Annotated in this window: 101 protein-coding genes and 1 pseudogene (2 of these 102 only partly in view); 73 read left to right on the plus strand and 29 right to left on the minus strand. The window is 63.4% G+C overall.

Annotation, left to right across the window (positions count from 1 at the left end; genetic code table 11):
• Positions 1–90: the final stretch of an SDR family oxidoreductase gene (locus tag J2Y63_RS00770; RefSeq protein WP_435264480.1), read on the plus strand. The gene continues 663 nt to the left of window position 1, outside the view; only the last 90 of its 753 coding nucleotides appear in the window; the start codon falls outside the window, past its left edge; the stop codon is at positions 88–90.
• A gap of 94 nt (positions 91–184) precedes the next feature.
• Here the strand turns inward: J2Y63_RS00770 and J2Y63_RS00775 are convergent, their stop codons facing one another.
• Positions 185–1,021: an IclR family transcriptional regulator gene (locus tag J2Y63_RS00775; RefSeq protein WP_435264481.1), complete on the minus strand. Its 837-nt coding sequence runs from the start codon at positions 1,019–1,021 to the stop codon at positions 185–187.
• 76 nt (positions 1,022–1,097) lie between these two features.
• Between J2Y63_RS00775 and J2Y63_RS00780 the strand changes: the two genes are divergently transcribed.
• The 24 genes from J2Y63_RS00780 to J2Y63_RS00895 all read left to right on the plus strand — a co-directional run bounded on the left by J2Y63_RS00780 (position 1,098) and on the right by J2Y63_RS00895 (position 30,233).
• Positions 1,098–2,027 (plus strand): alpha/beta fold hydrolase, encoded by a 930-nt coding sequence (locus J2Y63_RS00780; RefSeq protein WP_435264482.1) that lies wholly within the window; start codon positions 1,098–1,100, stop codon positions 2,025–2,027.
• On the plus strand, positions 2,005–2,850 hold the full coding sequence (locus tag J2Y63_RS00785; RefSeq protein ID WP_435264483.1) for a MaoC/PaaZ C-terminal domain-containing protein: 846 nt from the start codon (positions 2,005–2,007) through the stop codon (positions 2,848–2,850). Before J2Y63_RS00780 ends, J2Y63_RS00785 begins: the two co-directional genes overlap by 23 nt.
• Before the next feature lie 66 nt (positions 2,851–2,916).
• Complete coding sequence (locus J2Y63_RS00790; protein WP_435264484.1) at positions 2,917–4,089, plus strand: acyl-CoA dehydrogenase family protein; 1,173 nt, start codon at positions 2,917–2,919, stop codon at positions 4,087–4,089.
• Complete coding sequence (locus J2Y63_RS00795) at positions 4,086–4,883, plus strand: enoyl-CoA hydratase/isomerase family protein (RefSeq protein WP_256115118.1); 798 nt, start codon at positions 4,086–4,088, stop codon at positions 4,881–4,883. Before J2Y63_RS00790 ends, J2Y63_RS00795 begins: the two co-directional genes overlap by 4 nt.
• Before the next feature lie 23 nt (positions 4,884–4,906).
• The gene (locus J2Y63_RS00800) at positions 4,907–5,890 is read left to right on the plus strand and encodes a Bug family tripartite tricarboxylate transporter substrate binding protein (RefSeq protein WP_435264485.1); all 984 of its coding nucleotides are present in this window, start codon (positions 4,907–4,909) and stop codon (positions 5,888–5,890) included.
• Between the two features lie 5 nt (positions 5,891–5,895).
• A complete protein-coding gene (locus tag J2Y63_RS00805) occupies positions 5,896–7,974 on the plus strand; it encodes an acetate--CoA ligase family protein (protein WP_435264486.1) in 2,079 nt (692 codons plus the stop codon).
• On the plus strand, positions 7,937–8,962 hold the full coding sequence (locus tag J2Y63_RS00810; protein WP_435264487.1) for a Bug family tripartite tricarboxylate transporter substrate binding protein: 1,026 nt from the start codon (positions 7,937–7,939) through the stop codon (positions 8,960–8,962). Before J2Y63_RS00805 ends, J2Y63_RS00810 begins: the two co-directional genes overlap by 38 nt.
• 12 nt (positions 8,963–8,974) lie before the next feature.
• Positions 8,975–10,375, plus strand: a complete 1,401-nt coding sequence (locus tag J2Y63_RS00815; RefSeq protein WP_435264488.1) for an MmgE/PrpD family protein — start codon at positions 8,975–8,977, stop codon at positions 10,373–10,375.
• 14 nt (positions 10,376–10,389) lie between these two features.
• On the plus strand, positions 10,390–10,776 hold the full coding sequence (locus J2Y63_RS00820; RefSeq protein ID WP_435264489.1) for a Zn-ribbon domain-containing OB-fold protein: 387 nt from the start codon (positions 10,390–10,392) through the stop codon (positions 10,774–10,776).
• Positions 10,773–11,927, plus strand: coding sequence for a thiolase (locus J2Y63_RS00825; RefSeq protein WP_435264490.1), 1,155 nt, complete (start codon positions 10,773–10,775; stop codon positions 11,925–11,927). Before J2Y63_RS00820 ends, J2Y63_RS00825 begins: the two co-directional genes overlap by 4 nt.
• A gap of 12 nt (positions 11,928–11,939) precedes the next feature.
• Positions 11,940–12,842, plus strand: coding sequence for an SDR family NAD(P)-dependent oxidoreductase (locus J2Y63_RS00830; RefSeq protein WP_435264491.1), 903 nt, complete (start codon positions 11,940–11,942; stop codon positions 12,840–12,842).
• A gap of 32 nt (positions 12,843–12,874) precedes the next feature.
• Complete coding sequence (locus tag J2Y63_RS00835) at positions 12,875–13,330, plus strand: tripartite tricarboxylate transporter TctB family protein (RefSeq protein ID WP_435264492.1); 456 nt, start codon at positions 12,875–12,877, stop codon at positions 13,328–13,330.
• Between the two features lies 1 nt (position 13,331).
• Entirely contained in the window at positions 13,332–14,840 is a 1,509-nt protein-coding gene (locus J2Y63_RS00840; RefSeq protein WP_256115108.1) for a tripartite tricarboxylate transporter permease, read from the plus strand.
• A gap of 31 nt (positions 14,841–14,871) precedes the next feature.
• Positions 14,872–15,915, plus strand: a complete 1,044-nt coding sequence (locus J2Y63_RS00845; protein ID WP_435264493.1) for an AbrB family transcriptional regulator — start codon at positions 14,872–14,874, stop codon at positions 15,913–15,915.
• A gap of 57 nt (positions 15,916–15,972) precedes the next feature.
• Complete coding sequence (locus J2Y63_RS00850) at positions 15,973–16,920, plus strand: LysR family transcriptional regulator (protein ID WP_435264494.1); 948 nt, start codon at positions 15,973–15,975, stop codon at positions 16,918–16,920.
• Positions 16,921–17,001: 81 nt separating this feature from the next.
• Entirely contained in the window at positions 17,002–18,408 is a 1,407-nt protein-coding gene (gene tcuA, locus J2Y63_RS00855; RefSeq protein ID WP_435264495.1) for an FAD-dependent tricarballylate dehydrogenase TcuA, read from the plus strand.
• 1 nt (position 18,409) lies between these two features.
• A complete protein-coding gene (gene tcuB, locus J2Y63_RS00860; protein WP_435264496.1) occupies positions 18,410–19,570 on the plus strand; it encodes a tricarballylate utilization 4Fe-4S protein TcuB in 1,161 nt (386 codons plus the stop codon).
• 3 nt (positions 19,571–19,573) lie between these two features.
• The gene (locus J2Y63_RS00865) at positions 19,574–21,592 is read left to right on the plus strand and encodes a hydantoinase B/oxoprolinase family protein (RefSeq protein ID WP_435264497.1); all 2,019 of its coding nucleotides are present in this window, start codon (positions 19,574–19,576) and stop codon (positions 21,590–21,592) included.
• Position 21,593: 1 nt separating this feature from the next.
• Positions 21,594–23,672, plus strand: a complete 2,079-nt coding sequence (locus J2Y63_RS00870; RefSeq protein WP_435264498.1) for a hydantoinase/oxoprolinase family protein — start codon at positions 21,594–21,596, stop codon at positions 23,670–23,672.
• A gap of 31 nt (positions 23,673–23,703) precedes the next feature.
• Positions 23,704–24,753 (plus strand): ABC transporter substrate-binding protein, encoded by a 1,050-nt coding sequence (locus J2Y63_RS00875; protein WP_435264499.1) that lies wholly within the window; start codon positions 23,704–23,706, stop codon positions 24,751–24,753.
• On the plus strand, positions 24,753–26,132 hold the full coding sequence (locus J2Y63_RS00880) for an MmgE/PrpD family protein (protein ID WP_435264500.1): 1,380 nt from the start codon (positions 24,753–24,755) through the stop codon (positions 26,130–26,132). Before J2Y63_RS00875 ends, J2Y63_RS00880 begins: the two co-directional genes overlap by 1 nt.
• Positions 26,129–27,859, plus strand: a complete 1,731-nt coding sequence (locus tag J2Y63_RS00885) for an ABC transporter permease (RefSeq protein ID WP_435264501.1) — start codon at positions 26,129–26,131, stop codon at positions 27,857–27,859. Before J2Y63_RS00880 ends, J2Y63_RS00885 begins: the two co-directional genes overlap by 4 nt.
• 4 nt (positions 27,860–27,863) lie before the next feature.
• Positions 27,864–28,958: an ABC transporter ATP-binding protein gene (locus tag J2Y63_RS00890; protein WP_435264502.1), complete on the plus strand. Its 1,095-nt coding sequence runs from the start codon at positions 27,864–27,866 to the stop codon at positions 28,956–28,958.
• An 18-nt stretch (positions 28,959–28,976) separates the two neighbouring features.
• The gene (locus J2Y63_RS00895; RefSeq protein WP_435264503.1) at positions 28,977–30,233 is read left to right on the plus strand and encodes a hypothetical protein; all 1,257 of its coding nucleotides are present in this window, start codon (positions 28,977–28,979) and stop codon (positions 30,231–30,233) included.
• A 33-nt stretch (positions 30,234–30,266) separates the two neighbouring features.
• Here the strand turns inward: J2Y63_RS00895 and J2Y63_RS00900 are convergent, their stop codons facing one another.
• Together J2Y63_RS00900 and J2Y63_RS00905 are read right to left on the minus strand one after the other, a co-directional pair.
• Positions 30,267–31,175, minus strand: a complete 909-nt coding sequence (locus J2Y63_RS00900) for a LysR substrate-binding domain-containing protein (RefSeq protein WP_256115097.1) — start codon at positions 31,173–31,175, stop codon at positions 30,267–30,269.
• Between the two features lie 30 nt (positions 31,176–31,205).
• Positions 31,206–32,207 carry a LysR substrate-binding domain-containing protein gene (locus J2Y63_RS00905; RefSeq protein ID WP_435264504.1) on the minus strand — a complete coding sequence of 334 codons (1,002 nt, stop codon included), beginning with the start codon at positions 32,205–32,207 and terminating at the stop codon, positions 31,206–31,208.
• Between the two features lie 180 nt (positions 32,208–32,387).
• On the opposite strand from J2Y63_RS00905, the gene J2Y63_RS00910 reads away from it, so the two are divergent.
• The 10 genes from J2Y63_RS00910 to J2Y63_RS00955 all read left to right on the plus strand — a co-directional run bounded on the left by J2Y63_RS00910 (position 32,388) and on the right by J2Y63_RS00955 (position 43,642).
• Positions 32,388–33,470, plus strand: a complete 1,083-nt coding sequence (locus J2Y63_RS00910) for an isocitrate/isopropylmalate dehydrogenase family protein (RefSeq protein WP_435264505.1) — start codon at positions 32,388–32,390, stop codon at positions 33,468–33,470.
• A 105-nt stretch (positions 33,471–33,575) separates the two neighbouring features.
• Positions 33,576–34,463, plus strand: coding sequence for an amidohydrolase family protein (locus J2Y63_RS00915; protein WP_256115093.1), 888 nt, complete (start codon positions 33,576–33,578; stop codon positions 34,461–34,463).
• A gap of 28 nt (positions 34,464–34,491) precedes the next feature.
• Positions 34,492–35,502 (plus strand): Bug family tripartite tricarboxylate transporter substrate binding protein, encoded by a 1,011-nt coding sequence (locus J2Y63_RS00920; RefSeq protein WP_435264506.1) that lies wholly within the window; start codon positions 34,492–34,494, stop codon positions 35,500–35,502.
• Positions 35,486–36,487, plus strand: coding sequence for a Bug family tripartite tricarboxylate transporter substrate binding protein (locus J2Y63_RS00925; protein ID WP_256115091.1), 1,002 nt, complete (start codon positions 35,486–35,488; stop codon positions 36,485–36,487). Before J2Y63_RS00920 ends, J2Y63_RS00925 begins: the two co-directional genes overlap by 17 nt.
• Positions 36,484–37,443 carry a Bug family tripartite tricarboxylate transporter substrate binding protein gene (locus J2Y63_RS00930; protein ID WP_435264507.1) on the plus strand — a complete coding sequence of 320 codons (960 nt, stop codon included), beginning with the start codon at positions 36,484–36,486 and terminating at the stop codon, positions 37,441–37,443. Before J2Y63_RS00925 ends, J2Y63_RS00930 begins: the two co-directional genes overlap by 4 nt.
• Before the next feature lie 9 nt (positions 37,444–37,452).
• Positions 37,453–37,896: a tripartite tricarboxylate transporter TctB family protein gene (locus J2Y63_RS00935; protein WP_435264508.1), complete on the plus strand. Its 444-nt coding sequence runs from the start codon at positions 37,453–37,455 to the stop codon at positions 37,894–37,896.
• Positions 37,896–39,407, plus strand: coding sequence for a tripartite tricarboxylate transporter permease (locus J2Y63_RS00940; protein ID WP_435264509.1), 1,512 nt, complete (start codon positions 37,896–37,898; stop codon positions 39,405–39,407). Before J2Y63_RS00935 ends, J2Y63_RS00940 begins: the two co-directional genes overlap by 1 nt.
• 63 nt (positions 39,408–39,470) lie before the next feature.
• Positions 39,471–40,496: a 2-hydroxyacid dehydrogenase gene (locus J2Y63_RS00945; protein ID WP_435264510.1), complete on the plus strand. Its 1,026-nt coding sequence runs from the start codon at positions 39,471–39,473 to the stop codon at positions 40,494–40,496.
• 31 nt (positions 40,497–40,527) lie between these two features.
• The gene (locus J2Y63_RS00950) at positions 40,528–41,967 is read left to right on the plus strand and encodes an aldehyde dehydrogenase family protein (protein WP_435264511.1); all 1,440 of its coding nucleotides are present in this window, start codon (positions 40,528–40,530) and stop codon (positions 41,965–41,967) included.
• 64 nt (positions 41,968–42,031) lie between these two features.
• Positions 42,032–43,642: a thiamine pyrophosphate-binding protein gene (locus tag J2Y63_RS00955; RefSeq protein ID WP_435264512.1), complete on the plus strand. Its 1,611-nt coding sequence runs from the start codon at positions 42,032–42,034 to the stop codon at positions 43,640–43,642.
• A 62-nt stretch (positions 43,643–43,704) separates the two neighbouring features.
• Here the strand turns inward: J2Y63_RS00955 and J2Y63_RS00960 are convergent, their stop codons facing one another.
• A complete protein-coding gene (locus J2Y63_RS00960) occupies positions 43,705–44,361 on the minus strand; it encodes a GntR family transcriptional regulator (RefSeq protein ID WP_435264513.1) in 657 nt (218 codons plus the stop codon).
• A gap of 106 nt (positions 44,362–44,467) precedes the next feature.
• Complete coding sequence (locus J2Y63_RS00965; RefSeq protein WP_435264514.1) at positions 44,468–45,043, minus strand: VOC family protein; 576 nt, start codon at positions 45,041–45,043, stop codon at positions 44,468–44,470.
• A gap of 327 nt (positions 45,044–45,370) precedes the next feature.
• Here J2Y63_RS00965 and J2Y63_RS00970 point away from each other — a divergent pair, with 327 nt between their 5' ends.
• From J2Y63_RS00970 to J2Y63_RS01055, 18 genes are all read left to right on the plus strand, one after another.
• On the plus strand, positions 45,371–47,545 hold the full coding sequence (locus tag J2Y63_RS00970; protein WP_435264515.1) for an alpha-ketoacid dehydrogenase subunit alpha/beta: 2,175 nt from the start codon (positions 45,371–45,373) through the stop codon (positions 47,543–47,545).
• Positions 47,538–48,785, plus strand: coding sequence for a 2-oxo acid dehydrogenase subunit E2 (locus J2Y63_RS00975; protein ID WP_435264516.1), 1,248 nt, complete (start codon positions 47,538–47,540; stop codon positions 48,783–48,785). The genes J2Y63_RS00970 and J2Y63_RS00975 overlap by 8 nt, the downstream gene beginning before the upstream one ends.
• Before the next feature lie 41 nt (positions 48,786–48,826).
• Positions 48,827–49,873, plus strand: a complete 1,047-nt coding sequence (locus tag J2Y63_RS00980) for an ABC transporter substrate-binding protein (RefSeq protein WP_435264517.1) — start codon at positions 48,827–48,829, stop codon at positions 49,871–49,873.
• 73 nt (positions 49,874–49,946) lie between these two features.
• A complete protein-coding gene (locus J2Y63_RS00985; protein ID WP_435264518.1) occupies positions 49,947–51,212 on the plus strand; it encodes an ABC transporter permease in 1,266 nt (421 codons plus the stop codon).
• Complete coding sequence (locus J2Y63_RS00990) at positions 51,209–52,024, plus strand: ABC transporter permease (RefSeq protein ID WP_435264519.1); 816 nt, start codon at positions 51,209–51,211, stop codon at positions 52,022–52,024. The genes J2Y63_RS00985 and J2Y63_RS00990 overlap by 4 nt, the downstream gene beginning before the upstream one ends.
• A gap of 1 nt (position 52,025) precedes the next feature.
• The gene (locus J2Y63_RS00995; protein WP_435264520.1) at positions 52,026–52,949 is read left to right on the plus strand and encodes an aminotransferase class IV; all 924 of its coding nucleotides are present in this window, start codon (positions 52,026–52,028) and stop codon (positions 52,947–52,949) included.
• A 72-nt stretch (positions 52,950–53,021) separates the two neighbouring features.
• Positions 53,022–54,110, plus strand: coding sequence for an ABC transporter ATP-binding protein (locus J2Y63_RS01000; RefSeq protein ID WP_435264521.1), 1,089 nt, complete (start codon positions 53,022–53,024; stop codon positions 54,108–54,110).
• 39 nt (positions 54,111–54,149) lie between these two features.
• A complete protein-coding gene (locus J2Y63_RS01005) occupies positions 54,150–55,445 on the plus strand; it encodes an aminotransferase class III-fold pyridoxal phosphate-dependent enzyme (RefSeq protein WP_435264522.1) in 1,296 nt (431 codons plus the stop codon).
• 406 nt (positions 55,446–55,851) lie between these two features.
• A complete protein-coding gene (locus J2Y63_RS01010) occupies positions 55,852–57,063 on the plus strand; it encodes an FAS1-like dehydratase domain-containing protein (protein ID WP_256115068.1) in 1,212 nt (403 codons plus the stop codon).
• A gap of 95 nt (positions 57,064–57,158) precedes the next feature.
• On the plus strand, positions 57,159–58,202 hold the full coding sequence (locus J2Y63_RS01015) for an ABC transporter substrate-binding protein (RefSeq protein ID WP_435264523.1): 1,044 nt from the start codon (positions 57,159–57,161) through the stop codon (positions 58,200–58,202).
• Positions 58,203–58,315: 113 nt separating this feature from the next.
• Positions 58,316–60,034, plus strand: coding sequence for an ABC transporter permease (locus J2Y63_RS01020; protein ID WP_435264524.1), 1,719 nt, complete (start codon positions 58,316–58,318; stop codon positions 60,032–60,034).
• Between the two features lie 12 nt (positions 60,035–60,046).
• On the plus strand, positions 60,047–61,117 hold the full coding sequence (locus J2Y63_RS01025; protein ID WP_435264525.1) for an ABC transporter ATP-binding protein: 1,071 nt from the start codon (positions 60,047–60,049) through the stop codon (positions 61,115–61,117).
• A 48-nt stretch (positions 61,118–61,165) separates the two neighbouring features.
• On the plus strand, positions 61,166–61,936 hold the full coding sequence (locus tag J2Y63_RS01030; RefSeq protein WP_435264526.1) for an SDR family NAD(P)-dependent oxidoreductase: 771 nt from the start codon (positions 61,166–61,168) through the stop codon (positions 61,934–61,936).
• A 41-nt stretch (positions 61,937–61,977) separates the two neighbouring features.
• Positions 61,978–63,189, plus strand: coding sequence for a CaiB/BaiF CoA transferase family protein (locus tag J2Y63_RS01035; RefSeq protein ID WP_435264527.1), 1,212 nt, complete (start codon positions 61,978–61,980; stop codon positions 63,187–63,189).
• 258 nt (positions 63,190–63,447) lie between these two features.
• Complete coding sequence (locus tag J2Y63_RS01040) at positions 63,448–64,659, plus strand: FAS1-like dehydratase domain-containing protein (protein ID WP_435264528.1); 1,212 nt, start codon at positions 63,448–63,450, stop codon at positions 64,657–64,659.
• A gap of 22 nt (positions 64,660–64,681) precedes the next feature.
• Positions 64,682–67,036, plus strand: coding sequence for a CoA transferase (locus J2Y63_RS01045; protein ID WP_435264529.1), 2,355 nt, complete (start codon positions 64,682–64,684; stop codon positions 67,034–67,036).
• 37 nt (positions 67,037–67,073) lie between these two features.
• Complete coding sequence (locus J2Y63_RS01050) at positions 67,074–67,649, plus strand: hydrolase (protein WP_435264530.1); 576 nt, start codon at positions 67,074–67,076, stop codon at positions 67,647–67,649.
• A 133-nt stretch (positions 67,650–67,782) separates the two neighbouring features.
• Positions 67,783–68,442 (plus strand): GntR family transcriptional regulator, encoded by a 660-nt coding sequence (locus tag J2Y63_RS01055; protein ID WP_435264531.1) that lies wholly within the window; start codon positions 67,783–67,785, stop codon positions 68,440–68,442.
• A 784-nt stretch (positions 68,443–69,226) separates the two neighbouring features.
• On the opposite strand, the pseudogene J2Y63_RS01060 reads toward J2Y63_RS01055, so the two are convergent.
• Positions 69,227–69,643: pseudogene (locus J2Y63_RS01060) on the minus strand (FAS1-like dehydratase domain-containing protein); the annotation flags it as partial.
• A gap of 99 nt (positions 69,644–69,742) precedes the next feature.
• Positions 69,743–70,564, minus strand: coding sequence for an FAS1-like dehydratase domain-containing protein (locus J2Y63_RS01065; RefSeq protein WP_435264532.1), 822 nt, complete (start codon positions 70,562–70,564; stop codon positions 69,743–69,745).
• A 352-nt stretch (positions 70,565–70,916) separates the two neighbouring features.
• On the opposite strand from J2Y63_RS01065, the gene J2Y63_RS01070 reads away from it, so the two are divergent.
• From J2Y63_RS01070 to J2Y63_RS01080, 3 genes are all read left to right on the plus strand, one after another.
• Positions 70,917–71,756, plus strand: a complete 840-nt coding sequence (locus J2Y63_RS01070) for an HpcH/HpaI aldolase/citrate lyase family protein (protein WP_435264533.1) — start codon at positions 70,917–70,919, stop codon at positions 71,754–71,756.
• A 72-nt stretch (positions 71,757–71,828) separates the two neighbouring features.
• Complete coding sequence (locus J2Y63_RS01075; protein WP_435264534.1) at positions 71,829–72,644, plus strand: MBL fold metallo-hydrolase; 816 nt, start codon at positions 71,829–71,831, stop codon at positions 72,642–72,644.
• A 180-nt stretch (positions 72,645–72,824) separates the two neighbouring features.
• A complete protein-coding gene (locus J2Y63_RS01080; protein ID WP_435265023.1) occupies positions 72,825–73,481 on the plus strand; it encodes a pentapeptide repeat-containing protein in 657 nt (218 codons plus the stop codon).
• 52 nt (positions 73,482–73,533) lie between these two features.
• Here J2Y63_RS01080 and J2Y63_RS01085 read toward each other — a convergent pair whose 3' ends face one another.
• From J2Y63_RS01085 to J2Y63_RS01110, 6 genes are all read right to left on the minus strand, one after another.
• On the minus strand, positions 73,534–74,553 hold the full coding sequence (locus J2Y63_RS01085) for a carbohydrate kinase family protein (RefSeq protein ID WP_435264535.1): 1,020 nt from the start codon (positions 74,551–74,553) through the stop codon (positions 73,534–73,536).
• Positions 74,550–75,581 carry a hypothetical protein gene (locus J2Y63_RS01090; RefSeq protein ID WP_435264536.1) on the minus strand — a complete coding sequence of 344 codons (1,032 nt, stop codon included), beginning with the start codon at positions 75,579–75,581 and terminating at the stop codon, positions 74,550–74,552. The genes J2Y63_RS01085 and J2Y63_RS01090 overlap by 4 nt, the downstream gene beginning before the upstream one ends.
• A gap of 52 nt (positions 75,582–75,633) precedes the next feature.
• A complete protein-coding gene (locus J2Y63_RS01095) occupies positions 75,634–76,416 on the minus strand; it encodes an ATP-binding cassette domain-containing protein (RefSeq protein ID WP_435264537.1) in 783 nt (260 codons plus the stop codon).
• Positions 76,416–77,402, minus strand: a complete 987-nt coding sequence (locus J2Y63_RS01100) for an ABC transporter permease (RefSeq protein ID WP_256115053.1) — start codon at positions 77,400–77,402, stop codon at positions 76,416–76,418. Before J2Y63_RS01100 ends, J2Y63_RS01095 begins: the two co-directional genes overlap by 1 nt.
• Positions 77,403–77,550: 148 nt before the next feature.
• Positions 77,551–78,564, minus strand: a complete 1,014-nt coding sequence (locus J2Y63_RS01105; RefSeq protein ID WP_256115052.1) for a substrate-binding domain-containing protein — start codon at positions 78,562–78,564, stop codon at positions 77,551–77,553.
• Between the two features lie 170 nt (positions 78,565–78,734).
• Positions 78,735–80,288 (minus strand): FGGY-family carbohydrate kinase, encoded by a 1,554-nt coding sequence (locus J2Y63_RS01110; protein ID WP_435264538.1) that lies wholly within the window; start codon positions 80,286–80,288, stop codon positions 78,735–78,737.
• A gap of 158 nt (positions 80,289–80,446) precedes the next feature.
• Between J2Y63_RS01110 and J2Y63_RS01115 the strand changes: the two genes are divergently transcribed.
• Together J2Y63_RS01115 and J2Y63_RS01120 are read left to right on the plus strand one after the other, a co-directional pair.
• Positions 80,447–81,655, plus strand: a complete 1,209-nt coding sequence (locus J2Y63_RS01115; protein ID WP_435264539.1) for an ROK family protein — start codon at positions 80,447–80,449, stop codon at positions 81,653–81,655.
• Positions 81,656–81,719: 64 nt separating this feature from the next.
• Positions 81,720–82,310, plus strand: coding sequence for a 3'-5' exonuclease (locus J2Y63_RS01120; protein WP_435264540.1), 591 nt, complete (start codon positions 81,720–81,722; stop codon positions 82,308–82,310).
• Between the two features lie 4 nt (positions 82,311–82,314).
• Here J2Y63_RS01120 and J2Y63_RS01125 read toward each other — a convergent pair whose 3' ends face one another.
• On the minus strand, positions 82,315–83,820 hold the full coding sequence (locus J2Y63_RS01125; RefSeq protein WP_435264541.1) for a S10 family peptidase: 1,506 nt from the start codon (positions 83,818–83,820) through the stop codon (positions 82,315–82,317).
• Positions 83,821–83,949: 129 nt separating this feature from the next.
• Positions 83,950–84,591 carry an HD domain-containing protein gene (locus J2Y63_RS01130; protein WP_435264542.1) on the minus strand — a complete coding sequence of 214 codons (642 nt, stop codon included), beginning with the start codon at positions 84,589–84,591 and terminating at the stop codon, positions 83,950–83,952.
• Positions 84,592–84,698: 107 nt separating this feature from the next.
• Between J2Y63_RS01130 and J2Y63_RS01135 the strand changes: the two genes are divergently transcribed.
• Positions 84,699–85,697: a GlxA family transcriptional regulator gene (locus J2Y63_RS01135; RefSeq protein ID WP_435264543.1), complete on the plus strand. Its 999-nt coding sequence runs from the start codon at positions 84,699–84,701 to the stop codon at positions 85,695–85,697.
• Positions 85,698–85,719: 22 nt separating this feature from the next.
• On the opposite strand, the gene J2Y63_RS01140 is transcribed toward J2Y63_RS01135, so the two are convergent.
• Entirely contained in the window at positions 85,720–86,649 is a 930-nt protein-coding gene (locus tag J2Y63_RS01140) for a sugar phosphate isomerase/epimerase family protein (RefSeq protein WP_435264544.1), read from the minus strand.
• A 242-nt stretch (positions 86,650–86,891) separates the two neighbouring features.
• On the opposite strand from J2Y63_RS01140, the gene J2Y63_RS01145 reads away from it, so the two are divergent.
• The 8 genes from J2Y63_RS01145 to J2Y63_RS01180 all read left to right on the plus strand — a co-directional run bounded on the left by J2Y63_RS01145 (position 86,892) and on the right by J2Y63_RS01180 (position 95,269).
• Positions 86,892–88,019 carry an extracellular solute-binding protein gene (locus J2Y63_RS01145; protein WP_435264545.1) on the plus strand — a complete coding sequence of 376 codons (1,128 nt, stop codon included), beginning with the start codon at positions 86,892–86,894 and terminating at the stop codon, positions 88,017–88,019.
• A 69-nt stretch (positions 88,020–88,088) separates the two neighbouring features.
• A complete protein-coding gene (locus J2Y63_RS01150; RefSeq protein WP_435264546.1) occupies positions 88,089–89,159 on the plus strand; it encodes an ABC transporter ATP-binding protein in 1,071 nt (356 codons plus the stop codon).
• Positions 89,152–90,033 carry an ABC transporter permease gene (locus J2Y63_RS01155; RefSeq protein WP_435264547.1) on the plus strand — a complete coding sequence of 294 codons (882 nt, stop codon included), beginning with the start codon at positions 89,152–89,154 and terminating at the stop codon, positions 90,031–90,033. The genes J2Y63_RS01150 and J2Y63_RS01155 overlap by 8 nt, the downstream gene beginning before the upstream one ends.
• Positions 90,030–90,887 (plus strand): ABC transporter permease, encoded by an 858-nt coding sequence (locus J2Y63_RS01160; RefSeq protein WP_435264548.1) that lies wholly within the window; start codon positions 90,030–90,032, stop codon positions 90,885–90,887. Before J2Y63_RS01155 ends, J2Y63_RS01160 begins: the two co-directional genes overlap by 4 nt.
• A 64-nt stretch (positions 90,888–90,951) precedes the next feature.
• The gene (locus J2Y63_RS01165; protein WP_435264549.1) at positions 90,952–91,860 is read left to right on the plus strand and encodes a LysR family transcriptional regulator; all 909 of its coding nucleotides are present in this window, start codon (positions 90,952–90,954) and stop codon (positions 91,858–91,860) included.
• A gap of 117 nt (positions 91,861–91,977) precedes the next feature.
• Positions 91,978–93,003 carry an L-glyceraldehyde 3-phosphate reductase gene (mgrA, locus tag J2Y63_RS01170; RefSeq protein ID WP_435265024.1) on the plus strand — a complete coding sequence of 342 codons (1,026 nt, stop codon included), beginning with the start codon at positions 91,978–91,980 and terminating at the stop codon, positions 93,001–93,003.
• A gap of 70 nt (positions 93,004–93,073) precedes the next feature.
• On the plus strand, positions 93,074–94,135 hold the full coding sequence (locus J2Y63_RS01175; protein WP_435264550.1) for an aldo/keto reductase: 1,062 nt from the start codon (positions 93,074–93,076) through the stop codon (positions 94,133–94,135).
• Between the two features lie 270 nt (positions 94,136–94,405).
• Positions 94,406–95,269 (plus strand): class I SAM-dependent methyltransferase, encoded by an 864-nt coding sequence (locus tag J2Y63_RS01180; RefSeq protein ID WP_435264551.1) that lies wholly within the window; start codon positions 94,406–94,408, stop codon positions 95,267–95,269.
• 23 nt (positions 95,270–95,292) lie between these two features.
• On the opposite strand, the gene J2Y63_RS01185 is transcribed toward J2Y63_RS01180, so the two are convergent.
• Positions 95,293–96,270 carry a glycosyltransferase family A protein gene (locus J2Y63_RS01185; RefSeq protein ID WP_435265025.1) on the minus strand — a complete coding sequence of 326 codons (978 nt, stop codon included), beginning with the start codon at positions 96,268–96,270 and terminating at the stop codon, positions 95,293–95,295.
• A gap of 13 nt (positions 96,271–96,283) precedes the next feature.
• Positions 96,284–97,795, minus strand: coding sequence for an oligosaccharide flippase family protein (locus tag J2Y63_RS01190; RefSeq protein WP_435264552.1), 1,512 nt, complete (start codon positions 97,793–97,795; stop codon positions 96,284–96,286).
• Between the two features lie 313 nt (positions 97,796–98,108).
• On the opposite strand from J2Y63_RS01190, the gene J2Y63_RS01195 reads away from it, so the two are divergent.
• From J2Y63_RS01195 to J2Y63_RS01215, 5 genes are all read left to right on the plus strand, one after another.
• Positions 98,109–99,341: a polysaccharide pyruvyl transferase family protein gene (locus J2Y63_RS01195; RefSeq protein WP_435264553.1), complete on the plus strand. Its 1,233-nt coding sequence runs from the start codon at positions 98,109–98,111 to the stop codon at positions 99,339–99,341.
• Between the two features lie 190 nt (positions 99,342–99,531).
• A complete protein-coding gene (locus tag J2Y63_RS01200; RefSeq protein ID WP_435264554.1) occupies positions 99,532–100,827 on the plus strand; it encodes a hypothetical protein in 1,296 nt (431 codons plus the stop codon).
• A 23-nt stretch (positions 100,828–100,850) separates the two neighbouring features.
• Positions 100,851–101,204, plus strand: a complete 354-nt coding sequence (locus J2Y63_RS01205) for a GtrA family protein (protein ID WP_435264555.1) — start codon at positions 100,851–100,853, stop codon at positions 101,202–101,204.
• Between the two features lie 8 nt (positions 101,205–101,212).
• Positions 101,213–102,178 (plus strand): glycosyltransferase family 2 protein, encoded by a 966-nt coding sequence (locus J2Y63_RS01210; RefSeq protein ID WP_435264556.1) that lies wholly within the window; start codon positions 101,213–101,215, stop codon positions 102,176–102,178.
• A gap of 31 nt (positions 102,179–102,209) precedes the next feature.
• Positions 102,210–103,664, plus strand: coding sequence for a DUF6056 family protein (locus J2Y63_RS01215; protein ID WP_435264557.1), 1,455 nt, complete (start codon positions 102,210–102,212; stop codon positions 103,662–103,664).
• Between the two features lie 64 nt (positions 103,665–103,728).
• Here J2Y63_RS01215 and J2Y63_RS01220 read toward each other — a convergent pair whose 3' ends face one another.
• Positions 103,729–104,469 carry an SDR family NAD(P)-dependent oxidoreductase gene (locus J2Y63_RS01220; RefSeq protein WP_435264558.1) on the minus strand — a complete coding sequence of 247 codons (741 nt, stop codon included), beginning with the start codon at positions 104,467–104,469 and terminating at the stop codon, positions 103,729–103,731.
• A 137-nt stretch (positions 104,470–104,606) separates the two neighbouring features.
• Between J2Y63_RS01220 and J2Y63_RS01225 the strand changes: the two genes are divergently transcribed.
• Positions 104,607–105,269 (plus strand): TetR/AcrR family transcriptional regulator, encoded by a 663-nt coding sequence (locus J2Y63_RS01225; protein ID WP_435264559.1) that lies wholly within the window; start codon positions 104,607–104,609, stop codon positions 105,267–105,269.
• Here the strand turns inward: J2Y63_RS01225 and J2Y63_RS01230 are convergent.
• The 10 genes from J2Y63_RS01230 to J2Y63_RS01275 all read right to left on the minus strand — a co-directional run.
• On the minus strand, positions 105,266–106,210 hold the full coding sequence (locus tag J2Y63_RS01230) for an acetamidase/formamidase family protein (protein ID WP_435264560.1): 945 nt from the start codon (positions 106,208–106,210) through the stop codon (positions 105,266–105,268). The two genes, J2Y63_RS01225 and J2Y63_RS01230, sit on opposite strands and share 4 nt — an antisense overlap.
• A 35-nt stretch (positions 106,211–106,245) precedes the next feature.
• Complete coding sequence (locus J2Y63_RS01235) at positions 106,246–107,235, minus strand: ABC transporter ATP-binding protein (protein ID WP_435264561.1); 990 nt, start codon at positions 107,233–107,235, stop codon at positions 106,246–106,248.
• Positions 107,232–108,257, minus strand: coding sequence for an ABC transporter ATP-binding protein (locus J2Y63_RS01240; protein WP_435264562.1), 1,026 nt, complete (start codon positions 108,255–108,257; stop codon positions 107,232–107,234). Before J2Y63_RS01240 ends, J2Y63_RS01235 begins: the two co-directional genes overlap by 4 nt.
• Positions 108,258–108,260: 3 nt before the next feature.
• Positions 108,261–109,232 carry an ABC transporter permease gene (locus tag J2Y63_RS01245; RefSeq protein WP_435264563.1) on the minus strand — a complete coding sequence of 324 codons (972 nt, stop codon included), beginning with the start codon at positions 109,230–109,232 and terminating at the stop codon, positions 108,261–108,263.
• 11 nt (positions 109,233–109,243) lie between these two features.
• Positions 109,244–110,272 carry an ABC transporter permease gene (locus J2Y63_RS01250; protein WP_435264564.1) on the minus strand — a complete coding sequence of 343 codons (1,029 nt, stop codon included), beginning with the start codon at positions 110,270–110,272 and terminating at the stop codon, positions 109,244–109,246.
• A gap of 93 nt (positions 110,273–110,365) precedes the next feature.
• Complete coding sequence (locus tag J2Y63_RS01255) at positions 110,366–112,063, minus strand: ABC transporter substrate-binding protein (protein ID WP_435264565.1); 1,698 nt, start codon at positions 112,061–112,063, stop codon at positions 110,366–110,368.
• Between the two features lie 75 nt (positions 112,064–112,138).
• Positions 112,139–113,032 (minus strand): proline iminopeptidase-family hydrolase, encoded by an 894-nt coding sequence (locus tag J2Y63_RS01260; RefSeq protein ID WP_435264566.1) that lies wholly within the window; start codon positions 113,030–113,032, stop codon positions 112,139–112,141.
• Between the two features lie 26 nt (positions 113,033–113,058).
• Positions 113,059–113,649: an ANTAR domain-containing response regulator gene (locus tag J2Y63_RS01265; RefSeq protein WP_256115017.1), complete on the minus strand. Its 591-nt coding sequence runs from the start codon at positions 113,647–113,649 to the stop codon at positions 113,059–113,061.
• On the minus strand, positions 113,646–114,866 hold the full coding sequence (locus tag J2Y63_RS01270; protein WP_435264567.1) for a transporter substrate-binding domain-containing protein: 1,221 nt from the start codon (positions 114,864–114,866) through the stop codon (positions 113,646–113,648). The genes J2Y63_RS01265 and J2Y63_RS01270 overlap by 4 nt, the downstream gene beginning before the upstream one ends.
• A 273-nt stretch (positions 114,867–115,139) precedes the next feature.
• A protein-coding gene (locus J2Y63_RS01275; RefSeq protein WP_435264568.1) for a LacI family DNA-binding transcriptional regulator crosses the window boundary here: on the minus strand, positions 115,140–115,343 show its 3' portion. Its footprint extends 816 nt past the window's final position; only the last 204 of its 1,020 coding nucleotides appear in the window; the start codon falls outside the window, past its right edge — the gene reads right to left on this strand; the stop codon is at positions 115,140–115,142.

The raw sequence follows: 115,343 nt of genomic DNA on the forward strand, positions 1-115,343 counted from the left end.
GGCGCCCGGCAAGCCGTAAGGCTCGCCCTCCTCGGACCCGATGGTCCGACCGGCACGTTCTCGGACGAGGATGGTCCTGTGGCTTGGTAATGGGTGGGCGGGGCGAAAAGCCCCGCTTGCCTTTTTTGCGGCTTCGATACGTCGGAGGCACCGCATTAGGCGGTGCATCTGACGCCGAACCGAACTAGACGTATCCCTGCTCGGAAATGAGATCCGCGATCTGCTTGATCCGCTGGCGTAGGTGGTCCAGCAGCACGGTGGCCCGCTCTTCCGGAATGCGGGTGGCGATGGCGGTGATGCTCAGCCCGGCAAAGGGATGTCCCGTATGCCCGGTTATGGCCAGCGCCACCGTCTTGATCTCGGGCGTGTTGAGCACGTCCTGATAGATAAAGCCCTGTGCGCGGATCTTCTCGACAGTCGCCTGCACCGCCTCCGCGGACGTGTTGAAGGGCGTGTATCGATCGCGATTGTGTTCGATGATGGTCTCGGCCTCGCTTGCGCTGTGTGCTGCAAGAAGGGCAAGGCTGCCGGCGCCGATACCGAGCGGTCGCTTGCGGCCGACGTCGACCGTGCAGGTCCGGATCGGGTAGCTGCCCTCCTGGCGCTCGACGCAAATGCCGTCGAACCCCCTGCGCACGGTCAGGTAGACCGTGTCGCCCAAGTCCTCCGCGAGCGTCTTCATGGACGGGAGGCAGACGTCGCGAATATTGAAATGCGGGAAAGCCGTCGTGAAGAGCTCGAACAGCAGCGGGCCGAGATGGTAGCGGCGCGTCTCTGGGTTTCGCGAGAGGAATCCCACACTGTGCAAGGCGGTAACGATGCGATGCGCCGTCGGCTGCTCCAGCCGGGCGAGATCGGCCACCTCGCTGATCTTCATGCCAGCCGCATTATATGCCGCGACGATGCGCAGAAGGGCTGCGATCCTGACGGTTCCCTGGGCACCCTGCGGCGCCGCGACTTCGAGATATTTCTCCCAGCCCTTTCCCGAAGGAATGGCCGTGACGTCCTGATCTTTCAACATTTGGGTTGATTATCCGTGTCTCGCGATGTTAGGTATCAAAAAACCCATATAATGGAATATATGACGAAGGGCTGCCATGGTCAAGGATCGGCGCGTAATCATGAACCCTTCCGATGCGGCCGGGATAGGCCTGGTCTTTGATCGTTTTGCTCCCGACAGTGACGCACGCTTTGTCGGCGGAGAATCCGGGCGAGAGCATTCAGCGTTGTCTATCCACTATGTGGGCACAGCTGGGTGGAAAGATCAATCCTCCGGCTGCGTGCTGCTGCATGGCGGCAGCGGGGATTGGCGGCATTTCGGTGCAAACCTGGATCGGCTCGGGGAGCGCCTGGCCATCGTTGCTCCCGATCTTCCGGGGTTCGGTGCTTCGGATCTGCCGCCCGGCGAGGATCTGGCCGCCATTGCCGATCCGATCGCCGGCTTCGTCAAAGCCTTGCCGTGGCGCGACATCACATTGGTCGGTTTTTCTTTTGGGGCGCTGGTTGCCGCGGCAGTCGCGTTGAAATGCCGGCCGGCACGGTTGATGCTGGTCAGCCCGGCGGGTTTTGGTGCGCATACACCCGAAATGGCCGACGCGCGCGAGGCTGCGGCGACGGCTGCCAAGGTGAGCGGCCTGCGGGCGGGGCTGGCGGTGAACCTTGAGCGGATCATGCTGAATCGATCTCCGTTCCTCGAAGACGAGCCGGTGCTGGCCATGATGGAGGAGATGCTGCGCGCCAACCGGATAAACGTGCGCCGGTTTTCGCGCCGTGAAATGATCGTCGATTACCTGCGGCTGGTCGATTGCCCTGTGCGCGTGCTTTTCGGCGCGTTCGATCCCTATCACGCCTCCGTTCTCCCGCAGCGCTATGCGGCAATCGCCGATGCCTGCCCTGGCGCCGAAGTCACGACCGTTCCCAACGCGGCGCATTGGCTGATGCTGGAAACCCCGGGCGCTTTCGAAGACGCATTGCTGCAATTCTGCCAGAAGGAAGTGAGGGACGATGATCGACTACGACCGTCTTAAGGCGCGGGTGTTTTCTCCGGTTTTCCAAGAGTATGCGCGTCGCGACACGATATTATACGGGCTTGGCCTCAACCTCGGCGCTGACCCGCTCGACGCCCACGCGCTGCGCTATGTGGCGGTCGATCCGCCCGCGGCGGAGCCGATGATGGCGACGACGTTGGCGCGCTTGGGACCATGGATGCGCGAGCCGGATGTCGGCATCGACTATCGCCGTACCATGGTGGGTGAAATGACGCTGCGTTTGCATGCGCCCTTGCCGCCGGAAGGGCGTGTCCGGGGGGATCATCGCGTCATCCGGATCACCGACAAGGGCGAAGGCCGCGGGGCTCTGGTGACGGTGCTGCGGGAACTGCGCGATGCCGGGACCGGGCAATTGCTGGCGGAATTCGAGCAACTGACCTTCTGCCGGGGCGAGGGTGGTTTCGCAAAGGACGGGAGGCACGATCCTATCCCGGAGGTTTCCGATGCCACACCGTGGCAGCCCGGTAGGCCGGCCGATTTCGAGATCGACCTGCCGACATCGCCCCAGCAGGCCCTGATCTACCGCCTGTCCGGCGACATGAACCCGCTGCATTCCGATCCCGATTCCGCACGGCGCGCAGGCTTCGCCCGTCCCGTCCTGCATGGGCTCGCCACGATAGGCATGGCGGGCCACGCCGTTGCGCGTGCGCTGGGCCGTCCGCTGACGGCAATTCGCGGCCGCCTGTCGGCCCCGGTTTTCCCCGGCGAGCGCCTTCGGCTGGAAGGTCTGCAAGTGGGTGCATTCCGCATAGTGAATGAAGAGGGCCGTGAAGTGCTCTCTAACGGATTTTATTCCATATAATGGATTGACATGTCGATTTTACGCCATTATTCATCGTTCAGAAACCACATAGTGGAGAATTGCTGGATGAACTTCTCTTTTACCGCCGAGCAGAACCTCTTTGCGGAATCGGTTCGGAACTTTGCGCTCAAGACCCTCAAGGACGGCGCTCTGGAGCGCGCGCATCTCGAAGAATTTCCCCGTGAAATGGCGCGGATGTTCTACGAGAAGGGTTTGATGGGCATCACGATGCCCGAGGCCGACGGCGGTCAGGGCGGCACCCTGATGGATGCGGTCATCGCGATCGAGCAGATCGCGCTGGTTTGCCCGCGCAGCGCCGACATCATCCAGGAAGGCAATTTCGGCGCCGTCCGGACCTTGGCGCAATATGCCAGCGCCGACCAGAAGGAGCGGTTCCTGAAGCCCGTTCTGGAAGGGCGCGAGATCATTGCCGTCGGCATGACGGAGCCTGATGCCGGTTCGGCGACCACCGACCTCAAGACGACCGCAACTCCGGATGGCGAGGGCTTCCGCATCAAGGGTTCGAAGGTATTCCCGAACCCACACGCCGATACCTACCTGGTCTATGTGCGTTTCGGGCCGGGCGTCGGTGGCATCGGCTCGGTCATGATCCGCCGCGACACGCCCGGCTTCTCGATGGGCAAGACGTCGCAATTCATGTCGGGTGCCGCCTGGGCGCCGCTGTTCTTCGACAATGTCTATGTTCCGCCGGAAGATGTGCTGCTTCCCGCCGGAGGCTTCAAGAAGCAGATTTCGGGCTTCAACGCCGAGCGCATCGGCAATGCCGCCCGCTCGCTGGCCTATGGCCGCTACTGCTTCAACGAGGCGCGGCGCTATGCGACCGAGCGCACCCAGTTCGGCCGCCCGCTTTGCGAGTTCCAGGGCCTGCAGTGGAAGTTCGCCGACATGAAGGTGGGGATCGAGGCGGCTCAGCTGCTGCTCTATCAGGCGGCAAGCAATGCCGACGACGGACTGCCCTCTTCGGACGAGACGACCATGGCCAAGCTGATGTGCAACCAGGTGGGCTTCAATGCGACCAATGAGGCGATCCAGATCATGGGGGGCCTCGGCTATTCGCGCGAGGCCCTGATCGAATATTGCTTCCGCCGTTCGCGGGGATGGATGATCGCCGGCGGTTCGCTGGAAATGCTGCGCAACCGCATGGCGGAATCGATCTTCGAGCGCCGCTTCCCGCAGCGCCCGCCCCGGGGCGAGCCCAAGGGGGAGAGCGCGCAGTGAACCTGGCTTTCCCTTCATCCGGCGAGGTGCTGGTGTCACAAAAGTCCGAGGGCGTTGTCGAGGTTCGTCTCAACCGTCCCGACAAGCTCAATGCGCTCACCGATGACATGTATGCGGCCTTGACCGACCTCTTCGGACGTTTCCACGAGGATGCAGCGGTCCGAGCGGTCATCCTGACCGGCGAGGGCCGGGGCTTCTGCTCCGGTTCGGACATCGGCGGCATGTTGAAGGTCGGCGGTTCCGCCTCGCGGGCACGTCTGCAACGCCGCCATGCGGCGGTCCGGGCGATTTATGACTGTGAAAAGCCGGTCGTCGCGGCGGTGCGTGGGCCTGTCACGGGCATTGGTTTTTCAGTGGCGATGGCCTGCGATTTCATCGTGGCCTCCGACACGGCCTATTTCCAGCAGGCTTTCCGCAACATTGCGCTCGTTCCCGACGGCGGCTCGATCTTCTTTCTCGGCCAGCGGCTCGGCATCGGGCGCGCCAAGGATCTGGTGATGTCCGCCCGCAAACTGTCGGCGGCCGAGGCGCTCGATTGGGGGCTGGCCTCGCGCCTGGCCGCCGATGGCGATCTCGAAACGACGGCGCTGGAACTGGCCGAGGATCTCGCACGGGCGCCCACCTACATGCTGGGGCTCTCCAAGAAGATGTTTGCGGCGGCGTGCAGCCCGTCGCTGGAGACCGTGCTCGAAATCGAGAGCTATGCGGCAAGCGTCGCGCGCTCGTCCGCCGATCACCGCGAGGGCGTCGCGGCGTTCCGGGAAAAGCGGCAGCCGAACTTCACCGGCGAATAGAACAGTCTGGGAGGACTTTTGACATGACATTTCTTCGCAATCTGGGTGTTGCAGCCTGTGTCTCGGGATGGGTCCTGGCCGGGCCGGCCTATGCGCAGGACGCCTCTGCCTGGCCGGAGCACGAGATCGTCTTCATCGTTCCCTATGCGGCCGGCGGACCGACCGATATTCTGGCGCGCCTCGTCGGCCAGAAGCTCCAGGAGCAGTTCGGCCAGAGCGTCATCATCGAGAACAAGCCGGGCGGCAACGGGTCGATTGGCGCCGTCGCTGCCGCGCGGGCCGAGGCGGATGGCTACACAATCTATCTCGGTGGTATCTCCACCATGTCCGTCGCACCGGCGCTGAGTGCGGAGCTTCCCTATGACCCGAACGCCGACTTCGCGCCCGTCTCGCTGCTGTCGCGGCAATCCGTCCTGCTCATGGCCTCTCCGGATTTTCCCGCCAAGACCCTCGCGGACTATATCGCGGCGGCAAAGGCCGATCCGGGCGGCGTGAGTTACGCTACGTCCGGCAACGGCACGTCGGGCCACATGGCGGCGGAGCTGTTCCAGCTCGCGGCCGGGGTCAAGCTCAATCACATTCCCTACAAGGGCTCGTCCCCGGCGCTGAACGATCTGATGGGCAGCCAGGTCAACTCTATGTTCGGCACCATGCTGGCGGCCGTACCCAATGTGCGCTCGGGTGCGATCAAGGCCATCGCGGTCAGCGGCGAGACGCGATCCGCCGCACTGCCCGATGTGCCGACATTCGCCGAGCAGGGGCTGAGCGACTACGAGCCGGGCTCCTGGAACGGCATCTACGTGCCAGATGGCACGCCGCCCGACGTGATCAGCAAGCTGAATGCCGCGATCGCCGTGGCACTTGAATCCAAGGACCTTGCCGAAAAGCTTGCGGTGGACGGTTCGGTGCCGGCGCATTCCACGCCGGAAGCGCTTGCCGACCTCATGCGTGCCGAACAGGCCAAATGGAAAGTCGTGGTCGAGAATTCCGGGGCCACGATCCAATGAATGGGATGAAAGACATTGCGCGGCCGTCGCTCGGCGATTGCATGTTCCGGCCGCGCGCGGTGGCCCTGATCGGAGCCTCCGCCGATCCGGCCAAGAACAATGCACGGCCGCAGCGCTACCTGACGGAAGCCGGCTTTGCGGGAAAGATCGTTCCGATCAATCCGGGGCGCAGCGAGATCATGGGATTGCCGTGTTATCCCGATCTTCAGTCCGTGCCGTTCGACATCGATCATGCCTTCATCATGGTTCCGGCCGCCGCAATCGAGGATGTGATCGACCAATGCGGCCGCAAGGGCGTGCCTGTGGTCACCATCTTTACCGCGGGCTTTGCCGAGCTCGGCGAGGAAGGACTAGCGTTGCAAAAGCGCATGGTCGAGCGTGCCCGCGCCGCCAATGTCCGCATTCTCGGGCCGAACTGCATCGGCCTCATCAATGTGCAAGGCAGGCTGCCGTTGACCGCGAATGCTGCCGTGCAGGAGGAAAAGCTGCGCCCCGGCCCGGTTTCGGTCGTCTCGCAGAGCGGCAGCATGCTGGGCAGCATGCTCACCCGTGCGGCGGTGCGCGGCATCGGCTTTTCCAAGATGATCTCCATCGGCAACGAGGCCGATCTTTCGGTCGGCGAGATGGTCTCGCTCCTTGCGCAGGACGAGGACACCAAGGTCATCCTGCTGTTTCTGGAGACGATCCGCGATGGCGCAGCCCTCGCAAGCGCTGCTCGCGAGGCCTTTGCCGCCGGCAAGGCGGTGATCGCCTACAAGCTCGGCCGTTCGGCCCTGGGCCGGCAGGTCGCCGCCTCGCATACGGGGGCGATGGTCGGCGCCGACGAACTGGCGCAAGCCTTCTTCCGCGCCAATGGCATTCTGCGCGTGGAGACACTCGAAGCCCTGATCGAACTGCCGCGTCTCATCGAGGGGCACCATCCGCCCGAGGGACGGCGTGTCGGCATGATGACCGCGACCGGCGGTGCGGCGGCGATGATCGTTGACCGGCTGGGCCTCTACGGCGACACGGTGCCGGAGCCGCCGGAAGATTTTCGCGCGCGGCTTGTAGGCGAGGGGATCGAGATTTCGGACTCTCCCTTGATCGATCTGCCGATGGGGTCGAGCGGCGGCGGGCGCTATACGCGCATCCTTTCGGAACTCATCGCCTCGGACCATTGTGATGCGGTCGTGTCGGTCATGGGCTCGTCGGCGCGCTCCAATCCGCAGATGATCTGCGAGCGGGTGCTGAACGCGAAGATCGGCGCCAAACCGCTTGCTGTGTTCCTGGCGCCGCAGGCCGATGAGGGGCTGCGCATCCTGCATGAGGCCGGCATCGCCGGTTTCCGCACGCCGGAAAGCTGCGCCGACGCGGTCCACGCCTATCTCAACTGGCACAAGCCCGCGGTTGCCCCGGACCTGCAAGAGGCGGAACTGGCCGAAGCGCGGCGCATCGTGGCCGGGACCATCGACTGGGACGAAGTCAAGGCCAGCGCGCTGTTTGCGGCGCTCGGCGTCCCGGTTGCCGAAAGCCGGGTGATCACGGCCGCAGGCGGCGCGGTGGAGCCGGTCTCCGGCCCGGCGGCGGTGAAATGCCTTTCGCCCGACATCCTGCACAAGTCCGATGCCGGGCTGGTGGCGCTGGGCGTCTCGCCCGAGGCGGTGGCCGGCGTGGCCGGCGACATCCTCCACAAGGCCCGTGCGGCCTTCCCCGATGCGCGCCTGGAAGGCGTGCTGGTCCAGAAGATGGAGGCCGGCCTTGCCGAGGTCATCCTTGGCTACCGCAAGGACCCGGAAGTCGGTCCGGTGGTCGTGCTCGGCATGGGCGGCATCACCGCGGAATTGCGGCCGAGCATTTCGGTCCGCATCGCGCCCGTCGATGCCGCAACCGCGCAGGAAATGATCGCCGAAGTGCCGGAACTCAGAAAACTGGCGGGGTTCCGCCATTTGCCGAAGGGGGATCTTGCGGCATTGGCCGAAGCGATCGCCCGCTTTTCGCGGCTTGCCGTGGTGGGAGGAGACATCACGGAGGCCGAAATCAATCCATTGATCATCAGGGAGGAAAATCATGGTGTCGTTGCAGTCGATGGGCTTGTCGCCCGCTGAAGGAACATATCGCCGTAGAAGCGTCCTTATCGCAGGCCTGGTGCTCGGCCTCGGCCTTGCCGCCGGGCCAGTGCCGGCCCTGGCGCAGGAATATCCGGATCGCGTGATCCAGGTGATTGTGCCTTTCCCGCCGGGTGGCGGCACAGACACGGTTTCGCGCGCCGTCTCCGATTTGATGGGGCGCGACCTGGGCCAGCCGCTGATCGTCGAAAACCGCGGTGGGGCCAATGGCGCCATCGGCACGCAAATGGCCGCCGCGGCTGAACCCGATGGTTATACGCTCTATATCGGCAATCTTGGGACGATGGCGATCACGCCGAATCTCGATCCCAATGTGAAATACGATCCTTTGAAGAATTTCGTCGCGATCACCCAGATCAACGCGTCGTCCACGGTTCTGGTGGTCAACCCGAAGCTCGGCATCAAGACCTTCGAGGAGTTCGTCGCCTATGCGAAGGCCAATCCGGGCAAGCTGAACTACGCGTCCAGCTCGCCGGCAACCATACTGCCGATGGAAATGCTGAAGCAGATGGCGGGCCTCGATCTGGTCCACATTCCCTACAAGGGCTCCGGCCCGGCCATGACCGACATTCTCGCCGGCCATGTCGACGTGATGTTCGGCGGCGCGCTTGCCACCGTTCCACACGTCAAGAGCGGCGCGCTGATCGGCCTTGCGGTCGCGGGATCGACGCGCACCAAGGTGCTGCCGGACCTGCCGACGGTCGCCGAAAGCGGCTACCCGGACTTCGCCGCCGACTCTTGGAACGGCATTTTCGCGCCCGCCGGCACGTCTCCCGAAATCATCGCCAAGCTCAACAAGGCAGCGGTCGTTGCCCTGAAGGACCCGGACGTGGCTGCTCGCATGGAAAACGAAGGCGCGGTCGTGATCGCGAATTCGGCCGAGGACTTTGCGGCCTATGTGGCTGCGGAACACGCCAAGTGGAAAACCGTGATCGCGGCGCTGCCCGGCGATATCAAGCTGGACTGATGGAGAGCGGACATGGCGTTGCCAGTTGAAAATGCCGCCGTCGCGGCCGGAGCGGACAGCCTCAGCGGCATCCTGGCGCGCCATGTCGCGCACATCGATTGCGTCGATCTGGACGGAGCGGTGATCCATGCCTTCCGGCGGGCCATGGTGGATTATTTCGCCTGCGCCTTTGCCGGCGCGGACATGCCCGTCACGCAGGCGCTTCATGCGTGGGCTGCGGCGGAGGGCGGACGCACGGTCGCGTCGGTCATCGGAAAGCCGACCCGGCTTCCGGCGGCACAGGCGGCCTTCGTCAACGGGGCGGCCGCGCACGCTCTCGATTTCGACGACGGTCACACCCGCGGCTCCGCCCATCCGGGCGGGGTGATCTTTTCCGCCGCGCTTGCCGTGGCGGAAAAGCGCGGCGCTACGGCAAGCGAGCTGATTGCCGGCGTGGTTGCCGGTTACGACGTGATGCTGCGCATCGCCTCGACCATGCACCCCGCTTCGGCGCGACAGGGCTGGCACAACACGGCGGTTGCCGGCGTGTTCGGCGCGAGCGCTGCGGCCGGCCGCATCGCCGGTCTTTCGCCAGAGCAGCTGCGCGACGCGTTGGGACTGGCGGCAAGCTTCGCCGGCGGGCTCCGCCAGTACCTGTCCGATGGTGCCGAGGTGAAGCGTCTCCATCCCGGCAAGGCGGCACGGGATGGCATCGTTTGCGCCGAGCTCGCGCAGGCGGGCATTTCCGGTGCCATCGAATGCCTCGAAGGGGCCGATGGCCTGTTCCGGGCCATGGTGGACAGGCGGATCGACCATGACGCGCTTCTGGCCGGGCTGGGGCAGGATTTCCTGATCAGCGCGGCCTATTTCAAGCCCTATCCCTGCTGCCGGCATTTCCACGCCGCTATCGATGCGACGCTGGCCTTGCGGGCCGAGGAGCGGTTGGAATCCGGCGAGGTCTCAGAAATCGACATCGGCCTCTACCAAGTCGGCGCCCATGGCCACGATCACCGCACGGCAAACAACCTGCTCGAAGCCCAGATGAGTGCCCCCTGCGCGGTCGTCGGGGCCTTGATCCACGGTCGTCTCAATGCGGCCGACTTCGAGCCCTCGGCCTTCGTCGGAAGCGAACCGCAGCGCCTCTTGCAGGCAACGCGCGTCCATGTCGATGACGACTGCGAGCGTCTCTATCCCAAGGTGCGCAGCGGTGTAGTCACCATTGTTCTGAAGGATGGGCGCCGCCTCGAACGCCGCGTTCTCAATCCGCGGGGCGAGACCGCCAATCCGCTGACGGACGACGACCTCAGCCGGAAGTTCACCGACAACGTGCCGGGTCGCATCGGCGACGAGAAGGCCGCACGGCTCCTTGAGCGCATCTGGGCGATGGATCGTGGAAGCGATCTCTCTGGCTTCTTTTCGTTGCTGGCCCCATGAAGGACGAAACGCATTTGACACAGCACAATCTCGCACAGTCCCCGTACGGGCGCTTCCTGGAACATGCCGCGCGCGGCGAGTTGGCCTTTCAGCGTGACGCGACGGGCAAGGCTTTTTTCCCCCCGCGTCTCGTCTCGCCGAAGGACGGCTCCGATCCCGTCTGGGCCGTTTCGACCGGGGTGGGCACCATCCATTCGCTGACGCTGGTGCGCCACAAGGGCGAGCCGCCCGTTGCGCTGGCGATGATCGATCTCGACGAGGGCTTTCGCCTCATGAGCCAGGTCGACAGCGATGATGCCGAAAGCCTGCATATCGGCGACAGGGTGCAGGTTGCCTTTCGCCCGCTGGCTGACGGACAACGGCCCATGCCCGTCTTCAAACCCACGGAGAAGAGCGCATGACCCGTGCGAAACGCGGCAGCGTCGCCGTCGTCGGCGCGGCGGAATCCGACCTCGGCCGGGTTGCCGACCATATGACGCCGATCGACCTGATGGCGCAGGCGGTGCAGTGCGCATTGGCCGATTGCGGCTTGCGGCTGCAGGATGTGGACGGGTTTTTTGCCGCGACCTCGCAGGTGCGCATGGCGCCGCTGGCTCTGGCGGAATATCTCGGCATCCGCCCCGCCTATTTCGACGGCACTAATATCGGCGGCTCGTCGTTCATGTCGCACCTCGCCCATGCCCATGCGGCGATCGAGGCCGGGCTTTGCTCGGTCGCGGTCATCGCCTATGGCAGCACGCAACGCTCCGTCAGCCGAGCCGCGGCCTCGCCACGCGAATACAATGCCTGGGAAACGCCCTACCGCCCGATCCTGCCGACCTCGGCTTATGCCCTTTCGGCGGCACGGCACATGCATCTTTACGGCACCACCCGCGAGCAGCTCGCCGAGGTGGCGGTGGCCGCGCGGCAATGGGCGCTCATGAACCCCAAGGCCTGGGAGAAGGAGCCGCTGACGATCGACGACGTGCTTTCGGCACGCATGATCAGCGATCCCCTGACCGTGCGCGACTGTTGCCTTGTCACCGATGGCGGCGGAGCGCTTGTGCTGGTCTCGGCAGAAAAAGCCCAGGACCTAAACGTCGCTCCGATCTACGTGCTGGGCCATGGCGAGACGCTGAGCCATGCCTCGATCTCGTCGATGGAGGACCTGACCGTGACCGGGGCGGCGCTGTCGGGACCTCAAGCCTTTGCTATGGCCGGGGCGACGCCCGCCGATATGGACGTCACGATCCTCTACGACGCCTTCACCATCACGCCGATCCTGTTCCTCGAAGACCTCGGCTATTGCCCGAAGGGGGAGGGCGGACGGTTCGTGACGGGCGGAGCGATCGCACCGGGCGGTACTTTCGCCCTCAACACCAATGGCGGCGGCCTCTCCTACTGCCATCCCGGCATGTACGGCATGCTCGGCATGATCGAGGCCGTGCAGCAGTTGCGCGGCCGGAGCGGCGCACGGCAGGTCTCCGGTGCGAAGATGGCGCTGGCCCATGGCAATGGCGGGGTTCTCTCCAGCCAGTGCACCGTCATCTTCGGCACGGCCGATACAGTCTAGGAAGGAACGAACATGCTTGAAGGCAAGGTCGCCGTCGTCACTGGAGCGGGGCGCGGAATAGGACGGGACATCGCGCTGACCATGGCGCGCGAAGGCGCGAAGGTCGTCGTCAACGACCTCGGCGTGCAACTCGACGGGACCGACGGTGCCGTCAATCCGGCCGAGGATGTCGTCGCCGAAATCCGCGCGGCCGGAGGCCAGGCCCTGGCGAATTCTGATAGCGTCGCCGCCTGGGAGAGTGCGCAGCGCGTGGTCGAAAGTGCCATGGACGCCTTCGGGCGCATCGATTGCGTGGTCAACAATGCCGGTATCCTGCGCGACGTGATGTTCCACAAGATGCCGCCCGAGGACTGGGATCTGGTGATCCAGGTCATGCTGAACGGCGCCTTCTACATGAGCCGGGCCGCGATCCCACATTTTCGCGCGCAGGAAAGCGGCGCCTTCGTGCATATGATCTCGGCCTCCGGCCTTGCCGGCAACTATGGCCAGGTGGCCTATGCCGCCGCAAAGGCCGGCATGGTGGGCCTGTCGAAATCCATCGCCATCGACGCGAAGAAATACAACGTGCGCTCCAATTGCGTTGCACCTTCAGCCTGGACGCGGATGACGAATTCGATCCCCGAAACTGAAGCGAACAAGGCCCGGATCGCCCAGCGCAAGCAGGTGACGCCGGACAAGAATGCACCGCTGGTGGCCTATCTCGCCAGCGACCAGGCGAAGGACGTGAACGGCCAGATTTTCGCGACCCGCATGAATGAGATTTTCCTGATGGGGCAGTCGCGGCCGATCCGCAGCATTCACCGCAGCGAGGGATGGACGCCCGAGACGGTTGCCCACCATGCGATCCCCGCGCTCAAGGCCAACTTCTATCCCATCGACCGGAACCAGGACGTTTTCTGCTGGGATCCGGTCTGAACTGAACCGAGCGACAAGCGAGGGAGGAAAAAATGAAACAGAAGAGAGGGAACGTTGACGTCGAAAGCGGCGTCTTCTTCACGGTGACGGGGCTGGTCACCATGCTGCTGTCGATACACTATTCGTTCGGTTCGGCCGCCCGCATGGGACCGGGCTTTTTCCCGATCATTCTCAGCGCCATGCTGACGGTGCTCGGCCTTGCCATCCTCGTCTCGGGCCTGCGCGACCGCAAGCCCGTGGCGCCGGCGCCGTTCGATGTGAAGAGCGTCGTGATCATCTGCACGGCCGTCGTGCTTTTCGGCCTGCTGTTGATGCGGGCGGGGCTGCTGATCACCGTGCCGCTGACGGTCTTCGTGGCCTCCTTCGCCCAGCACGAGATGAAATGGAAACAAACGCTTGTGATCGCCTTGGCACTGACGGCCTTCACCTGGCTGGTGTTCATCGCGGGGCTCGATCTTCGTATTCCCCTGCTGCCGAGGTTTGTCTGAAATGGAAATCCTGTCACATCTGGCGCTGGGTTTTTCCGTCGCCCTTTCGTTCGAGAACCTGCTGTACTGCATGTTCGGCGTCATCGTCGGCACGGCGATCGGCGTGCTGCCGGGGCTCGGGCCGCTCGCGACCATCGCGATGCTCCTGCCGCTCACCTACACCCTGGAGCCGACCTCCGCCCTGATCATGCTGTCGGGCATCTACTATGGTGCCCAATATGGCGGCTCGACCACCGCCATCCTGGTCAACCTGCCGGGGGAATCCGCCTCAGTCGTCACCTGTCTCGACGGCCACAAGATGGCGTTGAACGGGCGGGCAGGTTCCGCACTTGCCATCGCCGCACTCGGCTCGTTCTTTGCCGGAACGGTTGGAACCGCGCTCATCGCCGGCTTCGCGCCGGTGCTCGCAACCTTCGCCTTCAATTTCGGCCCCGCCGAGTATTTTGCGCTGATGGTTCTGGGCCTGGTGGCGGCCGTCACGCTGGCGCATGGCTCGCTGTTGAAGGCGCTCGCCATGGTGGTTTTCGGCCTCGTCCTCGGCTGCATCGGCATCGATGTGAACAGCGGCGTGGCTCGGCTGGACTTCGGCTTCCTGGAACTCGCCGACGGCATCGAGTTCGTGGCCATCGCCATGGGCGTGTTCGCCTTCACCGACATCATCGTGAACTGGCGCAAGAAGCAGCAGGAGCCCGTTCTGGCGGCGAAGGTGACTTCGCTCATGCCGAGCCGCGAGGAGTTCAAGGAAAGCTGGCCCGCCGCCATTCGCGGAACGGCGCTCGGTTGTGTGCTCGGCCTGCTGCCGGGCGGCGGCGCGACCCTGTCGTCCTTCGCCTCCTACACGATCGAAAAGCGCGTTTCGCGCCACCCGGAAAGGTTCGGGCATGGCGCGCCGGCAGGCGTCGCCGGCCCAGAATCGGCAAACAATGCCGGCTCGCAATCCTCCTTCATCCCGATGCTGACGCTCGGCATTCCCTCCAACGGCGTCATGGCGCTGATGATCGGCGCGATGATGATCCATGACATCGTGCCCGGGCCGCAGATCATGACGGAGAACGCCCCGATGTTTTGGGGGCTCGTCGTCTCGATGTGGATCGGCAACCTGATGCTGCTGGTGCTGAACCTGCCGATGGTCGGGATCTGGGTGAAGCTCCTGCGCGTCAAGTATGACGTGCTGGCGCCGCTGATCCTGATCTTCTGCCTGATCGGCCTCTACAGCATCCACAACCAGTCCTTCGAGATCTACCTTGCCGCAATCTTTGCCGTTGTCGGCTATCTCTTCAAGCGCATGAACTGCGAGCCGGCGCCTTTGCTTCTGGGTTTCATCCTCGGGCCGATGATGGAGGAGAACCTGCGACGGGCGCTGCTCCTGTCGCGCGGCAGCGCGATGACCTTCATCGAGCGGCCCATCTCGGCCGGCCTGCTGGTTGTGTCCGCCCTGATCCTCGCGGTAGTCCTGTCGCCGGCGCTGCGGCGCAAGCGCGAGGAAGTCTTTGCAGAGGAGGAGGCATGAGGTCCGCATTCCATCGTCCCCAGGTCCGACCATGAAGCGGACAGCTTATCTGGCGCGGCTGGCCCTCAGCCTCGCAATCGGGGCCTGCGGCGGGACGGCGTTCTATCTCCTGTCGCTGCCGCTGCCCTGGATGCTCGGCGCCATGTCCACGGTTCTCGTGGCGGCGCTCGTGCGGCTGCCCGTGGTCTCCGCACGACGCATTCGCCCGCCGATGGCGGCCGTGATAGGCGTCATGCTCGGCAGCTCCTTCAGTCCTGACATGCTGGGGCGGCTGGACGACTGGGTGCCGGTCACGCTGGCAGCCGTGGCGGCGACCGTGCTGACGGGTGCCGCGGGATACCTCTACCTGCGCCATGTGGCGAAGCTCGATCCGGTCACCGCCTATTTCGCGGGCATGCCTGCGGGCGTTTACGAGATGACCGCCCAGGGTGGCCTTGCCGGCGGCGACGAGCGGCGCATCGCGCTGGTGCAGGCGACGCGGGTTTTCCTCGTGGTCTTCACCGTGCCGATGGTGCTGAACCTGTTCCTGCATTTCGGTTCTACGGGCGGCCTGTCGCTACAGAATGGGCATGGCGCGCTCTCGCTCGCCGACATCGCCATCCTCGTCGTCTGCGGTGCTGTCGGCTGGCCGTTGGCAAAAGCATTGCACCTGCCCAATCCACCGCTGATCGGCCCCATGCTGGTCAGTGCCGTTGCGCATGCGGTCGGGCTGACCGAGGGTGCGCCACCCTATCTGCTGGTCTCCATGGCCCAGGTCGTGCTCGGCACCACCATCGGCGGCCAGTTTCTGGGCTCCGACCGGGGCTTGCTGTTCGGCTCGGCCCTGCACAGCCTTGTTCTCGTGCCGGTCATGGTCGCGATTGCCGCTCTTGCCGCCTGGGGCGTTGCGCGATGGTCGGGCGGCGGTTATCCGGCGACCTTCCTGGCTCTCGCGCCGGGCGGCACGACGGAAATGTCGCTCGTCGCCCTGGCGATCAAGGCGGAGGTGGCATTGGTCGTCTTTCACCAGATCGTGCGGCAGATTTGCATTCATATGTTCGCGCCCGCCGTGTTCCGCTCCATCCAAAGGCCTTGACCGTCACCGCGCTTTCCGAAGCGCACGGATGTGCTTACGGTGTCGGGGAAACCAACCGTGGAGCATGTTTTGGAACTCAGGCAGCTCAAATATTTGGTAACAGCCGTTGAATGTGGCAGCCTGGGAAAGGCAGCGTCACAGCTTGGAATGGCAACGTCGGCGTTGAGCCAGCAGATCAGTCGTCTCGAAAGCGAGTTGTCCACGCGGCTTCTTGTGCGCGGTGCCTCGGGTGTCACGCCCACGGAGGCCGGCGCTGCCTTCTGCCGGCATGCGACGCTGGCCCTCAGACATGTCGATGCCGCGGCCGCCACCGCGCAAGGCGCCCGGCTTTCGGGCATGGTTTCGCTTGGGCTGGCTCCGACGACGGCGTCGGTTCTGGCCTTGCCGCTCATCAAGGCCATGGCGCGGCGCCATCCGAATATTCGTCTTCAGCTTGTGGAGGGCATGTCGGGCCATCTGGCCGGGATGTTGAAACTGCGCCAGATCGATCTGGCCGTGCTGTTCAACGCCGAATCCGTGACCTTTGCCAAAACCGAGGCAATTCCTTTGCTCGACGAGAGCCTTTTTCTCATCGGTGCACCGGTGGAAGGTGAGGGGGAACCGGCAAGCGAGCCTGTCACCCTGGCAGAATTGGCAGGACTTCCGCTTATCCTTCCGAGCAGGACGCACGGTCTACGCGCAAGCCTCGACCGCTCGTTCAACGCCGCCGATATAGTCCCCAACATCGCGATGGAAATCGACTCCCTCGCCGTGATCATGGGAGCTGTGACGGAAGGATTGGGCTACACGATACAGCCCGGAGCAGCCCTTGCCCGCCCCTCCACGTCGGCGCTTGTCGTTCGGCCCGTTTCCGACGAGGGAGCCCGGCGAACCAATCTGCTGGTGAGCCTTCCGGAGCATGAACTGTCTCCTGCGGCTCTCGCGCTCAGGGCGCTGTTGCGCAAGGTCGTCGGCGGGCTCGTGCGTGACGGGCGATGGATGGGCGCTACTCTTCACGAACCGTGAAGCTGCCTTCAGTTTTCGATGATGGTCGATATCCGGTGCGTTCCCTAAAGGTTGGTCGAAACCTTTGAGGAGACGCGCACCGTGGTCGATGTCCTGATTGTCGGGGGCGGCAATGCCGCACTTTGCGCCGCCCTGATGGCGCGCGAAGCGGGCGCCTCCGTGCTGATGCTCGAAGCCTCGCCGAAAGACTGGCGCGGTGGAAACTCCCAGCACACCCGCAATCTCCGCTGCATGCACGATGCGCCGCAGGACGTGCTGGTCGAGGCCTATCCCGAGGAAGAATACTGGCAGGACCTTCTCAAGGTCACCGGCGGCGAGACGAACGAACATCTGGCGCGCCTCGTCATCCGCGCCTCGTCGCACTGTCGGGACTGGATGCGCCGCCACGGCGTTCGGTTCCAGCCGCCGCTGTCCGGCGCGCTGCATGTGGCGCGCACGAACGCATTCTTCATGGGCGGCGGTAAGGCCCTGGTCAACGCCTATTACCGGAGCGCCGAGGCTCTTGGCGTGAAGGTCCGCTACGAGACGCCCGTTACCGAGATGCTGCTCGATGGCGACCGGTTCGTCGGCGTCGTCACGCAAGCCGGCGAAAGGATCACGGCAAAGGCCTGCGTTCTCGCCGCCGGCGGTTTCGAATCCAACCGCGAATGGCTGCGCGAAGCCTGGGGCCGCAACGATCGCGGCGAGTGGCCGGCGGACAATTTTCTCATTCGCGGAACGCGCTTCAACCAGGGCGTCCTCCTGAAGGCCATGATGAAGGCCGGTGCCGACATGATCGGCGATCCCTCGCAGGGCCACTGTGTGGCGATCGATGCGCGCGCGCCGCTCTACGACGGTGGCATCTGTACCCGCATCGACTGTGTCTCACTCGGTGTCGTCGTCAATCGGCAGGCCGAGCGGTTCTACGATGAGGGCGAGGATTTCTGGCCGAAGCGTTATGCGATCTGGGGGCGCCTTGTCGCCCAGCAGCCCGGCCAGATCGCCTATTCGATCATCGACAGGAAGGTCGGTGGACGCTTCATGCCGCCGGTCTTTCCCGGCGTGGTCGCCGACAGCCTGCCGGAACTGGCCGCAAAGCTGGAGCTTCCCGTCGAGACCTTCATGCAAACGCTCGATGGTTACAACGCTGCCTGTCAGCCCGGCACCTTCAACCACACGGTCCTGGACGACTGCATGACCGAAGGCGTGGCGCCGGCCAAGACACATTGGGCGCAGAAGATCGATACAGGCCCGTTCTATGCCTATGCGCTGAGGCCCGGCATCACCTTCACCTACCTCTCGCTCAAGGTCGACGATACCGCGGCTGTGCGGTTTGCCAACAGGCCGAGCCCCAACCTGTTCGTGGCGGGCGAGATGATGGCGGGCAATGTGCTCGGCAAGGGATACACGGCCGGCGTCGGCATGAGCATCGGCACGGCCTTCGGCCGAATTGCCGGAACGGGCGCGGCCGCAGCGGCTCGCGCCGCGCACACGATCGGGAGACACTGACATGGCCGCCATCGATACGCTGATGGATCTCGCCGGCAAGGCGGAACGGGAGCTCGATGCCAATGTTGCGGAGGTCGATCGCATCCTCCACATCTGCAATGCCTGCCGCTACTGCGAGAGTTTCTGCGCGGTGTTTCCCGCCATGACGCGGCGGCTGGATTTCAACGTCGCGGATGCCCACTACCTCGCCAATCTCTGCCACAACTGTTCGGCCTGCCTCTATGCCTGCCAATATGCGCCGCCGCACGAATTCGGCGTGAATGTCCCAAAGGCCTTGGCGCAGGTGCGCCGCGACACTTACATCGAATACGCCTTCCCGAAAGCGTTCGGCGAACTCTATCGCTGCAACGGTCTGACCGTCGCCATGGCGGTCAGCCTCGGCGTCGCGGCGTTCCTCATCGCCACCATCCTGATCAAGGGCAGTCTGTTCGTGCCCGGCCTCGAAGGCGAGTTCTACGCGATCTTCCCGCACAATACGCTCGCCCTCGTGTTCGGTGCGGCGTCGCTGTTTTCGGTCGTCGCGCTCGCGATCGGCGTCACGCGCTTTTGGCGAGAGGTTTCAGAGCCCGGAAAACCCGTCGCGATGCCCGCCGCGGTTGGGGAGGCGGCGAAATCGGCGTTGACGCTGCAATATCTCGGCGGCGGCCACGGCGACGGTTGCAACAACGAGGACGATGCCTTCACGCTCTGGCGCCGGCGGTTCCATCACTTCACCTTCTACGGCTTCATGCTGTGTTTCGCCTCCACGTCGGTGGCGACGCTCTACCACTACCTCTTCGGCCTGGAGGCGCCATATCCGATCTTCAGTCTGCCGGTCGTCTTGGGAACACTCGGCGGCATCGGCCTTCTCATCGGACCGGCCGGCCTCTTCTGGCTGAACATGCGCCGCAACCCGCTACAGATGGACGACAAGCAGAAGACCATGGACCGTGGCTTCATCGCACTGTTGTTCTTCATCAGCCTGACCGGCCTGGCGCTTCTCGCCTGGCGCGACAGCCCCGCGATGCCGCTGCTGCTGGCCATCCATCTCGGCTTCGTGATGGGTCTGTTCGTGACGCTGCCCTATGGAAAATTCGCCCATGGCATCTTCCGCTGCGCGGCCCTTCTCAAGCATGCAATCGAGAAGCGGCGGCCGAACCCCGTGCAGGCGGGAGCGGATTGACGCGTGAAGGCGGGGCGCCCGTCCGGGGCGGCTCCAGCGTCTATCCTGCGCCTTGAAACACCCGGCTTCGGAGCGAAGCCGGGTGTCGTTGTTTTCATCATTCGATATCGGCTTCGTTCTGACCCGCAAGGCGCTTGCACAGCCCTTGCGGGTCTTTTGACGTCCATGCCGAGGCCCTCAAAGACGGCTCGTTCGCCTATAGCAAATAGACATACACTTATGCAGTCTATTAGGTTGCTTAATAGCCTCCCCACCTCAATGATGGGCTCACGATCTTCAAAGGGGAAAGCATTCATGGGGCGCAGTGGTATGGATGCCGTGGATATTGAAATTCAATGGCAGCGGCTGATTTCCTTCCTTTCGGAGGCCGCTCTGACCATCGTCAAGACGTCTTTTTCCAAGATCGTCAGCGAGGGCGGCGACTTCGGTTGTCTTCTGTACGACCGGGAAGGGCGGATGATCGCGCAGGATACCGGCGTGTCCAGCAAGCTGGCTCCGTCGCCGCGCACCGTTACCGCGATCCTTCAACGCTTCGGAACAAACGACATCAGCGAAGGCGATGTCTTCATCACCAATGATCCTTGGCTATGCTGCGGACATCTCTACGATATTTCGGTGATCAAGCCGCTGTTCCATTGCGGCCGGCTGGTCGGTTTCGCCGAGACGATGGCGCATGTGCCCGACATCGGCGGCAGCCTTTCCAGCGATGCCCGCGAGGTGTTCGAGGAGGGGCTGAGCCTGCCCGTCGTCCACCTGCTGCGCGGCGGGCACGACGTGCCCGAGGTCTGGGCGCTGATCCGCGCCAATGTGCGCGTGCCGGACCAGCTGGAGGGCGATATCCGCGCCTTCATCGCCGCCTTGTACCTCGACCAGCGCCGGGTCACGGCCTTCCTGGAGGACAATGGGCTGGAGGATCTGCAACCCATTGCGGATGAAATCATCACGCGTTCCGAAGCTGCGATGCGTGCGGGGTTGCTCGCGACCATTCCCGCGGGAAAACACCGCAACACCATCCTGCTCGACGGCGTGGAAACCGACGAGCCGCTGTCGATCTCGGTCTCGATCGAACGGCATGAGGACGGATCGGTTACCGTCGACTATGACGGGACCGGACCGCAAAGCGCCGTCGGCATCAACTGCACCGAAGCCTATACGGAAGCCTGGACGGCCTATGCCATCCGCTGCATCGTCGCGCCGCACATTCCTTACAATGCGGGGCTGCTGAGCCCGGTGCGGCTGAAAGCGCCGTCCGGCACCTTTCTAAATGCTCGCCACCCCGCGCCGGTGCGCATGAAATCCTCGACCGGGAACTTCATCCCGGCCGCGATATTCGGCGCGCTCGCCGAGGTCGCCCCGGACCGGATGATCGCGGAATCGGGCATCAAATGCGTGATCCGTTGCTTCGGCACCGACGCACAGGGCCGCAACATCGCCGAGACCCCGCATTTCATGGGAGGGCTTGGCGCACGGTCCAGCAAGGACGGCGTGTCCTGCATGTCCTTCCCCGCCGCCGGGGCCGAGACGCCGGTGGAAATGCTGGAAAATTCCCTGCCCCTGACGGTGACGCACAAGTCGCTGATTTCGGACTCGGGTGGTGCGGGGCGTTATCGCGGAGGGCTCGGCCAAAGCATCGGGCTGCGCTGCGAAAGCGACCGGCCGCTCAGCGTGCTGGTGCAGAACATCAAGGTCCATACGCTGGCCGCCGGCTATGCCGGTGGCGGCGCGGGCGGGCAAGGCTACAACCGGCTCGGCGGGCGGACGTTGCCGGGCAAAACGCAGGTGCGGCTCTCCCTGGGCGACGAACTGGAAATCGGCCTGTCGGGCGGCGGCGGCATGTCCGATCCCCATAGACGCCCCTTGGCCGAAGTTCTGGCGGATGTCGCCGAAGGCTGGGTGAGCCGTGAGGCTGCCACCACCCATTATGGCGTCGCGCTGCACCCGGACGGCACTGTCGACGAAATCGAAACCCTCCGGCTGCGCGAGCCGGCCGCCGCCTCCGCCGTCCTTCTTGAGAGAGTCTGACATGTATCGTCTGGGTATCGATATCGGCGGAACGTTCACCGACCTGGTTCTGGTCAACGCCGTTACGGGCGACCAGCTCCTGGGCAAAGTTTTGACCACGCCCGACAATCCCTCGCTGGGTGCGCTGGATGGCGTGAAGCGCCTGCTTCAGGATGCCGGCATCGAGGCGGGCGATCTGCGGCATGTGATCCACGGCACCACACTGGTGATCAACGCGCTGATCGAGCAAAAGGGCGCGCGCACGGGTTTGCTCACCACGCGTGGCTTCCGCGATATTCTGGAAATGCGCCGCGGCAAGCGCTTTGACATCGACGACCTTTTCATCGAAGTGCCATCACCGCTGGTTCCGCGCAGCCGCGTCGGCGAGATCGCCGAACGGATGGATCACAGCGGCCGGGCGATCGAGCCATTGGGCGATGTTAGCGCGCGGGCCGCCGTCGAGGCGATGGTCGCGCAGGGGGTCGAGGCGATCGCCGTCTCGTTCCTGCATGCCTATCGCAACGGCGCGCATGAGGAGCGCGTGCGCGAGATGATCCGCGAAGTAGCACCCGATATCGCGGTCAGCCTGTCGTCCGAGGTATCGCCCGATGTTCGGGAATACGAGCGCACGTCGACGACCGTTGCGAATGCCTATACCCAGCCCATTATGCGCCGCTATCTCGATCGCATGGCCGAGGAACTGGCCCGGACGGGATACAACCACGACCTCTATCTGATGCTCTCGGATGCCGGCCTGACGACCGTCGATACGGCAACCGCGTTCCCGATCAGGCTGATGGAGTCCGGCCCGGCTGGCGGGGCGGTCACCGCGCGCTATTACAGCGAATTGCTGGGGCGGCCCAACCTCGTGGCCTTCGACATGGGCGGAACCACCGCCAAGATCATGTTCATCGCCGATGGCGAGATCATAACCGCCGACGAGCTGGAAACCGCGCGCCGTTACCGGTTCAAGCGGGGGAGCGGGATTCCGATCCGCATCCCGGTTGTCGAGATGCTCGAAATCGGCTCGGGCGGCGGCGGCATCGCCGCGCTGAACGAGATGGGGCTGCTGAAGGTCGGTCCGCACAGCGCGGGCGCGCAGCCGGGACCGGCCTGCTATGGGCGTGGGGGCGAGTTGCCCACGGTGACGGATGCAAACCTGCTGCTCGGATACCTGAACCCCGACTATTTCCTCGGTGGCCGCATGAAGCTGGACGCGGCTTCCGCGCAAGCGTCGATGGAGCCGCTATGTGCGTCGTCGGGCCTGTCGCCGGAGCGGGTAGCCTGGGGAATCCACGAGATCGTGACGGAGGATATGGCGCAGGCCGCGCAGCTGCACCTTTTGGAACGCGGGGTCGATCCGCGAAAATTCGCGCTGCTGGCCTTTGGCGGCGCAGGGCCGCTGCATGCCTGCGGGCTGGCCCGCAAGCTCGGCATTTCCGAAGTCATCATTCCCTATGCCGCCGGTGTCGCCTCGGCCTTTGGCTTCCTCGCCGCGCCGCTGTCGATCACGCTGATGCATGGCCATCCGACCGCGCTGAAGGGCGCGGACACCGCGGCGATCAACGCGCTGCTGGCGCGGCTGGAGGAAAAAGGCCGCCGCTTCCTGAAGGATGCCGGGGTGGCGGATGATGAGATCCGGCTGCGCCGCTTCGCCTCGCTGCGCTACCGGGGCCAGAGCTCGGAGCTGAAGATCACGCTCTCGAACGGCGCGCTGGACGAGGCGACGATGGACGACCTGACGACGGCCTTCTCGGACGAATTCGAACGGGTCTACGGCAGGGCCAACCGGCGCGTTGGGGTCGAAGCCCTGAACTGGCAGGTCCAGGTCAGCGGACCCAAGCCGCAACTGGCGACCGCGCAGGCCGTGGCGCGCGCAACAAACCCTAGCGTGGGCGAGCGCATGGCCTATTTCGCTGCGGCCGGCGGTCGGCTGCCGACATCCGCCATCCCGCGCAGCATCCTCAAGCCTGGCATCGAACTGCGCGGCCCACTGCTCATCGAGGAAGATGAGTCCACGACCGTGATCCCGCCAGACACAACGCTGACAGTCGACGCATATTTCAACCTGATTATCAAACTGAATCCGAAGCAGCACTGAAAATTCACATCGTTTCCTGGGAGGAGAAACCATGCACGAACATTTGAAGACGGAAAGATCAGCCACAACCCTCGCAGCGGTCGCCCTGGCGATCGCCATGGGGGCCTATTCGAGCCAGCCGGCTCTGGCCATGGACGAGGCGACGCTGGAGGCGGCGCGACAGGAAGGCTCCGTCGTCATCTACAGCGCTTCACCGTCAGAATTGCTCGATTCGCTGACGAAGGCGTTCAACGCCAAATATCCGGGGATCACGGCCGAATATTACCGTGCGGGGTCCTCGCAGGTTTACGAACGCCTGATCGCCGAGCAGGACGCCAATCGCGTCAACGGCGACATCATCCATGTGTCCGACGTCGGCACGATCGCCGAACTGAAGGAGGCGGGGCGTCTCGTGCCCTATGCTTCGAGCGAATACGCGGCCTATGATCCGCAATATGTGGATCCGGACAAGACCTGGTTCGTGGCCCGCGCCCACTTCCTCAACATCGCCTACAATGCGGGACAGGTGTCCGACGCGGATGCGCCCAAATCGCTTCGCGACCTGGCCGATCCCAAGTTCAAGGGCAAGGTCGGCATCATGGACGTGCGCCTGGCCGGTGGCGCCTACACCTGGCAATATGCGGTGTGGAAACTCTATGGACCTGAATTTTTTGCCGAAATGGCCAAGAACGAGCCCAAGCTGTTTCCGGGTCACGGCCCGATCAACGACAGGATCATCACCGGCGAACTGCTGGTCGGCGTCAGCCTGAACTACATGACCGACGAGGCGATCCTGGAGAAGGGCGCGCCCATCAAGGCGCTCTTCCCGACGGACGGTGCGCCGATGATCTGGAGCCCGGTCGGCATCGTGGCCAAGGCGCCGCACCCGAACGCGGCCAAGGTGATGATGGACTTCCTGGCCTCGCCCGAGGGCCAGCAGATCTTCAACTCGCAATATTCCTATTCGCTGCACCCGGCCGTGAAGCCGCGCGAAGGCATGGTTCCGCTGAGCGAAATCAAGGTTCTGGACATGCCGCTTGCCGACATGATCGCGCAGCAGAACACCGTGCAGACCACCGTCCGCAGCGCCTGGGGATACTGATGAAAACGGAGGGTTTGGGCGCCACGCGGCAGTTGGCGCGGCATCTGGCGGAATTGCGCCTCGACGCCATTCCCGCCTCGGCGGTGGAGCGCGCGAGGCTCCTGCTCCTCGACGGGCTGGCCTGCCTGGTGCTGGGCACGCGCGGCACGGTGGGGCAGGGCGCCGTCGAGGCCATGCGCCTCCTCGGCGGCCATCCGCACTGCACGGTCTTTGCCGGTACAGGCGATTTCCGTTCCAGCGTTCGCAATGCGGCCTATGCCAATGCCATGACGCTCTACAGTGTGGGGCTGAACGACATTCACAAGCCCTCCACATCCCATCCCGGCGGCTGCATCGTGATGCCGTCGCTGGCCGTCGCCGAATGGCTCGGCCGTGATGGCGGCGATATCCTGACTGCGCTGGTCGCCGGCTATGAAATGAACGCTCGCGTGGGCACGACCACCGCGCCAAGCCACCGCGAGCGCGGCTTCCACACGACCGGCACTGTCGGCACCTTCGGCGCGACGGCCGCCGCCGCCAACCTGATGGGCCTCAATGCGGACCTGCTGGCCAATGCCTTCGGCGTCGCCGGATCGCAGGCGGCGGGCCTCTACGAGTTTCATCACGACGGCGCGCTGACCATGGTCTTTCACGCCGGGCGCGCGGCGCAGAACGGGGTGGAAGCCTGCATCCTGGTGCAACATGGATTGACCGGCCCCGTCACCGTGCTGGAGGGCGACAAGGGCTTCTGCCGCGCGCTTTCCGACAGCTATGACCTGGAGGTTCTGACCCGCAATCTCGGCAAGCGCTACCTGATCGAGGAGACGAGTTTCCGTCTCTATTACGGCTGCAACTCGACGCTGGCCGCCTCGGCGGCGACGGAGAGGCTGCTGGTCACGCACGGCATCCCCGTGGATGACATCCGCGAAATCATGGTGCGCTGCCATCCGGTGGTGGAGCGCGACAACAACGATCCCGAGGCCGGCACGCTTCTGGCCGCGCGCCTGAGCATGCAGTTCAACCTGGCGCTGGTGCTCGACCGCGGTCATGTCTGGACGGCCGATATCTATGACGAAGACCTGTGGAGCCCCGCCATCCGGGCGCACATGCCCTCCGTTCGGCTGGTCGCCGATGCCGCGATGCCGCGCTTTGGCGCCTCGGTCACTGCGCTGTTGAAAGACGGCCGGTCGGTCGAGGAGGTCATCTTGTCCCCCTCCGGCGACGCCGACACGCCGCCCTCCTTCGACGAGATCGCCACGAAGTTCCGCCGCATGGTCGCGCCGGTCGGCGGCGCGGCATCGGCCGAGCGGGTCATCTCGATCGTGGCGGAACTGGAGCGCCATTCGGCTGCGGTGCTGATCGCAGCACTGGCCGATGCCTGCCGGGGGGAACACGCATGAGCGTCAGCGAAAACCGCGACCTGCCTCGGCAGGTATCCGGCTCCGGGTGGGGCTTCACCCGGATATCTGGCCAGACGCTGCTGTGCTACGGCCTGATCGCCATTTTATGTCTGCTGGTCGTCTACCCGATGGTGAGCCTGGTTTACGGCAGTTTCGCCTCGCACGGCGCCGCCGCCGATGGCGGACTGTCGCTCGCCAACTTTTCGCGCATCTTCACTAGCGGCCAGTTCTGGCTGGCATGGCGCAACACGCTGATCGTCAGCACCGGGTCGATGCTGATCGCCACCGTCAGCGGGGTCGGCGCGGCCTTTCTGATCGCACGCACCGATATTCCCGGCCGGCGCATCTGCGAGGTGCTGGTGACGCTGCCGATCTTCATCTCGCCGTTTATCGGCGCGGTCGCGTGGAGCGGGCTGGGCGCACCGGAGGTGGGGCTCCTGAACAGGATCTTCGCCGCCATCGGGCTGCCGCTGAGCATCAACATCTACAGCCTCGCCGGCATCGCGATGGTGCTGGGTTTCTACATGACGCCCTATGTGTTCCTGTTCACTTCAGCACCCTTGAAGGCGATCGATTCCTCGATGGAAGAAGCCTCGCGCCTCAGCGGGCAGACGATGTTCCAAACACTGCTACGGGTGACTTTTCCGCTGGTCACGCCCAGCATCCTCGCGGCCGGCCTGCTGGTCTTCGTGCTGTCGATGGAGAATTTCGGTGTTCTGGCCGTGCTCGGCATGCCGTCGCAAATCCCCTTCATCCCGACCGAAATCTACCTCAAGGTCGCCTATCCGCCGCCGGATTACGGCTATGCCACGGTGATCTCGATTTCCTTCGTCATCATCACCGCCGTCGCGCTGTTGTTGCAGCGCCGGTTCATCGCGGGCCGCACCTATGTCTCCGTCAGCGGCAAGAGCTATCGCCCCATGCTGGTCAGTCTTGGACCCTGGCGTTGGGTTGCATTGGGCGGCCTCATCCTGTTCGTGTCCATCTCCACCCTGATGCCGCTCGCCACCATGGTCACCGCGTCGTTCCAGTCCTACTGGACGACCCAGTTCACCAACTTCACCACCATCAACTACGAATCCGTATTCTCACGCGGCCTGTTCTTCCGGGCTGCCTGGAACACGCTGTTCCTGGCCGTGGTCGGCGGGCTGATCGCCTGCGTGCTGACCGCCGTGATCGCCTATATCGTGACCTTTTCCCGTGCTTCCGGACGACACACGCTGGATCTCCTGAGCTCGATGACGGTCGGCGTGCCGGGCGTGGTTTTGGGGGTGGCGCTGCTCTGGGCCTGGATACGGGTACCGCTGCCGATCTATGGCACGATCTGGATCCTGATGATCGCCTATATCACGCGGTTCCTGTCCTTCGGTGTGCGAAACATGTCGGCGGCGCTGACGCAGATCGACGGCGACCTCGAAAATGCTGCGCGGGTCTCGGGCGCCAACAAGACGGTGGCTGCGCTCACCATCACCTTCCCGCTGATCCGCGAGAGCCTGTTGTCGAGCTGGGTGCTCTACTTCATCTCCTTCGTGAAGGAATTGAACACGTCGGTCCTGCTCTATGCCTTCAATTCCGTTGTGCTGCCGGTGCTGATCTTCGACGCCTACTTCGAGGGGAAATATCCCGAAGTGGCGGCGTTGGGCACAGGGATCTCGCTGTTCATCCTGGCGGTCTATCTGGTTTCCAATTTCATTTTCGGCCTGAAGGTCGGACAAAAGGCAGGGTAGACGCATGCTGCGCCTGAACAATCTTCAAAAATCCTTCGGCAGCTTCCGCGCGGTGGAAAGCGTTTCGCTCAATGTGGGCGAAGGCGAACTCGTCACTTTGCTAGGACCAAGCGGCTGCGGAAAATCCACGACGCTGCGCTGTATAGCCGGGCTGGAAGGCCCGACCGGCGGCGAAATCTGGCTGGGCGACACTTGCGTCTATTCCGCCGAAAAGCGGCTGGACCTGCCGCCGGAAAAGCGGCGCATCGGCATGGTGTTCCAGTCCTATGCGCTGTGGCCGCACATGACGGTCGCCGAGAACGTCGCTTATCCGCTGCTGCGCCAGAAACTCTCCAAGGCCGATCGCGAGGCGCAAGCCATGCAGGCGCTGGAGCTGGTGGGGCTGGCGCATGCGCGCGACACCTCGCCCGGCCGGCTGTCCGGTGGGCAGCAGCAGCGCATCGCGCTCGCCCGTGCGCTCGCCTCGCGTTGCCAGATCCTGCTGTTCGACGAACCACTCAGCAATCTCGACGTGCGGCTGCGCGAGCAATTGCGCGGCGAGATCCGCGAGATCCAGCAGCGCCTGGGCATCACGGCGATCTATGTCACGCATGATCAATCCGAAGCGCTCGCAATCTCGGACCGGATCGTGGTGATGGACAAGGGCCTCATCGTGCAGATCGATGGGCCGAACGAGCTTTATTCACGCCCGCGGACGCGCTTTGCCGCAAGCTTTCTCGGCAGCGTCAACCTGTTGCCCGCCACGGTGGCCGACAGCGGCGTGCCGGGAGGCCTGGCGCGCTATCGCACGGCCGGTGGCGCGATTGTAGGCGCGCCGGAACGGCCGGATGTCGGAGGTCCGGGCACGGCCGTGCAGTTCGGCATCCGCTCGGAACTCATCCGCCTGGTCGAGGATACCGCATCATTGCCTCCGGGCTGCAACATCTGGCCCGTGACGGTGCGCGATGCGGTCTTCCTCGGCGAAGGCATCGAATACACCCTCGTCACCGAGGACGGCCAGACGCTCACCGCCAAGGTTCCCCCCTACACCCGCCTGCAGCCCGGCGCCGCGGCCTATGCCGCCATCGCCCCGCAGGACTGCTTCATCATCATCGACTAACCATTTGGGAGAGATATCATGAGCTTACGCGAACAACATCCAGACCTGCTGAAAGAGGTCGACATCGACGAGCAGGAGCGCTGGATGACGCCGCTCGTCAACAAGGTGGCGATGGGGCACCGGCCGCAGGGGGTGATGGACCGCTGCATCATTCGCGACGACACGCTGCGCTCCGGCATCAACACGCCTGGCGTCTATGCCAACAACAGCATCAAGATGGTGCTGGCCGAAAAGCTGGAGGCGATGGGCGTTGTTGAAGCCGAGGTCGGCTATCCCACTATTCCGGAGCATATCGAATTCGTGAAGATGCTGCGGAACGCGGGCAGTAAGATGGAGCTTGGCCTGCACACCCGCTATTACGATCCCGACTACCGGACCGAAATCCAGAAGACCATCGATTCCGGCGCGGACCTGGTGAACCTGGTGGGCTACTGGGGTTACATCATGACCAACGCCCTCTGCCCGCAGAACTGGAACGGCGACATCGAGGGCCGTATCGGCGATGCCGTCAGCCACGCCCGCCAGTCCGGCGCCCGCAAGATTGCGGTCGGTACGGACTATCACCGGCTGGACCTCGTGGCCCGCGTCGTGCGCGCGGCCAAGGATGCGGGTGCGGACCGGATCGTCGTCTATGACGTGCGCGGCTGGTTCGTGCCGGAAACGATGGGCTTCCTTGTGCGTTACGTCCGCGCGCTGGCGGGGCCGGACATCGAGATCGGGGTGCATTGCCACGACGACTACGGCCTTGCCACCATCAACTCGATCGAGGCGATCCGCGCAGGCGCGCTGACCTGCGACGTCACCATCAACTCGACCGGGCATCGCTGCGGCAATGCGGCCTTCGAGCAGGTCGTGCCGGTGCTGGAATCGCTCTACAACATCCGCACCGGTCTCGACATGACCCAGTTGACGCCGCTCAGCGAAATGGTCGCCGAACTTTACAAGTTCCCCATTGCCCGCAACCGCCCGGTCACCGGCCCGCACATGTATTCCTACGGCGGCAGCCATCTGGGCGGCATCCTGCGCGGCCAGTGGTATTTCTGGGAGAACATCAAGGCCGAGACCGTCGGCAACCACCGCTCGGTGTCCTTCGGTTCGACCTCGCTGCGCCGCGGCAAGACCGCGCCCGTCACCGTCAAGATCGAATCGATGGGCCTCAACCCGGAATCCGCCAATATCGAGCGGGTTTTCGAGAAGCTGGAAAAGCTGATCTACGAGAAGGTCGAGATTGGCGAGCGGGAAGTCGAAGCCGTGATCCACGAGATCTACGGCTGACCGTCCAGGAGGGGAGCTTTCGGGCTCCCCTTGCTATTTCTGCCCGGGCCACGCCTCTGCAACATATTCCCGGGCATGTTTGATGAAGATGCGGCTGGTGTGGGACATTTCCCGCTGCATCGGCAGCAGGATGCGGAACTCATAAATCAGCTTTGGCAGGAAGGGCCGCAACACGAGCCCTTTCGACAAGAACGCGCGGGCCGAAATCTCGTCCACCACCGAGACGCCGATGCCCGTCGCCACCATTTCGCAGATGATCGCGCTCGTCTGCGCCTCGACCAATATCCTGGGCGTCACGTCCGATTGCTGGAAGGCCAGATCGACCTTCTGGCGGTGCCGTGAACCAGGAGGCATGGCGACAAAGGACACACCGCGCAGGTCGTCGGCCGTCACGACATCGCGCGCGGCCAGCGGATGGTCCGGCGGCATGATGCAGACGGCGTTCACCCGGATGAAGTCCTGCGTGAAGGAGGAGGGGTAATCGATCGGATAGTTGGTCAGCGCGACATCGAACTGCTGGGTGTCGAGCCAGGCGCGCGCATCGCGGCTGAGCACGGTCTTCAGCGTGATGTGCAGGTCGGGATTATTTTTGCTCAACCGTTGGAAGACGGAGGGCAGGATGCCGTGTGCCATGGGCATGGTGGCCAGGATGTTCAGCGTCCCGCCCACATTGCGGATGCCTTTGATGAAGCTGCTGAGGTGGTCGAGACCATAAAACGTCCGCTCCAGCTCCGCGAACAGAATGTCGGCCTCGGGCGTGGCACGCAGGCGGCCGCCGCTGCGGACAAACAAGGACAGGCCGGATTGAAACTCCAGGTCGGAAATGAGGCGGCTGATGACCGGCTGCGTAATCCCCAGCATGGCGGCCGCCTGAACCGTGGTTCCCGTCAGCATCAAGGCACGAAACGCCTCCAGTTGACGCAGATTTAACATGCGGGGCATGACGGCTCCTTCATAGCTTGAAATTACGCATCAGCTTCCAAGACGGGTGGACTGCATCAACGGCGCCGGCATGGCGGTGATCTCGTTGGAGGCGATGGCATCGGAGGAGTGCGCTCTTTCAAGGGTTTTGCGCACTTTGGCCGCCGTCCATCGGGGATCGAACATGCGGATGAAATCGTAGGTGTAGCTGCGGACGTAGGATTCCCGGTTCAGGCCGATATAGATCGTGTTGGGCCTGAACAGATGCGACACGTTTATGGCGCGGATATCGGCATCGACCTTTTCGTCGTAGACGATGTCGCCGACGATAGCGATGCCGAGGCCGATCTTTACGTAGGCCTTCATGACGTCGGAATCGGTCGCGCTGACGATGACGCGCGGTTCCAGTCCCGCCTTGCGAAAGGTCTCGTGAATTTGAATGCTGCCCGTGAAGACATCGTCATATGTGATCATGGGAAAGCGCGAGAGGCGCTCCAGCGTGATCGGGCCGCCGCTCAGCAATTCGTGGTCGGGCACGGTCAGGATGATGCGCCCCAGATCGTATGACGGCAGGAGGAGGAGGGGTGCGGCCGGCTGGGAGGGGCTTGCCGCGATGGAAAGGTCCGCCATGCCGGATGTGAGCCAGGTCGCCACTTCCGTGGGATTGCCCTGCTTCAGGCTCAGCCTAACCTTCGGATAACGCTGGACGAAGGCCAGAACCGTGGGCGGCAGCATGTAGCGCGCCTGCGTATGGGTTGTCGCGATGACGAGGGTTCCTTCGTCACGCGCACTGTATTCGTCGCTGATGGTCTTGATCGTTCCGGCATCACTGATCATGCGCCGTGCTATACCAAGTATCTCCTGCCCGGCTTTGGTCAAGCCGAGCAATCGTTTTCCGCTTCGGTGAAATACCTTTACGCCAAGCTCGTCCTCGAATTGCTTCATGTAGCGGCTGACGCCCGGCTGCGACCGATTAAGAGCATCGGAGGCGTTGGATATATTCAATCCGCTGTCGACGATCTCGCAGAGATATTGCAGGTGCTGGAGCTTCATGATTTTTCATTATGACAAAATGTTATAATAATGGAATACTATATTATTTGACGCTCTAACACAACGGCGCCTAAATGACGGCCAAGGCCGCGATGTCGGTCGCCGGATTGCGAAAAAACAAGCGCAACCGGTCAAAGGCAGGGAAGAAATCAAGGAGTGGTTATGCCGATGGAAAGTCCCGTGAAAATTGCCGTTCTGCCGGGAGACGGCATCGGTCAGGAGATCACAGATTCGACGGTAAGCGTTCTCGAGGCGGCTGCAGCCCAGGTCGGGCTGGCCCTCGTGCTGACATCGGCGCATGTCGGCTGGAAGGCCTACGAGGCAACGGGCTCGACCCTGCCCGCCGAAACCCTCGATGTCGTGGATACCCATCAGGCTCTTATCGTCGGCCCGACATTTGCTGGCGAATATCCGAAGGACGATCCGGTGCGCGGTCATCCCAACGGCCTGCTTCGCCGCCGCTTCAAGCTCTTCGCCAATGTTCGCCCCGTCGAGGCGTGGCCGCAGTTCGATCCGCTGGTGCCGGACCTGTCCATCACGGTGCTGCGCGAGAACACCGAAGGGTTCTATCCGGACCGCAATCTCGCCTGGGGTTACGGCGAGTTCAAGCCGACGGAAGACGTGTCCCTGTCGTTGCGCGTCATCACGAAGGCGGCATCCGACCGCTTCGCGCGTTTCAGCTTCGACTATGCCCGTGCGGCTGGTGAAAAGCGCATGTCGATCATCCACAAGCGTACCGCCTTGCCGCAGACCGAAGGGCTGTTCATCGATGCCTTCGAGGCGCTGCGCCCATCCTATCCTGATATCGACATCGATATCGTGCGCGTGGATACGTTCAGCTCATCCTTCCCGCGCGATCCGCAGCGTTTCCGGATCGTGGCGACGACGAACCTGTTCGGGGACATCCTGTCGGACCAGGCGTCCGGTCTTGCGGGCGGCGTGGGCATGGCGCCGTCGCTGAATGCCGGCCACGATCACGCCATGGCCCAGGCGGTCCACGGCACGGCGCCCGATATTGCCGGCAAGGATCTGGCGAACCCTTCCGCGCTGATCCTCTCGACGTCACTGCTGATGCGGTGGATCTTCCAGAAGACTGGCAATGAAAAATGCCGTGACGTCAGCCGCATCATCGACAATGGCGTGCGCAAGACCATCGAGCGCGGCATCGTGCCCCCGGACCTCGGCGGTAAGGCCGGCACCAAGGCATTCACGGCCGGCATCATTGAGACGATCAAGCGGGAAGCCGCGTTGCAGCCTGCCTGACGCGAACCGCAATTCGGACGGCGGGCCGTCGGCGATGCGGCCAAGTCCATCGCCATCCGCCCGCCGAAGCCGGTTCGTCTCCGAAAAGCGTAATGAGGAGTTTCGATGTCCACTACCGATGCCACAATCGTGGAGCCGACCATTGCCGCGCCCGTCGCGCAGACGCGCAAGCCCGATCGCAAGCTGCCTGCGGGAAGCTGCGATTGCCACGCCCACATATTCGGCCCGCAAGACAAATACCCGTACAGCCCGAAGCGGCGCTACACGCCACACGACGGCCCCTTGGACCGCTATATCGCGCTTCTCGGCACGCTGGGCATCGAGCGGGGAGTGCTCGTGCAGCCCAGCACCTACATGCGCGACAATACTGCCCTGCTGGACGCGCTCGCCCTGAACAGGTTCCCGCTGCGCGGTGTCGTCGTCGTGACGCCGGAGGAGGTGTCAGACGCCGATCTCCAGCGCATGGACGCGATCGGCGTGCGCGGTATAAGGCTGAACCTGCGCCACGAAAATGGCGCCGGCGCCAGTGCTGCGATGGATCTCGCCCGCCGCATCGCACCACTTGGCTGGCATCTCCAGTTTCGGATGAACCCGGAGCAATTCGTCGACCAGCAGGATCTGCTTTCCGGCCTTCCCGTGCCGGTCGTGGTCGATCATATCGGCCAGGTGCCGGTCGAGGCTGGTCTTGATGGCCCCGTTTTCCAGGCCATGCTGCAGCTGCTGGAGAAAGGGCGCTGCTGGATCAAGCTGTCCGGGCCGATGCGCGTCTCGAAGCAGGAATTTCCGTATCCTGATGTGACGCCGTTCATCCATAAACTCGTCGCCACGCGCCCGGACCGCCTGCTGTGGGCGACGGACTGGCCGCACACGACGATCAACAAGGCAATGCCCAACGATGGAGATCTTGTGGACTTGCTTTCAAGCTGGATTCCTGACGACGCGGCCTTGAAAAAGGTTCTGGTCGACAATCCCGCGGAGGTCTACCGCTTTTAGCCAAGACGAAGGATGCCGTCATTGAGGAGTGGCCGGCATCTCAACAAAGGGAGGAACTGTGATGAAACGCCTAACGGGCTGGCTGTTCGCATTCTGTGCGATGGCATTGGCCATTCAACCTCATGCCGTCCAGGCACAGGAAACCTATCCCAATCAGGCGATACGTTTCGTCGTGCCGTTTCCGCCAGGCGGCGGCGCCGATACGCTGGCGAGGATTGCCGGCGAAGCCGCCGGCAAGCAGCTCGGACAACAGTTCATCATCGAAAACCAGCCGGGTGCGGGCGGTAATCTCGCTGCCATTGTCGTGAAGGATGCTGCGCCCGACGGCTACACCTTGCTTCAGGGTAATGTCGCCCACACGATCGGCATGAGCCTCTATGACGACCCCGGCTACGAGATACAGCAGGACTTCGTGCCGATCATCCGGCTCGGCTCGTCCGCCTTCATCCTGGCGGTCGGTCCCAACGTACAGGTCAAGACCCTTCAGGAATTTGTCGAACTGGCGCGCTCGAAACCGGGCGAACTGACCTATGGTTCTTCCGGTAACGGCGGACCAAGCCATCTCGCCATGGAAATGCTGAAGTCCACGGCGGGCATCGACGTCCGGCACATTCCCTACAAGGGTGCCGCACCTGTCCTGACGGATCTCCTGGGCGGGCGCATCGACGCGGCATTCTTGACGCTTCCGGCCGCAATACCCCAGATCGAGGCCGGCGCGATCAAGGGACTGGCCGTCACAAGCGCCCAGCGCAGCATGCTGGCAGCCAACTTTCCGACGGTCGCCGAGAGCGGTTATCCCGGATATGAAGCGGTGACCTGGTTCGGCCTCATGGCGCCGAAGGGCACGCCCGCGGAAATAATCGGCAAACTCCACAAAGTTTTCCAGGGCGTCATTAGTGATCCCGTCATACGCCAGGGGCTGCTCGATCGCGGCTTCGACGTGGTCGACAACACCGCCGAGGAATTCGCCGCCTTCGTGTCTTCAGAGACCAAGAAATGGGCCGTAACCGCGGAGCAGTCTCATGCCAAAGCTGATTAATCGACGTTCCTTCTGTCACGCGGCTGCATTTGTCGCCGCGTCCGCTCTGTCGGCGCATCTGGCGACTGTCCCTGCCTTCGCCGACGACTACCCTGACCGTCCTGTAAGGATCGTGGTGCCCTTTGCCCCGAGCGGCGGCGGCGACATCATCGTACGTCTGGTCGCGGCACAATTGCAGGCGCGCCTCGGACAGCCGGTCATTGTCGAAAACAGCGACGGGGCAGGGGGCGCCGTCGGATCGGCTGTTGTGGCCGAGTCTGCGCCCGATGGCTATACGCTCCTGATGGCGAATGTTGCGCCGATGGCGATCAGCGTTACCATCGATCCGCAGCTGCCGTACAATCCGCGCACTGACTTCGCCCCGGTATCGTTATTGGCCACCTTTCCGAACGTCCTCGTCGTACAGCCCAGCCTTGGGGTGAATACCGTCCAGGAGCTGGTCGAGAAGGCGAAGGCGACACCTGGCGAACTCACGTTCGCATCCGCCGGCAATGGAAGCACGACGCATCTGTCCGGCGAGTTTCTCAAGCTCAAGGCCGGCATCGACCTTACCCACGTTCCCTATCGTGGCGGCGGTCCGGCCTTGACGGCGGTTATCGGCGGTGAAGTGTCAATGTATTTCAGCAGCCTTCCCGCCGCCAAGCCGCATATCGAGCAGGGTACGCTGAAGGCGCTGGGCCTCACCAGCCTCGAACGGTCAAAAGCCGCGCCGGACATTCCGGCACTTGCCGAAACGTTCGAGGGCTTTGAGGCTGTCACCTGGATCGGGCTCGTCGCTCCCGCCGGCACGCCGGAAGCGATCACAGAGCGTCTGGCCAAGGAAATCGGCGAGATCATGAAGGACGAGGCGATCGCATCCAAAGTGCGTGAACTCGGGGCCGAGCCCGTCACCGACACGCCTGCCGAATTCAAGGACTATATTTCGTCGGAAATCAACAAGTGGGGTGATATCGTGAAGGCGGCGAAACTGGAGATAGCCCAGTGACGCAGGCGATCGAGTTTCCGGCGGAAAGCCTTGCCGGCAGAGGCGCTGCCCCGTTGCAGGTTGTGGTTGGCTTCTCGCCGGGGAGCGCTTCCGACGACATTGCCAACCTGATGGCGCCAGCCATCGGCCGCGAGTCCGGGCGTGCGGTGGAAATCCACCGCATCCAGGGCGAGGATGGCGCACGGGCCGCGCGGTTCGTGGCGGCGAGCAAGGACGCCGACGTGCTGATGATCGCCACGCTCGGCACCCATGCGCTTCTCCCGAATGCCCAGCCCGAGGCCGGCTACGATCCGATCGAGGATTTCACGCCGGTCATCTTGCTCGCGCAGGCTCCGATGGTCCTTGCGACCGGTGCGTCCTCGCCCTATCGGACCTTGGGCGACGTGCTGGCGGCCTGCCGGGCCGGGCCGGGCCGGCGGAGCTTCGCCGCTTCGGCCACGGTGGGCGCGCCCTTCCTGGCAACGCAGCTGTTTGGGCGGAAGGCGCATGTCGACCTTAATACGGTCATCTACGATCAGACCAACGAGCTTTACGCAGACCTCGCCGCCGGCCGGGTGGACTTCAGCTTCAACAACCTGATGTCGATGCTTCCGCGTATCCGCCGCGGCGAGCTGCACGCACTCGCCGTAACGTCGCCTACCCGGATTCCCCTCCTTCCCGACGTGCCCTCCGTGGCGGAGATGGGAATGCCGGATTGCGTGGTTCTCAACTGGCTGGGGCTGGTCGGGTCGAAAAGCCTGCCGTCCCAAAGGGCCGAGATGTTGAATGCGGCTTGCCGGTCGGCGCTGGCGTTCGGTGAGATTGCCTCTGCGCTGGAGCGGAGCGGACTCTCGTCCACGCCCGGTAGCGCCGATGGGTTCGGCCGCTTCATGCACGCCGAACGCGTGCGATGGGACGCTCTTTCCAATGTCGGGGCGGATGAACTTGGGTCCGTGGCGATCCTTTCACAGAGCTGAGATGCCATCATGCATGTGACGAAAGATTTACTGTCCGGAATCATCTTCATGGCGCTTGGTGCCGGGGCGACGGTGATCGGCAGCTCGTACCGGCTGGGAACGCTGGCGGCGATGGGGCCGGGTTACTTCCCCGTCGTGCTCGGCATCAGCATCACGGCACTCGGAGCCCTTGTCGCCATCCGCGCGGCATTGCGGCCCGATTCGTCCGAGCCGCTGGAAAGGCTGCATCTGCGCCCGCTGCTGTTCGTGCTTGCCGCCGTGGCGGTGTTCGGACTTCTGATCCAGTCCTACGGCCTGGTCGCAAGCGTGCTCGCCCTGGTCTTTCTCAGCCGCTTTTCGCGTACCGAAGGCACCTGGCTCGAACTGGCGGCCATGCTGGTTGTGCTGACCGCCATCCCCGTCGGCGTCTTCGTCTATGGGCTGGGTCTTCCTCTCAAGCTTTGGTTCTTCTGATGGATATCTTCTCCAATCTAGCGCTGGGCTTTGGCGTCGCGTTCTCGCCGGAAAACCTGCTCTACTGTTTCATCGGCGTGTTGCTGGGAACCTTCATCGGCGTTCTGCCGGGTGTCGGGCCGCTGGTGACGATTGCCGTTCTCCTGCCCCTGACCTTCGGCCTGCCGCCCGAAGGCGCGCTCATCATGCTGGCCGGCATCTACTACGGTGCGGCCTATGGCGGCTCGACCACGGCCATCCTCCTGAACCTGCCGGGGGAATCGTCATCGGTGGTGACGTGCATCGACGGCTACCAGATGGCGCGCAAGGGGCGCGCCGGTGCGGCACTCGCCATTGCGGCGATCGGCTCCTTCATCGCGGGCTGTTTCGGCACGGCGCTGATAGCGCTCGCCGGTCCGCCGCTAACGGCGATTGCGCTGGATTTCGGGGCCACCGACTACTTTTCCCTCATGCTGATGGCGGTCGTGTTCACCGCCGCGCTTGCGCAGGGTTCCCTTTCCAAGAGCATCATCATGGCGCTGGTGGGCGTGCTGATCGGGCTTGCTGGCACCGACGTCAATTCCGGCGTGCGGCGGTTTACCTTCGGGGCCTATGGCCTTGTGGAAGGCATCGATTTCACGGTCGTGGCGATGGGGCTCTTTGCTATCTCGGAGATCGTCAGGAACCTCGAACAGTCGGGGTCGCAGGAGGTCGCCACGGCCAAGGTCGGTAACCTCATGCCGAGCCGCCAGGAGTTGCGGGAGGCAGGTTTCCCCATCCTTCGCGGCACGCTGGTCGGCACGTTCTTCGGCATCCTACCCGGCGCCGGCCAGACGATCAGCTCGTTTGCCGCTTACATGATCGAGAAGCGCGTCTCGCGCGATCCGTCGAAGTTCGGGAAAGGGGCCGTTGCCGGACTTGCAGCGCCGGAAGCGGCTAACAACGCGGCCGCCCAGACGTCGTTCATACCGACGCTGTCGCTGGGCATTCCGGGCAGCGCCACGATGGCCCTGATGCTAGGTGCACTGATGATCCAGGGCATTTCTCCCGGACCACAGGTCATGTCGCAGCATCCCGCTCTCTTCTGGGGCCTGATCGCCAGCATGTGGATCGGCAATCTGCTGCTCGTCATCCTCAACCTGCCGCTCGTCGGATTGTGGGTGAACATGCTGCGCCTGCCGTATCGTTGGCTGTTCCCTGCGATCTTGGTGTTCTGTTGTATCGGAGTGTTTTCCATCAACTACAGCCCCCTCGATATCTATCTCATCGCGGTCTTCGGGTTGGTCGGCTACGTCCTGGTCAAGCTCAATTGCGAGGTGACGCCGTTCATCCTCGGCTTCGTGCTGGGACCGATGATCGAGGAAAACTTCCGACGGGCGCTGCTTCTGTCAAAGGGCGACCTGACCACGTTCGTCACCTCGCCCATAAGCGCCGGGTTTCTGTTTCTGACAGCAATCGTCGTGATCGCGATGATCGTTCCGGCCCTCAGGAAAAAGAAGGATGAAGTCGTTCTCGACGGCGAGACCGGCTAACCGCAAACCGTAACCGGAAGATCGCGCTGGCTGGTGTCTCGTCGCCGAGCCGAAGGATGAGCCATGCCCGAAATTACGCAGAAATCCGAAGTGCCAGGAGCGCGAGACATGGGCGACCATATCGTTGGGATCATAGATTCGTTTCATTCCAAGTCGATCGACGCGATCGCCTCTAGGCTCCCGTCCGGGTGGCGCCTGAGCATCGCCGAGGGAACCAGCGAGGCGGCCAGGCACGATGCCCTGCGCGATGTCGATGCCCTCTACGTGATGGCATCGCCGATATCGGCGCCTTTGCTCGACGCTGCTCCGCGCCTCCGTTTCATCCAGAAATTGGGGGCGGGCGTCGACCGCATCGATGTTCACGCCTGCCTCGAACGAGGCATCGCCGTGGCAAGGCTGCAAGCGGGCAACGCGATCCCGGTTGCGGAACACACGCTGCTCCTGATGCTGGCGGCGTGCCGCCGTTTGCCCTTGCTCGACCGCGAGACGAGGGCAGGGGGCTGGGACAAGGAGGAAGCCCGAGGTTTTGGCCGGCAGATACACGGCAAGACGGTGGGTATCGTCGGCCTCGGCGCGATCGGCCAGACGGTGGTACGGCTGCTGAAAGGTTTTGCAGCTGATATCTGCTACTACGATCCCCGGCGCGCTGACGCCTCGGTGGAAAGCGCCCTCGGCGTTCGCTACGTCTCCCTCGACGCGCTTGTCGAACAGGCGGATATCTTGTCGCTTCACCTGCCCCTGACGAACACGACGGCCAATCTTTTCGATGCCAGCCGCCTGGCTGCCATGAAGCCGGGATCGATCCTGGTCAACTGCGCGCGTGGCGGCCTGGTCGACGAGGCCGCCTTGCACGACGCGCTGGTCAGCGGGCGCATATTTGCGGCCGGCCTCGACGCTTTCGCGAAAGAGCCACCGGTCGGTAGCCCGCTTCTCGGCCTGGATCAGACGGTCGTGACGCCGCACACGGCGGGCGCGACACTCGATAATTTCGGCAGCGTCGTCGAGCGCGCGGTGCGCAATACGGAGGGGTTTTTCGCCGGCGCTGAACTTCCGGAAAACGACATCGTGTTGTTGCCGCCCCACGCCTAGGCGGGCCTGTGGGGCTTATGAGGAATCCGATATGACGACTCTTCCTTTCCTGATCGCGAATGCCTGGCGCACCGGCCATGGTGCGCCGTTCCCCTCAATCAACCCGGCCGACGGAAGCGAAACCGCCATCATCGGTGGAGCGTCGTCGCAGGATGTTGACGACGCCGTGGCGGCCGCCCGGGCGGCTTTCCGCAGCACCGAGTGGCGCGGGCGCAAACATCACGAACGCGCCCGCCTCCTCTATCGCTTCGCCGATAGCGTGGAGGCGAGCCTGGAACGCCTGGCGCAGGTTCAGATGGAGGATAACGGCAAGACGCTGTCCGAATGCCGGGCGCAGGCGGCAAGTGCCGCTGCGACGTTCCGCTACTACGGCGCCGTCTGCGAGACATTCGAGAGCGAGGTCAACACGCAGCGCGGCCCGAGCATGACGATGACGGTATACGAACCAGTCGGCGTGGTCGCGGCCATCACGCCCTGGAACTCGCCGCTCACACTTGAAGCGCAGAAGCTGGCGCCAATCCTGGCCGCAGGCAATACGGTCATCCTCAAGCCGTCGGAAGTGACCTCCCGTGTCGCCTTGGAATATGCACGCATCGGCCTGGAAATCGGCTTGCCGCCGGGCGTGTTGAACGTCGTCACCGGCGCGGCGGATGTCGGCCGAGCCCTCGTCGACCATGACGGGATCGACATGGTCAGCTTTACGGGTGGCACAGCGTCCGGCCGGGCGATCGCCGAAACCTGCGCGCGCCGCCTGCGTCCGGTGGTGCTGGAGCTCGGCGGAAAGTCGCCGCACATCGTTTTCGCCGATTGCGATCTCGACCGGGCGCTCAAGGCGGTGGCGGCCGGCATTTTTGCCGGTGGCGGGCAGTCATGCATCGCCGGCTCACGCGTTTTCGTCGAGAGGGCCGTCTATGAAGATTTCATCTCGGCCTTTGCGGAGGCGGCGCGCAGCTACCGTTTGGGCGCCCCCGGCGCGGCGGACACCCGCATGGGGCCGATGGTCAGCTTCGGCCACCGCGCGCATGTGGCGCGTGCGGTCGAGATGGCGCGCAGCGAAGGCGGCGAGATTCTCGCGGGCGGCGCCGAGCCCGCCGACGGCGCCCTGGCGGAGGGCGCCTACTATCCGGCAACGGTCATCGCGGGTCTGACGAACCGTTCGAACGCGGCACAGCAAGAGATCTTCGGGCCCGTCGCAGTGGTGATCCCATTCGATGGGGAAGACGCCCTGATCGACCAGGCCAACGACAGCGATTTCGGCCTGGCGGCGGGCATCTGGACACGGGATTTCGCAAAGGCGTGGCGGGTCGCCCGCGCGATCCAGGCCGGCACGGTGTGGATCAACACCTACAAGGAAACCTCCATCTCGACGCCGTTCGGCGGCTTCAAGCAGAGCGGCCTCGGGCGGGAGAAGGGCCGGGACGGCATGAAAACCTACATGGAATCCAAAGGCCTGTACTGGCACGTCGGCTGACCTGCCGGCCCGAAGTTTTCGCAGGCGGCCCTGGCCGCGACATTCATCGATAGGAGATCTGGAAATGGCGACAACAGTTGAAGTAATGGCGGATGCGTTCAAGGAGGCGGGCACGCCGTTTCTGGTCGGCCATCCCGGCGGAGAATCCGTGGAGCTCATGGAGGCCGCCCGCCAGCGCGACATGCGGTTCATCCTCATGAAGCAGGAAACCGCCGGCGCGATGCTCGCGGCGACATGGGGCGAGATCACCGGCGCGCCGGGCGTATGCCTTTCGACACGCGGTCCGGGCGCCGCCAATATGGTCAACGGCGCGGCGCACGCCTTTCTCGACCGCGCGCCGCTGATCATGCTCACGGATCGCTATTCCCATCCCGAGCATGAAGTCGGGCTGCGCCAGCGCATCGACCAGCTCGCCGTCTATGCGCCGCTCGTCAAGTGGGGCACAACTATCGACGCACGCACGGTCCGGCAGCAGCTGCGCCGCGCGATGCGCACAGTCGTTGCCCCGGCGCCCGGCCCGGTCCAGTTCGACATTCCCCAGAGCGAGACGACCAAGGAAGCCACGGAATTGCGGGCCGAGCCGACATTGATGCCCAATGTTCTCTATCCGCAGGCAGATTCGGCAGCGCTCCGGCCGGTGCTCGATCGCCTGAAAGCCGCAAGACGACCGATCCTTCTGGCGGGTATGGGCGTGCTATGGGACCGGGCGTCCGAAGGGCTGGTCAACTTGGCCGAGCGGCTGGGAGCGCCGGTTCTGGTGACGTCAAAATGCAAGGGCGCGATCCCGGAGGATCATCCCTTGCGCGCCGGCTGCATCATCGGCGGGTTGATTGAGCGCAAGCTCGTGATGGAGTCCGATCTCATCATCACCGTCGGCCTGGATGCGGTGGAGCTTCAGCCGAAGGCGTGGCCCTACGCCATCCCGGTTATCGCCCTATCAAGTACGCCTTCGCTGGATGCGCTCGTGCCTTCGCAGTTTGAGATCATCGGCAACCTGAATGTCCTGCTTGCGCAGGTGGCGGCGCTTTGCGGGCAGGGGGGCAATTGGGGCGAAAAGGCCGCAGCGGCATTCCGGACCGACGTGACCAATGCGCTCAACACCCCGAGCACCGGCCTTTCGCCGCAACGGGCCATGGAGGTTGCACGCAGCATCCTGCCGCGCGAGACCATCGCGACCTGCGATGCAGGCGCAAGCCGTCTCCTCGTCGTCCAGAAATGGCAATCCTACGGCCCGCGCGAGTTTCTGACGTCCAATGGATTGGGCTCGATGGGCTATGCGGTGCCGGGGGCACTCGGCGCTCGGCTCGCGCATCCCGACCGGCCCGTGGTCGCCTTCACCGGCGACGGCGGTTTCCTGATGGCGGTCGCCGAGATCCAGACGTCGGTGCGCGAAAACCTGCCGATCATCGTCGTGGTTCTGGATGACCAGCAGATCGGGCTGATCCGTGTCAAACAGGAGATCAAGGGCATTCCGCGCCACGGTATCGGCATCGGCGGGTGCGACTGGGAAAAGCTCGCACAGGGTTTTGGGGCGGATGGCGTCACCGTGGACACGGAGAACGGCCTGCAGGACGCCCTCAATGCCGCGTTGCGCTCGGGCAAGACGACGGTGATCGGCGTCAGGATTGACGGCTCGGGTTACGTGGAGCAGTTCAACGCCCTGCGCGAACTCTAGTCTGTGACGATCGAGGCCGGCCTTAATTCCATGCGGCCGGCCGGAATATCACCAGCGGATATTCAGAACGTTATGTTGCTGAAGGCCTTGCGGTTTCGCTCCAGCTCCATGCGGGTGCGGCGTATGTGGCTGTAGAGGGCTCTTTCCGAGTCCTCGACATTCCGCCGCTTGATTGCCTCCATGAGAAGGCGGTGCTCGCACTGGATGATCCAGAAGCGTTCCCGGCCGAGAAGCATCGTATAGGCCCGGCGATAATGCTGGGTCGTGTTCCAGATGCGTTCGATCATCGGGATGAGCGTGGGCATGGCCGTCGAACGATAGCTTGCGAGATGGAATTGCCGGTCGAGCCTGAGGAACTCCTCGACATCGGTCGTGCTGTCGATGGCAGCGCAAATCTCTTCCAGGCCGAGAATATCCTCGTCGGTGAGGTGCGGCAGGCTTTCGCCGAGCGCGAGTGGCTCTATCCGCTCGCGGATTTTCCACATCTCAACGCATTCCGCGATATCGACCCGGGCAATCCACACGCCGCTGTTGGGCACGATGACGACGAGGCCTTCGCTTTCGAGCTGCTTGAGGGCTTCGCGCACCGGCACGCGGCTGGTCCCGAATTGCGCGGCAAGCTCCTCCTGGCGAATGCGTAGGCCCGGCGCGAATTCGCCGCTGAGGATTTTTTCGCGAATTTCTCCTGCGACCCGTAAGCCCAAGGTGGTGTCATTCATAAAGGCGGGCTCCTCCCGTACGCCGTGGGGCGACAACGCAGATATAACAGACAATATCCGTCAGCCGTCCACCACTGTTTCGCGACAAGCCCGGCATTTGTTCCATCTAGGTCGCCGGGCCGGCAGGGTGCCAGAGGTGGCGCGATGTGTCCGCTTCATAGGACTTGCCCCGTGGAAAACACACGAGTTCCAACTGCATGCCCCAGGGGGCCAGGAAATAGACCCAGGTCTGGCCGGCGCTCGGGCCATCCGTCCGCACCACGGGCGCGCCGAGGATGCGGATGTCCCTTGCGCGCAGATAATCGAGGGCAGCATCGATGTCATCGACATAGAAGGCGAGATGGTGCCCGCCGACATCGCTGTTGCCGGGCTGGCGCCTGTTCTGATCTGGAGAAGTGTACTCGAATATCTCGAAATTCGAGCCGTTCCCGCAGCGCAGGAATTTCAGCCGCTTCATGACGGCGCGCGGATGCACGTTGAGCGCCGTCTCCATCCAGTCGCCATCCGACGCGAACGGGCCGAGTTCATAGAACGGTTCGCATCCGATAACGTTGACGAAGAAATCCACCGCCTCGTCCAGGTCCGGAACCGTGAAGCCGATATGTTCAGTGCCCCTCAGGCCCGGCAGGCCGCGCCCCGCCGGAAGGCCGTCGTTCCGGTGGCTCTTGTCGTCTTCGGACATTCGGTCTCTCCCACAGGCAAAATCAGCAATGAATCCATTTTCAAATGATTGGATACATTTGTCTGTTTGTCGAGCATTTAAACGGCATAATTTGACGATTATTGCCGTTGAGTATCGATCCCTGAATATTTGTGGATACAATCCGTTGACATCGAATGCGGAAAATGAAAGCCTTGGCATAACAAGACCATCAGAAACGTGGGAACCACACCGGCTCAGCCGGGAAAATCCAGGTCGTCCGACACCGAGCGCGTGACGCTTCATATCGCCTGTCGTTTGCAAGCCTCTTGCAAGCCGTGGCTACGCTATTGTCTGTTGAGGGAAGAAATGCCGCAAACGAAGAACGTGTCGAGTTCCACGCGCTGGCTCGATTTCGGGACCACCAAGAAAGACTGGGATGGCGCGAAAGCCGCCGAGCTGGAAACCGTTCTGTCCTCCCTCCACCTCATCCGGGCCTTCGAGGAAGCGGTACTCGAACTGGCGAACGAGGGGCTGGTCAACGGACCGGCGCATTCCTCGATCGGGCAGGAAGGCGGGGCCGTTGGATCCATCCTGCCGCTCAGGCCGGACGACCAGATCAACGGTTCGCATCGCGGGCACCACCAGTTTCTGGCAAAGGCGCTGAACTATGTCGCGCCCGGTGGATTGCCCGTGGGAGCGGATTTTGACGGGTCCGTGGTGGCGCTTCTTCGCCGTTCGCTTGCGGAGATCATGGGGCTTGCGGAAGGTTTTTGCGGCGGGCGTGGCGGCTCCATGCATCTGCGGTGGTATGAGGCGGGCGCTCTTGGCACCAATGCCATCGTCGGCGGCGGCGTGCCGTTGGCGGCGGGTGCCGCCTTCGCCCATAAGCAATCCGGCACGGATGCCGTTGCGGTCAGCTATTTCGGCGATGGCGCCATCAACATCGGCTCGGTTCTGGAAACGATGAACCTCGCCGCCATCTGGCGCCTGCCGCTGTGTTTCTTCATCGAGAACAATCGGTACGCCGTCTCCACCAGCCTTGAGGAATCGACGGCGGAAACCCGGCTGGCGGCGCGCGGACAGGCCTTCGCCATTCCCTCCTGGCATGTCGACGGTATGGATCCACTTGCGGTCAACCTCGCGATGAAAGAGGCGCTGGCACATATGCGCGCCGGCAAGGGGCCGACGATCATCGAGGCGGATGTCTACCGCTATTTCCACCAGAACGGCTCGTTCCCCGGCAGCGCCTTCGGCTACCGCATGAAGGAAGAGGAAGAGGCCTGGAGAGCGCGCGACCCGCTGGACCGGGTGGCGAAGGAAATGATCGTGCGTGGCCTGATCGATCAGCCGGCAGTCGATGCGCTGAGGGCGCAGTGCAAGCAGGTCATGCAGGCGGTGATCGAGGAACTGACGGATAGGGTCGATAACCGCCGGTCGATCAAGCCCGGCTTGTGGCCGAAGCCCGATTTCTGCGATTTCGGCGTGCGGAGCGACGGGTCGGAGCTAGCGAAGCTGCGTTATGTCGAACAATCCGGCTTTGCCGGCAGGATCGAGCAGCGCAAGTTCGTCGACGTCATTGCCGAAGTGCTCGACCGGCGCATGGAGACGGACGACAGCGTCATCATTCTCGGCGAAGACATCCACCGCCTGAAGGGCGGTACAAACGGCGCGACACGCGGCCTTAAGGCAAAATATCCCGATCGCATCCTCGGCACGCCGATCAGCGAAAACGCCTTCATGGGGCTTGGTGGCGGCCTTGCGATGGACGGACGGTATCGCCCCATCGTCGAGTTCATGTATCCCGACTTCATGTGGGTTGCCGCGGACCAGGTGTTCAACCAGGTCGGCAAGGCCCGCCACATGTTCGGCGGCGATATCGCCATGCCGCTGGTGCTGCGCACCAAGATCGCGATCGGCACCGGCTACGGGTCGCAGCACTCGATGGATCCGGCCGGCATCTTCGTGACCTCGCCGGGCTGGCGTATCATCGCACCCTCGACACCCTTCGACTATGTCGGCCTGATGAACACGGCGCTCGCCTCCAACGATCCCGTTCTGGTGATCGAGCATGTCGACCTCTATCAGGCGACGGGGCCGGCGGCGGCCGGCGATCTCGATTATTTCATCCCGTTCGGAAAGGCCGCCGTGCGGCGGTTGGGCTCGGCGGCGACGATCCTGACCTATTCCGCGATGGTCCAGGCGACGCTCGATGCCGTGGCGGAGACCGGGCTGGATGCCGAGGTCATCGACCTCAGATGCCTCGATCGCGCGAGCATCGATTGGGACACGATTACCGACAGCGTGAAGAAGACGAACATGGTCATGATCGTCGAGCAGGGACCGCGGGGCTCGTCCTACGGCTCGTGGCTTGCCGACGAGATACAGCAACGCCTGTTCGACTGGCTGGATCATCCGATCGAACGGGTAACCGGCCGGGAGGCGTCGCCTTCAATCTCCAAGATTCTGGAGCGGGCGGCCTATGCCGGACGGGAGGAAATCACGACTGCCCTGAAGGCCTTGCCGGAGCGGCGCAATGGCTGAGTTCCTGGTCCTCCCCTCCGTCGTCGCCAATGCGCGCGACGGGACAATCGCCCGCTGGCTGAAGGCCGAAGGCGACATGGTCGCCTCCGGCGAGGCCTTCGCCGAGATCGAAACGGACAAGGCCGTCATCGAAATCCCGAGCCCGAAGGCCGGGCGCATCGCACGCATATTGCATGGCGACGGCGCGACGGTTCCCGTCGAGACGCATATCGGCGTCTTGGCGGAGGCAAGCGAGGATGATGCCACGGTAACGGCCTTCCTGTCGGGCGCGGCGGGCGCTGCACCGGTCGAGGAAGCGCCGCCGGCGGTCTCTCCCGCGGCAGCAGTCCCTGCACTGGCGATATCCGATCGGATTTTCGCGAGCCCGCTTGCCCGCCGCCTCGCTCGGGAAGCCGGCATTTCCCTCGGCGATATCAGCGGAACGGGACCGCGCGGGCGCATTATGCGGGAGGATGTGGAGGCCTTTGTTGCCACATCTCTCGTGAAGCCCGCAGCCGTGCCGGCCGCCAAGGTCGTCATTGCCGAGGAGCATGCTCCGGTGGTCGCCGTGGACATCCCGCATGTGGCCACGCCGCATTCGCCGATGCGCCGCACGATCGCGCAGCGCCTCACGGAGGCCAAGCGGACAATTCCGCACTTTTATCTGAATGCGGACATCGCCATGGATGCACTGATCGCCCTGCGCGCCCAGATCAACGCGGAAAGGCCCGATGGCGGCAGGCTGTCCGTGACCGATTTTCTGGTGAAGGCAGCGGCGGCGGCGTTCGGTCTGGTGCCGGCCTGCAATGTCATCTGGACCGAGCCCGCGCTCCTGCAATTGCAGCGGACGGACATCTGTGTGGCGGTTGCGACGGAAGGCGGGCTGATCACGCCGGTCGTCAAGGATGTCGGCAACAAGTCGCTCTCCGTCATCTCCCGCGAGATCGCGGAACTGGCGCTGCGTGCCCACAACGGCGCGCTCAAGCCGGAGGAATATCGCGGCGGGTCCTTCACCATCAGCAATCTCGGCATGCATGGCGTCAGCGATTTCACTGCGATCATCAACCCGCCGCAGGCTGCGATCCTGGCGGTCGGCGCGATCGAGGAGCGCATCGTCTCGCGAGGCGGCACGGCGGTCAGCGCACGCATGATGCGCGTGACGCTGTCGCTCGATCATCGCGCGATAGACGGCGCGGTCGGGGCGCAGTGGCTCGCGAGTTTCAAGGAGCTCGTCCAGAACCCGATGCAAATTCTCATCTGAGATCAAGCATTACGAACGACCAACAATGAAAAGAGAGGAACATGATCATGCATAAATACATGAAGACGCTTCTTGCCGCCGGCGTCGTGGCAGCGGCCGGCTTTTCGGCGGCCGAGGCGCGCGACCTGACGGTCGTCGGCTTCGGCGGTGCGGTACAGGATGCCTTCCGCGAAGCCTACTTTACCCCCTATGCCAAGGAAAAGGGCATCACGGTGCTGGAGGACACCACCAATGGTGGCCTCGCCAAGCAGAAGGCCATGGTCGAGGCCGGGAACGTCACCTGGGACGTCATGCAGATGGAGGACGACGAGGTGACCATGGCTTGCGAGCAGGGCCTGCTCGAAGACATGGACTGGTCGACCCGTGCGCATGCGGACGAAATCGACCCCTCCCAGTTCAAGGATTGCGCGGTCGGCGCGCTGAGCTGGGCAAACATCCTGACCTACGACGCCGGCAAGCTGACCGATGGCCCGAAGAACTGGGCCGATTTCTGGAACGTGGAGAAGTGGCCAGGCAAGCGCGGGCTGCGCAAGACCGCGAAGCTGACCATGGAAGTCGCCCTGATGGCCGACGGCGTAGCGCCCGCGGACGTCTACAAGGTCATCGCCACGAAAGAGGGGCAGGACAGGGCGTTTGCGAAGCTCGACGAGCTGAAGCCGCATATCCAGTGGTGGGAAAGCGGCGCGCAGCCGCAGGAATGGCTGTCGTCCGGCGATGTCGTTATGACGTCCGCCTATAACGGCCGCGTCGACACTGCGCAGAAGGAAGGCAAGAACTTTTCGATCATCTGGGACGGGCAGATCAACTCCGTCGAGTTCTGGGCCGTCATGAAGGGCACGCCGAACCTCGACCAGTCCATCGCCTTCGTGGAGTTCCTCATGTCGAAGGACCCGCAGGTGACCTTCGCCAACGCCATCGCCTACGGCGTCAGCAACGTCAAGGCGATGGAAGCCCTGCCGGCCGACCGCCTTGCCAAGCTTCCCTCCGCGCCGGACAACCTCAAGAACGCCGTCCGGTTCAATTCGGAATTCTGGATCGACCACGGCGAGGAACTGGCGGAGCGTTTTGCAAGCTGGGTTGCCCAGTAATCCCGTCGCAACAACGTCAGAAATCCTGTCGGGCAGTCGCTGTCCGACAGGATTTCCGGAGGCTTGAACCCAGATGACCCTGACCGTCCAAGACAGTGCCGAGACGCGGAAGCTGCGCCACGCCTGGGGCCGGGCCGGCAAGCGCCGGCGCACCATCTCGCTTCTGCTGGTGGCGCCGCTGTTCGTCTATGTCCTGCTGACATTCATGCTGCCGATCGGCATGATGCTTTATAAGGCTGTCGAGAATGTCGAGCTGATCAGGGCCGTGCCGGAAACGACCGTCGCACTCGGGCAATGGAAGCCGGAGAGCCCGGACGAGCTGCCGCCCGATATCGTCTTCACGACATTCCTGAAGGAGATTTCCGCCGCCCCGCGCAACCTCGTCGGCGAAGCGGCGAGACGTCTGAACTATGAGGTGAGCGGCTATCGCACGCTTCTCACCAGCACCGTGCGCAAGCTGCGCACCCTGCCCGAGAACCTCAGTGAAGAGGGTGCCGCGCGGCGCTTGATGGCCGAGATCGACGCGCGCTGGGAGGAGCCCGCCTACTGGCATGCGATGAAGCGAGCGTCATCGACGTATACACCCTATTACATGCTGGCGGCGGTCGACCTTGGCATCGACGATGCCGGACAGGTCGTGCAGGCACCCGAGGAGCAGCGCACCTATATCGACATTCTCCTGCGCACCCTCAAGACCGCGGCGATCGTCACGGCGGTCTGCGTGCTCCTGGGCTATCCGCTCGCGAACCTGATGGTCGTCGCACCGCGGCTGTTCTCGATCGCGCTCATCATTGCGGTGATGCTGCCGTTCTGGACCTCGCTGCTGGCCCGCACCTCCGCCTGGATCGTGCTGCTTCAGCGCGAAGGGCTGGTCAACTCGCTTCTGGGCTATCTCGGGCTGATCCGGGAACCGCTGGAACTCATCTTCAACACCACCGGGCTCTATATCGTCATGATCCACATGATGCTGCCGTTCATGGTCCTGCCGCTCTATTCCGCGATGAAGGGCATCCCGCCGCATTTCATGAAGGCCTCGGCATCGCTCGGGGCGCATCCGGTCCGCGGTTTCCTGAACGTCTACCTGCCGATGACCCTGCCCGGCGTCGGGGCGGGGGTGCTGCTGACCTTCATCGTCACCGCCGGCTATTATATAACGCCGTCGCTGGTGGCGAGCGCGCGCGACCAGATGCTCGGCTATTTCATCGCCTTCTTCGCCAACACCACCATCAACTGGGGCATGGCTTCCGCGCTCGGCATCATCCTGCTTGCCTGCACCGTCGCCGTCTATTTCCTTGCGGCGCGCACGGTCGGCGTGCGCCAGCTTGCGGGGCTAAAATGATGCAGTACCGCCATAAAATCACGGTCCTGCGCGCCCTCTACTACGCCTTCGGCGTCGCGATGATGCTGTTTCTCGTCGTGCCGCTGCTCGCCATCGTTCCCCTGTCCTTCAGCTCCGGCAGCTTCCTGTCCTATCCGCTGCCCGGCGTATCGACCCAATGGTACGAGCGCGTGTTCCAGGACGGGCCATGGCTCGGTTCGCTGAAGAACAGCCTGATCATCGGTGCGGTCTCGACGGTCGCCGCGACCATTCTCGGCACGCTGGCCGCCTATGCCTTTGCCCGGCGCGACCTGCCGATGCCCACCGCCATCCTCGGCTTCCTCATTGCGCCAATGATCGTGCCGCCCGTCATCAGTGGCCTCGGCATGTATTTCCTGATGGCGAAGGTGGGGCTCACGGCCAGCATGCCGGGCGTCATCATCGCGCACACGGTTCTCTCGGCGCCCTTCGTGCTCATCACCGTCACCGCGACGCTGCAGGGTTTCGACATGGGGCTGCTGCGCGCGGCCGCAAGCCTCGGCGCGTCACCCGCCAAGGCCTTCATGACTGTCCTCGTGCCCGTCATATCGCCGGGCATCATCTCGGGCGCGCTCTTTGCCTTCATGACGTCGTTCGACGAGGTCGTGGTGACGCTGTTCCTTGCCGGACCGACCCAGCGCACCCTGCCGCTCAAGATGTTCGAGGGGCTGCGCGACAATATCGAACCCTCCATTCTGGCAATGGCGACATTCCTGATGCTCATTGCCGTCCTCAGCCTCGTCGCCGCGGTGTTCCTGGTGAACCGCAACGCAAGAAACCTCGGAAAGGCCTGACATGACCCAGCAGAACGAAATCCAGATCCCCAACCCGCAGGCCGGCGTGGCGTTCATGGACGGCAGGTATATGCCCATAGGGGAGGCGAGCGTGCCGATCCTCGATCGCGGCTTCGTGCGGTCCGACGCCACCTATGACGTCGCCCATGTTTGGAAGGGACGCTTTTTCCGCCTCGACGACCATATCGAGCGCTTCTTCGCCTCGATGCGGGGCCTGCGCATGTCGCTGCCCTATACCCATCAGCAGATCGCGGACATCCTCATCGAATGCGTGAGCCTGAGCGGCCTGCGCGATTCCTATGTGCAGATGACCTGCACGCGCGGCATGCCGCCGGTCGGAAGCCGCGATCCGCGCCTGTGCACGCAGCGTTTCTATGCCTTCGCCGCTCCCTTCGTCTGGATCGCCAACGACGATCAGCGCCGGCAGGGCGTCCCGATGATCGTCAGCTCCGTCCAGCGGATCCAGCCGCAGGCCGTGGACCCGCGCATCAAGAATTTCCACTGGCTGGATCTCACCATGGGCATTTTCGAGGCTTATGACCGCGATGCTTTCGTGGCCGTGCTGCGCGACGGCGAGGGCAACATCACTGAAGGCGCGGGCTTCAACGTCTTCGTGGTGAAGGACAATGTTCTCTGCACGCCCGTCAGCGGCGTCTTCGAGGGCATGACCCGGCGCACCGTCATCGAGCTTTGCGAGCAATTGCAGCTGCGCTGCGAGGTCCGCACCGTCGGGATCGACGAGATCCTCGGCGCTGACGAAATCTTCATGACCAGCACGGCGGGCGGCATCATGCCGGTGACGACGATCGACGGCAAGGCGGTCGGCGACGGCAAGCCGGGCGCGCTCACCACCCGCTTGCATGATCTCTACTGGCGGCGCCAGGAGGAAGGCTGGCTCGGCACCGAGGTGGCCTACAGAGATTAAAGCCGCACAGCGGACGCGTCAGTAAGCACTTGGAAACAGCGAATGCGCGGCGGTGCGCATGGAAGGTCTTATATGGAAGCCGGCACTATCGTCGAGTTCGTCGGCGTACAGAAGACATATGACGGGCACACGGTCGTCATCCAGAATCTGGACCTGTCGGTCAGGCAGGGTGAATTTCTCACCCTGCTCGGGGGCTCCGGCTCCGGCAAGACGACGACCCTGATGATGCTGGCGGGGTTCGAGACGCCGACGCGCGGCCATATCCTCGTCAAGGGCAAGCCGATCGAGCATCTTCCGCCGCATCGCCGCGGCATCGGCGTCGTCTTCCAGAACTACGCCCTGTTTCCCCACATGACCGTGGCGCAGAACCTCGCCTATCCGCTGAGGATGCGCAGGAAAAGCGGTACCGAGACGCAGATGAAGGTCGACAAGGCCATCGAGATGGTGCGCCTTGAAGGCATGCAGCACCGCCGGCCGGCCGAGCTGTCCGGCGGCCAGCAGCAACGCGTGGCGCTGGCCCGGTCGCTGGTGTTCGAGCCCGATCTCGTCCTGATGGACGAACCCCTTGGCGCCCTCGACAAGACGTTGCGCGAGCACATGCAATACGAGATCAAGCAGATCCATCGCGACCTCGGCGTCACGATGGTCTACGTCACGCACGACCAGTCCGAGGCGCTCGCCATGTCCGACCGCATCGCCATTTTCCAGGCCGGTGCGGTCGCGCAGATCGCAAGCCCGCAGGAACTCTACGAACAGCCCGCAAGCGTCTTCGTGGCAGGCTTCATCGGCGAGAACAACATTCTGTCCGGCAAGTCCGCGGGACGGGACGAGAGCGGGCGCGGCGTCGTTCTCCTCGATTGCGGCCAGTCGGTCCGCATGCAGTCACCTGCCGGCTTCGCGGACACCGGAAAGCCTTTGAAACTCGCCGTGCGACCGGAAAATCTGGTGATCGGCACCTCGGCGCGCGATCGTCTCAATCAATGTTCCGGCAAGATCGCCGACACGACCTATCTCGGCGACCATCTGCGCGCGCTGGTGGATATCGGCATGGGGCAGACGATGGTGGTTCGCAAGCCGCTTCAGGATTTTGCCCGCCCGCCGGCAATCGGCGAGGACATCCTGATCGGCTGGAACGACGGCGACGGGCACGTCTTCGCCTGACGGGAACAAAATCGAATATAAACAGGAGAGGCCATATCGATGACGACGAATTCCAGGGACCGCGCATTGAGGGAACGGGCACGCGCGGTGATTCCGGGCGGCATGTACGGCCATGAATCCGTGGCACTTCTGCCGGAGGATTTCCCGCAGTTCTTCTCCCGGGGCGAGGGCGCGCGCATATGGGATGCCGATGGCAACGAATATGTCGACTATATGTGCGCCTTCGGCCCCAACCTTCTGGGGTATCGGAATCCGGCCGTCGAAGAGGCCGCAAGCGCGCAAGCCGCGATGGGCGACACGCTGACCGGGCCGTCGGAGGCGATGGTGACGCTGGCGGAAGATCTCGTCGGGATGATCAGCCATGCCGCTTGGGCGATGTTCTGCAAGAACGGCAGCGACGCGACCTCAATGGCGATGGTGCTGGCACGCGCCCATTCCGGGCGGCGCAAGATTCTGGTCGCCCAGGGCGCCTATCACGGCGCCTCGCCCTGGAACACGCCCAATCCGAAGGGCACGCTGCCGGAAGACCGGGCGCATATCCTCTATTTCCGCTACGACGATCTCGATAGCCTGCGGGATGCTTTTCGCCAGGCCGATGGAGATGTCGCCGGCGTTTTCGCAACACCGTTCCGGCATGAGGTCTTCGAGGACCAGTTCCTGCCGTCGGCCGAATTCGCGAAAGGCGCGCGGCAACTCTGCGACGATGCGGATGCCCTCTTGATCGTCGACGAGGTCCGGGCCGGTTTCCGCCTGGCGCGCGATGCGAGCTGGAGCCTGCTCGGCGTGGAGCCCGACCTTACCACCTGGGGCAAGGTTCTCGGCAACGGCTATCCCATCTCGGCGCTGCTGGGCTGCGAGAAGCTGCGCGCGTCCGCGTCCAGCATCTATGTCACGGGCTCCTTCTGGTTTTCCGCCGTCCCGATGGCCGCCGCCGTCGCGACGCTGGCGGTCGTCAGGACATCGGATTATCTGGAACGCATGATCGCGCGCGCCGAGGAGATGCGCAAAGGCATTGCCGCGCAGGCCGCCGCGCACGGCTTCGGCATCCGCCAGACCGGTCCTGCACAAATGCCGCAGATCTTCTTCTCCGACGATCCGGACATGCGCATCGGCTATTTCTGGGCAGCTGCCGCTGTGCGAAGAGGCGTCTACCTGCACCCGTACCACAACATGTTCGCGACCTCGGCGCTGACGGAAGCGGATATCGCCAAGACGCTCGCCGCCACGGACGAGGCTTTTGCGGAGTTGAAGCGCGCATGGGCCAATATCCCACCGCAACCCAACCCCGCCGTCCTCGCGCGTATCAAGGCAAAGGCGTTGCTCAGCCCGCGCTGAGGGCATCGTTGACGTAACGAAACCTGGAATTCGGAATGGATCACTGCGTATGATGCGCCGTGGTCCATTTTGCCGTTGCCATCGTGCTTCAGCCGATCTGGCAAGAGCGCACCCTGAAGCGCTTTAAATCGCAGCGACATCTTTACGATCTGAAAGCGGCCGTTCCCTATGCGCGGTCGCCTGGACGTCGCACGCTGTAGCAGCTGCATTTTGCTTGTACCGCCGCAACCAAACGCTGCGGGAAATAGCGTGTGTCCGAGTGCCTCGGACCCTCGAAGAAGGATTGACCGTTCCCAGATTACGCATTATGCATAATAACTGACTGTGAAGGGCGCCTCACGAACCGCCAGCTGGACCGGGCGGTTTGGACGCAGGCGAGGCCCTTGTCTTCAAGCGGAGGAAATCGATGAATATGGAAGTACAGCCGGGCACCGGCATCACGGATCGTCCCCCCGAGGGCGTCATCACCGACGAGGCGATCGCCGAGGCGCGCGCCATGATCGGTCTGCAGCTGCGGCCGGAAGGGCCATATCTGCAGGACGCCACGGCCGACACGATGCGCAACTTCTGCAACGGTATAGGCGATCTCAATCCGCTCTATCGTGACCTCGAATATGGCAGGAACACGCGCTACGGCGCGCAGGTCGCCCATCCGATGTTCCCGATGGCCTATGGTTATGTCGGGCGCACGCGCTGGGGCTTGCCCGGCGTGCACGGCTTCTTCGCCGGCCACGACTGGGAGCTGTTCCGCCAGGTGAAGGCGGGCGACCGGATCTCGGCGGTGGAGCGTGTCGTGGGCGTCGAGGAGAAGGAGAGCAAGTTCTCCGGCCGCCTGGTGCTGCAATATGTCGAGGCGAGCTACGTCAACCAGCGCAACGAGCTGGTGGCACGGTGCCTCGGCTTCTGCACGCGCCATGAGCGCAAGGCAGCCCGCGAGACGGGCAAGTACAAGGACATCAAGGCGCACGAATATACGCCGGAGGACTACGAGAAGATCGAAGCGGCGACGCTCGGCGAGGCCGACAACATCCGTGGCGAGAACGTGCGCTACTGGGAGGACGTGACGGAGGGGGAAAGCCTGCCGACGGTGCTGCGTGGTCCGCTGTCGCTGATGGACACGATGGGCTTCATGGTCGGCGTCGGCCGTGGTCACACGCACGGCATCCTGTTCCGCCGGGCGGCAAAACATCCCAAACACTTCTTCCGCTCGGACGATGCGGGTGGTGGCGTCGAATATACCGGCATTGGCCATGCGCGGGAATCGGTTGCCAAGCAGGTGGGTGTTCCGGGTGCGTACGACTACGGCCCGCAGCGCACGACGTGGATGGCGACGCTGGTGACGAACTGGATGGGCGACGCAGCGTTCCTGAAGCGGCTTCGTGTCGAGGCACGCCGGTTCAACATCATGGGGGATTCGACCTGGCTGAAGGGCAAGGTGGAGCGCAAGTACATCAAGGACGGGCACACGCTGGTCGATCTTGAGATCTGGGGCGAGAACCAGCGCGGCGAGATCACCACGCCGGGCAAGGCCACCGTGCTTCTGCCCTCGCGCGACATCACCATGCCGATCCGCTTCGACGGCTCCGCCGTCAGCCTCGATCTGCCTGTCGTCAGATAAAGGCGCAAGGGGCCGAATTTCGAATGTCTTTCATCCGGCTGTGGGAGCAGCCGGATCAATGCCGGACATAGCGCAGGTTCAATGGGAGGAGAAAAATGAAAATGTCGACTAACCTGTTCAAAGTGCTTCTGCTGGGTGCAACGCTCGGATTTGCGGCGACGCAGGCCGCAAGCGCCCAAAGCTGGGATGAAATCACCGCCGCCGCTGAGAAAGAGGGCACGGTGGTTTTCTACCACAACATCCTGGCCACCGGCGTCGAGCCGGTCATCCAGGCCTTCAATGCGGACTATCCCAACATCAATGTCGAGCAGATCCGCCTGGGGAGCGAAGCCGTTACCGAGCGTTTCGGCACCGAGTTCCTTGCGGGCCGCAACCTCGCCGACGTCGTCATGACCAACCCGGACGACGACACCGCAGCCGGCATGAAAAACGGCTGGGCGCTGAAATGGGTTCCGCCGGAATTCACCGACAACTTCGATCCGCAATACAATGACGGCGACCTGAACTTCACCATCCAGCATTCCCGCCAGATCCTGATCTGGAACAAGACGCTGGTTTCCGACGCGGACGCGCCAAAGGACTGGCAGGACATGCTCGATCCGAAGTTCAAGGGCAAGGTGGGCATGAGCCCGCCGTGGCGCTCCACCGCCATCCTGCAATTCGTCGGCTTCATCCAGGACAAGGTCGGCATCAAGGACTTTGCCGATAAGCTGCGGGAGAACGACGTGCAGTTCTTCGACGGCTCGGGCGGCGTCGTGCAGGCCATCCTGCGCGGCGATATCGCCCTGGCCGAAATGAGCGACTTGCCGATCGACGGCATGATCAGTGACGGCGCGCCGATCGGCTTCATCTATCCGGCATCCGGCACCACGACGGCGGGTAAGATCGTCTTCGCTGCCGCCAAGGCACCGCATCCGAACGCCTCCAAGGTCCTGCTGAACTGGCTTCTCAGTGACAAGGGCCAGCGCGCACTGGTGACGAACAACGGCATGTCGGTGACGCGCAAGGGCATGCCGGCGCTCGCCAACCTTCCGAATACCGGCGACATTCCCAACGCCATTTCCGGTGAGACGCTGCTCACCGAAGAGCGGGCGACAGAGATCGTCGGACAGTGGCGCAAGGTGTTCGGCGTTCAATAAGACGGGCATTTGATCGTCGAAACGATTGGCGATGCGAGGGCAAACCCCGCATCGCCAAAATCGGGAACTGTCGTGGGCGGGATCCCCGTCGAGATCCCTTTGGGAGACACATAATGCATGAGGCTCAATCGGCTGTGCCGATAGCAAGAAAGCCGCGCCTTAGGTGGGACCGCGAAGTCCTGCTGAAGGTCATCTACGCAGCGACGCTGGTGCTGGTGGTGCTTCTGGTGATGACACCCTTGGCCGCGCTGATCTATGGCAGCTTCCGTTCCAGCGCGCCCGGCGTGGAAGGCGACTGGACCATCGCCAACTACGTCAACCTCGCCAGCGCCAATCTTCTGAGCACGATCTGGCTGACGCTGCTGGTCGGCGTGCTTTCTGCGGTGTTCTGCGTGGTCATCGGCACGGCCATGGCGTTGATCATCCACAGGACGGACTTCGCCTACAAGAACATCATCACCGCGCTGATCGGGCTCGCCTTCTATTTTCCCGCCTTCATCCTGGCCATGGCCTGGATCATTCTCGGTTCGCCGGGCGGGCTCATCAATTTTCTCTTCCGCGACGTGCTGGGCATCACCGACGGCGTGAAGATCTACTCCGTCGCCGGCATCGTCTTCGTAACGATCCTGCACCAGGTTCCCTTCGTCTACCTCCTCATGCGTGGACCCATCATCAGCATGGATGGGGTCTTCGAGGAGGCGGCGCGCGCAGCCGGCGCCCGCAGCCATCACGTTCTCTTCCGCATCACCCTGCCGCTCCTGTCTTATTCGCTGCTGTCCAGCCTGATCCTGACTTTCGTGCTGGCGATCGAGCAGTTCGCCATTCCCGCCATGCTCGGCCTGCCGGGCCATATCACTTTGCTCCCGACGCAGATCTATCTGCTCGTCCGCTTCCCGCCCACCGATTACGGTCTGGCAGCGGCGGTCGGGCTTACGCTCGCCGCCCTGACGTCGCTCGCGATTCTTGCTCAAAGGCGGGTGACGCGGGCCGGCCGGATGGCGACGGTCACCGGCAAAGCGGGGCATCTTCGCACGCTTCCGCTCGGACGCTGGCGCTGGGCGGCCAACACGTTCTGTTTCGGCTTCGTCTTCCTGTCGCTGATCCTGCCGTCGCTGATCCTGATCTACATGTCGGTGATCAAGTGGTACGTCTCGAACCCGTTCCTGGCGCAATATACCCTGCGCAACTACGAGTTCATCTGGAACAGCGCCGATGCGCACAAGAGCATCTGGAACACGCTGATCGTGTCCGGGGTGGGCGGCATCTTCGGCGTGGCGCTGGCGTTCCTGACCTCCTATTTCACCGTTCGCCTCAAGCCGCCGAGCTATCGCCTGCTCGACTTTACGGCCAGCCTGCCCTTCGGCGTGCCGGGCATGGTGATGGCGCTCGGATTCCTGTGGGCCTATGCCTATCTGCCGCTGCCCTTCTATGGAACGCTGGCGCTCATCATCGTCGCCTTCATCACCCGCTACCTGCCCTATGCGACGGAAGCCATCGGCGGCCAGCTCGTGCAGATCGACAAGTCGCTGGAAGAGGCGGCCTGGGTCGGTGGTGCCACGAAGCTCGGCGGACTGCGCCGCATTCTCCTGCCGCTGTCGCTGCCATCGATTCAGGGCGCCTATTTCCTCCTGTTCATGGCATTCTTCCGCGAGATGTCCTCGGTCGTGCTGCTGTTCACGTCCAACTCCAAGGTCATCTCGATTTCGATCTGGGGCTTTTTCGAGGGCGCCGATTGGGGCCTCGCAAGCTCCTTCTCCGTGCTCACAACGCTGATCATCTTCGGCGTCATTTGGCTGATCGTTTGGCTGATGCCGGCGGCTCGGCGGGTATAAGGATTTCAGTCGATGAGCATAACAGTTCGTAACCTGGTCAAGCGTTATGGCCAGCTCGAAGTCGTGCATTCCATCTCGCTCGATGTCGCGGATGGCGAGTTCGTCAGCCTTCTCGGTCCGTCGGGCTGCGGCAAGACCACCACGCTGCGCTGCATAGCCGGCCTCGAAGACGCCAGCGGCGGGTCGATTGCGATCGACGGCAAGATAGTGTCGGAACCGGAAAAGAACGTGCTGGTGCCGACCTACAGCCGCGACATCGGGATGGTCTTCCAGTCCTATGCGGTCTGGCCGCACATGACGGTCGCAAAGAATGTCGCCTTTCCTTTGAGCGTGCGCGGCGTCTCATCGGACGAGATTCGGCGCCAGGTCGATGAGGCCCTCGGCATCGTCGGCCTGACGGAGCTCAAGGATCGTTATCCGTCGCAGCTTTCCGGCGGCCAGCAGCAGCGCGTGGCGCTCGCCCGCGCCGTCATCGGCAAGCCGAAGGTGCTGCTGTTCGACGAGCCGCTCTCGAATCTCGACGCCAAGCTGCGCGAGGGAACGCGGGTGGAGATCCGCCGCATCCAGCGAAGGCTTAACGTGGCCGCCCTCTATGTCACGCACGACCAGGAGGAGGCGCTGACCATGTCGGACCGCGTCATCGTCATGAAATCCGGCCATGTCATGCAGGCCGGCAAGCCGCGCGAGCTTTACCACGAGCCCGTCAACCGCTTCGTCGGCGATTTCGTCGGCACGGCGAGTTTCCTGCCGGTCGAGGCGACGGGCGATCCGGGCGTGTGGCGCACTGCCGACGGCACCTCGGTCTGCGTCAGGCGTGCTGCGATGCTCGGCAACTCGAAGGCCTGCCAGCTCATGCTGCGGCCGGAAAGCGTCTCCATCCTCGACGACGATGCACAGGCGGCGGGATCGAACAGCCTCAAGGGCCGGGTTCTCGAAGCGAGCTATATGGGGCCTTATACCGAATATCTGGTTGAGGTCAGCGGGGGGACGCTGAAGGTGCATTCCCAGTTCGACTTCGCCGTCGATGCGCCGGTGCAGGTCCATTTCAATCCCGACAGCGGCCGGATCGTGCCCGGCGAATAAAGCCGGACGCCCGAACCCTGATCAACAGCAATCACCGAAAGACCGTCGATGACATCTGAAACGAAATCACTGAGCGGACGTGTGGCGATCGTCACCGGGTCGGGGCGCAACATCGGGCGCGCCATCGCGCATGCGCTTGCGGGCGAGGGGGCCAACATCGTCCTCAACGGCCACCGCGACAAAGCGGCACTCGAGGCCGTGGCCGAGGAACTGCGTGCCCTCGGCGTCGAGGTCATGGTGAGGCTGGTGGATGTCGGCGATGCGCAGGCCGTGGCGCAGATGGTCGACGATGTCGTCGGGCAGTTCGGCCGCGTCGACATCGCGGTCTCGAACGTCTCGGTGCGGCTGCGCCAGGCCTTCCTCGATATTTCGCTGGACGACTGGAAGCGTGTCCTCGACACCAACCTCAACGCCGCCTTCTACATGGCCCGCGCCGTCCTGCCGCATATGAAGCAGCAGGGGTGGGGGCGCATCGTGCACATTTCGGGCAATGATGGGTTTCGGCCCATTCCCTTCCGGGCGCACAATGTCACCTGCAAGGCGGCCACCTTCGCTTTGTCGAAGGCGATCGCGCTGGAGTTCGGCGAATTCGGCGTCACCGCCAACACGGTCGCGCCCGGCCTGACCGAGACGGTGAGGGACGAGGCGCATTACCCCAATTTCCGCGTTGAGCACGAAAAGCGCCGGCAGCAGATACCGGTGCGGCGCATGGGCAGGCCTGAGGACATCGCCGAATCCGTGCGGTTCCTGTGCAGCGACCGGGCCGGTTACGTCACCGGGCAGATCATGCACGTCAATGGCGGCGAGCACATGTTCTGAACGGCCCGCCGGCTTTTGCGAATTTAATGATGGAGCAGTCGATGCAGACGGAAACCTTAGCTGGCGTCAAAGTGCTGGAGCTCGGATCGATGGTCGCGGCGCCGTTCGCTGCCCATATGCTCGGCCAGCTCGGCGCCGAGGTCATCAAGCTTGAGCCGGTGTCGGGCGATCCGACCCGCACGCTGGTGCGCGGCGGCCCGAGCGGCACCTTCATCGCCTATAGCCGCGGCAAGAAGAGCATCGCCGTGGACCTGAGCACGGAAGAGGGACACGACTTGTTCGCACGGCTGCTGGCCGACGTGGATGTGCTCATCCACAATCTCGCGCCGAACGCCGCGCAGCGCCTGAACGTGACTTACGAGGATTGCACGCGGATAAAGCCGGACCTGATCTATTGCCACATCCGGGGCTATGGGCCGGGGCCGCTGGAGAATGAACTCGCTTCCAATCCGGTCGCGGAGGCCTCCACCGGGGTGATGTATTCGCACCGCAACGACGGCCGCCCGACGCGGCTCGGACCGTCCTATCACGACCAGTTTGCGGGCACTTATGCGGTCATCGGCATTCTGGCGGCGCTGCTGCGCGGCGATCGTGCGACGCCGGAAGAGCGGCACATGGAGATCGGTCTATATGAGACCGGACTGCACGTTGCCGGCCGGGATTATGTCGGCATGCAGTTGAAGAAGCATCTGACGGGGCGGGCGGATGTCGAACCCTCGGGCGAGTTCAGCATGCCGGGCTACGGCGCCTACGAAACGGCGGATGGGCGCTGGGTCTACCTGATGATGCTGAACGACAATCACTGGAAGAAGTTCTGTGAATCGCTCTCGCTGGCCGCCGCGGGCGACGAGAGCCTCGCCACCTTCCGGATGCGGCGAAAGCGGCGCGCCGAGGTCGAGGAGATCGTCGCGCAGGCAATCGCAAGCTTCACCTTCGACCAGTTGACGGAACGCCTGGGCGGGACGGGATTCGCCTTTACCGAAATCGTCGCGCCGCAGGACGTGCTGTCGTCGCCGCAGGCGCGGCATCCCGGCAAGCTGACGGCGCTGACCTTCCAGGATCTTGTCTTCGACGTGCCGGATTTTCCGCTGCGGGACAGGTCGGAAGCCACGGAACTGCCGCCGCCGGTGCTGGGCGCTCATACGCTGGAGATCATGCAGTCGCTGGGCTACGATGAGGCGGATTATCAGCGCCTGCTCGACGCCAATGTGCTCGCCGATCCTGCTGCCGACAGGACATGGCACCGTTCATAACAGACGATGGAAAGCCGGTCGCCTTCGCCGGACGGGTCGGTTCGAGCCTGTCGGGGCGAGCCTATGTGCGGTCTCCATTTCTGCGAACCCTATGATTTAGCTTGTGTTTGTTTGCTTCAACACTGTCGGAAAGGATTGACCGTCCCCAGATTACGCATTATGCATAATAACTGACTTTGAAGGGCGCCTCACGAACTGCCGGCTGGGCCGGGCGGTTTGGACGCAGGCGAGGCCCTTGTCTTCAAGCGGAGGAAATCGATGAATATGGAAGTACAGCCGGGCACCGGCATCACGGACCGTCCCCCCGAGGGCGTCATCACCGACGAGGCGATCGCCGAGGCACGCGCCATGATCGGCCTGCAATTGCGGCCGGAAGGGCCGTATCTGCAGGATGCGACGGCCGACACGATGCGCAACTTCTGCAACGGCATCGGCGATCTCAATCCGCTCTACCGGGATTTGGAATACGGCAGGAACACGCGCTACGGCGCCCAGGTCGCCCATCCGATGTTCCCGATGGCCTATGGTTATGTCGGGCGCACACGCTGGGGCTTGCCGGGCGTTCACGGCTTCTTCGCCGGCCATGACTGGGAGCTGTTCCGCCAGGTGAAGGCGGGCGACCGGATCTCGGCGGTGGAGCGTGTCGTGGGCGTCGAGGAGAAGGAGAGCAAGTTCTCCGGCCGCCTGGTGCTGCAATATGTGGAGGCGAGCTACGTCAACCAGCGCAACGAGCTGGTGGCGCGCTGCCTCGGCTTCTGCACGCGTCATGAGCGCAAGGCCGCCCGCGAGACGGGCAAGTACAAGGACATCAAGGCGCACGAATATACGCCGGAGGACTATGAGAAGATCGAGGCGGCGACGCTCGGCGAGGCCGACAACATCCGTGGCGAGAACGTGCGCTACTGGGAAGACGTGACGGAAGGGGAAAGCCTTCCCACGGTGCTGCGCGGCCCGCTGTCCTTGATGGACACGATGGGCTTCATGGTCTGCGTTGGGCGTGGCCACACGCACGGCATCCTGTTCCGCCGGGCGGCAAAACATCCCAAACACTTCTTCCGCTCGGACGATGCGGGTGGTGGTGTCGAATATACCGGCATTGGCCATGCGCGTGAATCGGTGGCCAAGCAGGTGGGTGTTCCCGGCGCCTATGATTACGGCCCGCAGCGCACGACGTGGATGGCGACGCTGGTGACGAACTGGATGGGCGACGCAGCCTTCCTGAAGCGGCTTCGTGTCGAGGCGCGGCGGTTCAACATCATGGGGGATTCGACCTGGCTGAAGGGCAAGGTGGAGCGCAAGTACATCAAGGACGGGCACACGCTGGTCGATCTGGAGATCTGGGGCGAGAACCAGCGCGGCGAGATCACCACGCCGGGCAAGGCCACCGTGCTTCTGCCCTCGCGCGACATCACCATGCCGATCCGCTTCGACGGCTCCGCCGTCAGCCTCGATCTGCCTGTCTTCAGATAGATCGCGGACCGGGAGGAAACTGATGAGCAATGCCGATCTTTCCAGGCCGCTGGCCGGAATTCGTGTTGTCGAGCGTGCCAGCGGACCGGCGGCAGCCTATGCCGGCCGCCTCATGGCAACGCTCGGCGCCGAGGTGACGGCCGTCGAACCGGCTGGCGGGTCGTCGTTGCGACGCGCGGAACCCTTTCTTTCCGGCACGAAGGTAAGCGCGCTGTTCGCCTACCTTTCTGCCGGCAAGAAATTCTCCAGTGCCGATCCGCAGGCGGACCGGACCGCGTTCGAAGCGCTGCTCGACAGCGCGGACATCCTGATCGAAGACGTGCCGCTGCGCGACAAGGCCGCTCTCGGTCTTGCGCCCGACGCCGTGGAGGCGAGGTTTCCGAACCTCGTCCACGTCTCCGTACTGCCCTTCGGCGCCACGGGGCCGAAGGCGGACTGGAAGGGCGAAGAGATCAATCTCATCCATGCCTCGGGCGAGGGCAACCTGCTGCCGAACGGCCTGTCGCTGGACATGTTTCCCGAGCGTCCGCCGCTCAAGATCCATGGCAACTTCATGCAGTTCCAGGGTGGTGTCGGGGCACTGCTCGGCGGCCTCGCGGCGCTTTGGGCGAGACCCACCGCAGGCGGCCAGTTCGTGGACATCTCGGTGCAGGAATGCGGCGTCGTCGTCGGGCTCTTCGCCATCCAGCAGCTGGGGGACGGCTTCAAGGAGCGCCGGCAGAGCCGGTCGTTCCGCTATGGCGGCGTCATGCCCTGCAAGGATGGCTTCGTCGAGCTCCTGACCATCGAGGACAAACAGTGGCGATCCTTCGTGACGCTGATGGGCGATCCGGAATGGGCAAAGGAAGAGGGCTTGCAGGATCCCCTGGCCCGCGGCCGGCGCGGTGAGGAGATCAACCGGCACCTGCGCGCCTGGACGGCGACGCAGACCTGCGACGACCTGGTGACGCGCGGACAGGCCTTCGGCGTGCCGCTCGCAAAATATGCCACGCCGGCCGAAGTGCTGGACGGCGCCCAGGAAAACGCCCGGAAGATTTTTGCATCCGTCGCGATCGAGGGCGTGGGGGAGCGCCGTGTCTTCGTCGCGCCCTACCGCTTCGGCCCCGAACCGCTGGCTCTGGGGGGAAGCCCGGCTTCGGCCCCGGTGCCCGCCCAACCGAAAGCGCCGGTCTCCTCGGCGTCCGCTTCCGGCAGGCCGCTCGCGGGTGTTCGCATCCTCGACTTCACCATTCACGCGGCCGGACCGTTCGGCACGCACATGCTGGGCCAGCTCGGGGCCGAATGCATCAAGGTGGAGACGTCGAAGCGGCTCGACATGTTCCGCCGTCCGCATCCCGTCTACGGACGGATGGAGCCATCGACCTTCGCCCATGTCGTGGCCGACAAGAAATCGATCCGGATCAATGTGAAGAAGCCGGAGGGGGTGGCACTCGTCAAGCGCATCACGGCGAAGTCCGACATCGTCGCGGAAAGTTTCCGCGCCGGGGTCATGGATCGCCTGGGCATCAGCTTCGCGGAATTGGCCAAGGTGAAGCAGGACATCATCATGCTGTCGTCTTGCGCCTGCGGGCAGACCGGGCCGGACGCGCATTTCGCCGGCTACGCGCCGCTCTTTGCCGCTTGGGGCGGGCTTGGCACGCTGTCGGGCTATGAAGACGGGCCGCCGCTCGAAATCCGCCATGTGATGGACCACTCCGTCGGCCTCAATGCCGCGAGTGTCGCCTTGGCGGCCCTGAGTTTCCGCCGACGCACCGGGCAGGGCGCGCATGTCGACCTGGCCGCACGCGAGATCGCCAGTGCGCTGATCGGCGAGGCGCTTCTCCAGACCGACCACGGGGATGAACCGCAGCGCATGGGCAACCACCATCTCGGCATGGCGCCGCATGGTGCCTATCCGGCGAAGGGCGAGGATTGCTGGGTGTCGATAGCGGTGGCGAACGACGACGAGTGGCGCGTGCTGGCCGGCCTGATCGGCGGGGCCGCGGCTGATCCCTGCCTCGCCACGGTTTCGGGCCGTCTCGGCAGCCGGAGCAGGCTGGACGGCCTTGTCGGTGCATGGACCCGCAACCACGACGCCGAGGAGATTGCCGTGTTGCTGCAGCAGAACGGCATCGCCGCCCACGCCTCCTGGACCCCCGAAATGGTCGTCGCCGACCCGCATATGCGCGAGCGCGCCGCGATCCGGGATATCGTGGTGGGCGGCGTCGTGCGGCCGGCGGTCAGCGTTCCGGCCCGTTTGTCGAAGACGTCCGGCCGCGGCATCGAAAAAGGCGCGCCGGCCGCACTCGGCGGAGACGAGGACTATGTCTATGGGGAGCTGCTGGGCATGTCCCGGGCCGAGCGCAGTGCCCTCGAAGAGGCCGAGGTGATAATCTAACCTCACGTTTTCAGGCAAAACGAAAGAGAGAAAAGTGATGTCGGATTCATTCGTGATAGATCGTGCCAGGACCGCCGTGGTCGTCATCGACCTGCAGATGGGGGTGGTGAACCGCAAGACGGTTCCCCATGCCGCAGCGACCGTCGTCGCCAATACGGCGCGCCTGCTTGCGAAGGCGCGTGAGGTCGGGATCAAGCCGATCCTCGTCTACGTGGACAGCTCTTCCGATGGCAACGATTTCGTCAAGCCGGACTGCGACCGGCCGACGAGCCGGGACGGCCTGCCGGCGGACTATTCGGTGCTGGCGCCGGAACTCGATCGCCAGCCGGAAGACCTCGTCGTGATGAAGCGCAACTGGGGTGCATTTTACGGAACGGATCTCGAATTGCAGCTGCGCCGCCGCGGCTATACGACGATCATCCTGTGCGGCATCGCGACGGAGTTCGGCGTGGAGAGCACCGCCCGCGACGCGTTCGAGCGCGGCTTCAACCAGGTTTTCGTGTCTGATGCCATGACCGCGTTCAGCCAGATCAGCCATGACAACGCGATCGAGCGGATATTTCCGCGCCTCGGTCGTGTCCGAACCACCGATGAGGTGATCGCCATCCTCTGACCAGGCCGTGCAGTATGACAAGATCTGTGGAGCAGCCCTGTCATGTCTGGCATTACCTTATAGATTACAATACGTTCGTTAACCTGAGGAAAGACGCAAGGTTTCAGAGGCTATCGGAATGTCGCAAAGTCCTATGAACTTCGGCACCAAAGAGGTGCAGATTGCGCATTTCTTGCGGGAAGGAATCATTTCTGGACGTTTCCCGCCCGGCACGCGGCTGAAGCAAAACGACTTGGCGGAGATGCTTCGCACAAGCATCACGCCGATACGCGAAGCGTTGAAGCAACTCGCGGCCGAGGGCTATGTCGAGGGGAATTCCTATCGTGGCGCCATCGTCGCTCCCTTCGATGCCCGCGCCTCGGCGGAGGTGCTGAACCTGCGCAATATTCTAGAATCGGAGCTGGTGCGCGAGGTCGTCAAATACGTTACCGAGGACGACCTGCGCGAGGTGCGGGAGCTTGCGAAGGAATTCGAGGAGGCCGCCGGCCGCGAGGACAGCATGCAGGCGCGGGGCGCCAATTATCGTTTTCACATGCGGCTGTATCAGGTCGCGCAGATGCCCCAGGCCCTGCACTTCGTCCAAATCCTCTGGGCTCGTTATCCGTTCGACCAGATCAACCGGATCTCCGGTCGCGCCCAAAGGGCGGCCGAGGAACATGCCGAACTGCTGCGCCACATCGCCAACCGCGATGTGGACGGCGCCTTGCGCGCGACGCAGCGCCATATCGAAACGGGCTGGTCGGAACTGCGCGACGTGCTGGTGCTGCCCAAGGACGGGGAAACCAGCCGCTAACGAACCGTCGGCAACCCGAGATCCAGGCCGGAGCCGTCGAAGGCGACGCGGAGTTCGGGATTGCGCGAGGGCAGGATGACGGTCGCCAGGCCGGGCGTGGTGATTTCGCCGCGCTGGTTCTCCGCCCACAGTTCGATATCGACCATCGCATGCCCGTCGCGGATATATTTGCGGCTGTCCTTCCCTTGCACCAGGTGGTGTCGCCGACGGTGTTGAAGCGCCGCATCTCCGTGCGGATCCGGCGCAGGATGCCGGCGTCTCCCATCCAGTTGGTCACCAGGCTGCACATCCAGGACGAGCGCTGCGGTCCGTAGTCATAGGTGCCGGGCACGCCGACCTCGCGCGCCGCGGTCTCCCGGTGATGGCCGATGCCGGTATATTCGACGCCGCCGCCGGCTTCCGGATTGCGGAAATAATGCCCGGGATGCTTGACGGCGCCGCGCAGCACGATGCCATGCGTATGGCCGCGCCCCGACGCCACCAGGAAGCCCAGTGTATCGAGGAGCGTGAGCGGCCCCCGCACGATCGGTGGCAGTAGGTCCCCTTCCTGCACGTCCTCGAAATAGCGGACTTCGGCGCCGCGGATCTCGGATTCCTCCCGCAGGATCGCCGCCTCTATCGCCTGCAGTTCCTCGTCGCTATACCGGCTTTTGCGGATGTCCTTGTATTTGCCCGCCTCGCGCGCCGCCTTGCGCTCGTGCCGCGTGCAGGTTCCGATCGCCCGGGCGATAAGGTCGCCGTTCTGGTTGACATAGGACGCCTCGACATATTGAAGCACCAGCCGACCGGAGAACCGGCTTTGCTTCTCCTCGATGCCGAGGACGCGTTCCACTGCCGAGACGCGGTCGCCGGGCCTGAGATATCGGAACAGCTCCCAGTCGCTGCCGGCGTAGAAGCCGTGCACGCCCGGCAGGCCCCAGCGGGTGCGCCCGACCCAGCCGAAGGCCATCGGGAACATCGGGTGGCCCACCATCGTGCCGAGCCGCGAATTGCGGCCGTGTTCCTCGTTCCTGAAGAGCGGGTTCACGTCGCCGATGCCGTTGCAGAAGGTGGTCAGCGTATCGAGGCTGGCATCCTGGAGATAGGGGCCTTCAGGACGCAGATGCAGGCCGATCATCGCTCTTGCCTGGGCGATTGCCTCGTCCGTGATGCTTCCCTCGCTCGGGGCGGAACCGACTTCGATTTTCTCGTTCATGGTCATGGGCTCGTTAGGGTGAGCTGGCGCCGAAACCCGTGTCGCTTGACGGCCGGCGCGGCGCCTTGGGCAGCAGTCCGCCTCTGGAAGGAAGTCCGGCCAACGTTATGAAAAGGTCGCGGTTGCGTCAACGCAAAGCGCACCACCCGCGTCCAGCGACCGGACCTTTACATGGCCGTCCTCGTTCCAGCCTTCGAGGCGAAGCGTGTTTCCGTGGAAGGCGGGGTGGAGTGCCTTGAACGTGAATCCCGTCATGACCGATCCGTCCTGTATCTCCCCGGCGAGCTTGGCAAGCAATGTCGCCTGAAGCGGTCCGTGCACGACGAGGCTCGGATAGTTTTCCTCTTCCCGCGTATATTCCAGATCGTAATGGATGCGATGGCCGTTGCCGGTGAGGCACGAATATCGAAACAGCAGGAGGGGATCGGGCACAAGCTCGACGCTGGTCGCGCCGGCGCACGCCGCCTCCGCGGGTTCCGGCGCGCGGCCGGATGCGTCTCTTGGCCCGAGATAGACGAGGTCCTGTTCCTCCAGGATGGTCGGGCCGTATGGCCCGCTGATCTCGTGCCCGATCGTCACGATGACGATGGCGCCCGAGCGCCCGACCCGTTCCTTGACGTTCAAGATGGTGCTCTTGCGCGTCACCTCGTCGCCGGCCTGCAAGGGTGTCAGGAAGGAAATCCGACCGCCGGCATACATGCGGCGGGGGAGGTCGACCAAGGGCGGCAGGAAGCCGCCGCGGCGCGGATGCCCGTCCGCGCCGATGCCGGACGGCCGGGGCCATTCCTGGAACAGCATCCAGTGCCAGAGCGGCGGCAGCGTGGTCGGCTCGTCGATATCCAGGGTTGCCGCAAGCCGCCTGAGCGCATGCCTGCAGATGACATCCCTGCGAATATCCGTTCGGCCGACATAGTCCTGGACATTCATTCGGCAAGGTCTCCTTCGGCTGCGCGATGGTGGCGATTGATCGCGGGACCGGGCATGGCAGGCGGTCCGCCCGGCCTTCCGGCAATATTCGCACCTGCGATCCGGCAATTTCTGCAAAGCATCCGACTGAGCAATTCGACACACCGCGAGTAGTAATGCATTATGCATTATCTAGCATCGCTCTTTCCTGATGGGAAGTCCCCTTCGGCCGAAAACTACGTTGGCCCGAAAAGGGGGCTTCCATCCCCATCGGAAAACAGGCATTATATTATGCATAATCCATAATAATGGGCGTGCAGCATTCGAGCGTCAAAGCCGTTTGCAGACCCGGAAAAAAGCAGCAGAGGTAGCAATGGCGACGAGGGCGGCATCTTCAATCGGCAAGGCGCGGAGCCTGTTGTTCGTTCCGGCAAACCGGCCGGACCGGTTTTCGAAAGCGCTGGCCAGCGGTGCGGATGCCGTCATCATCGACATGGAGGATGCCGTTGCGACCGCCGCAAAGGCCGAAGCCCGGCGCGGTCTCGTGGAATGGGTGCTGTCAGCGCCTGAAAGGCTGGCACTGCTCGGCGTGCGTGTCAGCAGCGCCTTCTCGCGCGCCGGCCTGGATGACCTTCGGGAGCTTGCGTCCGTCGCGCATCTTTTCGATTTCATCGTGCTGGCGAAGACGGAGAGCGAGGCCGAAGCGCGGCTTGCGGCGCAGCATTTCGGCGGCGTCCCGCTCGTTTGCACGGTGGAGTCGGCGCGCGGCGTCGCCAATGCAGGCGCCATCGCCGGCGCGCATGCGAGCGTCGAGGCGTTGGCGCTCGGCGGGGCGGACATGGCGGCGGATCTGCGTGCGGAGATCGGCTGGGAGGCGCTGTTCCTGGCACGGGCGACCATCGTCAATGCGGCCAGCAGCGCGGGCATCGCCGTCCTGGACATGCCGTTCTTCAACATATCCGACGAGGCCGATCTAGCCGCCGAAGCCCTGCGCGTCCGTGCCCTGGGCTTCACCGGCAAGCTCGCCATCCACCCGGCGCAGGTCGCGGTCCTGAACCGGGCGTTCAGCCCCACCGAAGCCGAGATCGCGAAGGCGAGGGACCTGCTCCAGGCCGTTGCCGCAGGAAGCGATGCCGTCAGGATCGACGGCGAAATGATAGACGAGGCCGTGCTGCGCTCGGCGCGACGCATCGTTGCCATGGCGTCGCCGTAGAAGAGGCCGCGAACGGACCGCCGATCGTCTCATGATCCCCATCTCGCACCGCATACGAGAAAGCTGTTCCCTATGACGTTTCTCACCGAGCCCGAACCGCCGCGCGGCATCGCTATTCCCGTTCTCGACGGAATAAGGCGGATCGTCGCGCGCAACCGCGGCCCGATGACCTATCACGGGACCAACACCTATTTGATCGACGCGCCCGGCGGCGTCGCCGTGCTAGACCCCGGCCCCCTCGACGAAGAGCATGCGCTGGAGGTGCGCGACGCCGCAGGCGCGCCGATCACCCACATTCTCATCACCCATGCGCATCACGACCACATCGGCAATGCGGCCGCGTTGCAGGCGCTGACCGGCGCGCCGGTCTATGCCTACCCGACGAATGCCGTCGGCATCGTGCCGGACGTCCCGTTGCACAATGGTGACGAGATCCTCGGCATGACCTGCCTGCACACGCCCGGCCATGCGCCGGATCACCTGTGCTTCCTGCGGCCGGACGGGATTGTCTTTTCAGGCGACCACGTGATGTCCTGGCGGTCGACCGTGGTGAGCCCGCCGCATGGCAGCATGGCGGCCTATATGAACAGCATCCGGCTGCTGCTCGACCGCGGCGGGGTGCTCTATCTGCCCGGCCACGGCCCGCCGCTGCCCGATCCCATGAAGGCGGTGCGCAAGCTCTACACGCGCCGCAGCGAGCGGGAGCGGGAGGTCGTCGCGGCCTTGGCGCAAACGCCCCGCTCGGTTGCCGACATGGCGGATGAACTCTACGGCAATATCAGCGAAGCACTCCGTCCGGCGGCGGAACGCAACCTGACGGCCCATCTCATCAAGCTCGCGCAGGACGGCCTGGCAATCGAGGACGACGGCCTGTGGCGCTCCGCCTGACCCAACTGCAACTGCGTGCCTTATCCGTCACTCTTCTAGAGCGTTAGCTGATGACATTCGGCGGTTGATCACCATATTTAAGGAGGTGTCAGTTTAAAGGTCGTATTTGCAACGGGAGTTATTACGGTGAGTGCACTGCAGAGGGGCATGTTTTTAGGCTTCGCCGCGGCATTTTTGGGGATGGCCGTGGGCCTTTCGTCCGGTGACGCCAAGGCCGCGGATTGCCGGTCGGACCCCGCGCCCGAAATCGATTGGAGCGACTGCGCCAAGAAGAGCCTGATGCTGAGCGGCAACGACTTCACCGGCGCGAATTTCCGGGATGCCGATTTGAGTTCGACCGACATGCGCAATACCACGCTGACGGGGGCCGATCTGGAGAAGGCGACCCTGGTCCGGACCTGGTTCACCGATGCGCGGCTGGACAAGGCGAATTTCGCAAGGGTCGAGGCCTATCGATCCATCTTCAAGAACGTTTTTGCCCAGGGGGCCTCGTTTGCATCCGCCGAACTTCAGCGCGCTGCGTTCAACGGTGCCGACCTGACAAATACAAGTTTCGAGAAAGCGGATGTCAGCCGCGCGGACTTCGATGAGGCGATCCTCTCGGGCGCGAGCTTCGCCTATGCGAACCTTGCGCGCGCCGATCTGAGCGAGGCAAAAGTAGAGAGAGCGCTCGGCTTTAACAGGGCGTTCATGCTGTTGACGCGGATTGAGGGGCTGGATCTGTCCGGTGCTACCGGTCTCGACCAGTCCCAAATCGACATTGCTTGCGGCGACGCCGAGACCAAGCTGCCGAACGGCCTTACGACGCCGACCTCATGGCCTTGTGCACAGGAATGAGACGTTTCTTCTTCTCGTGTCTCTCCCTGTAGGTTTTGGCAAGCGAACGCAACTACAGAGCGCGCTCGCCCCAACGTTCCGCCAGCGCCAAACATTCCTGCCAGGGGACAATCGCGCCCGTGGTCGAGATGCTGCGCAGCGATGCGGCTGCCGTGGCGTGGGCGAGGCGGAGGCATTGTTCCATGCTCCAGCCTTCGTGGATGCCGTAGAACATGCCCGCGGCAAAGGCGTCGCCAGCACCGTTCGCCCCGAGCACTTCCGTTTCGGGAATGGCGACGGGTGGCAGCGTCGCGGTCTCTCCGTCGCGCGTGACGGCGATCGCGAAGGCGGGGCAGTGGACGGCGACCATTTTCATGGCGCCACGTTCCAAAGCAATGCGCGCGGCACGCTCGCAGGCCTGCCGGTCGGTCGCCTCCGCGCCCACGGTCTCCACGCCTGCAATCGCGCCGATCTCCATGTCGTTGACGATGAGGAAGTCGAGATGGGGCAGGCAGGGTGCCACGAGCGCCGCCATCAGGCTCTTTTCGATGCTGGCCAGTTCGAGATTGGTCTGAAGGCCTGCGGCGCGGGCTTTCTTGAGTACGGCGACCCAGCCGTTCGGCTCATCGTGCCAGGGACTGTCGAGCGTCCTGTGAACGCCCGGCAGGCCGAGATGGAGATAGCGCATGCGGGTGGTGGAAAAGTCGAAATGGTCCGGCGTCAGGAGCGCCCCCGTGCCGGCATGGAAGATATGGGTGCGCCGGTGCGACTTGCGCGAGACATAGGCGTCGCAGAACTGCGTTGCGGCGGCATCGGTTATCGCCATCTGGCGCGTGTCGATGCCCGCCGCCTCGGCCGTCGCCTTGAGGTAGCGGCCATCGTCGTCGTCGCCGACGAGGCCGACGGTCTCGACCGGCATGGACGGGTCGAGGCGCTTCATGTCGAGCGCTAGGTTGCAGCTCGACCCGCCGCCGTGGCGCTCCTCCTCGAAGAGCTCGGCAAGGCCGTCCTCACCCGGCCAGTGGCTGACGCTGCGATTGTAGTCGGCGCACCACGTTCCGCCGGTGAGGAAACCTCGCCGCGCGCTCGTCATTTGCTCTGCTCCGGCTTGAGGACGGCTTCCGTTACCTCGTTGTCCTTGGCGAACTCGCGGATCGGCGTGATATCCTCTTTCGTAAGCGCCGCGTGATAGGCCTTCACGGCTTCAGCGGGGGAAATATTGCCGGAGGCGACCTCGCGCATGAAACGCACCATCGCCAGCGGATCCTCCGCCAGATTGATCTTGCGGCCGAACAGCGCCACGCGTGCACCAAAACGTTCGGCCTGGTGCAGCAGTTCGAAGCAGTCGCGGGTGGTGCCCGCACCGCCGCCGAGCACGCCGACGATGACGCTCGGATCGTAGGAGGCAAGCTCCTCCATCGCCTTGGCGCCGTTGAACGGGATCTTCAGGAATTGCGGCCGGTCCGCCTTCGTGACCCCGGCAATGCAGCGCATCAGCACGTCGTTGACATAGTGCGGCACCGTCTCGGGCGCGATCCTGGAGTCAACATTGGGATTGAACACTTCAAGGAAGTATTTGAAATTGTTGCGCGCGGCATCCTCGCGAAAGGCCCCGAAGGCTTCCAGCGCCTGGTAGTCGCGGTCGAGATCGTTGTTGAAGGTGATGGAATAGAGGCCGAGATCGGTGCCGGTGATCGGCGCGCCGGGGGCGGGATCGATAGTGCCGGTCGCGACGCGTGACAGGGAGGCGCTGCGGAAGGGGCGGGAGGCCTGCTGCGAATAGGTGGCGCCGCGGCAGACCCAGACGTCGGTCGTGTCGTTGGCACGGATCGCCGGCTTCACCGCGCTGCCGCGATAGACACCCATGTCGATCAGCGCCTCCATGTTGGAGGCCGAGGTCAACATGATGTCGACGATATCCTGCTCGACGACGGCGCGGATGTTTTCGAGGAATTCCGGGCGGGTATAGTGGCGCGACCATGTGCCGTCCTTTGCCCGCCTGGGGCCGCAGGAGGTGATGCTCGGCCCCATGTCGCCGTCCTTGGCGTCGGCGATGATGAAGTCGTTGCGGGTGTATTTTCCGGCGCGGATGCGGGCGAGCTTCTGGTCGAGGCGATACATGGATTGGCTCCGTTCGGTATGGTCCGGCCTGTCGGGAACCGGACGGGAAGGATCAGGCGGTGGCGGCCCCCGTCATGATGGCGACCACGTCGTTCATGGAATGGGTTTTCGGTGTCACCACCGCGGCGCGTCGGCCGAGCCGCATGATGTGGATGCGGTCGGCGATATCGAAGACATTCGGCATGTTGTGGCTGATGAGGACCACGGCGAGGCCGCGCTCGCGGATCGAGCGGATGAGTTCCAGCACCTGGCCGGTCTCGCGCACGCCGAGCGCTGCCGTCGGCTCGTCCATGATGACGAGTTTTCGCGCGAAGAGCGCTGCGCGGGCGACGGCGACCCCCTGCCGCTGGCCGCCGGACAACGCTTCTACTGCATTGTCGATCGACGGCAGGCGGAATTTCAGCTCGCTCATGGCCCGCCGGGCCTCTTCCCGCATCCGCTTCTTGTCGAGGCGGCGGAAGATGCTGCCGAGGATGCCCGGTGCACGCAGTTCGCGACCGAGGAAGAGATTGGAGGCGATGTCGAGCGCCGGCGCCATGGCGAGATCCTGGTAGACCGTCTCGATGCCGGCATGGCGCGCATCGAGTGGTCCGCGGAAGTGGACGGGCGCGCCGTCAAGCAGGATTTCGCCGCTGGTCGGATGCAGGGCGCCGGTCAGCGCCTTGATGAGCGTGCTCTTGCCGGCGCCGTTATCGCCGACGACGGCGAGGATTTCGCCGGCGTGCAGCTCGAAGTCGACGCCGGCGAGCGCCGTGACATGGCCATAGGTCTTCACGACGTTGCGCGCTTCCAGCACGACATGGGACGGCGTCTCGGTGTTGGTTTCGAAGGACATCAGTTCCTCCTCCGCGACATCTGGTCGAGGGCGACGGCGATGATGACGAGGATGCCGGTCACGAGGTCCTGCCAGAGCGGATCGATGCCGGCGAGCGTCAGGCCGTTGCGCAGCACGCCGACGATGAGGGCGCCGATCAGGGTGCCGATCAGCCCGCCACGGCCGCCGAACAGGCTGGTGCCGCCGATGACGACGGCCGTGATGGAATCGAGGTTCGCCGTCTGCATTGCGTTCGGATCGGCATTCGGGATGCGGCCGAGCGCCAGCCATGCGGCGATGCCGTAGATGAGGCCGGCGACGAGATAGACGGAGAGCAGGTGGCGGCGCACCGGGATGCCGACGAGGCGGGCTGCCTCCGGATTGTTGCCGATGGCGTAGACGTGGCGGCCCCACTTGGTCTGGTTCAGGAAGTACCAGACGACGGCATAGAGCGTGAACATGATGAGCACGCCGTAGGTCAGCACGAAGCCGCCGAGCTTCATCGTATTGCCGGTCCAGGAGAGGAACGGGTCGCGCACGGCGAAGGCGCCGCCTTCGGAGATTAGGCGCAAGGCTGCCGTCAGGATGCCGAGAATGCCGAGCGTGACGATGAAGGGCGGCAGCCTGAGACCGCTGACGAGCCCGCCCGCCGCAAGCCCCGCGGCCGTGCAGACCAGCACGGCGAAGCCCATCGAGAGAACGGGGTCATAGCCGAGATTGACCAGCTTGCCGGCGACGATGGTGCCGAGCACGCAGATGGCGCCGACGGCGAGGTCGATGCCGGCCGTAAGAATGACCAGCGTCTGACCGATCGCCAGCACGCCGATGATGACCGTCTGCTGCAGGATGATCGACAGGTTGTGGGTGGCAAGGAAACGCGGATTGGTGAGCGCGAAGATCACGCAGAAACCGATGAGAACCAGCAGCGGCCCCGCGGAAGGTGCGCCGATGATGCGGGCCTTCAGGCTCGGGGATGTCTCGGGCGGAGAAGCGGTGGCTGTGTTCATGGAAACCTCATGCTTCGGGGGCGCCGCACCCCGACGGATTGCCGTGGCGCCGTCGCGCCGTGACCGATGGACCCCCGATCGGGATCACGACGGCGCCCGCGCCAAGGGAGGCGCGTGACCGTGCGTGATCCCGCCGGGAGAAGGCCGATCAATCGCCCCAGCAGTTTTCCAGGCCCCAGGCCGTATCCTTCGATTCCAGGCCCTCGACGGGCTTGTCGGTGATCAGGAAGGAACCGGTATTGACGAAGCCGCTCGGCTTTTTGCCGGTCGCGGCATATTCCGCCACGGCATCGATGCCCATGGACGCCATCTTGTAGGGGAACTGCATGACCGTTGCGGCGATCTTGCCGTCCTTGACATCGCGCACGCCCGCGCAGCCGCCGTCGATGGAGGTCAGCATCACGTCGCTTTCCTTGCCGAAGGATTTGAGCGCCGCATAGGCACCGGCCGCCGCCGGCTCGTTGATCGTGTAGACGGCGTTGATATCGCCGTTCTTGGAGAGCAGGTTCTCCATGCCGACCTGACCCTTGTCCTGCGCGCCGTTGGTGATGGCGGCGCCGGCAATGGACGGGTCACCCTCGGCGATGCCGAAACCCTTCAGGTAGCCGTCATGGCGGAAGGTATCGACCGTGCCGCCCGGCGTTCCGTCCAGCATGGCGACGACCGCTTTCGTGTCGCCCATCGCCTTGCGGGCATAGGTGCCCTGCTGCACGCCGGCCTCGAAATTGTCTGTCGCGAAGGTGGCGTCGACCGCGTCGGCGGGGTCGGTCGCGGTGTCGAGCGCGATCACCAGAACGCCGGCCTCGCGGGCCTTCTTGATGATGTCGAGCATGCCCGACGAGTTGTTCGGCGTCACCAGGATGCCCTTGGCGCCGGCGCTGATCAGGTCCTCGATGGCGGCAACCTGGCCTTCGTTGTCGCCGTCGAACTTGCCGGCGCGGGCGATCAGCTTGACGCCCTTTTCCTTGGCGCGGGCTTCTGCGGCCTGGCGCATTTTGGCGAAGAACGGGTTGACCTCCGTCTTGGTGACGAGGCCGACGATGACCTCCTGCGCCGAGGCCGAGCCGGCGCCGAAGGCGACGCCGAGCATCAGGCCGAGGGCGCTGATGCCGGCCTGGAGAGCTTTGGAACGTGCGGACGTGCGAATGCGATGAAACGACATGAAAACCTCCCAAAATCTACGATACCGCCGAGCCTTTGGCTCCGTGGCGGGCCGGCCTCTCCTCAAAGGCCATGCTGGATTAGGTCACTCCTTTTGGATAAAGTCAAATAGTAATAACTTCTCTTTTGTATATTTTTGTCCATAAATGGCTATGGCCTTGTTTTGCCAGTTCAACCCTCCAGGCGGCGCAGCGCATGCATGGCGGCATGAAGGGGTTTTTGGCGGGAAAGATCGCGATAGACGGCGTAGGCCGAGTGGTAGGCCTGAACACAGCCCGGGCGCGGCAGCACGCGGGCGATGTCCCTTGCGCCAAACCGCTCCGCGCCTTCCGCGTAGGTGCTGACCGTCCCGCCGGCAACCGCGCCGTGGATGGCGGCGCCGACAGCCGTCGCGTTGGCGATCTCCGGGATGTCGACGGGGCGGTCGAGCACATCGGCCAGGATCTGGATGAGCAGCGGATTGGCGCGGGCAAGGCCGCTGGCCATCAGCACGCGCTCCGGCACGAGGCCGCTCTCCGGGAAGAGGTCGAAGATCGCTTTCGCGCCGAAACAGAGGCCTTCCAGCAAGGCGAGATAGATTTCGGCGGCTGTCGTCTGCCGTGTCAGCCCCGCCAGAAGGCCGGAGAGATTGCCATCTGCAAAGGGAACACGGTTGCCGCCCCACCAGTCGAGGGCGACGACCCGCCCGGCCGCCGGCGCAAGCGTGGCAGCCTCCTCGTTGTAAGCGTGAAAACTCTCCTGCATGTCGCTGCCGCGCGGGAACGTTCTCACGAACCAGGCAAGCGTATCGCCAAAACTCGGCTGGCCCGCCTCGTAGCACCAGAGCTGGCGCATCGAGCCGTCGAAGGCCATGCCCTCGATGCCGGGCGGTAGCGGGCGCTGGATGTCGCTGAGATAGAGATAGGCGGCCGAGGTGCCGAGCGCGCCAACGAAGCAGCCCGGTGAAACGGCGCCGATAGCCGGCAGCACCACATGGGAATCGATTACGGCGACGGCAACGGTCGCGCGGCCGCGAATGCCGGTGAGGTCGCGCCATTGCGGCGAAAGCGGGCCGGCCGCGGACCCAACGGGAAGGGGCGTCGCGAGGCGTCGGTCGAGGCCTGCCACCACGCCCTGCGGATAACCCGCATCGCCGGAAAACTGCGCCTTGTAGGCGGCAAAGCCGAGGCCGCGCGCCTCCCTGCCGGTAAGTTGCCAGACCAGCCAGTCGCCGCCCTCGATGAAGCGGTCCGTCTCGGCCCAGACGGCGGGGGCCTCCGCGGCGATCTGCGCGGCCTTGGCGAGCAGCCACTCCCCGGAAAGCCGCCCGCCGAAATTGGCGAGAAAGGGTGCCGGCCTGGCATTGATCGCGTCGGCATAGGCCTGCGCATTGTGTTTCCACAGCTTGACATAGGCATGCGGATCGGACGGGCGGAGGCGGGAAAGGGGCGCACCATCGGCGCGGGCGGGCAGGGGGGAACTGGCGGTGAAGCCGATGCCGATGCCCTCGACGATGCGGTCCCGCCCCAGCCGCGAGAGGATTTCGAAGGCCGCTTCGGTATAGTCGTCGGCGTTCTGCAAGGCGAAATCCGCCGGCAGGGGCGTTCCGTCGGGCAGGTTGCGGGTGAGAATGCCGTGTCGGTAGGCATGGACATGGCTTGCCACCTGGCTTCCGGTCGCGACCTCGATCAGCACGCCCCGCGCCGATTCCGATCCGTAATCCAATCCGATAAGGTAGGTGTCCAAGGGGCTTCTCCGTCTGGCCGTACGGAGAATATATACAAAATAAAACATAATTCGCAATCTTATGTATTATGTTATACATAAGTGCAGGCGACGTTGGAAACTGCCGCTTTATCTCTCTGTGCTTTGCCGCTAAAGCGAGGAGGCAACAGGAGTTTTGCATGGGACGGCATGAGCAGGGGCATGAGGGGCCGACGCTGGACGGCGCGGGGGGCATTCTTTCCTTGATCGCGACGGGTCAGGCGTCGTCGAGGGCCGAACTGCTGCAGGCATCGGGCCTTTCGCGTGTCACCGTCACCCAGCGGCTAAACGCACTCCTTTCCAGCGGGCTGGTGCGTGAGACCGAGGAGACCCTGCCGAGCGGTGGACGGCCGACGCGGGTTCTCGCCATCAATGCGGCAAGCGGCTTCCTGCTGGTCGCGAATATCGGCGAAACCCACATCCACCTCGCGGCCATGGACCTGACGCCGGCCATCGTTGCCCAGGCGACGCTGCCCTTTTCCGTGACGAGCGGGCCGGAGGCGACGCTCCAGCAGGTGGGGGATGTGTTCGCGTCGCTCGCGGCGGAGGCGGAAAAAACCCACGGCTTCTTCCTCGGCATCAGCCTCAGCCTGCCGACGCCCGTCGATTTCAAGCGCGGCTGCGTCGTCGGCCCCTCGGTGCTGCATGGATGGGACGATTTCGACATTATCGGCCAGTTGCAGGCGCGTTTCGCGGTGCCGGTCTATGTCGAGAACGACGTGAACCTCATGACGATCTGCGAGCACAAGCGCCGCTTCCCGACCGTCGACGACATGCTGTTCGTGAAGGTCGGCACCGGCATCGGCAGCGGCATGATTGCCGGCGGGCGCATGTTCCGCGGCGCGCAGGGTGCGGCCGGCGATATCGGCCATATCCAGTTCCTGTCGGACGACGCGCCGCTGTGCCGCTGCGGCAAGTTCGGCTGCGTGGAGGCGCGCGCCGCCGGCTGGGCGATCGCCCGGGACCTTTCCGCACGCGGCTTCCACGCGGAGACGGCGCGTGACGTGATCGACCTCGTCGAACAGCGCAAGCCCGAGGCGCTGATGCTGCTGCGCGCCGCCGGGCGCACCATCGGCGAAGTCATCTCCGACGCCGTCAGCATCATCAATCCGAGCCTCATCGTCATCGGCGGCACGCTGGCGCGCGGCGGCGATTTCCTGCTGTCGGGCATCCGCGAACTCGTCTACCAGCGCTGTCTTCCGCTGGCGACGCGCGATCTTTCCATCGTGCTGTCCACCGCGCAGGAGGACAGCGCCCTGTTCGGCGCCGCCTACCTGCTGCTGGAAGACATCTTTGCGCCCATGAAGGTCGACCGCCTGCTCGAACGGTTTGCCGCCAGGTCCGTCTAAGCGGCGCTTTGCCAAATCAGCCGGCTGGCGATAAAGACGTGGTTTCCCTAAGCCGAGGCCCGTGTTGAAAACCATCGCGATCGATTTCGAAACCGCCAACGAACAGCGTGGCTCCGCGTGTTCCGTGGGATTGGCGTGGATCGAGGACAACCGCGTGGTGCGCGTCGAGGAGCGGCTGATCCGCCCGAAGTCCATGCGCTTCTCGTCCTTCAACATCGCCATCCACGGCATCCGGCCGGAACATGTGGAGGATGCGGGCGAGTTTCCCGAGGTGATGGACGAGTTCGTCGACGATTTTCGCGATGCGACCATGATCGCGCACAACGCGGCCTTCGATTTCAGCGTCTGGCGCTCCTGTCTCGATCTTTATGCGCAGAGCTATCCCGAACTCCAGTATCTCTGCTCGGTAAAAATGGCGCAGAAGGCCTGGCCGCATCTCGGATCGCACAAGCTCAACATCCTTGCCTCGCATCTCGGCCTGACCTTTGCGCACCACAATGCGGCGGAAGATGCCGCGATCTGCGCGGAGGCGGCCATCGCGATTGCGCGCTCGCTTCGGGTCTCGCGCATTCAGGATGTGCCGGATGCGATCGGCATGAAGGCCGGCCGATTGTTCGCCACCGGCTACCAGGCCTGTACCTGCCGGAAAAACTGATTGATCAGGGGAGGCGGTAGAATCTCCCGGCATCTTCCTTCATCTGTCGCCGGGAGGCGGGGTCGACATAGAACATGTGGCCGCCACGATAGATCCTGAGTTCGGTGCGCCCCGCCGCGAGGCTTGGCGGCAGGTGCTCCAGCACATAGCGGCTCGATCCGTAAGGGGTTAGCGCGTCGCTGTAGCCGTGATAGATCGCCAGCCGGAACCGCGGAATGGTCGAGAGCAGATCGCGCAGGTCGCCAGAGGCGCTGGCATTTGCCCGCCCGTCGCCACCCCTGCCGTCGTTCCACTCCCAGCGGCGATTGACGCCGGTATTGAGCAGGGAATAGGTCATGTCGGACTGAAAGCCGAGTTCGTCGCGTGCATAGGCTGCGAAGGCCGATCCATAGGCGCGGGTGAAACCGTCGAGGATCGGGTCGTCATTGCGGCTCGTGGTCGATTCCGGATAGGCGTCAGGCGCCGAATAGGCGGCGTCATAGGGGCTGACGACACGTCCGCTTTCGCCGGATAGGCTTGCATAGAGACCGTCGAGGAAACCACGCGCCCGCGCGACATCCGCCTTCGCTATTCCGGTGAGGCCCGCAACACGCAGGTAGAAGGCATCCGCCTGCGGACCGGACGGGGAGGGGCCTGCAAGGGTGACAAGATAATCCGTCATGGCGAAACGTTCGGCTTCCCGAAGTTTTTCCATGTCGAACGCGTTTCGCCGCTCCATCTCGGCCGCCGCAAGGGCCGGAAGCTGGAGCGCAGCGTTCAGCGCATCATCCGCAGCGCCGAAGAGGAAGCGGCCTTCGATGAGCGGCGAGACCATCAGGACGCCGGAGACGAGAATACCCTGCGTCTCCTTCAGCGCCGAAGCCACCTTCGCCGTGCGGAACCCGCCATAGCTCTCTCCGAGCAGGTAGGCCGGGGAGGCGACGCGCCTGTTCTTCTGCATGTAGAGCGTGATGACCTTGGCGAGGCTTTCGGCATCCTGCCGCACGCCATAGAACTGGCCGGCCGCGTCGTCATTTGCTGCACGGCTCCAGCCCGTGCCCACGGGATCGATCAGGACGAGATCCGTGAAGGCAAGCCAACTGTCCGGATTGTCCTTGAGCGACGGGCGCGTGCCGTCGTCGCGGCTTTCGCCGAATTCCAGCACTTTCGGGCCGACAAGGCCGAGATGCAGATAGGCCGATGCGGCGCCCGGTCCGCCGTTGAAGGCAAAGGTGACCGGGCGCGCCGGATCGCCCTTGCCGGCGACATAGGCAGTGTAGAAGACCTTCGCCGTGCGATTGCCATCCTGCCCGTAGAGATCGAGCGTGCCGGCCGTTGCCGTGTAGGACAGCGGACCGTCCTGTGTCTGCAAGGTGTGTTCCGTGACGGAATCGCCTGGAATGAGGCTGAAAATGCCCGTTTCGGAGGCCGGTTGTTGCCGGTTCTCCGCATCCGGCGTCTGGGCAGCGACGGAGCCCGTGAGGATGGCCAGGCACAGGCAGAACCCGACGACGAACCGGCTATGGGACAAACGCTCTCTCCCTTTTGCCGCCGCGGGCTATCCCCGCGGCGGTCATGGTTTGCGCAGACTATACGGTGCGTCGGCCCGTCTTTCCGCAAACGGCTGTTCAACTTCGCTTGATCGGATCGAGTCGTCGCCTCAACCGTGCCAATGCGAGCAGCGGATGACGCTGCAGAAATTGCCGCGATGGAAATGCGGTTCCTTGTCGGCGATGACGTCGGCCTTGACGTTTCCGAAGGTGGTTTCGGGCTTGTGCCTGATGCCGTCGTAGAAGGCCTGGATGATATCCTCCTTGAATTCCGGCGTGCGCGGAAAAGCGCCGACGACGGCCGTGCGTTCGGCTTCGGAATATTGGTCGTAGGTGAGCCCGAGCACGTCCATCTCCACCCCGGCCGTCACCAGCGCGACGACGGGATGCATGTGTTGCGGCACGCCGGGTGTGGTGTGCAGCGCGATGGCGGTCCAGACCGTATAGGCGTCCGCTTCCGGGATGCCGTGGCTGCGCAGGAAATCGCGCGCGGCATGCGCGCCGTCCACTTCGAAGCGCTCGTGCTTGCTGCTGTGGCTCGGCATGAGGCCGATGTCGTGGAACATCGCGCCGGCATAGAGCAGCTCGCGATCGAATTTCAGGCCGCCCCGAACGCCGGCAAGAGCACCGAAATGATAGACGCGGCTGGAATGGTTGAAGAGTAGATCGGTCTCGGTGTCGCGGATGAACTCCGTGATGGCCTTGGCGAGCTTCGTGTCGGGAATGGCAGCGGCTTCAGGGATATGGGGCATAATGTTCTCCTGCTTTTTTAACTCGCCGGGAGAATAGGAGTGCGCTAGTTTGTCTGCAATTGACGTGGTACGTCTAAAAGAGACAAATCCCGGCCGAGACGGACAGCATGAAAGACAGGACAAGAACGATCGTGATGGTGGCGCTGCCCGGCGTGCAGCTTCTCGATGTATCCGGGCCGCTGGACGTTTTTGGCGAGGCCAACAGCCAGGCGGGTTACGAAGCCTATCGTCTCCTTGTTGCCGCGCGCGAACCCGGGCCGCTGCGCAGCTCTTCCGGCGTGCGATTGTTGCCGGATTTGGTGATCGACAGCGGCCTTGCCGAACCCATCGATACCCTTCTCGTGGCCGGTTGCCCGAACATGGCGGAGATGCCGGTGGATGGCCTCGTCCTCGATTGGCTACGCCAGCGCGCAGGCGCGGTGCGGCGCTACGGCTCCGTGTGCAGCGGCGCCTTCTTCCTCGCGGCGGCGGGCTTGCTCGATGGCCGGCGCGTCACCACCCACTGGGCGGTGGCCGAGCGGCTTGCCGCAGGGTTCCCGGCCGTCACCGTGGAGGAAGATGCGATCCATGTCAGCGACGGGCCGGTGCGCACGGCCGCAGGTGTCACGGCCGGGCTCGATCTGGCGCTGGCCCTGGTGGAGGAGGATCTCGGCCGTGAGATTGCGCTACGGGTTGCGAGCCAGCTGGTGATGTTCTTCAAGCGGCCCGGTGGGCAGATGCAGTTCAGCCGCAAGGGCGAGGCCGCGCCGGCCGGCCGCGCGGCCCTTCAGGAGCTCCAGCGCTGGGTCGCCGCCAATCCGGCGTTGGACCACAGCGTGGCGAGCCTGGGCAAACATTTGGGCCTCAGCCCGCGCCATTTTGCGCGTCTCTTCCGGCGCGAAGTCGGCGTCACGCCGGCGGCCTGGGTGGAGGAAGCGCGCGTCGATGCGGCGCGGCGCCTGCTGGAGCAGGGCCATGAGGCGCCCAAGCAGGTCGCGGTGCATTGCGGCTTTGCCGATGCCGATACATTGCGCCGCGCCTTTGCGCGCCATGTCGGTGTCACGCCCGCGGAGTATCGCAAGCGCTTCGCCGGCCTTGCTGGATTGCCGCACGTTCGCCGAAAATGAGGGCGATCCCGGCAAACCGAAATTATGCCGCAGCGGCGTGCCGGTCAGTCTGCGCATTAGCCGCCAGTGCCCTCGTCGCCTCGATACATTCGGCGGCGGCGTACCAGTAGCGCTGGTTCAGCTCGATGTTGAAGACGACGCCTTCGGGGAAGACGCATTGCTCCATGAGGGCCTGCCAGGGAATATCGCCCCAGCCGACCGGCAGGTGCAAATCGCCGTGGCCGTAGGCTAGGCGCTCGCCTTCCGTGTACATCCAGATATCGTCCTGCCGGCCGAAGCTGTCGTGGATGTGGAGGTGTTTGGCGTAGGGTGCCAGCGCGGCGATCTCGGCGAAGAACGTATCGCGCGCGCCATCGAAATCCATCTTAAGATAGGAGTGGCTGAAGTCGATGGTCGCCATGACATGGTCGTGCGCGATGGTGGCGAGTTCGCTTGCAAGGCGCCTGGGGGAGGAGGCGTAGCCATCACCCTTGAAGTCGGCAAACAGTGTCTCGACGCAGACGACGAGGCCATGCTGGCGGGCGAGGTCGCCGGCCTTTGACAGGGCTTCGCGCTGCCGCTCATAGGCGGCCTCGGTTCCCGTGGCCTGCTGGCGCGGCATCAAGCCGGAATGCATGACGTAATGTTCGGCGCCGATTTCGGCGGCCACGTCCAGCGAGGCTTTCAGCACGTCGAAATGGCGCGGCAGCCGCCAGGCGTCGTCCATGAAATTGATCGCGAGCGGGCCGTGCACGGAATAGGCGACGCTGCGGCCGCGGGTGGCGCGCAGCAGCGCATCGAGCTGCGGCCTGCGGACCTTTCCACCGACGACCACATCGAGATCGAAGGTCGGTATCTCGATGGAGTCCACGCCGAGCGCCTCGATCATGTCCAGCTCGGCGCCAAAATCCGAAAGATCGTGAGCCCTCTTGTGGGCGGAAATGCCGATGCCCTTGACGCCGCTGGAAACCATTTTTGCAGACCTTTTTCATCCGGAAACAATCGCCGGCAGAGTGGCCGGACGGAAGGGCCTGCGTTAGCGGATCTCCATGTCAGTCGGTCGACAAGTGCATGACATTTCTATGAAATTTCCGCTTGCCATTTTTCTCTTTCATTCTTGTGGCCGCGGCCGGAAGTGGTCGCATGGCTGTCATATGCCACGCCTATGAGCGAGGTCATCAAGGGGCCGATGGTGGTCGCCACAAGGAGTTTTCGATGACACATGTTAGCCGCCGTATCTTGCTGAAGGGTGCCGCCGCGACCGCGGGCTTTGCGCTTGCTGCGCCGTTCGTCTCGCGCACCAGTTTTGCCGCCGGCACCTCGGGCAGCGTCAACATCTTCGCCTGGGCCGGCTACATTTCCGACGACATGCTTGCCGCCTTCGAAAAGGACACGGGCATCAAGCCGGTCTACACGCCCTACGGCACGAACGACGAGCTGCTCAACCAGATGCGCGCCAGCAACGGCACAGGCTATGACGTGATCTGGCCGGCCGTCGACCGCGTTCCGAACTATGTCGAATTCGGCCTCGTGCAGCCGATCGACGAAAGCAAGGTCCTCTGGGACCGCGCCCTGACGAGCGCCGTGAAGGGCTCGGAAACCCTTGGCGCCGTCGTCGGCGGCAAGCGCTACCAGGTGCCGACCGACTGGGGCACGGAAGCCATCTCCTTCGACAAGAACACATCGCCGCTCGAATACGGCACCGCCTCCTACGGCGATATCTGGAAGCCGGAAATGGCCGGCAAGGCCACCGTTCGCGGCCATTCGGGCCTCGTCGGCCTCGGCCTCTGGATGGAAGCGCAAGGCAAGCTGCCGAAGCCGATGCGTGACAGCTTCAAGGACGAAGCCACGATGCGCGCCAACTACGATGCCATCATGGTCGAAGCCATCGCCCGCAAGGGCAACATCGCCCAGTTCTGGTCGAACGAGAACGAGGCCCAGGGCGCCTTCCGCGCCAATGGCGTGACGATCGGCCAGACCTGGGATTCGTCTGCTGCCGGCCTTGCCAAGGAAGGCCTGCCGATCGGTTTCGTCGCGCCGAAAGAAGGCGCACTCACCTGGATGGAAGGGGTTTCAATCCCGGTCGGCGCTGCCAATGTCGAACAGGCCTATGCCTTCCTGAACTGGGTGCTGACGCCGGAAGCCGGCGCCCTCTACGCCAACCACACGTCGATCAACACGACGGCCGTCGGCGCGGAAAAGTTCCTGTCGGAAGCCTCGCAGGCCTTATTCAAGGCCGCCTATCCGGGCGACGCGCTTGAAAAGCTCTGGTGGTGGCCGGTGCAGGACAACTGGTTCGTAGCACTCCGCAACGAATACCAGGACAAGTTCCTGTCGGCCTGATCGGCTTTCACCTCAATAAAAGCGGCGGGGCGATGACCCCGCCGTTGCGTTTCAAGGATCAAGCAGTCAATGACCCGCTCCGTCGAACTGATCGACATCGAAATGACCTTCGGCATCACCCGGGCGGTCGAAAAGCTCTCCGTCACCGTCGAGAGCGGCGAATTCTTCTCCATTCTCGGCCCCTCGGGCTGCGGCAAGACGACGATCCTGCGGCTGATCGCCGGCTTCATGCAGCCGACGGCGGGGCGCATCCTGATCGGCGGGCGCGACATGGTCGGCATTGGCGCCAACCAGCGGCCGACCTCGATGATCTTCCAGTCGCTTGCGCTGTTTCCGCTGATGCCGGTATGGGAAAACATCGCCTTCGGGCTCGAAGTGCGCGGCGTGCCGAAGGCGGCGCGGCGCCGGCGCGCCGAGGAACTGCTAGACCTGATCGCGCTTCCAGGCTACGCCGACCGCATGGTGCACGAACTCTCCGGCGGGCAGAAGCAGCGTGTCGCCATCGCGCGGGCGCTTGCCGTGGAGCCGCAGGTGCTGTTACTCGACGAGCCGCTTTCGGCGCTCGACCTGAAGCTTCGCCAGCATATGCGCTCCGAACTCCGGTCGCTGCAAAAGCGCACCGGCGTCACCTTCATCTACATCACGCATGACCAGTCGGAAGCGCTCGCCATGTCCGATCGCGTCGCCGTCATGAGCGCCGGCATCCTGCAACAGGTGGCAACGCCGCGCGAGCTCTACGCCAACCCACGCACCGCCTTCGTCGCCAGATTCGTCGGCGAGACGAATGCGTTTTCCGGCAAGATCGAGCGGGTCGCCGATGGGCTGGCGGCGGTCGAGACGGAGCACGGCATGTTCCTCGGCCGCGGTGCGGCGGGCCTGAAGGCGGGGGATGCCGCCACGGTCTATGTTCGTCCGGAGGCGATATCGCTTGGCACCGGGGCGGGCGGCAACGGCCTCGACGCGCTTGCCGAACAGCTGGAATTCGAGGGTGCGACGGCGATGCTGCATGCCCGCACGGAGGGTGGCCAGCCTGTCATGGCGGCGCTGCCGCACCACCGCCTCACCGACGCGCCGCCGGCTGGAGCGCGCGTGAGGCTGTCCTTCGAGCCCGCGCAGGCGCTGGTCCTCGCCCATGCATAGTCTCGTCCAGCGCTTCGGCCCCGGCCTCGGCAGCCTCATCATCCTCGGCGTTGCCGTCTGGCTCGTGGGCATGGTGCTTGCGCCCAACCTGATGATGCTGGATTTTTCGCTGCATCCGAACCTGACGCCCGCGCAGATCGGTGGCCCGGATGATCACTATACGCTGGTGAATTTCAGCGCGCTGTTTGTCGATCCCGTGCACCGGGCCATCTTCTTCAAGACGATCTGGGCGAGCGCGCTCGTCATGCTGACGACGCTCGTCGTCACCTATCCGGTGGCGTTCTGGCTCGCCAAGGTGGCGACGCACCGCGCCGTCGCCTGGGTGACCGTGGCGCTGATCATTCCGTTCTGGATCAACGAGGTGCTGCGCACGCTCGCCTGGTATATCCTGCTCGCCTTCAACGGCCCGCTCAACGTGGTCCTTGTCGGGCTCGGCATCCTCGATACGCCCATGCGCTGGTTCGGTGATGCCGGCGTGCTGGCGGGCATGGTCTATGCCTATATCCTGTTCATGCTGTTTCCGGTGTACAATTCGATTTCCACACTGGATTCCACGCAGATCGAAGCGGCGCGCAACCTTGGCGCCTCGACGATCCAGATCCATCGCCGGATCGTCATTCCCCATGCGAAAGCCGGTATTGCGACCGGTTGCGTGTTCACCTTCATGCTGGCCGCCGGAAGTTATGTCGCGCCGGCGCTGCTTGGCGCTCCGGGCAGCCGCTGGTTCACCGAGGTCATCTACAACTGGTTCTTCGAGGGCGGCAACTGGAACCGGGGTGCCGCTTATGCGCTGGTGCTGCTGACGCTCTGCATGGTGGTGGTGATGGCGACGCTCAGGATTTTCAAGGTCAACCTTGCGGATGTAGCGAAATGACCATGACCCTCGAAGGCGCGGCAAAGCCGACGCGAAGCAACACGGCATTCGCCACCATCCTGGCCGCCCTGCCGCGCATCATTTTCGCCGTCTACATGGCGCTGTTCTTCCTCTACCTGTTCCTGCCCCTGGTGGTCATGGGGCTTGCCACCTTCAATGCGAGCAAGTTCCCCACGGTCACGCCCTGGCTCGGCACGACACTCGACTGGTTCGCAGCACTTTGGGCCGACCAGGCGATGTGGAAGGCGCTTCGCCTGTCGATCTTCATCGGCCTCGGCGTCATCGCCATATCGCTGCCGATCGGGACGGCGGCGGCGTTGTTCCTCAACAGCCTCCAGGACCGTTCCCGCAGCTTCTTCTATGCGCTGATGGTCTCGCCGCTGCTCACGCCCGGCGTCGCCATCGGCATCGCCACACTCGTTCTCTGGCGGCAGGCAGGTGTCGGCGGCGGCACGCTGTTGATCGTGCTGGCGCAGGCGAGCTTCATCACCGCCTATGTCATGCTGATGGTGGCGGCGCGGCTGCAAAGGTTCGACCGGACGCTGGAAGATGCCGCCATCGGCCTCGGCGCCTCACGGCTCATGGTTTTCCGCCGCATCCTACTTCCCTATCTCAAGCCGTCGCTTCTGGCGGCCACCTTCATCGCCTTCCTGCAATCCTTCGAGAACTACAACACGACGCTTTTCGTGCGCGGCACGGAGACACCCTTGACGGTCTATATTGCGACGAAGGTCCGCACCGGCCTGACCCCGGCCGTCAACGCCCTCGGGCTCGTCCTGATCGCGCTGACGGTCATCGCGGCCGTCGCCTTCGAGCTCAGCCGCAGGTCGTCTTCGCGGACTGCCAAGCCCTAACGAGCCCTGTTTGACGCGTTGCGGCGCTCCCCCTATGACGGGGAGCGATGGGGTGGCGGTGAACATGGTTTCCAACCGAAATGAGCTTTCCGATCTGGCTGTCTTCCTCCAGATCATCCGGCACAGAAGCTTCCGCAAGGCGGCAGATCAGCTCGAAATCTCGGTTTCGGCCCTGAGCCACCGCATGAAGGCACTTGAGGCGCGCCTTGGTGTCCGGCTCCTCAATCGCACGAGCAGGAGCGTTTCGCCGACGGCCGCCGGGTCTGCGTTGGCCGAGAAGGTGGCGGCGGGCCTCGATCTCATCCATACGGGTCTCGAAGAGCTTCAGGGGCAGTTTCGCGGCATCTCGGGCAGCGTTCGCATCAATGTGCTGCGCGACGCGGTCGACCTGCTGCTGGCGCCCGTCCTGCCGCTGTTTCGCGAGCGGTTTCCGAATATCGAGCTGGAAGTCGCGTCCGACGACTACTTCGTCGATGTCACCGCGGAAGGCTTTGACGCCGGCCTCAGATATGCCGGGACCATTCCGGAAGACATGATCGCCGTTTCGGTGACGGAGCCGCTGAGCTGGGTCGCCGTCGCCTCGCCGGCCTATCTGGACCGCTTCGGGCGGCCCTTGAATCCCAACGATCTCCTGTCTCACAACTGTGTGCGCATTCGAACGGGGCGAGGGCAGATCTATCATTGGGAGTTCGACCGGGGCGACGAGCGGCGCCAGATCGATGTGCCGGGCTCCCTCATTTCCGGTTCCACCGACATTTCGATCTCGGCTGCACTTTCGGGGGTGGGCATCGCCTATTGCCTGGAAAGGCTGGTCGAGCGGCATCTGCACGCTGGTCGCCTGGAACTCGTGCTGCCGGAATGGTCGTCCATCGGTCCGCCGCTGGCCTTCTACTATTCAAGCCGCCGGCAGCTGCCCTATGGTCTGCAGATGCTGATCCAATGCATTCGGGAAGCGCAGCGAAAGGATCGTTGAATTCAGATCAATGATCCGTTGAATTGATGGTGATTGATTCAATGATCGCCGGTGCGTACCCATGGCGTCGAGCAGCCGGAAGCTTTTCACGCCGGCCGTATTGCAATGGAGACGACCATGTATCTCGCCAATCCGGGCCGCTATGACGGCATCGACTATCGCCGCACCGGTCGTTCCGGTCTCAAGCTTCCGCCGATCTCGCTCGGTCTCTGGCAGAATTTCGGTGGCGCCGATGTCTTCGAGACCGGTCGCAGCGTCATCCGCCGGGCCTTCGACCGTGGCGTCACGCATTTCGACCTCGCTAACAATTATGGCCCGCCCTACGGTTCGGCGGAAGAGAATTTCGGCCTCATCCTGAGCAAGGATTTCCAGCACCATCGCGACGAGCTCGTCATCTCGTCCAAGGCGGGATGGGATATGTGGGACGGGCCCTATGGCCGTGGCGGCTCGCGCAAGCATCTCCTGGCATCGCTCGACCAGAGCCTTCAGCGGATGGGGCTCGACTATGTCGATATCTTCTACTCCCACCGCCCCACGCTGGACGTGCCGCTGGAGGAAACCATGGCGGCGCTGGTACAGATGGTGCGCCAGGGCAAGGCGCTCTATGTCGGCCTGTCTTCCTACGGGCCGGAGCGCACGCGCGAGGCAGCGCGTATCCTTCGCGCCGAAGGCGTGCCGCTTCTCATCCACCAGCCGTCCTATTCCATGCTCAATCGCTGGATCGAGGATGGGCTTCTCGACACGCTCGGCGAACTGGGTGTCGGCTGCATCGCCTTTTCGCCTCTGGCGCAGGGCCTGCTGACCTCCAAATATCTCGGCGGCGTTCCGCAGGATGCCCGTGCGGCGCGGGGCGGGTCCTTCAACGAAAAACTGCTCAGCGACGACAATCTTTCCCGCGTGCGTGCGCTCAACGAGATCGCCAAGCGGCGCGGCCAGTCGCTGGCGCAGATGGCGATCGCCTGGGTGCTGCGCGATGCGCGCGTGACATCCGCGTTGATCGGCGCACGCAACGTCGCGCAGCTTGACGATTCGCTCGATGCGCTCGACAACTTGGCCTTCTCCGACGAGGAGTTGAAGGAGATCGACACCCACGCCACCGAAGGCAGCATCGACCTTTGGCGCGGCCTCATAGACGCAGTTTGATGCTATTTTCTCCGCTGCGTTTTGCCGAACCCATCGCAACCGCAGCCTGACTTACTCAAGGAGCGCGATAATGGAATACCGTTTGCTGGGCCGCTCTGGCCTCAAGGTTTCGACGATCACCATGGGCACGATGACCTTCGGCGGCGTCGGCTGGGCGAAGACCGTGGGGGACCTGGGCGTCAACGACGCCCGCCGCCTCGTCGACATATGCCTCGACGCCGGGGTCAACCTGATCGATACCGCGGACGCCTATTCCCAGGGCGTGTGCGAGGAAATCCTCGGCGAGATCATCGGCGGCCCGCGCAAGAACGGCGTGCTGATTGCCACCAAGGCCCGCTTTCCGATGGGCGACGGCCCGAACCAGAGCGGCCTTTCGCGCCAGCATCTGATCGCCGCCTGCGAAGCCAGCCTGAAGCGCATGAAAACCGACGTGATCGACCTCTACCAGGTGCATGAATGGGACGGTCAGACGCCGCTCGAAGAGACCATGGAGGCGCTCGATACGCTCGTGCGCCAGGGCAAGGTGCGCTATATCGGCTGCTCCAATTTCTCGGGCTGGCACATCATGAAGGCGCTGGGCGTTTCCGAGCGCGAACGCTACCAGCGCTTCGTCAGCCAGCAGATCCACTACACGCTGGAAACCCGCGACGCCGAGAACGAGCTGGTTCCGATCAGCATCGACCAGGGCCTGGGCATCCTCGTCTGGAGCCCGATCGCCGGCGGGCTCCTGTCCGGCAAACATCGCCGCAATCATGCAGCCCCCGAAGGCACGCGCCAGTTCGCCGGCTGGACCGAGCCGCCGATCCGCGACGAAAACCGTCTCTGGGATATCGTGGAGACGCTGGTGGAAATCGCCGATGGTCGCGGCGTATCCGCGGCGCAGGTGGCACTCGCCTGGCTGATCGGCCGCAAGGGCGTGACCTCGGTCATTATCGGCGGCCGCACGGAAGCGCAGTTCAAGGACAACCTTGCGTCGGCCGAGCTGAAGCTGACGGATGAAGAGCGCGCGAAGCTCGACAAGATCAGCCAGCCCTGGCTTCAGTACCCCTACTGGCACCAGAGAAACACCGCAAACGATCGCCTCAGCGACGCCGATCTCGCCCTCATCGGCCCCTATCTGAAGGACGCCTGAAACGACGCGGGTAGTCCGCGACCAACCCACATCCTCCCTCTCGTTCACGGCGCGTTTGCGCCGTGAATGCGTTGGGCCATGCCCGAACGCTGTGCCGAGGCGCGCGTTTGCCTATTACGACACCACCTTTTGGCTTAGAGACCCCGGTGGCTTTCTATTTTGTCCATCTTTACCGGCATTTGCAGGGGATTAGGCTGGTCCTCTGCCTGAAGGGAGGCGACCGGATGTCCATCAACGGGGGTTCCGGTTTCGTTGCAGAAAGGATGCCAGATGAGACAGATATTTCGAGCGCTTCGACGTGCGGGTTATCAGCTGCTTGAGCGCCTCCCGAGGTCGCCGTCAGACCTCAGCCTTTCCAAAGAAGCGCAAGAATACTGGGAGGATCCGGCGCAAACGGCGTTTCACTCGAATTCGCACTGGAAGGGTGAGGGCGGGCTTCGCGAAGAAGTCTGGTCGGAGCTTGGCAGGCCCCATGTTCAGCTTCTCCAGGAGCACATGAAAATTCGCGGCCAGTCGGCTCCCTTGGAGCGGATCATCGAATGGGGGTGCGGGGGTGGCGCGAATGCGGTGCATTTCGCGCCGCTTGCCAAATCGTTCGTCGGCGTCGATGTGTCGAGCGCGTCCCTCGATGAGTGCGAAAACGTGTTGCGAAGCGTCGGGCAGGATAATTTCTCGCGGCTGCTCGTCGATGTTTCGGAGCCGGAAAAATCAGCCGAAGATCTGATTGCAACGGCCGACGTCTTTCTCTGTACCTATGTTTTCGAACTGCTTCCGTCCCAGGACTATGGCCAGCGTATCCTGCATCTTGCGCACAAGCTTTTGCGGCCGGGCGGGTTTGCGATCATCCAGATAAAATATCAAACCCATGAACGCCGTACACAATCGCGCAAGTGGGGATATCGCAGAAACCTGGCGAACATGACGACCTATCCGATCGATGACTTCTGGCACAGGGCGGAAACGGCCGCGTTTACGCCGAGATACGTTTCCCTTCGACCCAAGGACGATCTCGTGGATGATGAACGCTATGCCTATTTCATCCTTGAGAAGGCAGGGCCGGCTGTCAGCGAGACGGCAGAAACCGGTCAAATGGAGGCGAACGCAGGCGGCAGCACATGGCGCCGTTATGCATAGCGGCCAAGTCTGAAGCGGATCGATCAAGGATCGGTTTGTGGAGCATGAAAGCGGGTTCTGCCGGACAACATGGTCGCCATCCGCTGCCATAGGCCCGCCTTGCGCCAGGCGTAACCGAGCGGTGGAAAGACGGCGCTCGTCGGTCGAAGCTTCACAGCATATCTGGCGAGGTCCCACACGCCCGGTTCTCCCCGCAAGATATGAGAGACCGCGCACCAGTAAGCCCGGTCGCTGAGGCTTCGCCGTGCGAGCGCGAGAAGCTCGCGCGCTTGCGGCAGGCTGCGCCCGAAACCCGAGAAGAAAGCCTCGAACGCCGCTTCCGACGCGACGTTCCAATGATGCACGTTCGACACCACGGCGGATTGGTTCGAGCCGTGGATGCGCACGATGCTTTGCACATGGTCGATCTCGACGACGGCGCCCATGGCCGCGAAGCGCAGCCACATTTCCATGTCGTCCGTATGCGGCAGGTCCCGGCGGAAATGCCCAGCCCGCTTCTGGACGCTTGTCCGCACCACGGCCATCGGGCCGCCGATGAGATTGCGCCCTCTCTGGCACGATGTTCGAAGGAAACTCTCACCACTCCACACCCGTTCATCTGCTGGCAGCATTGCCCGGGCAGGGGGTGCCGAACCATCCTTGAGAAAAAGCGTATCGCCAAACGCCAGATGGGCCTCGGGATGTCGGTGCAGTGCTGCGACCGCCCGGCCCAGCGCGCCGTCCGGCAGGTAGTCGTCGGAGCAGAGGATGACGAAATAGTCCGACTGTGCCCAATCGACGGCGGTGTTGAAGGAAGCGTGCTGGCCGAGGTTTTCCGGACGCAGGCACAATCCGATCCTTGGATCTCTGGCCGCGAGGTCGCGCGCGATCGCGACACTGTCATCCGTGGAGGCATTGTCGATGATGAGGATGCGAATGTCTTCGATGCCCTGCCGGTAGACGCTTGCGATGCACTCGTGCAGGAAACGACCGTAATTATAGTTCGGTATCGCTATGTCCATGCGTGCCACGGCTCTATCCTCCTATGCTGGTGCGCTCGCCAACCTCCGAAGGCGCGCTTCGCAAAGACGACGGCGACCATGCGCGCAGCCATCGACTGCCATCTCCCATCGCCGCCAGGATCTCGTCGCGGAAGGGATGGGCCGTCAGCAGGATGCCTGCGAACCAGCCGACAGCACCCAGGAAACTGATGTAGATCGCCTCGGCGCCTGAAAAACTCAGCCTGAACCCAAGACAGGCGATGAGGATGACGGGGCCGGATATGGTCGCGAGCGAAACCACGAAACTCGGCCACAGGACCGCGAACAATTCCGACCAGGCGAAGTAGGCGTGGCGGCGCACATAGATTAGCGCGAGCAGCATCTGCATGGGTAGCGCGATGAACTGGCTATAGGCGATTGCCATGAGCCCGAAGAAGCCGGCACCGCAGATGATGATCGCGGACAAGGAGCGCGACACGATGTTGAAAGTGAAGGCAGAACGATTAGCGCCGAGCCCGATCAGCACCGGATAGGTCAGCACGACGGGAAACCAGAAGACGGCCGACAGGGCCAAAAGGCGGGCGACCGGGATCACTTCGTCCCAGCCAGCACCAAGGAGAACCTCGGAGATGGGTGTGATCAGGAGGACCAGCATGAGAAGCGCGGGCCAATAGACGACGGTGATGAAGCTGATGGCGCGCAAATACGATTGTCGAATATCGACCTTCTCTCGTACCGCGGCTGCCAGAGCAGGAAAAGCCACCGTGAAGACCGCCGACAGGACCAGACGATCCGCCAGGCCCGAGATGGTGACCGCCCGGCTATATTTGCCGACAGTGGCCGAAGGCATGATGCTGCCGAGAAGGATTTGCGGAAGGGCATCGTAGAAGCGGTCGACGACGTTCGTGGCGCCTTTGTAGCGCCCGAATTCGCTCACGGCGGCAAGCGACTTCAGCGACGGCTTGAAACTCCACCAGTCCTTTCTGGTAAGCAGTGTCAGCCCTGTCGTCGTGACGCTGCCGGCGATCGCGCCCAGCGCGAAACTGACGACGCTCCAGTCCAGCACGGCAAACAGGATTGTCACCCCGGCATTGACCACGGCAGCGATGGTCTTGATCACCGTGACCTTGCCAAACAGCATGTCCCGGCGCAAAAGCGCCATCCCCGGAAACGAGAGGCCTTCGATGGCTACAGCCAGAATCATCAGCAGAAAGAACGGCTTCAGCACGTCGCTCTTGTAAAAACTGACTAGCGCGGGCAGGGCCATGAGCAAGGCGAGGGACAGAAAGACGGTCAGAATAACCATCACGGTCATGGCTGTCCGCACGTCCTTGTTTTCGACGGTATCGAGCTGAATCAGGAAGTCGGACGTGGCGAATTCGCGGAGCGAGAAGATCATCGTTATGGCGCTGGCCCCGATCACCGAAAGACCGATCTCGGCCGGCGTCATCAGGTGGGAAACGACGGCTATGGTGACGAAGCTCACCACCAGCGCGAGATACTGCCCAAGCGTCGCCATCAAAAATGCGCTGCGAACACGTATCATTCTTGCAAGGCCCTCAATGGCTGCGAGCGTGCCAGAGTATATGAACTGGTCATAACGGGAACGCGGCCATAGGGAGTAGGGGTAATAGTCGTCCGGTCAGCCGCCTCGTACGAAATCGTCGCCTGTAGGGACACAGAATCAACGGCTTATGGCGCATTGGATGCCAACTGTCCCGATACCATCGCACGCGCCCGGCCATTCGCCGAAAGGACAGGTGGTCATTTCAGCAAAGCCTCATTATACGAGGTGTTGCGCGCCACGAACGGGCTTGCCGACCGCAATGGCGAGTTTGTCGTTCCGCTTGGAGGTCGGCATGAAAATCGGGCTTTTCGGGCTCTTTGGATGCGGCAACAGCGGTAACGATGCATCCCTGGATTCGATGCTGATTTTCCTGCGCCGTTTTCGCCCCGACGATTCCATAACCTGCATTTGCCCAAATCCCGAAGCCGTGGCGCGGGATCACGGCGTTTCCTCTATTGAAAGCAGCCCTGCCGGCTTTGCGACGTCGATATCCCGCTGGATGGACGCCCTCCTTTGGCATCTTCCGCGCCGGATCATGGGCATGTGGTATGCTTTTCGATCCGCCCGCACCGTGGATATCCTGATCGTGCCGGGAACGGGCTTTCTCGACGATTTTCAGGATAACCCTTTCGGCTGGCCGTTCATGGCCTTCAAATGGTGCCTGGCCGCCTGGATCTGGCGGCGGAAGATTTTCCTGGTCAGCATCGGGGCGGGGCCTATCCGGCATCCGCTGAGCCGGTTCTTCCTGGTCAGCGTGGCGCGCATGGCGAGCTACCGGTCCTATCGCGACAAGAACTCGCGCCAATTCATGCAAAGCCTCGGCCTCGATGTCAGCGACGACCGGGTGTACCCGGACATCGTCTTCAGCTTGCCGCCCGGCTCGGAGCGTTATCCTGCCAACGACCTCCGCGTCGTCGGCGTGGGCGTCATGTCCTATTTCGGTTGGCTCAAGGCAAATGTGAACGGTGCGGGCATCTATCAGACGTACCTGCAAAAACTGGAGGCGTTCATCGCCTGGCTGCTCGACCAGGGCTACGATATCCGCCTTTTGACAGGGGATGTCGGGGACTGGCCAGCCGTCGAGGACCTGCGCAAACGCATAGCGTTGTCCGACGCAATAACGCATTCAGGGCAGGAACGCGTCAAGGCGGTGCGAACCAGCGATCTGCGTGGCCTGATGGACGAGATCAACCAGACCAGCGCCGTCGTCGTGACGCGCTACCACAATCTGGTCAGCGCACTGAAGCTCGGTCGCCCCGCGATTTCGATCGAATATTCACTAAAGAACCAGGCCCTGATGGATGAAATGGGCTTGGGGGATTTTTGCCAGCATATCGAGGATCTCGACCTCGACCTTTTGAAGCAGCAATTCCAGCGGATGTTCGACGATCGAGCGGCCATTCGCGGCCGGATACTCGGCGCAAACGCCGATTTCCGCCAACGGTTGACGGCGCAGGAGAATATCCTCGCCGACCGACTGGGAGGGCTCAAGCCCGTTTACATTTCCCACGCGACGGTTGGTTGACAGCCATCGTCGCGGCCGCTTCTTCATCCAAAAGCGGTAGATGGGTTCCCTCAAAGGTGGATTCCATCTCCGTCATTCGCCGAGACCGTACCTGGGGTTTTGTCTGAGGCAAGTCCCTACGCCTGATGAGTAAGTTGCTTAACTCGGTGGTCATTGCCAGCATGGAGGCATCAGGGGTCGAGGGGCTGACATGGCATGGCTTGGCGTCGTTCTGTTGCTCTTCACGTCCATCGCCATGCTCGTCTCGGGTCTGTGGAGGCGCGGTGGGTTCTTCGATTTCCCCTTTCTCGCGGCCGCGATGTTCCTGACATTCGTCTTGCCGCAGATCCCGGGCCTGATCGACGACCGCTTCATGCCGCAGAATTCAGCGTTGTCTGGCGCCATCTTTTTCTCCTGGCTTTGCCTCGTCATGTGCTCTGTCGGGTGGCAGCTTGGCAAACATGCCAAGCTCGGGAGGGATCTGGTCTTCAGTGAAAAGCGCCTGCTTTATTATGCTGCCGGTTTGTCACTGGTGGGCGCCTACTTCTTCTACCGGTTCGGTCAGCTCGCCGACGAGGAGCGCCTTCGCGGCTTTCTGACCGGCACGGCGGTGGCCTATCTGTTCTTCGCCAAGATGCTGACCTACGGCCTTGCGATTGCGCTACTGTGTTACGCCCATCGCCGCTCCTCCCTCGCGCTCTGCATCATCCTTTTCGGTCTCGCTTTTTACTTCGATCGCATCGTGATCGCGGGCCGCCGCTCGGAGGCCGCCGAACTGGCGCTGATGATTGCCCTTGCCATCTGGTTTCACCGGGGATGGGCGGTGCCGCGGTTTTTCGTGTCCTTAAGTCTGGTTTTCGCCATGGCCGGCCTGGTCAGTGCGGGGGAGTATCGAGCCGCGACCTATTACAACGGCGCGCCCGATTGGCGCGCGGTTCTGGAGATCAATCCCGTCGAGAATTGGCGAAAACTCCTGAAGCAGGGCGGTCCGGAGTTTCGAAACCTGGTGTTCTCCATATCGTCCATCTCCGAAAACCAGGCGTATGATTTTGGCGTATCGCACTGGAACTCGCTTGTGTTTGTGTACGTCCCCGCGCAACTCGTCGGAACGAAGGTCAAAGAAAGCCTCTACGTCGATACACCCGCGGTCTACTCAAAGGATTACGATCCCGCGCCGGGCACGACGCCGACTGGAATGATGGATTCCTTCGCCTCGTTCTCCTATTTCGGCTGTTTGAAATTTGCTCTGTTGGCGGGGGTTCTGAGCTGGATTTATTCCTGCGCCATGCAGGGCAACACCTCCATGCAGATCCTCTACATGCTCTCCGCCATGCCGGCGATGCTCGTCATTACGCATTTTACAAACGAGATCGTCATTGCCTGGGTGCACATGGCGGTGTTCCTCATGCCCGGCCTCCTCTACGCCGGCATGCGACCTGCGCATGGGCGCCCGGAAAACCCAAACGACTACGGCTTAGGGCGCGGAACCGCGCGTAGTGTGGTGTGAGGGATGACAAAGGCTGGTTGCAAATGCTGACGTCGTTTCTGAAATACGCATCCATTGGCGTGCTGAACACGGCCATTCACTGGACCGCGTTCTTTATCTTGCATGCAGGCGTTGGGATGCCGCAGAGCTGGTCGAATGTCTCGGCGTTCGCCATCGCAGTCACCTTCAGCTTCTTCGCGAATGCCCGGTGGACGTTCCATGCTGAATCTTCGCCCGCAAAGTTTGTTTTGTACTTCGGCTCTCTCGGTCTGATTGCCTATTCGGTCGGTAGCCTTGCCGACTATCTGGCGTTGCCGGCTGTTGTAGCCCTCGTGATGTTTTCCGCAATAAGCCTGATCACAGGTTATGCCTGTTCTCGTTTTCTCGTGTTTAGATGAGGTGGCGCGTGTCTATTTCTCTGATTGTGCCGATCTACAATGAAGAGGCGACGATCCCGATCTTCTACGCGGCTGTACGGTCGCAAGACGCGTTGAAGAACGAGTCGATCGAGATCGTTTTCGTCAATGACGGCAGTTGGGATCATTCTGCGGAAATCGTCCAGCAGATCATGAGCACCGACCCGCTGGTCCAACTCGTCGACTTCACGCGCAATTTTGGAAAGGAGCCGGCGCTCTTTGCGGGCCTGGCCTACGCAAAAGGCGATGCGGTCATCCCTATCGATGTGGATCTGCAGGATCCGATCGAGCTCATCCCGAAAATGCTGGAAAAGTGGAGACACGGTGCGGAAGTCGTGCTTGCCAAGCGTCAGGACAGGTCCAGCGACAATTTTATAAAACGAAGAACGGCGCAGGCGTTCTACGCTATTCACAACCTTATCAGCGACACCAGGATCGAAGAGAATGTCGGTGACTTCCGGCTGATATCCCGCCCGATCGTCGATGAAATCTTGCTCCTGCCGGAGCGAAACCTCTTCATGAAAGGCCTCCTCTCTTGGGTCGGCGGGCGTACCGAAGTCGTTGAATACAGACGAGCCCGGCGTGTCGCCGGCACGACGAAGTTCAACGGCTGGAAGTTGTGGAACCTGGCGCTCGAAGGCATCACAAGTTTTTCGACCATGCCCTTGAGAATATGGACCTATATCGGCCTGTTCATCTCAACGCTGGCCTTCATCTACGGCACATGGATCGTTCTGGACAAGCTCCTCTTCGGCAATAGCGTGCCGGGCTATCCCTCGATTTTTGCCGCGATCATGTTTTTCGGCGGCGTCCAGATCCTCGGCATCGGCATTATCGGCGAGTATATCGGCAGAATATACCGGGAGACGAAAATGCGACCCCGATACATCGTGCGGAAGTCGGCCACAAACCAAAGCGGACCCGTTTTCCCGGGAGGATTTCGTCAAAAAGTCTGACCGGTGGGCCGGTTGCGGCAAGGGGCGTAAAATGCGTGATTTTTCAACGAAGAAAACGGATTTTTTTTACCTGTTCTCGTTGGTGGCCATCGTCGGTTCCTGCATTCTGGTGATGATACTTTCGCTCACCTATACTTTTCTGGCGGAGGCCGCCGCGGACGACTATTGCAGCGCGGGTTTGCCGCAGACGGCAGGATTCTGGTATTCCTATGCAACGCTGCAATATTCCCAATGGACGGGCCGTTGGCTCGCAATGTCGATCTACCCTTATGTATTTCCACGCCTCGGGATCGATACGATAAATTACAGCGTATTTTTGCTACTCGCGCCTCTGATGTCGGTTGTCTCATTTTACATCATGGCGCGCGTTATCCTGTCACCGCTTATCAACAGAACCACGTCGGTTTTCATCTCGCTCGCGATCACGGCGATATTCTGGGCCTATATGCCGTCCATCGGAGAGCTATGGTATTGGGCGACGGGTATCGTCGAATACCAGCTCCCGTTTTTTCTCCTGGTCATAGCGTCGGCATCGCTTCTCGCGGTGACGAGAGGTCTTTATTCGAAAAACATGGACCCGCTTCTAATCGGCGTGGCGATGGTGAGCGCGGTCGCCTTGAGTGGCTTGAACGAGCTTCTTGGGCTTTATTTCGTTGCCTTCTGCGCGTTGCAACTGATCCTGGCGATCCTCCGGAGCGACAGGCGTACCACGGTTCTATTCGCTATCGTGTTTTTAGCGGCAGTCGTCGCCTGGTATATTTCCGTGTCCGCGCCGGGAAACGCCGTGCGTTCGGCGGGCGAGTTTCCAAATTCTATGCGTCTCGTGCCGGCAATTCTGGCGTTTCTTTACGATCCGGAACACTCGTTCATCGCCTGGATCATAAATCCGGCGCTGATTTTCCTGACGATCGCACTGCTGGCGCATATGGGGAGAGAAGGCAGTCAGGTAAGCTCGGCGCCGGAAGGGGCAAACCCGCAACACAGGATACTGCATCTTCCCGTTTTTCTTTGTATTGCGTTGCTAGCGTGGTTCTGCGGGAGGTTTGTCGTTTCCTTCGCACAAGGCACGATCTTGCCCGGCCGCGTGTCCAACGTGCTCTTTGCCGTGTTCATCGCATCTGTCTTGCTTCTGCTCCCCTCCGCGCTCAGATGGCTGAGCGGGAGATCGGCAGGCCCCGCCAACTGGCCCAGGCAGACGTCCGCAATCGCGTTGCTCCTGTTGTCGATGAGCCTGATTGCGGCACCGAATACATCGGCCGCGATCAACGATCTCCGGTTCAATTTTGCCGAATACCGCCCGGTCATCGAGGCGCGCAAAGTGGAGGTGAGAAATGCGCCGGATGACGCGGATCTCACCTTCAAGAGGCTGTCCCGTCCTCCGCGCCTGTTCTTCAAGCCTGAGCTTACCGGCGACCCGGACTATTGGGAAAACAAGTGCTACGCAAAATACTATGGGGTTAAGTCGGTCAAGGTCGTGGGCGAGTAGCCTGATGACGCGCTACCCTACCACAAGGTAATCCCCCCGTTTTGTTGACGGGGGGATTGTCCGATCAGGTTGTCATGCCGCCATCCACCGTGAGGATCGTCCCGGTGATGTGGCGGGCGGCGGGGCTTGCAAGGAAGGCCACGGCGGCGGCCACGTCTTCCGGCGCGCCATACCGGCCAAGCGGGATCAGGGCGCGTTGAAAGTCGGCAAATTCGCCGTTGGAGGGGTTCATATCCGTGTTCGTCGAGCCCGGCTGCACCAGGTTGACGGTGATATCCCGCGGGCCGAGTTCGCGTGCAAGGCCCCGGTTGAACGAATGGAGCGCGGATTTCGTCATGAAATACACGGTCCCGGTATCGCCGACGATGCGTTCAGCGCCGGCCGAGCCGATCGTGACGATACGGCCGCCCGCCTGAAGATAGGGAATGGCGGCCTGCGAGGCGAGAATGGGCGAACGCACATTGACGCCCAGCAGCGCATCGATTTGCTCAGCGCTGATATTGGCGATCGTATCGTAGAGCGCGATGGCGGCATTGTTGACAAGGATGTCGAGACCACCCAACGCTTCGGCCGCTTCCCGTACGGACCGCTTTACCGCGACGGGATCGGCGCTGTCTGCCTGTATGGCCAGCCCTTTGCGGCCCTTTTCTTCAATCTCGCGCACGACCTCCGCGGCGCGATCGGCGGCGCGCTCATAGGTGATCGCTACATCCGCCCCTTTTTCAGCCAGCGCCAATGCGATCGCGGCACCGATGCCACGCGACCCGCCCGTAACGAGCGCGCGCTTTCCAGACAATTCACTCATAGATCAAACCTTTCTGTAGTGATCGACATAGAATTAGCTAGGGATGCGGGTGCAGCGCGTCAAGGTATTTATGTATCGATCGGCACAATAAATGCGGAGAGTTGTCGAAATGGCTGGGGAGGTTTATATAATGATCGATGCAGAAATCGGACCAAGCCCCTGAAGTCGTTGAATCCTCGCCATCCCGCGGGCGGGGGCGCCCGCGCGCCTTCGATCGAAAGGCCGCGTTGGCGCAGGCGACCCGGCTCTTCTGGCTCAAGGGCTTCGAGGCCACGTCGATGACGGACCTGACCGAGGCAATGGGGATCGGCTCACCCAGCCTCTATGCGGCCTTCGGTTCAAAGGAAGCGCTCTATGTAGAAGCGGTGGGGTTTTATCGTGAGAGTTACGAGGCTTACGTCTGGGGTAAATTCCAGCGCGCGGAAACGGCGCGCGAAGCGATTTCGGCGTTCCTGCTGGATTCGGCCGCGGTCCTGACCGGCTGTGTCGAAGACATTCCCACCGGCTGCATGGTGGCCCTGTCGTCTGTCGGCAGCCAGGGCCATCTGGAGTTGGGTGAACTGGTCCGCGCCGCCCGTGCCGTCACGTTCGAGCGTATCGAGGCGCGGCTGGAACAGGCCGTGGCGGATGGCGAAGTACCCCTCGCCGCCGACGTTCCGGCACTGGCGCGTTTCATCCAGACCGTCCAGTTCGGCATGTCCATTCTGGCGCGCGACGGGGCCGGGCGCGCGGAGCTGGAGGCGGTTGCGCATGTGGCAATAACGGGTTTTGACGCCAGGGTGGCGGCCGCCTCTTTCTAGTCGAAGACGATGCGTGGGAAATAGAAGCTCACCACCCAGTTGGGCAGGTCGACGATCTCGCTGATCCTGAGATCGGCGCAGACCGAGCACAGCATATAGGCGTCGTTCGGATCGAGGCCGTGTTCGGCGGCCAGCAGATCGACCATGCGCATGACGGCCTCGCGCGCGGCGGTCATCAGGTCGGGGCCGATGCCGGTGGTCACCTCGTAGCCGGCGCCGTCGAGATGGCGGGTGACCGGTCCGGGCGTGGTGAAGCGTGGCGCGGGCAGGCGGGCATCTTTCATGAGTTCGACCGTCGCCTCGACATCCATGCGGCTCTCGATCGCCGTGCCGCAGACCTCGCCGTCGCCCTGCGCGGCATGTGTGTCGCCGATGGAAAGCAGCGCGCCCTCCACCTCGATCGGCAGATAGAGCGTCACGCCGGTGGAGAGATCGCGAATATCCAGGTTGCCGCCCACCCGGCGCGGCGGCACCACGGAATGCAGGCCCGGTTCGGCAAGGGCGACGCCGATGGTGCCGGCGAAAGGTTTTAGCGGCACGCGCCCCTTCGACCCGAAGGCGGCAGGCGCCATTGTGCCGGAATCATAGGACCAGACATGCAGCGCGGGGTCCTTGAACTGGTCGGCGAGCAGACCGAAACCGGGGATGATGGCAGTCCAGCCCGCGCCGGAGGGATGGAAGGCGCGAAGCGTGATCTTTAGGGCATCCCCCGGCTCGGCGCCTTCCACGTAGACCGGGCCGGTGACCGGGTTGATGCGGGCGAAATCGAGCGCCGTCAAGGTTTCGAGCGTTGCATCGCGCCCGATCTGGCCACCGGAGGAATCAAGGCATTCGAACAGGATCGTTTCGCCGGATTTGGCAACGATTGCCGGTTCAAAGTCCCGGTTCCAGCCGAAATGATGCCGGGCGCGGTGGATGGTGTGGGTGCAGGTGATGCACATCGGATATCCTTTCTGGCTTTCCTGGTGCCCGAAGGTCAGTCCAGCGGAAAATGGCAGGCGACCTTGCGGCCCGTCTCAATGGCGGCGAGTTCCGGCCGCTGCTCGCGGCAGATGTCCTTGGCATAGGGACAGCGGGTGGAGAACTTGCAGCCGGGCGGTGGCGACAGCGGGCTTGGAATTTCGCCCGACAGCAGGATGCGCTCACGCTTGCCCCGGTTGTGGGGCTGAGGAATGGCCGAAAGCAGGGCGCGTGTATAGGGGTGGTGCGGCCGTGCATAGAGCGCGTCCGTGTCGCCGGTTTCGGCAATCGAGCCGAGATACATCACCGCCACCCGCGTCGAGACATGGCGCACCACGGCAAGGTCGTGCGCGATGAAGACATAGGTGAGGTTCAGCCGCTCGCGCAGCTCGTCGAAGAGGTTCACCACCTGCGCCTGCACCGAGACGTCGAGCGCCGAGACCGGCTCGTCGGCGACGATCAGCTTCGGCTCCACGGCAAGCGCGCGGGCAATGCCGATGCGCTGGCGCTGGCCGCCGGAGAATTCGTGCGGATAGCGGTCGAGATATTCCCGGCGCAGGCCGACGAGTTCCATCAGTTCCTGCAACCGCTCCTCGACCGCAGCTCCTTCGCGGATGCGATGGACGTGCAGCACTTCGGACAGCATGTCGCGGATGCGCCGGCGCGGATTGAGCGAGGCCGACGGATCCTGGAAGATCATCTGCATTTTGCGCCGCACCGGCTTCAGGGCGGCCGCGTCTGCCTTGGCGATGTCCTGTCCGTCGAAGGTGAGGTCGCCGGCCGTGATGTCGTAGAGCCGGGTGAGGCAGCGGCCGAGGGTGGACTTTCCGCTGCCGGACTCACCGACAAGGCCGAGCGTTTCGGTGGGATAGACGTCGAGATCGATGGCATCGACCGCATGCAGCACGCGGCCCGAGCCGGGACGGATGGTCTTGCCGACGACGAAATTCTTGGTGAGCTTGCGCGCCGTGAGCAGCGGCTTTGGGACCAGCATTTCGGCGTTCATGCGAGTTCCTCCTGCGGAAGGGCGGCGCGTCGGAGCGCCGGCCGTTCGACGTCGTCGATGACGCAGAGCGCTGCCTGTCCGCCCACCTTTTGCAAGGGCGGCCGCTCGGCGCAGATGGGCCGGGCGAAGGCGCAGCGCGGTGCAAAACCGCAGCCGTCCGGAACCGTCTCGGGCGTCGGCGGCATGCCGGGGATCGAGCGCAGCTTGGTGAGCCGTGGCCCGGTGAGCGGGGGAATGGAGGCCATGAGGCCCCAGGTATAGGGGTGGAGTGGCGCCGAGAAGATTTCTTCGGTGCGCCCGCGCTCGACGATGCGCCCGGCATACATCACCGCCACCTGTTCGGCGACTTCGGCCACGACGCCCATGTCGTGGGTAATCAGGATGATGGCGGATCCGAAATCCTTGCGCAGGCGCAGAAGCAGGTCGATCACCTGGGCCTGCACAGTCACGTCGAGCGCCGTGGTCGGCTCGTCGGCGACGAGGAGGACGGGATTGCAGGAAAGCGCCATGGCGATGACGGCACGCTGGCGCATGCCGCCGGACAATTGGTGCGGATAGCGGTCGACCGCTTCGCCGGGATTGGACAGGCCGACCTCGCCGAGCAGTTCGATGGCGCGGCGGCGGGCGGCACGGGCGGATATGTTTTCGTGCGCGCGGATCTGTTCGGCGATCTGCCAGCCGATCGTGTAGACCGGCGTCAGCGCCGTCATGGGGTCCTGCGAGATCAGGCCGATCTCCTTGCCACGGATCGCCCGCATCCGGCTCGCCGGCAGGTCGAGGATCGGCTTGCCGCGGAAGGAGACGGAGCCTTCCACGCGCGTGGCCTTCCGGTCGTGCAGGCCGAGCAGGGAGAGCAGCGTCACCGATTTGCCCGAGCCCGATTCACCGACGATGGAGAGGATTTCGCCCTCGTGGACACGGAAAGACACATCACGCACGGCCTGCACCAGGCCGCGGTCGCTGGCGAAGGAGACCGATAGTCCGTTGACGTCGAGGAGGATTGGTTTGTCCTGCTGCACCATGCGTCAGTTTCCCCTGACCCGTGGGTCGATCAGCACATAGACCACGTCGACCAGCGCATTGGCGACGACGACGAAGAAGGAGGCGTACATCACGGTGCCGAGGATCATCGGCAGGTCGAGATTGAGCAGCGCCTGGTAGGTGAGACGGCCGACGCCGTTGAGGCCGAAGACGACCTCCGTCAGCAAGGCCGCACCGCCGACCAAAACGCCGAAATCGAGCCCGAACATGGTGACGAACGGAATGAGCGACGTGCGTAGCGCGTGGCGCACCATGACGCGTGCCGGGGACAAGCCCTTGGCGCGGGCGGTTCGGATGAAGTCTTCCTGATAGGCCTCGACGAGGTTGGCGCGCAGCACGCGGCCGTAGATGCCGATATAGAGGGCCGCCAGCGTGAACCATGGAATGACCAGCGTCTTGAACCAGCCGATGGGGTCCTCCATCAGCGGCTTGTAGCCCAGCGCCGGCACCCAGGAGAACATCCAGGTGTCGTGGAAACGGCTCTGGCTGATCAGGTTCATCACCTCGCCCAGCCAGTAGACCGGCATGGACACCCCGATCAGCGCGAGTGCCATCAGGCCGCGATCAATCAATGTGTCGCGCGTCAGCGCCGCGATCACGCCGACGAAGATGCCGCCAACGATCCAGAGTATCGCAGCACCCGCAACCAGCGAGATCGTGACGGGTGCGGCTGCGACCACCGCCGGCACGATGCGATAGCCGCGGTTGACGAAGGAGGTGAGGTCCTGCGTCACGAAAAGCCGCTTCATCATGACGACGTACTGCACGGGCAGCGGCCGGTCGAAGCCGAATTCCTTGCGGATGGCCTCGACGGTCTCCTGCGAGGCGTTGCGGCCGGCAAGGCGGGCGGCGGGGTCGGAGCCGGGGGTGGCGAAGAAGATGAGGAAGACGAGCGCGGAGATGCCGAACATCACGAAGAGCATCTGGCCGAGGCGCTGCAGGATGGCGAAAAACATGGGAAGCCTCCTCAGACCAGTTTCGTGCGCGGATCGAGCGCGTCACGCAGGCTGTCGCCCAAGACGTTGAGGGAAAGCACCGTCAGCACGATGGCGATGCCGGGCGCCAGCGCCACGACAGGTCGCGTGTAGAGGAGGGTCTGGCCGTCCTGGATGATCGTGCCCCAGCTCGCATCCGGCGCCTGCACGCCGATCGAAAGGAAGGAGAGCGAGGATTCCGTGATGATGTTGAGCCCCATCATCAGCGGCACGAAGACGATGAGCATGGTCGAGACATTGGGCAGGATGTCGTGCAGCAGGATGCGCCAGGCCGGAATGCCGAGCCCGCGCGCCGCCAGCACGAATTCGCTCTGCTTCAAGGACAGTACGCGACCGCGTAAGGGGCGCGCGACATAGGGCACATAGATGATGCCGATGATGAAGATCGGCAGAAGCAAGCTATCCGAGCCGATCTCTATCGGCCCGATGACGATGCCCTGCGAGATCAGCACGATGGAGAGCGAGATCGCCAGCAGATAGACGGGAAATGCCCATAGGATATCGAGGATGCGTGAGAGGATCTTGTCCACCCAGCCGCCGAAGAAGCCGGCGGAAATGCCGACGATGGCGGCAAGACAGAGACAGATGACGGTGGCGGAGGCGGCGATCAGCAGCGAGTTGCGCCCGCCATAGAGCAGGCGGGCGGCGACGTCGCGGCCCTGCGTATCGGCGCCGAGCAGATATTGCGGCCCCCAAGTCGGCCCGATCGGCGTGACGCCGAGGCCAAGCCCCTCGGTCGAGGCCTGCATCACCTTCACGCGCTTGCCGTCGACCATGATGCGCGCGCTGAGATTGGAGCGGAACGGATCGGTGCCGGAGACGTAGCGTGCGTAGAGCGGTGCCGCCAGCGTCGACAGGATGATCAGCACGAAGACCGCGGCTGCAAGCAGCGTCGCGCGGTCGCGCTTAAGGATATGCCAGGCGCGTCGCCACGGACCCGAGGAGGGGCGGGAGGAGACGGCTGGCGCATCGACGCGTATGGCCTCGGTAATATCGGTCATCTGTTTCCTGATCGGCTTAATGCGGCGTGCGGGCGGCAAAAGGTCTTGCCGCCCGCGGGGCCTGTTTCAGGCGGGTCTTACTTCACCCAGGCCTCACTTCACCCAGGACTGGGAGGTGATCCAGCGGTTCTGCTTGTTGAACAGATAGTTGCCGAGCCGTGCCGAGGTGAAGTTCACGCTTTTCGGCGTGAAGAGCGGTGCGATCGGCGACTGTTCCATGAAGCCCTTGTCGACTTCCGCCCATTTGGCATTCGCCGCGTCGGCATCCGTCAGCGCGAGGGTCATCGCTTCCTTCATCTTGGCGTCGAGATCCTTGTTGCAGTAGCCAGAAATGTTGATCGAGGCGTCGCTGCCCGGCGTGAAGGATGCGCAGGAGAGTAGCACGTTGAGGAAGTTCGATGCTGCCGGATAGTCCATGTACCATTGCGAGATGCTAATCTGGACGTTGTTGCTGGTGTTCTGGATGTAGGTGAACTGGATGTTCGGCGAGACGGCCTTCATCGAGGCATCGTAGCCGAGTTCCGACAGCACGCTCTGGATATAGGTGCCGACGCCGCGCGAGGTGGCGTTGTCCTCGGCGATCACCGTGACCTTCTGGCCCTTCGTGCCGGATTCCTCGACGAGCTGCTTGGCCTTCTCCATGTCGGCGCCCATCCATTCCGGGCTCGCCTCCGTGGTGTAGAGGCAATCGTCGACATGGCCGGGAAAGTCCGGCGGCAGGATCTGGCAGGTCGGTTGCGCAAGGACTTCGCCGCCGAACAGGCCGACGAGCGCGTCGCGGTCGAGCGCGTAGTTAACGGCCTGGCGCACCTTGATGTTGTCGAAGGGCGCGAGGTTGGTGTTCATCGGCGCGTACCAGAAGGCGGCAAGCGGGTCGATATGGATCTGGCTTGCATATTTCGCGCCGATTTCCGGCAGGCGGTCGGAGGGCGGCGTGTCGTACATCCAGTCGATCTGGCCGTTGATGATCGCGTTGATCATCGCCTCTTCGGTCAGGCCGAACTTGTAGATGATCTCGTCGGCATAGCCGTCCGGCTGGGCATCCGCGCTCCATTCCTTGAAGTGCGGATTGCGCTTCATGACGAGCTGTTCGGTGGGATTGTAGCTCTCGAAATAATAGGCGCCCGTGCCGGCAATCGGCGTGGTTCCGGCGTCGGCCAGCGGCGCATCGGCCGGCAGAATGGAGGCGTGCGGAACGGCAAGCTTGGAGAAGATTTCCGAATCCGGCGCCGTGAGGTTGATCGTCACCGTGCCGGCCGCATCGTCGCCCACGACCCCGCCGTCGAGCGTGCAGGTCGCGGCATCCGCAATGCATTTGTTGGAGCCGACGATGCCGTTGTAGAAGCTGCCGGTGGTCGGGCCCTTGACCTTGAAGATGCGCTGGAACGAGGCGACCACGTCCGACGGCGTCACGTCCTTGCCGTTCGAGAACTTGATGCCCTTGCGGATCTTGAAGACATAGGTCTTGCCGTCGTTCGTCGGCTGGGGAATCTCCTCGGCGATCGCGGGCACGATCTCGAAGCCATCGGTGCCGCCGGCCTGCTTGAACTTGACGAGGCCGTCATAGGTCATCTGGTAGATCTGCCAGAACTGGGCGGTGTAATTGATCATCGGATCGATCGTGCCGGCGGCCGAAACGGCCGCAAGCGTCATCGTGCCGCCGCGGTGCTTGGCCATGAGGTCGGCGCGCTCGTCGGCAAGTGCGGTGCTGCAGAGCGCGGTCTGTGCAAGCAGAATGCCGGCGGCGAGAAGACCGGCGCGGCGCATGGAAGGTTTCAGATATATCGTCATGATACGGTTTCCCTCTGGTTTTCTGGTGGTCGTTGATCGTGCCCTTGGGGCGCGCGGTTTCTTCTTCTGGAATTGTCAGGGTGCCTTTTCGTCGAGGAAGCCCGCGACTTCGGCCATGCAGGCCTCGCGCTCCTCGACATGCGGCATGTGGCTCGACTGTTCGAAGATGCGCCAGCGCACGTCCGGGATCTCGTCGGCATAGGGCTGCACGCAGGCTTTCGTCGCCTCGTCGAAATGGCCGGAGATCAGTAGAGTCGGGGCTTCGATGGTCGAAAGCCGGCCGACGATCGACCAGTCCTTCATCGTGCCGATGACGTGGAACTCGTTCGGGCCGTTCATGGTGTGGTAGACGGTCGGGTCGTCGGCAATGGCATCGAAGGTGCGCTTGACCTCCGGCGGCATCGGTACGACGCGGCAGACATGGCGCTGGTTGAAGACCTCCGTCGCTTCCATATATTCCGCGCTGTCGGTGGTTTCGGCCTGTTCATGGCGCAGCAGCGTCGCCTGCACTTCCGGCGGCAGGGCCTCGCGCAGGCGGTTGGCTTCCGATACCCAGGTCGTCATGGCGGCCGGCGAATTGGCGATGACGAGTGCCTTCAGGCCTGCAGGTTTCTCCTGGGCGAACTCCGCGCCCAGCATACCGCCCCAGGATTGGCCGAGCAGGCAATAGGCATCGCGGATGCCGAGATGGTCGATCAGGTTGTGCAGCTCCGTGCGGAAGAAATCGACCGTCCAGAAATCCCCGCCCTTTTCCGGCAGGTGGGTCGATTTGCCGTTGCCCACCTGGTCGTAGTGGATGACGGCGCGGCCGGTCGCGGCTATGTCCTTGAAGCTGTCGACATAGTCATGCGTGCAGCCCGGTCCGCCATGGGCGACGATGAGCGGCGGCTTGCCGGAGGCGAGATCCCCCGTGATGCGGTACCAGGTCTTGTAGTCCCCGTAGGGGGCGTAGCCTTCAGTGATCGACACGCGTCATGCTCCTTCTCCATTGTCCTTCAGGCGCCGCTTTTCGTGCGCCGGTCGTCGCGGCAGATGGCGTCTGCCGTCTCCTCGATGGTCATGCCCCAGTCCATGGCGATCTTGCGCAGGCGCTTCCACGCGCCGGCCTCGTCGAGCCGCTCCTGCTGAATGAGCCGCAGGATCGCCCGCACGACGATGGGTCGCTGGCGCAGCCTGTCTTCGAGCGCACGGATATCCTCCGCCTGGCTGCGCGCCACCTGATAGGCATGTGTGGCGATCAGCAGCGCGCTGTAGGCGCCAGTGGAGCCGATCGGCTTGAGGAGATGGGCGTTGGAACCCTGCGCCAGCGCCCATTCGATGCGGCCGGGCGCCTCGGAGCCGATGAGCGCGATCATCGGCATGGGCGCAAAGCCGGGCGGCCAGGGGAACTGGCCGTCATGGCCCATATCCGCATCGAAGAAGACGATATCGCTTGCCACATCGGCCTCGTCGATCTGCGGCCAGACGACGGTGACGCGGATATGCAGCATTTCGAGCTGCCGCTTCAGGGCATCCACGGAAGGATGCTCCCGGTGCAGGATGACGGCGCGCCACGTCGCCAGGGAAGGGCGGTCGGCGCGGCTCATTTGATCACCTTAAGCATGGTGTCGGTGGCGGCTTCGCTGGCGGCAAGCGGTTGGCTGAGTGAATGCACCAGATAGGGATCGGCCTCGACCGGGCTTGCAGCGCTGTGGAAGATCTCGAATTCGCCATCTGCATTCGAGATCGCCAGGTGCGGGCGCAGCGCCGCATGGTGGGTGCGCGGGTTGATGGCGATGGGGCCGAGCGGCGTATCGAAGAGCCGGGAGGTGACGACGCGGCGGATCGCGTCCGGCGCATCGGTTGCCGCATCCTGCATGGCCTGTGCGAGGATCGACACGCTCATATAGGCGGCCACGAAAGGCGTCGTCAGCCGGTGGTCGCTGCCGTGGCGAAGCGCCATGCGCGCCTTGAAATCGCGGTTTTCGGCGGTGTCCAGCCGGTTGAAATAGGGCGATGCCGAAATGTGCCCGGCAGAGGCGGAAGGAGTGAGGCCGCCAAGCTCGATCTCACAAAGGTTGCAGGCGACGACCGGCGGGGCGGACGGATCTCCGCCGCGCAGCACGTCATAGGCAGCCAGGAAGGCCGTGGCCGATTCCCCGACGAGGTTGCTCAGGATGAAGTCGGGCTTCTTCTGCGCGATTTCCGCAATCAGGTGGTCGACCTCGACGGAACCGAGCGGGACGAAGCGCTCGGACACCACCTGCCCACCGACCGCCTCCGTCATCTCGCGCGCAATGCGGCTGATTTCCCAGCCCCAGATGTAGTTCGAGCCGACAATGAAAGGGCGGCGTCCATAGCGCGGCAGCACATGGTCGAACAGCGGCAGCAGGTGCTGGTTGGGACAGGCGCCGAGATAGATGGCGCTGTCGCTCGCCTCGTAGCCCTCATAGGGAAAAGCGTACCAGAGCAGCGCGCCATGGCGCTCGATCGCCGGCAGCACGTCCTTGCGGCTCCACGAGGTGATCGTGCCAATGACATGGCGACAGCCATGCTGGCGGATCGCCGCTTCGGACAGGAGCGCGTAGCGTTCCGCCCGTCCGGCAGGGTCATCGATCTTCGGCTCGATGCGGAAGGAAAAGCCGGCATCCGCATTGATCTCGGATATCGCCGCAAAGGCGCCGGCGACGGCTTGCCGGCCGACATCCGCATAGGCCCCGGTCGTCGAATAGAGGATGGAAACCGGCACCGTCTCGCGCTTCATCGCGACTGCCCCCGCGGCACTGGCTGCCCGCGCCGTTTCGCGTTCATCGGCATTTCCCATGGCTGCATCGCCCGGTTCCCGTCCACGCTTCAACCTCGATTCATGAGGTCGGCCGAGTGCCCGAAACAAAAAAACCCCGCACCGCAGGTCATGCGGTATCGGGGCTCATTTGCCGTGGCAGCGTCTGCCGTTTTCGAAGAAAAAGCTAGAATACGGCCGCTTTGTAGTCAATTGTTTTCTTTGCATAAATAAAAGGCTGATTGCATCTCTTGCGAGCGCTGTTTTGCCTCGATATCGACCTGTGGCGACGGGCGCACGAGGCCAGCCGCCAGATCAGCCCATCTTCTCGACGATCGGCGGGATCTGCACCACGGTGAGCTCGGTTGCGCCGGAATCGATGATGCCGAAGACGGCTTCCAGCATTTTCGGCACGTCCTGGCGCACCATCTCGATATGGTCGCCCAGCATGGCCACGAAAGGGTCCCAGTCGAAGCAGCCGAGTTGCGGCACGCGGTCGGCATAGTGGCCGGAGCGGCG

The organism is Shinella sp. BE166 (assembly GCF_051201095.1).
Lineage (GTDB): Bacteria > Pseudomonadota > Alphaproteobacteria > Rhizobiales > Rhizobiaceae > Shinella > Shinella lacus.

Coding starts and splice junctions, on each gene's coding strand:
- J2Y63_RS01220 (WP_435264558.1), bottom strand. CDS start 104,469: ATGAGTGAATTGTCTGGAAAGCGCGCGCTCGTTACGGGCGGGTCGCGT.
- J2Y63_RS00980 (WP_435264517.1), top strand. CDS start 48,827: ATGATCATGCATAAATACATGAAGACGCTTCTTGCCGCCGGCGTCGTG.
- J2Y63_RS00995 (WP_435264520.1), top strand. CDS start 52,026: ATGACCCAGCAGAACGAAATCCAGATCCCCAACCCGCAGGCCGGCGTG.
- J2Y63_RS01075 (WP_435264534.1), top strand. CDS start 71,829: ATGACGTTTCTCACCGAGCCCGAACCGCCGCGCGGCATCGCTATTCCC.
- J2Y63_RS01030 (WP_435264526.1), top strand. CDS start 61,166: ATGACATCTGAAACGAAATCACTGAGCGGACGTGTGGCGATCGTCACC.
- J2Y63_RS01095 (WP_435264537.1), bottom strand. CDS start 76,416: ATGTCCTTCGAAACCAACACCGAGACGCCGTCCCATGTCGTGCTGGAA.
- tcuB (WP_435264496.1), top strand. CDS start 18,410: ATGGCCGCCATCGATACGCTGATGGATCTCGCCGGCAAGGCGGAACGG.
- J2Y63_RS01045 (WP_435264529.1), top strand. CDS start 64,682: ATGAGCAATGCCGATCTTTCCAGGCCGCTGGCCGGAATTCGTGTTGTC.
- J2Y63_RS00815 (WP_435264488.1), top strand. CDS start 8,975: ATGGCGTTGCCAGTTGAAAATGCCGCCGTCGCGGCCGGAGCGGACAGC.
- J2Y63_RS01185 (WP_435265025.1), bottom strand. CDS start 96,270: ATGGACATAGCGATACCGAACTATAATTACGGTCGTTTCCTGCACGAG.
- J2Y63_RS00975 (WP_435264516.1), top strand. CDS start 47,538: ATGGCTGAGTTCCTGGTCCTCCCCTCCGTCGTCGCCAATGCGCGCGAC.
- J2Y63_RS01020 (WP_435264524.1), top strand. CDS start 58,316: ATGCATGAGGCTCAATCGGCTGTGCCGATAGCAAGAAAGCCGCGCCTT.
- J2Y63_RS00965 (WP_435264514.1), bottom strand. CDS start 45,043: ATGTCCGAAGACGACAAGAGCCACCGGAACGACGGCCTTCCGGCGGGG.
- mgrA (WP_435265024.1), top strand. CDS start 91,978: ATGTATCTCGCCAATCCGGGCCGCTATGACGGCATCGACTATCGCCGC.
- J2Y63_RS00825 (WP_435264490.1), top strand. CDS start 10,773: ATGACCCGTGCGAAACGCGGCAGCGTCGCCGTCGTCGGCGCGGCGGAA.
- J2Y63_RS01250 (WP_435264564.1), bottom strand. CDS start 110,272: ATGACCGATATTACCGAGGCCATACGCGTCGATGCGCCAGCCGTCTCC.
- J2Y63_RS01140 (WP_435264544.1), bottom strand. CDS start 86,649: ATGGTTTCCAGCGGCGTCAAGGGCATCGGCATTTCCGCCCACAAGAGG.
- J2Y63_RS00785 (WP_435264483.1), top strand. CDS start 2,005: ATGATCGACTACGACCGTCTTAAGGCGCGGGTGTTTTCTCCGGTTTTC.
- J2Y63_RS00935 (WP_435264508.1), top strand. CDS start 37,453: ATGCATGTGACGAAAGATTTACTGTCCGGAATCATCTTCATGGCGCTT.
- J2Y63_RS00985 (WP_435264518.1), top strand. CDS start 49,947: ATGACCCTGACCGTCCAAGACAGTGCCGAGACGCGGAAGCTGCGCCAC.
- J2Y63_RS01035 (WP_435264527.1), top strand. CDS start 61,978: ATGCAGACGGAAACCTTAGCTGGCGTCAAAGTGCTGGAGCTCGGATCG.
- J2Y63_RS01240 (WP_435264562.1), bottom strand. CDS start 108,257: ATGGTGCAGCAGGACAAACCAATCCTCCTCGACGTCAACGGACTATCG.
- J2Y63_RS00870 (WP_435264498.1), top strand. CDS start 21,594: ATGTATCGTCTGGGTATCGATATCGGCGGAACGTTCACCGACCTGGTT.
- J2Y63_RS01270 (WP_435264567.1), bottom strand. CDS start 114,866: ATGGGAAATGCCGATGAACGCGAAACGGCGCGGGCAGCCAGTGCCGCG.
- J2Y63_RS01065 (WP_435264532.1), bottom strand. CDS start 70,564: ATGAATGTCCAGGACTATGTCGGCCGAACGGATATTCGCAGGGATGTC.
- J2Y63_RS01000 (WP_435264521.1), top strand. CDS start 53,022: ATGGAAGCCGGCACTATCGTCGAGTTCGTCGGCGTACAGAAGACATAT.
- J2Y63_RS00990 (WP_435264519.1), top strand. CDS start 51,209: ATGATGCAGTACCGCCATAAAATCACGGTCCTGCGCGCCCTCTACTAC.
- J2Y63_RS00880 (WP_435264500.1), top strand. CDS start 24,753: ATGAAAACGGAGGGTTTGGGCGCCACGCGGCAGTTGGCGCGGCATCTG.
- J2Y63_RS01160 (WP_435264548.1), top strand. CDS start 90,030: ATGACCATGACCCTCGAAGGCGCGGCAAAGCCGACGCGAAGCAACACG.
- J2Y63_RS00810 (WP_435264487.1), top strand. CDS start 7,937: ATGGTGTCGTTGCAGTCGATGGGCTTGTCGCCCGCTGAAGGAACATAT.
- J2Y63_RS01025 (WP_435264525.1), top strand. CDS start 60,047: ATGAGCATAACAGTTCGTAACCTGGTCAAGCGTTATGGCCAGCTCGAA.
- J2Y63_RS00970 (WP_435264515.1), top strand. CDS start 45,371: ATGCCGCAAACGAAGAACGTGTCGAGTTCCACGCGCTGGCTCGATTTC.
- J2Y63_RS01200 (WP_435264554.1), top strand. CDS start 99,532: ATGGCATGGCTTGGCGTCGTTCTGTTGCTCTTCACGTCCATCGCCATG.
- J2Y63_RS00885 (WP_435264501.1), top strand. CDS start 26,129: ATGAGCGTCAGCGAAAACCGCGACCTGCCTCGGCAGGTATCCGGCTCC.
- J2Y63_RS01005 (WP_435264522.1), top strand. CDS start 54,150: ATGACGACGAATTCCAGGGACCGCGCATTGAGGGAACGGGCACGCGCG.
- J2Y63_RS00805 (WP_435264486.1), top strand. CDS start 5,896: ATGAAAGACATTGCGCGGCCGTCGCTCGGCGATTGCATGTTCCGGCCG.
- J2Y63_RS01055 (WP_435264531.1), top strand. CDS start 67,783: ATGAACTTCGGCACCAAAGAGGTGCAGATTGCGCATTTCTTGCGGGAA.
- J2Y63_RS00840 (WP_256115108.1), top strand. CDS start 13,332: ATGGAAATCCTGTCACATCTGGCGCTGGGTTTTTCCGTCGCCCTTTCG.
- J2Y63_RS00780 (WP_435264482.1), top strand. CDS start 1,098: ATGGTCAAGGATCGGCGCGTAATCATGAACCCTTCCGATGCGGCCGGG.
- J2Y63_RS00925 (WP_256115091.1), top strand. CDS start 35,486: ATGCCAAAGCTGATTAATCGACGTTCCTTCTGTCACGCGGCTGCATTT.
- J2Y63_RS01215 (WP_435264557.1), top strand. CDS start 102,210: ATGCGTGATTTTTCAACGAAGAAAACGGATTTTTTTTACCTGTTCTCG.
- J2Y63_RS01105 (WP_256115052.1), bottom strand. CDS start 78,564: ATGTCGTTTCATCGCATTCGCACGTCCGCACGTTCCAAAGCTCTCCAG.
- J2Y63_RS01090 (WP_435264536.1), bottom strand. CDS start 75,581: ATGTATCGCCTCGACCAGAAGCTCGCCCGCATCCGCGCCGGAAAATAC.
- J2Y63_RS00790 (WP_435264484.1), top strand. CDS start 2,917: ATGAACTTCTCTTTTACCGCCGAGCAGAACCTCTTTGCGGAATCGGTT.
- J2Y63_RS00915 (WP_256115093.1), top strand. CDS start 33,576: ATGTCCACTACCGATGCCACAATCGTGGAGCCGACCATTGCCGCGCCC.
- J2Y63_RS00895 (WP_435264503.1), top strand. CDS start 28,977: ATGAGCTTACGCGAACAACATCCAGACCTGCTGAAAGAGGTCGACATC.
- J2Y63_RS00835 (WP_435264492.1), top strand. CDS start 12,875: ATGAAACAGAAGAGAGGGAACGTTGACGTCGAAAGCGGCGTCTTCTTC.
- J2Y63_RS01225 (WP_435264559.1), top strand. CDS start 104,607: ATGCAGAAATCGGACCAAGCCCCTGAAGTCGTTGAATCCTCGCCATCC.
- J2Y63_RS01180 (WP_435264551.1), top strand. CDS start 94,406: ATGAGACAGATATTTCGAGCGCTTCGACGTGCGGGTTATCAGCTGCTT.
- J2Y63_RS00905 (WP_435264504.1), bottom strand. CDS start 32,207: ATGAAGCTCCAGCACCTGCAATATCTCTGCGAGATCGTCGACAGCGGA.
- J2Y63_RS01015 (WP_435264523.1), top strand. CDS start 57,159: ATGAAAATGTCGACTAACCTGTTCAAAGTGCTTCTGCTGGGTGCAACG.
- J2Y63_RS00955 (WP_435264512.1), top strand. CDS start 42,032: ATGGCGACAACAGTTGAAGTAATGGCGGATGCGTTCAAGGAGGCGGGC.
- J2Y63_RS01130 (WP_435264542.1), bottom strand. CDS start 84,591: ATGCCCCATATCCCTGAAGCCGCTGCCATTCCCGACACGAAGCTCGCC.
- J2Y63_RS01165 (WP_435264549.1), top strand. CDS start 90,952: ATGGTTTCCAACCGAAATGAGCTTTCCGATCTGGCTGTCTTCCTCCAG.
- J2Y63_RS01085 (WP_435264535.1), bottom strand. CDS start 74,553: ATGACGAGCGCGCGGCGAGGTTTCCTCACCGGCGGAACGTGGTGCGCC.
- J2Y63_RS01050 (WP_435264530.1), top strand. CDS start 67,074: ATGTCGGATTCATTCGTGATAGATCGTGCCAGGACCGCCGTGGTCGTC.
- J2Y63_RS01195 (WP_435264553.1), top strand. CDS start 98,109: ATGAAAATCGGGCTTTTCGGGCTCTTTGGATGCGGCAACAGCGGTAAC.
- J2Y63_RS01150 (WP_435264546.1), top strand. CDS start 88,089: ATGACCCGCTCCGTCGAACTGATCGACATCGAAATGACCTTCGGCATC.
- J2Y63_RS01135 (WP_435264543.1), top strand. CDS start 84,699: ATGAAAGACAGGACAAGAACGATCGTGATGGTGGCGCTGCCCGGCGTG.
- J2Y63_RS00830 (WP_435264491.1), top strand. CDS start 11,940: ATGCTTGAAGGCAAGGTCGCCGTCGTCACTGGAGCGGGGCGCGGAATA.
- J2Y63_RS01010 (WP_256115068.1), top strand. CDS start 55,852: ATGAATATGGAAGTACAGCCGGGCACCGGCATCACGGATCGTCCCCCC.
- J2Y63_RS01235 (WP_435264561.1), bottom strand. CDS start 107,235: ATGAACGCCGAAATGCTGGTCCCAAAGCCGCTGCTCACGGCGCGCAAG.
- J2Y63_RS01100 (WP_256115053.1), bottom strand. CDS start 77,402: ATGAACACAGCCACCGCTTCTCCGCCCGAGACATCCCCGAGCCTGAAG.
- J2Y63_RS00900 (WP_256115097.1), bottom strand. CDS start 31,175: ATGCCCCGCATGTTAAATCTGCGTCAACTGGAGGCGTTTCGTGCCTTG.
- J2Y63_RS01040 (WP_435264528.1), top strand. CDS start 63,448: ATGAATATGGAAGTACAGCCGGGCACCGGCATCACGGACCGTCCCCCC.
- J2Y63_RS01190 (WP_435264552.1), bottom strand. CDS start 97,795: ATGATACGTGTTCGCAGCGCATTTTTGATGGCGACGCTTGGGCAGTAT.
- J2Y63_RS00875 (WP_435264499.1), top strand. CDS start 23,704: ATGCACGAACATTTGAAGACGGAAAGATCAGCCACAACCCTCGCAGCG.
- J2Y63_RS00940 (WP_435264509.1), top strand. CDS start 37,896: ATGGATATCTTCTCCAATCTAGCGCTGGGCTTTGGCGTCGCGTTCTCG.
- J2Y63_RS00800 (WP_435264485.1), top strand. CDS start 4,907: ATGACATTTCTTCGCAATCTGGGTGTTGCAGCCTGTGTCTCGGGATGG.
- J2Y63_RS01070 (WP_435264533.1), top strand. CDS start 70,917: ATGGCGACGAGGGCGGCATCTTCAATCGGCAAGGCGCGGAGCCTGTTG.
- J2Y63_RS01175 (WP_435264550.1), top strand. CDS start 93,074: ATGGAATACCGTTTGCTGGGCCGCTCTGGCCTCAAGGTTTCGACGATC.
- J2Y63_RS01245 (WP_435264563.1), bottom strand. CDS start 109,232: ATGTTTTTCGCCATCCTGCAGCGCCTCGGCCAGATGCTCTTCGTGATG.
- J2Y63_RS01255 (WP_435264565.1), bottom strand. CDS start 112,063: ATGACGATATATCTGAAACCTTCCATGCGCCGCGCCGGTCTTCTCGCC.
- J2Y63_RS00950 (WP_435264511.1), top strand. CDS start 40,528: ATGACGACTCTTCCTTTCCTGATCGCGAATGCCTGGCGCACCGGCCAT.
- J2Y63_RS01080 (WP_435265023.1), top strand. CDS start 72,825: ATGGCCGTGGGCCTTTCGTCCGGTGACGCCAAGGCCGCGGATTGCCGG.
- J2Y63_RS00945 (WP_435264510.1), top strand. CDS start 39,471: ATGCCCGAAATTACGCAGAAATCCGAAGTGCCAGGAGCGCGAGACATG.
- J2Y63_RS00775 (WP_435264481.1), bottom strand. CDS start 1,021: ATGTTGAAAGATCAGGACGTCACGGCCATTCCTTCGGGAAAGGGCTGG.
- J2Y63_RS01230 (WP_435264560.1), bottom strand. CDS start 106,210: ATGTGCATCACCTGCACCCACACCATCCACCGCGCCCGGCATCATTTC.
- J2Y63_RS00960 (WP_435264513.1), bottom strand. CDS start 44,361: ATGAATGACACCACCTTGGGCTTACGGGTCGCAGGAGAAATTCGCGAA.
- J2Y63_RS01205 (WP_435264555.1), top strand. CDS start 100,851: ATGCTGACGTCGTTTCTGAAATACGCATCCATTGGCGTGCTGAACACG.
- J2Y63_RS01265 (WP_256115017.1), bottom strand. CDS start 113,649: ATGAGCCGCGCCGACCGCCCTTCCCTGGCGACGTGGCGCGCCGTCATC.
- J2Y63_RS01115 (WP_435264539.1), top strand. CDS start 80,447: ATGGGACGGCATGAGCAGGGGCATGAGGGGCCGACGCTGGACGGCGCG.
- J2Y63_RS00845 (WP_435264493.1), top strand. CDS start 14,872: ATGAAGCGGACAGCTTATCTGGCGCGGCTGGCCCTCAGCCTCGCAATC.
- J2Y63_RS01155 (WP_435264547.1), top strand. CDS start 89,152: ATGCATAGTCTCGTCCAGCGCTTCGGCCCCGGCCTCGGCAGCCTCATC.
- J2Y63_RS00890 (WP_435264502.1), top strand. CDS start 27,864: ATGCTGCGCCTGAACAATCTTCAAAAATCCTTCGGCAGCTTCCGCGCG.
- J2Y63_RS01145 (WP_435264545.1), top strand. CDS start 86,892: ATGACACATGTTAGCCGCCGTATCTTGCTGAAGGGTGCCGCCGCGACC.